92 protein-coding genes and 4 pseudogenes (1 of these 96 running past the window's edge) are annotated in these 114,752 nt (G+C 72.9%); 42 read left to right on the top strand and 54 right to left on the bottom strand.

All coding sequences use genetic code 11. The annotated features are described in order from the left end of the window. The 3 genes from ACIGEZ_RS22535 to ACIGEZ_RS22545 form a co-directional block, all read left to right on the top strand. Positions 1-5,897, top strand: a 5,897-nt coding sequence (locus ACIGEZ_RS22535) for a ricin-type beta-trefoil lectin domain protein (protein WP_399833757.1), incomplete at its 5' end; no start/stop codon positions are given. Between the two features lie 82 nt (positions 5,898-5,979). Continuing rightward, positions 5,980-6,648 carry a hypothetical protein gene (locus ACIGEZ_RS22540; protein WP_399833759.1) on the top strand — a complete coding sequence of 223 codons (669 nt, stop codon included), beginning with the start codon at positions 5,980-5,982 and terminating at the stop codon, positions 6,646-6,648. Positions 6,649-6,822: 174 nt separating this feature from the next. Then, complete coding sequence (locus ACIGEZ_RS22545) at positions 6,823-7,539, top strand: flavodoxin family protein (protein ID WP_399833761.1); 717 nt, start codon at positions 6,823-6,825, stop codon at positions 7,537-7,539. A gap of 24 nt (positions 7,540-7,563) precedes the next feature. Here the strand turns inward: ACIGEZ_RS22545 and ACIGEZ_RS22550 are convergent, their stop codons facing one another. Beyond that, positions 7,564-8,235: a GntR family transcriptional regulator gene (locus ACIGEZ_RS22550; RefSeq protein WP_399833763.1), complete on the bottom strand. Its 672-nt coding sequence runs from the start codon at positions 8,233-8,235 to the stop codon at positions 7,564-7,566. A gap of 195 nt (positions 8,236-8,430) precedes the next feature. On the opposite strand from ACIGEZ_RS22550, the gene ACIGEZ_RS22555 reads away from it, so the two are divergent. From ACIGEZ_RS22555 to ACIGEZ_RS22565, 3 genes are all read left to right on the top strand, one after another. After that, on the top strand, positions 8,431-8,997 hold the full coding sequence (locus tag ACIGEZ_RS22555) for a hypothetical protein (RefSeq protein ID WP_399833765.1): 567 nt from the start codon (positions 8,431-8,433) through the stop codon (positions 8,995-8,997). A gap of 77 nt (positions 8,998-9,074) precedes the next feature. Next, a complete protein-coding gene (locus ACIGEZ_RS22560) occupies positions 9,075-10,367 on the top strand; it encodes a VWA domain-containing protein (RefSeq protein WP_399833767.1) in 1,293 nt (430 codons plus the stop codon). 41 nt (positions 10,368-10,408) lie between these two features. Continuing rightward, positions 10,409-11,248 carry a hypothetical protein gene (locus ACIGEZ_RS22565; RefSeq protein ID WP_399833769.1) on the top strand — a complete coding sequence of 280 codons (840 nt, stop codon included), beginning with the start codon at positions 10,409-10,411 and terminating at the stop codon, positions 11,246-11,248. A 68-nt stretch (positions 11,249-11,316) separates the two neighbouring features. On the opposite strand, the gene ACIGEZ_RS22570 is transcribed toward ACIGEZ_RS22565, so the two are convergent. The 7 genes from ACIGEZ_RS22570 to ACIGEZ_RS22600 all read right to left on the bottom strand — a co-directional run bounded on the left by ACIGEZ_RS22570 (position 11,317) and on the right by ACIGEZ_RS22600 (position 19,288). After that, entirely contained in the window at positions 11,317-11,991 is a 675-nt protein-coding gene (locus ACIGEZ_RS22570) for a response regulator (RefSeq protein ID WP_399834215.1), read from the bottom strand. Positions 11,992-12,074: 83 nt separating this feature from the next. Then, positions 12,075-13,379: a sensor histidine kinase gene (locus tag ACIGEZ_RS22575; protein ID WP_399833771.1), complete on the bottom strand. Its 1,305-nt coding sequence runs from the start codon at positions 13,377-13,379 to the stop codon at positions 12,075-12,077. Between the two features lie 157 nt (positions 13,380-13,536). Further along, positions 13,537-14,763, bottom strand: coding sequence for an acyltransferase (locus ACIGEZ_RS22580; protein WP_399833773.1), 1,227 nt, complete (start codon positions 14,761-14,763; stop codon positions 13,537-13,539). Continuing rightward, positions 14,756-15,784, bottom strand: a complete 1,029-nt coding sequence (locus ACIGEZ_RS22585; protein WP_399833775.1) for an alpha/beta hydrolase — start codon at positions 15,782-15,784, stop codon at positions 14,756-14,758. The genes ACIGEZ_RS22580 and ACIGEZ_RS22585 overlap by 8 nt, the downstream gene beginning before the upstream one ends. Positions 15,785-16,000: 216 nt before the next feature. Further along, positions 16,001-16,270, bottom strand: a complete 270-nt coding sequence (locus ACIGEZ_RS22590; RefSeq protein WP_399833777.1) for a hypothetical protein — start codon at positions 16,268-16,270, stop codon at positions 16,001-16,003. Positions 16,271-16,424: 154 nt separating this feature from the next. Next, positions 16,425-16,904: a (2Fe-2S)-binding protein gene (locus tag ACIGEZ_RS22595; RefSeq protein ID WP_399833779.1), complete on the bottom strand. Its 480-nt coding sequence runs from the start codon at positions 16,902-16,904 to the stop codon at positions 16,425-16,427. Positions 16,905-16,930: 26 nt separating this feature from the next. Further along, the gene (locus ACIGEZ_RS22600; RefSeq protein ID WP_399833781.1) at positions 16,931-19,288 is read right to left on the bottom strand and encodes a molybdopterin cofactor-binding domain-containing protein; all 2,358 of its coding nucleotides are present in this window, start codon (positions 19,286-19,288) and stop codon (positions 16,931-16,933) included. Positions 19,289-19,324: 36 nt separating this feature from the next. Between ACIGEZ_RS22600 and ACIGEZ_RS22605 the strand changes: the two genes are divergently transcribed. Both ACIGEZ_RS22605 and ACIGEZ_RS22610 read left to right on the top strand, forming a co-directional pair. After that, entirely contained in the window at positions 19,325-20,275 is a 951-nt protein-coding gene (locus ACIGEZ_RS22605; RefSeq protein WP_399833783.1) for an NADPH-dependent F420 reductase, read from the top strand. Positions 20,276-20,317: 42 nt separating this feature from the next. Further along, positions 20,318-20,512: a hypothetical protein gene (locus ACIGEZ_RS22610; protein ID WP_399833785.1), complete on the top strand. Its 195-nt coding sequence runs from the start codon at positions 20,318-20,320 to the stop codon at positions 20,510-20,512. On the opposite strand, the gene ACIGEZ_RS22615 is transcribed toward ACIGEZ_RS22610, so the two are convergent. Then, a complete protein-coding gene (locus ACIGEZ_RS22615) occupies positions 20,502-20,807 on the bottom strand; it encodes a hypothetical protein (RefSeq protein WP_399833787.1) in 306 nt (101 codons plus the stop codon). The two genes, ACIGEZ_RS22610 and ACIGEZ_RS22615, sit on opposite strands and share 11 nt — an antisense overlap. 240 nt (positions 20,808-21,047) lie before the next feature. Here ACIGEZ_RS22615 and ACIGEZ_RS22620 point away from each other — a divergent pair, with 240 nt between their 5' ends. After that, on the top strand, positions 21,048-21,488 hold the full coding sequence (locus ACIGEZ_RS22620) for an OsmC family protein (protein ID WP_399833788.1): 441 nt from the start codon (positions 21,048-21,050) through the stop codon (positions 21,486-21,488). 29 nt (positions 21,489-21,517) lie between these two features. Here ACIGEZ_RS22620 and ACIGEZ_RS22625 read toward each other — a convergent pair whose 3' ends face one another. Continuing rightward, entirely contained in the window at positions 21,518-22,231 is a 714-nt protein-coding gene (locus ACIGEZ_RS22625; RefSeq protein WP_399833790.1) for an RraA family protein, read from the bottom strand. Positions 22,232-22,395: 164 nt separating this feature from the next. On the opposite strand from ACIGEZ_RS22625, the gene ACIGEZ_RS22630 reads away from it, so the two are divergent. Beyond that, positions 22,396-23,166 carry a metallophosphoesterase gene (locus tag ACIGEZ_RS22630; RefSeq protein ID WP_399833792.1) on the top strand — a complete coding sequence of 257 codons (771 nt, stop codon included), beginning with the start codon at positions 22,396-22,398 and terminating at the stop codon, positions 23,164-23,166. Positions 23,167-23,247: 81 nt separating this feature from the next. On the opposite strand, the gene ACIGEZ_RS22635 is transcribed toward ACIGEZ_RS22630, so the two are convergent. Beyond that, complete coding sequence (locus ACIGEZ_RS22635) at positions 23,248-24,726, bottom strand: carboxylesterase/lipase family protein (RefSeq protein WP_399833794.1); 1,479 nt, start codon at positions 24,724-24,726, stop codon at positions 23,248-23,250. Positions 24,727-24,985: 259 nt separating this feature from the next. On the opposite strand from ACIGEZ_RS22635, the gene ACIGEZ_RS22640 reads away from it, so the two are divergent. After that, positions 24,986-25,354 (top strand): hypothetical protein, encoded by a 369-nt coding sequence (locus ACIGEZ_RS22640; protein WP_399833796.1) that lies wholly within the window; start codon positions 24,986-24,988, stop codon positions 25,352-25,354. Here ACIGEZ_RS22640 and ACIGEZ_RS22645 read toward each other — a convergent pair. Continuing rightward, the gene (locus ACIGEZ_RS22645) at positions 25,336-25,866 is read right to left on the bottom strand and encodes a GNAT family N-acetyltransferase (protein WP_399833798.1); all 531 of its coding nucleotides are present in this window, start codon (positions 25,864-25,866) and stop codon (positions 25,336-25,338) included. The two genes, ACIGEZ_RS22640 and ACIGEZ_RS22645, sit on opposite strands and share 19 nt — an antisense overlap. A gap of 76 nt (positions 25,867-25,942) precedes the next feature. Then, positions 25,943-26,314 carry a cupin domain-containing protein gene (locus tag ACIGEZ_RS22650; protein ID WP_399833800.1) on the bottom strand — a complete coding sequence of 124 codons (372 nt, stop codon included), beginning with the start codon at positions 26,312-26,314 and terminating at the stop codon, positions 25,943-25,945. A 323-nt stretch (positions 26,315-26,637) separates the two neighbouring features. Here ACIGEZ_RS22650 and ACIGEZ_RS22655 point away from each other — a divergent pair, with 323 nt between their 5' ends. The 5 genes from ACIGEZ_RS22655 to ACIGEZ_RS22675 all read left to right on the top strand — a co-directional run bounded on the left by ACIGEZ_RS22655 (position 26,638) and on the right by ACIGEZ_RS22675 (position 30,394). Continuing rightward, positions 26,638-27,021 (top strand): VOC family protein, encoded by a 384-nt coding sequence (locus ACIGEZ_RS22655; protein ID WP_399833802.1) that lies wholly within the window; start codon positions 26,638-26,640, stop codon positions 27,019-27,021. Between the two features lie 295 nt (positions 27,022-27,316). Beyond that, positions 27,317-27,658: an SPW repeat protein gene (locus ACIGEZ_RS22660; protein ID WP_399833804.1), complete on the top strand. Its 342-nt coding sequence runs from the start codon at positions 27,317-27,319 to the stop codon at positions 27,656-27,658. A 197-nt stretch (positions 27,659-27,855) separates the two neighbouring features. Next, positions 27,856-28,212, top strand: a complete 357-nt coding sequence (locus tag ACIGEZ_RS22665) for a DUF805 domain-containing protein (protein WP_399833806.1) — start codon at positions 27,856-27,858, stop codon at positions 28,210-28,212. A gap of 257 nt (positions 28,213-28,469) precedes the next feature. After that, positions 28,470-29,759 (top strand): ATP-binding protein, encoded by a 1,290-nt coding sequence (locus ACIGEZ_RS22670; protein WP_399833808.1) that lies wholly within the window; start codon positions 28,470-28,472, stop codon positions 29,757-29,759. Between the two features lie 83 nt (positions 29,760-29,842). Beyond that, positions 29,843-30,394 (top strand): YdeI family protein, encoded by a 552-nt coding sequence (locus ACIGEZ_RS22675; protein WP_399834217.1) that lies wholly within the window; start codon positions 29,843-29,845, stop codon positions 30,392-30,394. A gap of 64 nt (positions 30,395-30,458) precedes the next feature. Here ACIGEZ_RS22675 and ACIGEZ_RS22680 read toward each other — a convergent pair whose 3' ends face one another. The 3 genes from ACIGEZ_RS22680 to ACIGEZ_RS22690 form a co-directional block, all read right to left on the bottom strand. After that, positions 30,459-30,986: a GNAT family N-acetyltransferase gene (locus tag ACIGEZ_RS22680; protein ID WP_399833810.1), complete on the bottom strand. Its 528-nt coding sequence runs from the start codon at positions 30,984-30,986 to the stop codon at positions 30,459-30,461. Beyond that, on the bottom strand, positions 30,983-31,153 hold the full coding sequence (locus ACIGEZ_RS22685) for a hypothetical protein (RefSeq protein WP_399833812.1): 171 nt from the start codon (positions 31,151-31,153) through the stop codon (positions 30,983-30,985). Before ACIGEZ_RS22685 ends, ACIGEZ_RS22680 begins: the two co-directional genes overlap by 4 nt. A 107-nt stretch (positions 31,154-31,260) precedes the next feature. After that, the gene (locus ACIGEZ_RS22690) at positions 31,261-32,952 is read right to left on the bottom strand and encodes a hypothetical protein (RefSeq protein WP_399833814.1); all 1,692 of its coding nucleotides are present in this window, start codon (positions 32,950-32,952) and stop codon (positions 31,261-31,263) included. A 203-nt stretch (positions 32,953-33,155) separates the two neighbouring features. On the opposite strand from ACIGEZ_RS22690, the gene ACIGEZ_RS22695 reads away from it, so the two are divergent. Continuing rightward, on the top strand, positions 33,156-34,592 hold the full coding sequence (locus ACIGEZ_RS22695) for a PP2C family protein-serine/threonine phosphatase (RefSeq protein WP_399833815.1): 1,437 nt from the start codon (positions 33,156-33,158) through the stop codon (positions 34,590-34,592). A gap of 139 nt (positions 34,593-34,731) precedes the next feature. Here ACIGEZ_RS22695 and ACIGEZ_RS22700 read toward each other — a convergent pair whose 3' ends face one another. After that, positions 34,732-36,222 carry a hypothetical protein gene (locus ACIGEZ_RS22700; protein WP_399833817.1) on the bottom strand — a complete coding sequence of 497 codons (1,491 nt, stop codon included), beginning with the start codon at positions 36,220-36,222 and terminating at the stop codon, positions 34,732-34,734. A 237-nt stretch (positions 36,223-36,459) separates the two neighbouring features. Between ACIGEZ_RS22700 and ACIGEZ_RS22705 the strand changes: the two genes are divergently transcribed. From ACIGEZ_RS22705 to ACIGEZ_RS22715, 3 genes are all read left to right on the top strand, one after another. Beyond that, positions 36,460-37,587 carry an aminoglycoside phosphotransferase family protein gene (locus ACIGEZ_RS22705; RefSeq protein WP_399833818.1) on the top strand — a complete coding sequence of 376 codons (1,128 nt, stop codon included), beginning with the start codon at positions 36,460-36,462 and terminating at the stop codon, positions 37,585-37,587. A 201-nt stretch (positions 37,588-37,788) separates the two neighbouring features. Next, complete coding sequence (locus ACIGEZ_RS22710; RefSeq protein ID WP_399833820.1) at positions 37,789-39,858, top strand: N-acetylmuramoyl-L-alanine amidase; 2,070 nt, start codon at positions 37,789-37,791, stop codon at positions 39,856-39,858. A 168-nt stretch (positions 39,859-40,026) separates the two neighbouring features. Beyond that, entirely contained in the window at positions 40,027-42,225 is a 2,199-nt protein-coding gene (locus tag ACIGEZ_RS22715; RefSeq protein WP_399833822.1) for a germacradienol/geosmin synthase, read from the top strand. A gap of 56 nt (positions 42,226-42,281) precedes the next feature. Here the strand turns inward: ACIGEZ_RS22715 and ACIGEZ_RS22720 are convergent, their stop codons facing one another. The 9 genes from ACIGEZ_RS22720 to ACIGEZ_RS22760 form a co-directional block, all read right to left on the bottom strand. Continuing rightward, complete coding sequence (locus ACIGEZ_RS22720; RefSeq protein ID WP_399833824.1) at positions 42,282-42,647, bottom strand: RNA-binding S4 domain-containing protein; 366 nt, start codon at positions 42,645-42,647, stop codon at positions 42,282-42,284. Between the two features lie 18 nt (positions 42,648-42,665). Next, the gene (locus tag ACIGEZ_RS22725; RefSeq protein WP_399833826.1) at positions 42,666-43,166 is read right to left on the bottom strand and encodes a hypothetical protein; all 501 of its coding nucleotides are present in this window, start codon (positions 43,164-43,166) and stop codon (positions 42,666-42,668) included. 49 nt (positions 43,167-43,215) lie between these two features. Beyond that, positions 43,216-46,191, bottom strand: a complete 2,976-nt coding sequence (locus ACIGEZ_RS22730; RefSeq protein ID WP_399833828.1) for an ATP-binding protein — start codon at positions 46,189-46,191, stop codon at positions 43,216-43,218. Positions 46,192-46,309: 118 nt separating this feature from the next. Further along, the gene (locus ACIGEZ_RS22735) at positions 46,310-46,720 is read right to left on the bottom strand and encodes an ACT domain-containing protein (protein WP_399833830.1); all 411 of its coding nucleotides are present in this window, start codon (positions 46,718-46,720) and stop codon (positions 46,310-46,312) included. Positions 46,721-46,751: 31 nt separating this feature from the next. Next, complete coding sequence (locus tag ACIGEZ_RS22740) at positions 46,752-46,994, bottom strand: DUF397 domain-containing protein (protein WP_399833832.1); 243 nt, start codon at positions 46,992-46,994, stop codon at positions 46,752-46,754. Between the two features lie 77 nt (positions 46,995-47,071). After that, positions 47,072-48,253 carry a thiolase domain-containing protein gene (locus tag ACIGEZ_RS22745; RefSeq protein WP_399833834.1) on the bottom strand — a complete coding sequence of 394 codons (1,182 nt, stop codon included), beginning with the start codon at positions 48,251-48,253 and terminating at the stop codon, positions 47,072-47,074. Further along, positions 48,246-49,307: a thiolase domain-containing protein gene (locus ACIGEZ_RS22750; RefSeq protein WP_399833836.1), complete on the bottom strand. Its 1,062-nt coding sequence runs from the start codon at positions 49,305-49,307 to the stop codon at positions 48,246-48,248. Before ACIGEZ_RS22750 ends, ACIGEZ_RS22745 begins: the two co-directional genes overlap by 8 nt. Continuing rightward, positions 49,304-50,257, bottom strand: a complete 954-nt coding sequence (locus ACIGEZ_RS22755; protein ID WP_399833838.1) for a Zn-ribbon domain-containing OB-fold protein — start codon at positions 50,255-50,257, stop codon at positions 49,304-49,306. The genes ACIGEZ_RS22750 and ACIGEZ_RS22755 overlap by 4 nt, the downstream gene beginning before the upstream one ends. A 127-nt stretch (positions 50,258-50,384) precedes the next feature. Continuing rightward, on the bottom strand, positions 50,385-51,188 hold the full coding sequence (locus tag ACIGEZ_RS22760; RefSeq protein WP_399833840.1) for a crotonase/enoyl-CoA hydratase family protein: 804 nt from the start codon (positions 51,186-51,188) through the stop codon (positions 50,385-50,387). Positions 51,189-51,352: 164 nt separating this feature from the next. Here ACIGEZ_RS22760 and ACIGEZ_RS22765 point away from each other — a divergent pair, with 164 nt between their 5' ends. Continuing rightward, on the top strand, positions 51,353-52,996 hold the full coding sequence (locus ACIGEZ_RS22765) for an acyl-CoA synthetase (protein ID WP_399833842.1): 1,644 nt from the start codon (positions 51,353-51,355) through the stop codon (positions 52,994-52,996). 3 nt (positions 52,997-52,999) lie between these two features. Here ACIGEZ_RS22765 and ACIGEZ_RS22770 read toward each other — a convergent pair whose 3' ends face one another. Continuing rightward, positions 53,000-54,520, bottom strand: coding sequence for an alpha/beta fold hydrolase (locus ACIGEZ_RS22770; RefSeq protein WP_399833844.1), 1,521 nt, complete (start codon positions 54,518-54,520; stop codon positions 53,000-53,002). Positions 54,521-55,171: 651 nt separating this feature from the next. On the opposite strand from ACIGEZ_RS22770, the pseudogene ACIGEZ_RS22775 reads away from it, so the two are divergent. Together ACIGEZ_RS22775 and ACIGEZ_RS22780 are read left to right on the top strand one after the other, a co-directional pair. Then, positions 55,172-55,288: pseudogene (locus tag ACIGEZ_RS22775) on the top strand (pentapeptide repeat-containing protein); the annotation flags it as partial. A 15-nt stretch (positions 55,289-55,303) separates the two neighbouring features. Next, positions 55,304-55,453: pseudogene (locus tag ACIGEZ_RS22780) on the top strand (pentapeptide repeat-containing protein); the annotation flags it as partial. 32 nt (positions 55,454-55,485) lie between these two features. On the opposite strand, the gene ACIGEZ_RS22785 reads toward ACIGEZ_RS22780, so the two are convergent. The 6 genes from ACIGEZ_RS22785 to ACIGEZ_RS22810 all read right to left on the bottom strand — a co-directional run bounded on the left by ACIGEZ_RS22785 (position 55,486) and on the right by ACIGEZ_RS22810 (position 62,125). Continuing rightward, positions 55,486-56,262, bottom strand: coding sequence for a GNAT family N-acetyltransferase (locus tag ACIGEZ_RS22785; RefSeq protein WP_399833846.1), 777 nt, complete (start codon positions 56,260-56,262; stop codon positions 55,486-55,488). Positions 56,263-56,322: 60 nt separating this feature from the next. Beyond that, on the bottom strand, positions 56,323-57,534 hold the full coding sequence (locus ACIGEZ_RS22790; RefSeq protein WP_399833848.1) for a cytochrome P450: 1,212 nt from the start codon (positions 57,532-57,534) through the stop codon (positions 56,323-56,325). Further along, positions 57,531-58,109 carry a cupin domain-containing protein gene (locus ACIGEZ_RS22795; RefSeq protein ID WP_399833850.1) on the bottom strand — a complete coding sequence of 193 codons (579 nt, stop codon included), beginning with the start codon at positions 58,107-58,109 and terminating at the stop codon, positions 57,531-57,533. Before ACIGEZ_RS22795 ends, ACIGEZ_RS22790 begins: the two co-directional genes overlap by 4 nt. A gap of 16 nt (positions 58,110-58,125) precedes the next feature. Next, positions 58,126-59,355, bottom strand: coding sequence for a cytochrome P450 (locus ACIGEZ_RS22800; protein ID WP_399833852.1), 1,230 nt, complete (start codon positions 59,353-59,355; stop codon positions 58,126-58,128). Next, positions 59,352-60,497, bottom strand: coding sequence for a type III polyketide synthase (locus ACIGEZ_RS22805; protein WP_399833854.1), 1,146 nt, complete (start codon positions 60,495-60,497; stop codon positions 59,352-59,354). Before ACIGEZ_RS22805 ends, ACIGEZ_RS22800 begins: the two co-directional genes overlap by 4 nt. Before the next feature lie 194 nt (positions 60,498-60,691). After that, positions 60,692-62,125 carry a family 2B encapsulin nanocompartment shell protein gene (locus tag ACIGEZ_RS22810; RefSeq protein ID WP_399833856.1) on the bottom strand — a complete coding sequence of 478 codons (1,434 nt, stop codon included), beginning with the start codon at positions 62,123-62,125 and terminating at the stop codon, positions 60,692-60,694. Between the two features lie 304 nt (positions 62,126-62,429). Here ACIGEZ_RS22810 and paaK point away from each other — a divergent pair, with 304 nt between their 5' ends. Together paaK and ACIGEZ_RS22820 are read left to right on the top strand one after the other, a co-directional pair. Then, the gene (paaK, locus tag ACIGEZ_RS22815) at positions 62,430-63,728 is read left to right on the top strand and encodes a phenylacetate--CoA ligase PaaK (RefSeq protein ID WP_399833858.1); all 1,299 of its coding nucleotides are present in this window, start codon (positions 62,430-62,432) and stop codon (positions 63,726-63,728) included. Positions 63,729-63,768: 40 nt separating this feature from the next. Continuing rightward, on the top strand, positions 63,769-64,149 hold the full coding sequence (locus ACIGEZ_RS22820; RefSeq protein WP_399833860.1) for a VOC family protein: 381 nt from the start codon (positions 63,769-63,771) through the stop codon (positions 64,147-64,149). A 12-nt stretch (positions 64,150-64,161) separates the two neighbouring features. Here ACIGEZ_RS22820 and ACIGEZ_RS22825 read toward each other — a convergent pair whose 3' ends face one another. Beyond that, positions 64,162-65,697 (bottom strand): fatty acyl-CoA synthetase, encoded by a 1,536-nt coding sequence (locus ACIGEZ_RS22825; protein ID WP_399833862.1) that lies wholly within the window; start codon positions 65,695-65,697, stop codon positions 64,162-64,164. Positions 65,698-65,809: 112 nt separating this feature from the next. On the opposite strand from ACIGEZ_RS22825, the pseudogene ACIGEZ_RS22830 reads away from it, so the two are divergent. Further along, positions 65,810-68,221, top strand: a pseudogene (locus tag ACIGEZ_RS22830) (penicillin acylase family protein). Here the strand turns inward: ACIGEZ_RS22830 and ACIGEZ_RS22835 are convergent. The 3 genes and pseudogenes from ACIGEZ_RS22835 to ACIGEZ_RS22845 all read right to left on the bottom strand — a co-directional run bounded on the left by ACIGEZ_RS22835 (position 68,211) and on the right by ACIGEZ_RS22845 (position 71,948). Further along, positions 68,211-69,210, bottom strand: a pseudogene (locus ACIGEZ_RS22835) (calcium:proton antiporter). The pseudogenes ACIGEZ_RS22830 and ACIGEZ_RS22835 sit on opposite strands and share 11 nt — an antisense overlap. Before the next feature lie 81 nt (positions 69,211-69,291). Then, positions 69,292-70,842, bottom strand: a complete 1,551-nt coding sequence (locus ACIGEZ_RS22840; protein WP_399833864.1) for an acyl-CoA synthetase — start codon at positions 70,840-70,842, stop codon at positions 69,292-69,294. Continuing rightward, complete coding sequence (locus tag ACIGEZ_RS22845; protein WP_399833866.1) at positions 70,839-71,948, bottom strand: NAD(P)H-dependent flavin oxidoreductase; 1,110 nt, start codon at positions 71,946-71,948, stop codon at positions 70,839-70,841. The genes ACIGEZ_RS22840 and ACIGEZ_RS22845 overlap by 4 nt, the downstream gene beginning before the upstream one ends. A 98-nt stretch (positions 71,949-72,046) precedes the next feature. Here ACIGEZ_RS22845 and ACIGEZ_RS22850 point away from each other — a divergent pair, with 98 nt between their 5' ends. Continuing rightward, on the top strand, positions 72,047-73,894 hold the full coding sequence (locus ACIGEZ_RS22850; RefSeq protein WP_399833868.1) for a serine hydrolase: 1,848 nt from the start codon (positions 72,047-72,049) through the stop codon (positions 73,892-73,894). 50 nt (positions 73,895-73,944) lie between these two features. Here ACIGEZ_RS22850 and ACIGEZ_RS22855 read toward each other — a convergent pair whose 3' ends face one another. The 11 genes from ACIGEZ_RS22855 to ACIGEZ_RS22905 all read right to left on the bottom strand — a co-directional run bounded on the left by ACIGEZ_RS22855 (position 73,945) and on the right by ACIGEZ_RS22905 (position 89,395). After that, positions 73,945-74,868, bottom strand: a complete 924-nt coding sequence (locus ACIGEZ_RS22855) for a LysR family transcriptional regulator (RefSeq protein WP_399833870.1) — start codon at positions 74,866-74,868, stop codon at positions 73,945-73,947. A gap of 4 nt (positions 74,869-74,872) precedes the next feature. Continuing rightward, positions 74,873-76,072: a glycine C-acetyltransferase gene (locus ACIGEZ_RS22860; RefSeq protein WP_399833872.1), complete on the bottom strand. Its 1,200-nt coding sequence runs from the start codon at positions 76,070-76,072 to the stop codon at positions 74,873-74,875. Positions 76,073-76,074: 2 nt separating this feature from the next. Further along, positions 76,075-77,109, bottom strand: coding sequence for an L-threonine 3-dehydrogenase (gene tdh, locus ACIGEZ_RS22865; protein ID WP_399834219.1), 1,035 nt, complete (start codon positions 77,107-77,109; stop codon positions 76,075-76,077). Between the two features lie 167 nt (positions 77,110-77,276). Then, positions 77,277-78,833, bottom strand: coding sequence for a phytoene desaturase family protein (locus ACIGEZ_RS22870; RefSeq protein WP_399833874.1), 1,557 nt, complete (start codon positions 78,831-78,833; stop codon positions 77,277-77,279). Positions 78,834-78,954: 121 nt separating this feature from the next. Continuing rightward, complete coding sequence (locus ACIGEZ_RS22875) at positions 78,955-81,222, bottom strand: tetratricopeptide repeat protein (protein ID WP_399833876.1); 2,268 nt, start codon at positions 81,220-81,222, stop codon at positions 78,955-78,957. Further along, positions 81,204-82,139, bottom strand: coding sequence for an oxygenase MpaB family protein (locus tag ACIGEZ_RS22880; protein ID WP_399833878.1), 936 nt, complete (start codon positions 82,137-82,139; stop codon positions 81,204-81,206). Before ACIGEZ_RS22880 ends, ACIGEZ_RS22875 begins: the two co-directional genes overlap by 19 nt. Before the next feature lie 39 nt (positions 82,140-82,178). Beyond that, positions 82,179-82,634: a hypothetical protein gene (locus ACIGEZ_RS22885; RefSeq protein ID WP_399833880.1), complete on the bottom strand. Its 456-nt coding sequence runs from the start codon at positions 82,632-82,634 to the stop codon at positions 82,179-82,181. 180 nt (positions 82,635-82,814) lie between these two features. After that, positions 82,815-84,086, bottom strand: coding sequence for a hypothetical protein (locus ACIGEZ_RS22890; RefSeq protein WP_399833882.1), 1,272 nt, complete (start codon positions 84,084-84,086; stop codon positions 82,815-82,817). 149 nt (positions 84,087-84,235) lie between these two features. Then, the gene (locus ACIGEZ_RS22895; RefSeq protein ID WP_399833884.1) at positions 84,236-85,426 is read right to left on the bottom strand and encodes an acyl-CoA dehydrogenase family protein; all 1,191 of its coding nucleotides are present in this window, start codon (positions 85,424-85,426) and stop codon (positions 84,236-84,238) included. A 177-nt stretch (positions 85,427-85,603) separates the two neighbouring features. Then, on the bottom strand, positions 85,604-85,804 hold the full coding sequence (locus ACIGEZ_RS22900) for a hypothetical protein (RefSeq protein ID WP_399833886.1): 201 nt from the start codon (positions 85,802-85,804) through the stop codon (positions 85,604-85,606). 273 nt (positions 85,805-86,077) lie between these two features. Then, positions 86,078-89,395 (bottom strand): ATP-binding protein, encoded by a 3,318-nt coding sequence (locus ACIGEZ_RS22905; RefSeq protein WP_399833888.1) that lies wholly within the window; start codon positions 89,393-89,395, stop codon positions 86,078-86,080. 78 nt (positions 89,396-89,473) lie between these two features. Here ACIGEZ_RS22905 and ACIGEZ_RS22910 point away from each other — a divergent pair, with 78 nt between their 5' ends. Continuing rightward, complete coding sequence (locus tag ACIGEZ_RS22910; RefSeq protein WP_399833890.1) at positions 89,474-91,570, top strand: SpoIIE family protein phosphatase; 2,097 nt, start codon at positions 89,474-89,476, stop codon at positions 91,568-91,570. 20 nt (positions 91,571-91,590) lie between these two features. After that, positions 91,591-92,604, top strand: coding sequence for a PHP domain-containing protein (locus ACIGEZ_RS22915; protein ID WP_399833893.1), 1,014 nt, complete (start codon positions 91,591-91,593; stop codon positions 92,602-92,604). 90 nt (positions 92,605-92,694) lie between these two features. On the opposite strand, the gene ACIGEZ_RS22920 is transcribed toward ACIGEZ_RS22915, so the two are convergent. The 3 genes from ACIGEZ_RS22920 to ACIGEZ_RS22930 all read right to left on the bottom strand — a co-directional run bounded on the left by ACIGEZ_RS22920 (position 92,695) and on the right by ACIGEZ_RS22930 (position 95,589). Beyond that, positions 92,695-94,086, bottom strand: coding sequence for an NADP-dependent succinic semialdehyde dehydrogenase (locus ACIGEZ_RS22920; protein ID WP_399833895.1), 1,392 nt, complete (start codon positions 94,084-94,086; stop codon positions 92,695-92,697). A gap of 89 nt (positions 94,087-94,175) precedes the next feature. Next, the gene (locus ACIGEZ_RS22925; protein ID WP_399833897.1) at positions 94,176-94,844 is read right to left on the bottom strand and encodes a ThuA domain-containing protein; all 669 of its coding nucleotides are present in this window, start codon (positions 94,842-94,844) and stop codon (positions 94,176-94,178) included. Between the two features lie 109 nt (positions 94,845-94,953). Beyond that, positions 94,954-95,589 (bottom strand): TetR/AcrR family transcriptional regulator, encoded by a 636-nt coding sequence (locus tag ACIGEZ_RS22930; RefSeq protein WP_399833899.1) that lies wholly within the window; start codon positions 95,587-95,589, stop codon positions 94,954-94,956. 121 nt (positions 95,590-95,710) lie between these two features. Between ACIGEZ_RS22930 and ACIGEZ_RS22935 the strand changes: the two genes are divergently transcribed. Genes ACIGEZ_RS22935 through ACIGEZ_RS22945 form a run of 3 tightly spaced genes read left to right on the top strand, consistent with a single transcriptional unit; the run spans position 95,711 to position 99,987 of the window. After that, entirely contained in the window at positions 95,711-98,239 is a 2,529-nt protein-coding gene (locus ACIGEZ_RS22935; protein ID WP_399833901.1) for an FHA domain-containing protein, read from the top strand. 6 nt (positions 98,240-98,245) lie between these two features. Continuing rightward, positions 98,246-98,986: a hypothetical protein gene (locus ACIGEZ_RS22940; RefSeq protein WP_399833903.1), complete on the top strand. Its 741-nt coding sequence runs from the start codon at positions 98,246-98,248 to the stop codon at positions 98,984-98,986. Beyond that, a complete protein-coding gene (locus ACIGEZ_RS22945) occupies positions 98,986-99,987 on the top strand; it encodes a serine/threonine-protein kinase (protein WP_399833906.1) in 1,002 nt (333 codons plus the stop codon). The genes ACIGEZ_RS22940 and ACIGEZ_RS22945 overlap by 1 nt, the downstream gene beginning before the upstream one ends. Positions 99,988-100,009: 22 nt before the next feature. Here ACIGEZ_RS22945 and ACIGEZ_RS22950 read toward each other — a convergent pair whose 3' ends face one another. After that, entirely contained in the window at positions 100,010-101,392 is a 1,383-nt protein-coding gene (locus ACIGEZ_RS22950; RefSeq protein WP_399833909.1) for a streptophobe family protein, read from the bottom strand. A 92-nt stretch (positions 101,393-101,484) separates the two neighbouring features. On the opposite strand from ACIGEZ_RS22950, the gene ACIGEZ_RS22955 reads away from it, so the two are divergent. The 3 genes from ACIGEZ_RS22955 (at position 101,485) to ACIGEZ_RS22965 (ending at position 105,158) form a co-directional block, all read left to right on the top strand. Next, positions 101,485-102,846, top strand: a complete 1,362-nt coding sequence (locus ACIGEZ_RS22955) for a DUF6777 domain-containing protein (protein WP_399833912.1) — start codon at positions 101,485-101,487, stop codon at positions 102,844-102,846. A 254-nt stretch (positions 102,847-103,100) separates the two neighbouring features. After that, positions 103,101-104,582, top strand: a complete 1,482-nt coding sequence (locus tag ACIGEZ_RS22960; RefSeq protein ID WP_399833915.1) for a PLP-dependent aminotransferase family protein — start codon at positions 103,101-103,103, stop codon at positions 104,580-104,582. Between the two features lie 72 nt (positions 104,583-104,654). Next, positions 104,655-105,158, top strand: a complete 504-nt coding sequence (locus ACIGEZ_RS22965) for an FBP domain-containing protein (protein WP_399833918.1) — start codon at positions 104,655-104,657, stop codon at positions 105,156-105,158. A gap of 137 nt (positions 105,159-105,295) precedes the next feature. Here the strand turns inward: ACIGEZ_RS22965 and ACIGEZ_RS22970 are convergent, their stop codons facing one another. Continuing rightward, positions 105,296-106,501 (bottom strand): acyl-CoA dehydrogenase family protein, encoded by a 1,206-nt coding sequence (locus ACIGEZ_RS22970; protein WP_399833921.1) that lies wholly within the window; start codon positions 106,499-106,501, stop codon positions 105,296-105,298. Between the two features lie 136 nt (positions 106,502-106,637). On the opposite strand from ACIGEZ_RS22970, the gene ACIGEZ_RS22975 reads away from it, so the two are divergent. The 5 genes from ACIGEZ_RS22975 (at position 106,638) to ACIGEZ_RS22995 (ending at position 112,547) form a co-directional block, all read left to right on the top strand. Continuing rightward, positions 106,638-107,849: a CaiB/BaiF CoA transferase family protein gene (locus ACIGEZ_RS22975; RefSeq protein WP_399833924.1), complete on the top strand. Its 1,212-nt coding sequence runs from the start codon at positions 106,638-106,640 to the stop codon at positions 107,847-107,849. Positions 107,850-107,889: 40 nt separating this feature from the next. Further along, positions 107,890-108,555, top strand: a complete 666-nt coding sequence (locus ACIGEZ_RS22980) for a GntR family transcriptional regulator (RefSeq protein ID WP_399833927.1) — start codon at positions 107,890-107,892, stop codon at positions 108,553-108,555. A 129-nt stretch (positions 108,556-108,684) separates the two neighbouring features. Further along, positions 108,685-110,433, top strand: a complete 1,749-nt coding sequence (locus tag ACIGEZ_RS22985) for an FAD-dependent monooxygenase (protein WP_399833929.1) — start codon at positions 108,685-108,687, stop codon at positions 110,431-110,433. 99 nt (positions 110,434-110,532) lie between these two features. Then, a complete protein-coding gene (locus tag ACIGEZ_RS22990; RefSeq protein ID WP_399833931.1) occupies positions 110,533-111,852 on the top strand; it encodes a serine hydrolase domain-containing protein in 1,320 nt (439 codons plus the stop codon). A gap of 83 nt (positions 111,853-111,935) precedes the next feature. Next, positions 111,936-112,547, top strand: coding sequence for a CBS domain-containing protein (locus tag ACIGEZ_RS22995; protein ID WP_399833934.1), 612 nt, complete (start codon positions 111,936-111,938; stop codon positions 112,545-112,547). Between the two features lie 222 nt (positions 112,548-112,769). Here ACIGEZ_RS22995 and ACIGEZ_RS23000 read toward each other — a convergent pair whose 3' ends face one another. Continuing rightward, entirely contained in the window at positions 112,770-113,069 is a 300-nt protein-coding gene (locus tag ACIGEZ_RS23000) for a DUF1876 domain-containing protein (protein WP_399833936.1), read from the bottom strand. Positions 113,070-113,273: 204 nt separating this feature from the next. On the opposite strand from ACIGEZ_RS23000, the gene dhaK reads away from it, so the two are divergent. Beyond that, positions 113,274-114,266, top strand: coding sequence for a dihydroxyacetone kinase subunit DhaK (gene dhaK, locus ACIGEZ_RS23005; protein ID WP_399833939.1), 993 nt, complete (start codon positions 113,274-113,276; stop codon positions 114,264-114,266). A gap of 7 nt (positions 114,267-114,273) precedes the next feature. Then, positions 114,274-114,752 carry the 5' portion of a dihydroxyacetone kinase subunit DhaL gene (gene dhaL, locus ACIGEZ_RS23010; RefSeq protein WP_399833941.1) on the top strand. Its footprint extends 154 nt past the window's final position, so the window shows 479 of its 633 coding nt (coding positions 1-479); its start codon is at positions 114,274-114,276; the stop codon falls past the right edge of the window.

The raw sequence follows: 114,752 nt of genomic DNA on the forward strand, positions 1-114,752 counted from the left end.
ACACCGCCCTGTGGCTGGAGTCCATCCAGCGCACCGGCTACGCCCGCAACGGCTCCACCGACGCGAGCGTGTCGCTGAACCCGGTCCGGTTCGAGCCGAACACCGAGGACATGCCCAACCGCGTGATGCTGCGGCGGACTGCGGACGAGCCGAACGGCCCGAAGGGCTCGGCGAACGACCCTCGCCCCGGCTTCTCCCGGCTGCGTATCTCGCGTGTCATCAACGAGTACGGCGGCGAGACCGTCGTCAGCTACAGCATCCCGAAGTGGGGCGACGTCGCCGACGCCTGTGCCACCGGACGAAACCTGCCCGGCAAGACCGACACGGCGGCCCTGAAGGCCAACAACCGCCTCTGCTACCCGACCTTCTGGAACCCGGACCCCGAGGTCGAGGACATCGACTGGTTCCACAAGTACGTGGTCCAGTCGATCGAGGAGCTCCCCAACGTCGACGGCGCCTACGCGACGAAGACGGCGTACGACTACACGAACCCCGGCTGGCGGTTCGCCGAGCAGGAGTTCAGCAAGAAGTCCACGCGCACGTACTCGCAGTTCGCGGGCTTCGAGCAGACCACGGTCATCACCGGTGCGGAGGACCCGGCGATCGGCAGCAAGCAGTCCAAGGCTGTAAACCGGTTTTTCCGTGGCATGGGTGACACCGTCCCGGTCAAGGACGTCCACGGCAACGTCATCAAGGCGTCGGACGGCTCGACCGTCTACGACCGCGAGGCCTTCGCCGGCCGCATCGCCGAGGAGCTGACGTATTCCAACCCACAGGACGCGGACACCGACTGGCTGAGCCGGAGCGTCACCATCCCCGAGGCTACGCTGCTGGCCAAGCGGGACCGGGACGACCTGAGCGACCTCAAGGCCTGGCGTGTCACGGAGCCGGAGGAGGTCGCCTACACCAAGTCCTCGGGCACCAACACGGATGACCCGCGCACCGTGCGCGAGGTCCGTACGAAGACGACGTACGAGTCGACGTACGGCCTGCCCACCCTGGTGGAGACGATCGGCGACACCGGCAAAACCGGCGACGAGTCCTGCATCAAGTCCGAGTACCTGCACCACACCGGCAAGAACATCATCGGTCTGACCAAGCAGGTACTGAGCTCGCCGACGCTCTGTGCGAACGCCAACTGGGCCGACCTCACCACGCTGACCGACGCAGCCCGTACCGCCTACGACAACACGGCGTACGGCACGGCGCTCGCCGACACCACGCGTGCTCTGGCGACCGAGACCTGGTCGCTGAAGGGCGACGGCACCGGCTTCCAGACCAACGGCACCGCCGGGTTCGACGCCATCGGGCGTGTGGTCCGTGAGACCGACCCGGACGGTAAGTCAGGCACGATTGCCTATGACCCGCCGACCGGTCAGGTCTTCAAGGTCACCCAGACCAACGCCGCAGCGCACACGCAGGTGCAGGAGCTGGAGCCGGGCCGCGCCGTCACGCTCAAGACGACGGACCTGAACGGTCTGGTGAGCGAGGCGAAGTTCGACCCTCTGGGCCGTCTCGCCGAGGCATGGGCCCCGGGCCGGACCCCGACGACGGGGGCTGTACCGGATTTCCGTGCCGAATACACGATCCCGAAGCCGGAGCCGGACCCGAACGACTCGACGCTCGAAATCCGCAAGCCTCCCTATGTCACGAGCTACGCCCGTGGCTATGAGGACCGGATCGAGACGTCCGTCACGCTGTACGACGGCCTTGGCCGTGAGCGTCAGTCGCTGGAGGAGGCCGACAACAACGCCGGCTACCTCGTCACCGACACGCTGTACAACAGCTCCGGTGAGGTGTGGCAGACCAACAACGCCTACCTGACCAAGGAGGCGAAGCCGGGCGAGCTGTTCACCCCGCTCGCCGACACGGCCATCCCCAACATCACCCGCTACACCTACGACGGCCTCGGCCGCGTGGTCACCGAGACCCCGTACATGAAGTACGTGGACCCGGTCACCAAGGAGGCCTCCTCGAAGGCGTACCCGGAGCGGGCCACCCGCTACGAGTACGGCCAGGACTGGTCCAAGATCATCAACCCCGAGGGCGCCTCGTCCTACCGCGTCTACACCGACGCGCTCGGCCGCACGGTCCGGACGGACACCTTCAACCCCGCGGCTCCCAACGGCTACACGTCCACGCGCTACGAGTACGACGCGCGCAGTCAGCTGGTGAAGGCGACCGCTTCCGCCGACCCGACACACCCGTGGACCTGGACGTATGACCACGGGGGTCGGGTGGAGACCGCCACTGACCCGGACTCGGGTACCACTCGGACTGCCTACGACCATCGCGGCCGTGTCCTGACCACCTCGACGGCGCGTGGCACGATCTGGAACGGCTACGACGAACTGTCGCGGCCCAAGCAGCAACGCCTGAACGACGCCAACGGCACGCTCCTGGCGGACTTCACGTACGACACCGCCCCTGGCGGCAAGGGCATGCCCGCCACCGCCACCCGTTATACGGACGGTCTGGCGTACACCCAGAGGGTCAACGGCTACTCCAAGGACTACCAGCCGACCTCGACCACCTTGTCGCTCCCGCAGTCGCTCGTCGACACGTGGGGCTTCGCGAAGGACTACACCTACGGCTACTCGTACTCGGACACGGGCGCGCTGGAGGAAGCGGAGCTTCCGGCGATCGGCAAGCTCGCCGCGGAGAAGTTGGTCGTCCGCTACAACAAGGACGGCAAGCCGCTGTCCCTCTCAGGCAAGGACTGGTACGGCTCCGAGACGACCTACGACGCGTACGGCCAGATCGTGCGCTCCACGCTCGGGGCTCAGCCCTATCGGGTGTGGATGCAGAACTCGTACGACGAGGGCAGCGGTGAGCTGAAGGAGCAGTCGGTCTACCGGGAGAAGAACGACGCCTCCCTGGTCGGCGGCAACCTCGTCTCCAACCGGGCGTACACCTACGACCCGGCCGGCAACGTCACCTCGATCCAGGAGAAGTCCGTCGGAATCGAGGAGCGCCAGTGCTTCGCGTACGACCCGCTGGGTCAGCTGAGCAAGGCTTGGACCGACAAGAACCAGGGCACTTGCTCCGCGGGCCCGAAGAACGCCGACGGCACCGTCAACGTCGCCGCAGGCAAGGACAACTCCGGCTACTGGCAGGAGTACGAGTACGACCTCCTCGGCAACCGCACCAAGCTGACCGAGAAGGACCTCACCGGCGACGCCAACAAGGACGCCACCAGCACCTATGCCTACGGCAAGGGTGTCGCCAAGGACCAGCCGCACACGCTGACCAAGGTGACGAAGAAGTACACGACCCCGGCCGGCGCCCAGGTGACCGCCGAGGCGGAGCGTCTGTACGAGCTGACCGGCGAGACCAAGTCGATCACCTCCCTTCAGAACGGTGACAAGCAGGACCTGACCTGGACGTACGACGGCAAGGTCGACCGGATCACCGGTCAGGGCTCGAACGGCAAGACCCCGTACGTGGGTCTGGGCCAGAAGTGCCTCGACCTCAAGTCGGGTCTCGCGACCGCGGGCAACGCCGTCCAGCTCTACCAGTGCAACGGCACCGTGGCGCAGGCGTGGCACTTCGACCCGGCTCCGGGTCAGGCGGACGCCAACCTCGGCACGCTCGAGGTCTACGACACCTGGTGCGTCCAGCCCGCCGCCAACACGGCAGGCTCCGCGGCGCAGCTGCAGAAGTGCAACGGTTCCACCGCGCAGCAGCTGAAGCGCAACGCGTCGGGTCAGCTGACCCATGTCGCCTCCGGTCTGTGCCTCGCGGTGCAGGGCGCGGCGAACGTCAACGCCACCCCGATCGTGCTCGCCACCTGTGACGCGGCGCAGGCCGCCCAGCAGTGGCTGCCGCAGAACGACACCCGCCACATCTACGGCCCCGACGGCGAGCGTCTGCTGACCATCCAGGGCAAGCAGGCCACGCTGGACCTGGGCGAGGCGCAGGTCACCGTCCAGCAGGGCGGCGTCCTGGTCCGCTCCGATCGCACGTACTCCGCCCCTGGTGGAGGAGTGCTGCGGTACGCCAACGGCACCGGCGGCGACGCTCTGGTCGCCCTGGCGATGGATCACCAGGGCAGCGTGTACGCGGAGGTCACCCTCTACAGCGGCCAGGCGGTCCGGGTCCGCAAGCAGGACCCGTTCGGCAACCAGCGTGGTGCCGACACCGCGGGTCAGAACGTCCAGACCCACCAGGGCTTCCTGGGCAAGACCCGTGACGACGCCTCTGGCTTCCAGCCGCTCGGCGCCCGTCTCTACGACCCCGTCGTCGGACGCTTCCTGTCCACCGACCCGGTCCTGGACCTGAACGACCCGATGCAGTCCAACGGGTACGCGTATTCGCACAACAACCCGGTGACCCACTCGGACCCAACGGGTCTGTCGATCACCCTGACCGCCTCGGAGCAGGCTGCGGCCCTCGCGGGCGCCGGCCTTTCCGCGGCACAGGTCGCGCAGGCACAGGCGACCATGGGCAAGTCCCTGACCTCGGTGATCCTCGCCATCGCTTGGGAGACGCTGAAGGACTTCATCGGCATCAACGACGCCCTCGCCTGCTTCGGCGGCGACATGTGGTCCTGCGGCAGCATCATCCTGGACGCCATTCCGTGGTCGAAGCTCGGCAAGATCCCGGCGGTTCTGAAGGCGATCAACCGCACCATCGACGCCATCCAGGCGTTCAAGGCAGCCAAGAAGGCCGCCGAAGCAATCCTCAAGGCTGCCAAGGCCGCCGAGGAAGCCGCGCTGCGGGCCAAGAAGCTAGCGATAGAGAAGGCCAAGCAGGAGGCCGCACAAAGGGCCAAGAAGAAGGCCGCTGAGGAGGCGAAGAGAACAGCCGACAAGGCCGTCCAGAAGGCGAAGAAGACGGGTAACCCTGTCCAGAAGAAGGCGCAGGCCAAGGCTGCGCCGAAGGCTTCGGCGCAGCCGAAGGCAAAGGGTTCCGGAGGCGGCAAGGGATCCGGAGGCGGCGGCAAGACCGGCGGTACCTCCGGTGGCTCTTCCCGCGGCAAGGGCGGAAGCAGCGGTAGCGGTGGCTCCGGCAAGGCCGAGGGCGGTACCTGCAACAGCTTCGTGCCCGGCACGAAGGTGTTGATGGCCGACGGCTCCGCCAAGCCGATCGAGAATGTCAAGACCGGCGACAAGGTCGTCGCGACCGACCCGAAGACCGGGGAGACCCGGATCGAGACGGTCACCGCGGAGATCAAGGGCCAGGGCCTCAAGCACCTGGTCAAGATCACGATCGACACCGACGGCAAGGCCGGCTCCAAGTCGGCTCAGGTCACCGCGACCGACGGCCACCCCTTCTGGGTTCCCGAGCTCGGCGAGTGGATCGACGCCACCGACCTGAAGTCGGGCCAGTGGCTCCGGACCAGCGCCGGTACGTACGTCCAGATCACGTCGATCCAGCGCTGGACGGTCCAGTCCGCGACCGTCCACAACCTGACCGTCTCCGACATCCACACGTACTACGTCGTGGTGGCGGGCGACACCTCCGTCCTCTCTCACAATTCGCTTCCTTCGCAATGCGAAATGGAGGACGGCCTCAACCGGGCACGCGATGCCGCCAATGACTTCGCCGAGCCCGGAGGAATGTCCGGCCATCTCGTCCTCGCTGACGGTCAGCGCTTCAACCTCTCGTCGGGTAGAACGCCGGACGGCAGGTGCCGGAACTGCCTCCCCGGGCATATCGCTCCTCCCGGTACGACGCGCGAGAACTTCCACCACCTGGAGAACCAGTCCGCCGCCATCATGCGGCGTAACCCCGGAGTGACCGCGACGCTGTACATCACCGGAACGTACGGTGCATGCCAGTACTGCAGGGATGCCATGCGGAGCATGCTTCCTCCAGGGGGGCGGATGTTGGTCATCTGGAGAAACGACAGCGGCGCAATCAGGAACAGAATGTTCATCGGAGGCGCGGATTAATTAGCAGCACCCAGTGAAGCTCCCGGCCGGTATTCACCGGCCGGGAGCTTCACTACTTCTTGGGCCGTGGCATAATGGCGCGGTGATCAATCCTGCCGATATTGACCTGGTCGACTTCCTGACGCGCTGGCACGGCACGCCGCAGTCCTCCGCCCGCCCGCTGCCAGCCGAGACTTCCTGGCTTCCTGGGCCACTTCAGGAGTGGCATGGTCTCGCCTCCCGCTGGACGAGGTTGCACCGTGGGGGAAACCGTATGACCGATCCGTCCCGGATACAGGTGGATCAAGGGAAGGCGGTCTTCATGAAGGATGCCACCGGTGACTGGATCTGGGCATTCGCAGCGGAAGATCCTGATGCGGTGTACGAGGGAATTCCCGGTGGCCAGCTGGACCGCGTCCCCGAGTCGCTCACCGAGTTCCTCACTCACGTGACAGTGACCGAAACACTCATGAGTGTCGACTTCGCTCGGCTGGGTGACCAGGTGCCTGACGGTGAGCTTCCTTCGATTCTCGCTCCGATGCGAGAGATCGGTTTCGGCGGCTGGAAGTGGCCGGATCCCGGTAATCGCACCTTCATGAGTGATTCGCTGCTGGCCACCGTCGGGCCGGCAATTGATCCCGCTTCTCCATGGCTGAACAGATCGGGATACTCTGCCGTGCGCATCGCGGGAATCAATGCGTCGGAGCTCGGGTATCTGGATGCCGACACCACGGTCAAGTGGATTGAACGCGAGCCTGACGACGACTGCTGAGGTGTCCCCGCGGAGCCGAAGGTTCGGCGAGTGCCGGAGTCCGTCGCCCTGAGTCTGTGACGCTCTGAACTTCGCGGTCGCGTCCCCCTCACACTTTCGGCCGCCCCTCGCTGGCCCGCTCGTCGGGGGGCCCGCAGGCTGGGAAGGGCACCCAGCCTGCGAGGAGACCGCCCCATGCCCTCGACCGCGTACCGTTACGACGATCTCAGTGCGCTCTACGTCAACTGCACGCTCAAGCGCTCCCCCGAGGCGAGCAACACCGAGGGGCTGATCGAGCGGAGCCGGGAGGTGATGACCGGGCAGGGGGTGAGCACCTCGCTCGTGCGGGCGGTCGATCATGACATCGCCACCGGGGTGTGGCCGGACATGACCGAGCACGGGTGGGAGTCGGATGCCTGGCCGGGGCTGTACGAGCAGGTGATGGCCGCGGACATCCTCGTGCTGTGCGGGCCGATCTGGCTGGGTGACAACAGCTCGGTGATGAAGCGGGTGATCGAGCGGCTGTACGGCTGTTCCGGCATCCTCAACAGCGCCGGCCAGTACGCGTACTACGGGCGGGTCGGCGGGTGTCTGATCACCGGGAACGAGGACGGCGTCAAGCACTGTTCCATGAACGTGCTCTACAGCCTCCAGCACCTGGGGTTCGTGATCCCGCCGCAGGCCGACGCCGGCTGGATCGGCGAGGCGGGGCCCGGACCCTCGTACATGGATCCGGGGTCGGGTGGTCCCGAGAACGACTTCACCAACCGCAACACGTCGTTCATGGCGTGGAACCTGATGCATCTGGCCGCGCTCGTCAAGCGGTCCGGGGGGATTCCGGCGCACGGCAACCAGCGGTCGGAGTGGGACGCGGGGTGTCGGCCGGATTTCGCCAATCCCGAGCATCGTTGACCCGGGCCACCAGGGTCCGCACGCTCAGTCGCCGAACAGCAGGCGCGTCGCCACCGTGCGGTAGTGGCGGACGTGGTGCAGCGCGTAGTCCGTGGCCGCGTCCGCATCGGCCGTGGCGATCGCCTCGTACAGCAGGCGGTGCTCCTCCCACAGCGGGCCGGGGTCGTCGACCTGCTGGAAGAGCCAGCGCAGCCGGCCCTCCAGGGGTTCGAGCGCGGTGACGAGCAGCTCGTTGCGTGACATGCGCACGATCTGGGCGTGAAAGGCCGCGTTGGCGCGGGAGAGGCGTTCGGGGCCGCCGGACTCGGTGGCGGTGCGGGCCTCCGCGAGGAGACGGGCGAGGGTGTTCAGCTCGGCTTCCGTGCGGCGTTCGGAGGCGCGGCGGACCGCGAGCACCTCCAGGGCCTCGCGCATGTCGAAGAGGTTCTCGACGTCCTGGCGGGTCATCTCGCGGACGACGATCCGGCGCTGGGAGACGGCCTGCAGGAAGCCCTCGCCTATGAGGATGCGGATCGCCTCGCGTACGGGGACCCGGGAGACGCCGAAGTCCTCCGCGACCTCGCGCTCGACCAGCCGGTCGCCGGGCTTGAGCCGTCCGGTGATGATGCGGTCGCGCAGTCCCTCGCAGACCTGGTCGCGGAGCCAGCCGCCCCTGCGGGCGAGCTCGCCGGCTTCGGGCTTCGAGGTCCCGGTCATATGTCCTCCCGGTGTCCAGCCCTTACCGTAAGCCACCCGTGACGAAAGCCCAGGTCCGGCCCTCTTTCGGGCGCCCATTCCAGCCGCCGTCCCACGCCTCGGACCACCCCTCCTGATCCACTTGACGTGCACACAGAGGACACTTAGCTTCGCCTTACCTAACCACTCCTTACCGTCAGGCGAGAGAAACCAGCCATGCCGAGACCCCTGCCGAGCTCCCACCCCGACGAGTCCCTCGAGAACCTCACCCCGGCCTGGCTGCTCACCGCCGCCGGTGTGCTCGCCGCGGGTGTGCTCGCGGCCTCGTGCTGGACCGCGGGACATCTCCACGCGGACACCTCGCTGCAGACCGCGGCCCGGTTCCTGCACGTGGCGAGCCTCGTGGTGGGGCTCGGCTCGGTGCTCGCCGTCGACTGGTTCGCGCTGCTCTGGCTCACCGGGCGGCGCCCGCTCGCCGGTGTCCTCGACACGGCCTGCGCCCTCCAGACGCCGATCTGGGCGGGGCTCGGCGGGCTCACCGTCACCGGGCTCTTCCTGCGGCCCGACCTCGGCTCGCCGCTCACCCTCGTGAAGCTCGGCATGGTGCTCGCCGTCACCCTCAACGGACTGTACGCACACCGCCTCGGCCAGCTCCTGGAGCGCTACCGCGAGGGCGGCGAGGTGCCCCGCCGGCTCCTCGTCCGGTCCGGCGCAGCGGCCGCCGTGAGCCAGGTCGGCTGGTGGGGGGCCACCTTCATCGGCTTCCTCAACAGCCAGTCCTGACCCGTCCTGACCCCTGCTCAGGGGCCCGGAGGGGACCCGGTTTTGGATTGCCGGACGATCATCCATACGATCCTGCGATGATCACGAGAAAACGGCTGGCGACCGGGGCCTGCGCACTGCTCGCCGCCCTGGCCGTCGGGCTCCTCCCGACGAGTGCCGCCGCCGACGACGGCCCGGCGGCGACGGACTCCCCCAAGGAATCCCCCAAGGTCGAGCTGGTCCTCGACGTCAGCGGCTCGATGCGGCAGCGCGACATAGACGGCCAGTCCCGCATGACCGCGGCGAAGCAGGCCTTCAACGAGGTCCTGGACGCGGTGCCGCAGGAGGTGCGGCTCGGCATCCGCACCCTCGGCGCCGACTACCCGGGCCAGGACCGCAAGCGCGGCTGCAAGGACACCCGGCAGCTGTACCCGGTCGGCCCGCTGGACCGCACCGAGGCCAAGACCGCGGTCGCCACCCTCGCCCCCACCGGGTGGACCCCGATCGGCCCCGCCCTGCTGGGCGCGGCCGAGGACCTCAAGGGCGGTGAGGCCACCAAGAGGATCGTCCTCATCACCGACGGCGAGGACACCTGCGCCCCGCTGGACCCGTGCGAGGTGGCCCGTGACATCGCCGCCCAGGGCATCCACCTGGTCATCGACACCCTGGGCCTCGTGCCGGACGTCAAGACCCGCCGGCAACTGATGTGCATCGCCGAGGCCACCGGCGGCACGTACACCTCCGTACACCGCACCGAGGAGCTCTCCGGACGCGTACGGCAGTTGGTCGACCGGGCGGCCGACCCGGTCGTCACCCCCGTCGCCACCCAGGGCGCCGAGCGCTGCGCCGACGCGCCGACGCTCAAGCCGGGCGTCTACACCGACCGGCAGACCTTCGGCAAGCACCGCTGGTACCGCGTCGACGTCCTGCCCGGCCAGGAGCTGCGCGCCTCGGTGAGCATCTCGGCCGACCGCGCCGTCAACAACGACTACGGCGTGCTCCTGCGCGCCGTCACCCGGCACGGCCGGGAGATCGTCCGCGGCTCCGAGGCCGGCGACGGCCGCACCGACGTCATCTCGACCGGTCTGCGCTACCCGAAGAAGGAGGATGACGAGGCGATGGCCGACGACACGAAGTCCGCCGCCGAGACCGTCTGCCTCGAGGTCAGCAACTCCTTCTCCGCTCCCCCGTCGGTCAAGACCACCCCGGGCATGCCGGTCGAGCTCGCCATCGACGTGGTCGACGGCCCCGACTCCGCCTCCGACGTCGCCTCCTTCGGCCTCGGCCGCGGCTGGTGGCTGCTCGGCGTCCTGGTGCTCGCCGGCTTCCTCGGCGGCCTGATCTGGGGCTGGCTGTCCCGCTGGCGCTTCGCCGTCTGGAGGACCCACTGATGCGTACCCCACTGATGCGTACCCCACTGATGAGTGCCCCAATGATGCGCCCGTCATCGAAGCGCGGCATCCTGCGTGCCGTACGCAGGGTCACCGCGGGCCTCGTGCTCGCGGGCGCCGCCCTGCTCGGCCCGGCCGCGCCGATGGGCCTCGCCGACTCGGCGACGCCCACCCCGACCGGGAGCGCGAGCACCGACGCCGCGCAGGCGGCGCCGACCGAGGCCGGCACCTCCTTCCGTACCGCCGCCTTCTTCCGGCAGGGCCAGGAAGCCACGGCGCAGGCGTCCACGGGTGACTACCTGTACTGGGTGTTCCCCGCCGACACCGGTCAGCGGCCGACCGTCACGGCGACGGTCACGCTGCCCGACGCCGCTCTGCGGCACGGCTCCTCCGCCTGGCGGGTCGACGTGTACGACGGGCTGCGCAGACGCCAGCCGTGCATGTACGGGATGCAGAGCCGCCTCGCGGCCAAGGACGCGGCCACCGTGCAGCTGGCCTGCACCCTGCGCCCGGTCCGGGGCGCCGCGGACACCTGGTCCGACGACCCGCTGCCCGGCAGCTACTTCGTCCGGCTCACCGTGACCGGGCTGCCGGAGGAGGACCTGGGCCAGCCGTTCACGGCGCGGCTCGGTGCGACCTCGCTCGACAAGGGCGGGGCGTACGCCACGGACGGCTCGCTCGCCGTGCCGCTGGTGCCCGGGGCCACCACACCGGAGACGGTCGAGGCCCGCGCGCCCGAGGACGGCTGGTCCTCCGGCTGGTGGTCCGACCGCTGGCTCTGGACGGCGGCGGGCGGCGTGCTCGCCGCCCTCGCGGGCATCGGCGGCTACGTCCTGACCCGCGGCTCGGGGCGCCCGTCCCACGTCCCGCCGACGGCCTGAGGCGCGGCTGACAGCCGCCTGCCAGCCGCCTGACGCGCGTGCCTGACACGTCGTTCGTCCCGGCGGGCTCACAGCCCGCCGGGACGGACCAGGCCGGTCTCGTACGCGTGGACGGCGGCCTGCGTGCGGTCGCGCAGGGAGAGTTTGGCGAGGATCCTGCTCACATAGGTCTTCACGGTCTGCTCGGCGACCACGAGCCGTGCGGCGATCTCCGCGTTGGACAGGCCGTGCGCGATGAGCGTGAGGACCTCGGTCTCGCGTTCCGTGAGCGCGCCGACGCGGTCCATGAGCGGGGCGCGCGGAGCGTGGCTCAGCCGGGAGAACTCGGAGATGAGCCGCTTGGTGACGCCCGGGGCGAGCAGCGCGTCTCCACGCGCCACGACCCGGACGGCCTGGGCGAGTTCCTCGGCGGAGGCGTCCTTGAGCAGGAAGCCGGAGGCGCCGGCGCGGAGCGCCTCGTACACGTACTCGTCCAGGTCGAAGGTGGTCAGGACGAGGACCTTGACGGTGGCGTCGGTGGGAGCGGTGAGCAGCCGGGTGGCTTCGAGACCGCCCGTGCCGGGCATCCGGATGTCCATCAGGACGACGTCGGGGGCGAGTTCGGCGGCCTTGGCGACGGCGTCGGCCCCGTCGACGGCCTGACCGACGACCTCGATGCCCGGCTCGGCGTTCAGCAGGACCGTGAAGCCCTGTCTGACCATGATCTGGTCGTCGGCGATGAGCACTCTGATGGCGCTGCTCACGCTGCCACCGGTGCCCGGGCTGCCACACGTGCTCGCGTTGCCAACTGTGCTCGCGTTGCCACCGGTGCTCGGGCTGCCGTCGGTCATGAACCGTCCTTCGTGAGTCCGTCGAGGGGAAGGGGCGCGGGCAGGGTCGCGGTGACGTCCCAGCCGCCGTCGGGGGTGGGTCCCGCGGCGAGTTCGCCGCCCAGCATGGCGGTGCGCTCGCGCATGCCGAGCAGCCCGTGGCCGGGTTCGCGGGCGCGGTCGGCGGCGACCGGACCGGAGCGCCGGACCGGAGCGGTGTTGGTGATCCGCACGGTCAGCCCGTCCCGGTGGTAGTGGACCGCCACCGAGGCCCGGGCGCCCGGGGCGTGCCGCATGACGTTGCTCAGGGCCTCCTGGACGATGCGGTACGCGGAGAGCTCGGCGCCCGGCGAGAGCGGCCGCACCTCGCCGCGGGTCTCTGCGGTGACGTCGAGCCCGGCGGCGCGGACGTTGGCGAGGAGTTCGCCGAGCCGGTCGAGGGTGGGCTGCGGGGCGTGCCGTACGCCGGCTGCGGCGTCTCCCGGCGCGCCGTCGCCGCGCAGCACGCCGAGGACGCGGCGGAGTTCGGTGAGGGCGTCGACGGCGTTCTGCCGGATGCCCGCCAGGTTCTCGCGGAGCTCGGGGGACGGGTCGTCGACCAGGTGCGGGGCGACCTGGGCCTGGATGGAGATGACCGACATGTGGTGGGCGACGACGTCGTGCAGCTCGCGGGCGATCCGGCCGCGCTCCTCGAGCAGGGCGCGCCGGGCCCGTTCCCCGGCGGTCAGCTCCTCCTGCCGGACGAGCCGGGTGCGCGAGACGCGGGTGGCGCGCAGCGAGCAGCCGACGACCGTGACGGTGGTGAAGGAGACCGCCCCGAAGAGCAGGCTGGGCGGGTGCGGCACCGTGAGCGGCAGCAGGCCGCCGACACCGGTGAGCAGGGTGGCGCCGAGGGCCGCGGCGGCGGCGACCGGGCGCACGCGCAGCGAGAGCAGCAGCTGCACCAGGCTGTGCAGGAGGATGGAGGGGGCGCTCCAGGGCCACGAGGTTCCGAAGACCGGCGCCGTGAGGGTCGCGGTCAGCAGGAGCGCGGCTGTGGAGAGCCACCAGGCGGCGGCGGGCCGGGTGAGGGCGATCACGGGCGCGGCGCCCAGGAGGACGACGAGCAACGAGACGGCGCCCGTGGCCGGTTGCATGGTGTCCTCGTACACGGCCTGGCCCCAGAGGCCCACGAGGACGCAGAAGAGGACGGCGTGGGCGTGCGGCAGCCAGCTGAGGTAGCGGTGGCGGGGCAGCGGGTCCCGGCGCCCGGGCCGCAGGTCCGTACGCAGGATGCCCGGGACGGTGCCCAGAGCGCCCTCCCATCGTGCCGTGTCCCCCACCGTGCTCCCCCTGCCGCGCGCGCGTGCGTCGTCGCTGTCGTACGCGTCCGTGTCCGTATCCCTTTCCGTATCCGTATCCGTATCTGTATCCGTATCTGTATCCGTGCCGATGTCCGTGTGCGTGTATGCGTGCGAGCGCGCGTCCGCACGCCCCAGCCTAGGCACGCCCTGCCTCCGTCCTTCGCCCGGGCCGCTGTTCCGATGCGCACGGTGCGCACGGTGCGCACGACATGCTCGGCGTGCTCGCCTTCGGTGCACGCTTCTTCCGTACGCTGCTCGCGCGTTCGTACGTGTGGAAGGCGGCGCCGCAGACGAGCAGCGCGCCCGCGAAGAGGGGCAGCCAGCCGAGCCGGGCGAGGACCCAGGCGTAGCCGTCGGGGACGGTGTGGAGTCCGGTGAGCGGGCCGTGGCCGAGGAGTTGGGCGGTGAGGAGGCCGCCGCCCGTGACGGCGATCATGGCGGTCTGGTGCCAGAGGAAGACGGTCATGGCGCACAGGTTGAGCAGGGCGACGGCCGCCCAGGCGGCGGGCCGGCGCAGGACGCGCCGGAGCGGCCCGAGCAGCAGCACGGCGGCGCCGGACTGGGCGAGGCCGAAGGTGACGGCGGCGAGCGTGGGCGGGTTGAGGTTGGAGACGGGGGCGCCGGGCACGCCGACCATGGAGCCGGGGTAGCCGCCGAAGGCCACGAGGAGGCCGGTCGCGGCGGCGCCGCCGAGGAGCAGCGTCCAGGCGCCGGCCGGTGCCAGGGGGCCACGGCGGGCGAGCAGGGTGCCGAGGCAGTACGGGACGAGCCAGCCGGCGGGCAGGTTGAGCCAGCCGAGCGCGTCCGGGCCGCCGAAGCCGAAGCGGACGAGGTCGACGTGGAGGACGACGGCGAGCGGCCACAGCGGGTGGACGCGGGCGACGAGCGGGGTGGCGGCGGTGAGCGCGGCGAGCACGAGCAGGAACCACAGGGGGGACAGCACGAGCCGGCCCAGCGTGTACAGGGTCTGCCAGGGCACGCCGGAGGCGAGCATGACGGCCGTCGCCGCGGACCAGACCGCGAGCAGCGGGACGACGGGCCGGAACAGCCGGTGGAGTCGGTCGGCGATCCACCGGCCGTGACGCTCGCCGCGGGCGCGGGCGGCGGCGTGGCCGCGGGCGGCGACGTACCCGCCGACGAGGAAGAACACGGCGAGGGTCTGGAACACCCAGGAGACCGGGGTGAATTCGGGCAGGTGGCCGAGGGGGCTCTCGGCGCGCAGGGCGCCGCTGTCCGTGACCAGGGCGGTGACGAGCCAGTGGCCGAGGACCACGCCGAGGATGGCGAGGGCGCGCAGCGCGTCGAGGGCGCGGTCGCGCTCGGGCGGGGTGGCGTCGGATATGCGCCGGACGAGCTCAGGCACGGGACGGCTCCCGTCCGTCGACGATCCGGGCGAGGTTGTCCAGTGCCACGGAGCCGGGGGCGAGGTAGTCGCTGTGGCCGCCGTCGCCCGCGGCGAAGTGGCGGGCCCCGAAGGCGCGGTCCACGGGGTCGGCGCCGAAGCCGAGTTCGGAGCCGGGCAGCAGGGGCAGGCGGAGGTGGGGCACGTCGGCGACCCAGTCGTTCGCGGCGCGGCCCGCCCAGACGGTGGCCGGGGTGTCCAGGTCGGTGACGCTGTCGACGGCGGCGCCGGGACTGCCGTACAGGACGATGGCGGCCGCCGGGAGGCTCGATGCGGCGCGGGCGCAGACGACGGAGCCGTACGAGTGGCACAGGAGGGTGATCCGGGCGCGGGGCTTCGCGGCGCTCAACTCCTCGACGAAGGCGCGCAGTCCGGGGGCCGCCTGGTCGGCGCGGCCGGGCGTGAGGGAGGCGGCGCTGGCGGTGCCGGGGGTGCGGTAGCCGAGCCAGGCGACCACGGCGGCACGGGCGCCGAGCTCGCGCCTGAGGGTGCCCTCCAGGGCGACCGCGCCGGCGCGGAAGCGGCCGTAGCTGTCGGGGCCGGTGTCGGCGCCGGGGACCAGCACCGCGATGCGGTCGGCCCGGGCGAGATCGCCGACGGCCTCCACGCTGCGGCCGCCGTCGCGCCCGTCGAAGGACAGGAACTGTCGTCCCGGGCCTGCCATCCGGCGCAGCGAGGCGGCCCGCCGGTGCGCCCCATAGGCGTCCGCCGCCCGCTCCGCCGCCCGCAGCCCCTCGCGCGCCGCCGCGTAGCGCGCCGTCAGCTCGGCCGGCGTGGCCGAACCCAGCGGCACGGTGGGCGCGGGTGCGGGCGCCGGTACGTCCACGGGCCGCGCCGCTCCCGCGACCGGCACCGCGACGGCGGCGGCGACGAGCCCGGCGAGGAGGGTGCGGCGGAGGCGGGCGACGCGACCGCCGCGGCTGGGGGACTGCGCGGGACTGGGGGACTGTGCGCGGTGGTCGCCGCGCCGGTGGGGTGCCATGGGGGTCCTTCCGTACCGGGGTTCGTTCCGCTACGGACGGTATGAAGGCGCTCGTGTGGTCGGCGTCCCGCCAGGGAGCCAACCCTGCGGGTAGCTCTCAGGTATGACGGGTAGTCGACTGTCCGCGATGTCCCTCTCCCCCGGCCCCGCGGCCGGCGATCCGGACGCGCGTGTGCCCCTCACCGTGGTGAGGGGCACACGTCGTGGTTCCGCCCGCTACGAGGCGTTGTCCACCCACAGCTGGTACTTGCCGGAGGACGTCGGGCGGCATTCCCAGTCCGCGTAGGCCGAGTTGACGCCGTCGTTGTAGCAGTCCTGGTGGTAGCGGTACGTACCGACGTAGATCCACGTCTGGGCGATCGGCGCGACGGCCGCCGGGCCCGTCACCGTGGAGACGGGCACAGCCTGTGCGGTGGCGACGGCGGTGCCGCCGGTGACCAGGGCCGCGCCGAGAGCGGCGCCGGCGAGCAGAGCACGAGTACGCATTTCTCTCCTTGGGTCGGATTCACTGCGCACCCATCGTGACCCGACTCGGCGGGCGAACGGGGCGTCCGTGCCCCGTCCCGGACAGTCCCGGACGGCAGCGGTGTCCATGGGGGTGGAGAGGAGGTGCCGCGGCTCGGCAGACGACGGGGGCGACTCACTCCATGCGGCGGGCGCCCTCCATGATGGCCTCACGGATACGGTTGTAGGTTCCGCAGCGGCAGATGTTGCGGATCCGGTCGAGATCGGCCTGGTCGACCTCGCGGCCCGCCTCGCGGGCGCGTCGTACGGCGGCCACGGCGGTCATGATCTGGCCCGGCTGGCAGTAGCCGCACTGGGCGACGTCGATGTCCAGCCAGGCTTCCTGCATCGGGTGCAGTTCCTTCCCGACGGTTGCGGGCAGGCCCTCGATGGTGGTGACCTCGTCGGCGGCGTCGAGGTCCTTCACCGGTACGGAGCAGGGGGTGAAGGCCCGGCCGTTGAGGTGGCTGGTGCAGGCCTGGCAGACGCCGACGCCGCAGCCGTACTTGGGTCCGGTGACGCCTAGGACGTCCCGGAGCACCCAGAGCAGCCGGACGTCGTCCTCGACCTCGGCGGTGACGGCCTTGCCGTTGAGGATGAAGGTGTGCTGGGGCACGGTGGCTCCTGGTTCTCGAGGGGTGCTCAGAGGGCGCGGTCGCGGCCGTCGGTCGGGGAGGCGGGGATCGGCGGGACGGCGGGCGGCGGCGTGAAGGGGAGCGGCGCGTCGTGGTTGACCGGGAAGGTGGTCGGCATCGTGCCGGTGGCCCGGCCGTAGGCACAGGCGACGGCGGCCGCGGCCGCCGCGACGGCCAGTTCGCCGGCGCCGCCGGGCTTGTCCGTGGTCGGCGGCATGACGACGATCTCCAGCTCCGGCGGGGTGTTCCACTGCCGGGTGTAGAAGTAGTTGTCCCAGCTGCTCTCCAGGAAGCGGCCGTCCTTGAGGTGGAGGCTCGACGTGAGCGTGAGGGCGATGCCGTCGATGATGCCGCCCATCATCTGGGCCTCCAGGCCGCGGGGGTTGACGGCGAGGCCGACGTCGACGGCGCACACGATCCTGGTGACGCGTGGTCCCGTGTAGGCGTCGCGGATCTTCCGGCCGGTGGTCTCCGGGCGGCAGTCGATCTCGGCGAGTACGGCGACGAACGCGTGGTACTCGGGGTGGAGCGCGATCCCCTGGGCCGTGCCGGGCGCCATCTGCCGGCCCCAGCGGCCGACTTCGGCGACCTTGTCGAGCACGGCGCGGGCCCGCTCGTCCTTAAGGAAGCGGCGGCGGAACGCGAGCGCGTCCTGGCCCATCCGCTTGGCGAGTTCGTCGACGACGAGCTCCTGCGCGCAGCGCACGTTGGGCGAGTAGATGTTGCGCATGGAGCCGGTGTTGAAGCCGTGGTCGACCTCGTTCAGCAGCTGGGTCGTCAGGCCGAAGTGGTACGGGCTCGACTGCGTGAGCTGGAACATCGTCTCGGAGAACGTCAGGTCGCCGACGGGCAGGCGGGCCGCCTCCGAGGTGATGATCTCGCCGACGCCGTGGCCGAAGTCGGTGGCCACGGAGGTGTGCCGCTGCTCGTACGTGAGCACCTCGCCGAGCGCGTACGTGGCGCGGACCCGTGAGGTCGACATCGGGTGCGTACGGCCCTGGCGGAAGTCGTCGGTGCGGTGCCACATGAGGCGGACGGGCTTGCCCATCGCCCGGGAGATCTCGGCGGCCTCGCCGGCGGCGTCGTGGAACAGCTTGCGGCCGAACGAGCCGCCGCCCTCGGTGACGTGGACGCGGACTGCGCTCACCGGGAGACCGAGCTGGAGGGCGATCTTCTCCTGGGCCACGATCGGCGACTTCAGGCTGGCCCAGATCTCGGCGGAACCGGGGCGTACGTCGGCGACGGCGCAGTTGGTCTCCAGGGCCCCGTTGCTGGCGAAGTGGAAGGTGAAGCGGGCGTCGACAGACTTCGTGAGCAGGTCGAGCGGCGGTACGACCAGGGGGAGTTCGGCCCTGCGGAGCTGTTGCAGCACGGTGGCGTCGGATGCGCCCTCGGCGGTGCCGGGGCCCCAGGTGACCTTGAGGGCGCGGACGGCGTCGATGCACTGGCCGAAGGTGCGGCCGCGGACGGCGACGCCGGTGGAGACGGTGACGACGTCGGTGATGCCGGGCATGGCCCGCACGTCGGCGAGGTTGTCGACGGACCGCACCTTCCCGTTGATCGTCGGCGGGCGGCAGACCATCGTGGGCAGGGCGCCGGGGACCTGCACGTCCATGGCGAACTTCTTGCGCCCGGTGACGGCTTCGAGCGCGTCGATACGGCCCTGCGGGGTGCCGACGAGCCGGAACTCGTCGGGGTCCTTGAGGCTGACGGCGACCTGGGTGTCGGTGAGGGCGGCCGCCTTCACGGCGAGCTCGCCGTAGGTGAGGCGTATCCCGGCCGCGGAGGTGATGACGCCGGCCTTGGCGGTGAGGGTGCCGATCGCCTCGCCGAGTTCGAGGGCGGCGGCGCGCAGCAGCCTGCCGCGGGCGACGGCGGCGGCGACCCGGATCGGGGTGAAGGTGGAGATGGTGGTGTTGGAACCGCCGGTGAGCTGGTTGAAGAGCAGCTCGGGGCGGGCGTCCGCGAGGGTGACCTTGACCCGGTCGAGGGGCAGGTCGAGCTCCTCGGCTATCAGCATCGCGGTGGAGGTGGTGATGCCCTGTCCGACCTCGGCGCGCGGCAGCGCGAAGTGGGCGGTGCCGTCGGGGTCGAGCCGGATGGTGATGAGGTTCGCCGTGGGCAGGGTGGCGACGGTGAGCAGGTCGTTGAGGTCGAGGATCTCCGCGGGCCCGGGGAGGGACGGGACCACGCCGGGGACGGCGGCCGCAGCGGGCGTGGGGGCGAGGACGTCCTCGCCGATCCGGGCGGCGACCGTGAGGGTGGGCGCCGCCAGTACGTACCCGAGGAACCGGCGCCGTCCGATGCCGCGGGGCGGCGCTGCCTCCTGCTCGCGCTGTGCGGCGCGGTCCTGCGCTTCTTCCATCGGCGCTGCCTTTCGGATGAGGAGTGATGAGGGGTGATGAGAGGGGTGAGGGGTGTGCAAGTTGATCATCACCCGTTCGAGCGAGCGGCGGGGCCGGAACGGCACAGCTTTCACCCGGAGCTCCCCAAGCCCTCACGTCCCGACGGAGGCCGCACGGGGAGGCCGGACGGCCGCTGGGGAATAGCCGCTGGGTGGCCCCGGTTGGCCACTCCCGAGACGGTGATCGGCACGGCGGCTCGCACGGTCGGTCAGATTCGGGTTTCCGGTTCGGCTTTCTCGGTTCGGTTCGGCTTTTCGGTTCGGTTCGGTTCGGAAGGAAGATCGATGAAGATCGGCATCATCGGGGCAGGCAACATCGGCGGCAATCTCACCCGTCGGCTCAGCGCGCTCGGACACGAGGTGTCCGTCGCCAACTCGCGCGGCCCGGAGACCCTTGCCGCCCTCGCCGAGGAGACCGGGGCGACGGCCGTCCACGTCACGGAGGCGGCCCGGGGAGCGCAGGTCGTGGTGGTGACCATCCCCCTGAAGGCGATCCCGGACCTGCCGTCCGGCCTGTTCGACGAGGCGGCCGAGGGCTTCGCCGTCATCGACACCGGCAACTACTACCCGCAGCAGCGCGACGGCCGCATCGCCGCCATCGAGGACGACGGCCTCACCGAGAGCCGCTGGACCGAGCGCCACCTGGGCCACCCGGTGATCAAGGCCTTCAACGGCACCTACGCCCAGGACATCCTCGACCGCCCCCGCCCGGCCGGCGACCCCGACCGCATCGCCCTGCCGGTCGCGGGCGACGACGAGGCCGCGAAGAAGACGGTCCGCGCCCTGATCGACGAGCTCGGCTTCGACACGGTCGACGCGGGCAGCCTCGACGACTCCTGGCGCCAGCAGCCCGACACCCCGGTCTACGGCCTGCGCGCGGGCATCGACGCGGTGGAACGGGCGCTCGCCGACGCGTCACCCGAGCGGCCGGAGACGTTCCGGGCCTGAGGGGGCGGCAGCGGACCGAGACCGAGGCGCGCGGGGCCGGCCGTGCAGAAGGCCGTCAAGCGGGCCCTGGAGGCGCTGAAGCCGGGCGCGATCGCGCAGCTGCACATCGGCACCCTTGACGGCCAGGGCCCGGTCATCGATGCCCAGGCGGTGCCCCAGATCATCGACGCCGTCCGCACCCGCGGCTACCGGACCGTCGGCCTCCGCACCCTCCTCGCCCCCGGCGTCACCCGGTGACGTGCGCCCCGCAGGGCTTCCTGCTCGCCCACCGCGCCGACCGACCCCACGCACCGCGCGCCGTCTCGAGCGCCCGGCCACCGCAGCTCCGCACCTGACCGCGGCCGATCCGGGCCCGCTGACCGCCACCCGCGATCATCGCGTTGACCGACACCATCGGGTCACCCCCGAACGTCCGCGCCACCAACACCCCCACCACCAGCGGAAGCAGGGCCACCGCGAGGGCCGCGCCGGTGGCGGTGGCGGTGGCGGTGACTTCGCGGAGGGCGCGGGGGCGCGGGCTTTCGGTGTTCATGACGACAGTCCACCAGCGGACCAGGGGGCGGCGTATCGGACGACGTACTCAGTCGACCGCGCCCCAGGTACTCATCCCGCATCCGGCATCCCCATCCTTCACGGGCGCGCCGTCGTGCGAGCCGGGCACCCACCCGTACCGGCGTCGGCCGGGTGGGAGTGATGGGATGGGCCCTGCGCACGCGTCCGCGTGCCGCCGCGCGCATCTCGCGCGTGCAGCGCAGTGAGGAGCCTCGCCGTCATGGCCGACTACCGGATCGAGACCGAACGCACCGGGTACCGCACCTGGACCGCCCGCAACGACCGGGGCGCGGAGGTACGGATCGGGGCTGCCGACGACGCGGACGCCCAGCCGTCCTTCACGCCCGTGGAGCTGCTGCTCGCGGCGATGGGCGGGTGCGGCGGGATGGTCATCGACCGCACGGCCCGGGCCGTCGATCACGACGACCTGCGCATCGTGGTCGAGGGTGTGTCGGGTCCGCAGGACGACGGCCGCATCGGGCGGATCCGGGTGAGCTACGAGTTCGAGCTGCCCGACAACAACCCGCGGGCCGCCGACGTTTTCGCCCGCGGCGTCCGCCTCACCCACGAGAAGTTCTGCACGGTGAGCCGCACCGTCGAGCACGGCGCGGAGGTCGAGGCCGTGCTGCCGGACGGGACGATCGGCTTCCGGGCCGGGTAGCAGGGGGATGGAGTACGGACCCCATGCCCCTACTCCTCGATCGCCCCTCCCACCCGCCGCAGATGCCGCCGGAACGTGTACCCCGGATCCTGCGCCCGCTCCCGCAGATACTCGTCGAAGCGGGTCTGCCGGCGCAGGGTCTCGCCCTCCCTGATCCGGCGGGCCTGGTTCCGCTCGGTGTGGAAGATCGTCTCGGCGGTGTCCAGTACGGCGTCCGCCCGCTCGGCCGCCACGAACAGCACCCCGTCGTCGTCGGCGAACACGACGTCGCCCGCGCCGACCGTGTGCTCGCCGACGCGCGCGGTGCGCAGCGCCTCGGGGTCGCGCGGGTCGACGCGTACGGGGCCGGGTGCGTGCCGGCCGTACGAGAAGACCGGGAGGCCGATGGCGACCAGGTCCGGGGTGTCCCGGTGCAGGCCCCAGACGACCACGCCCGTGATCCCGGCCGCCTCGGCCTCCAGGACGGCGAGGTCGCCGATGCAGGCCTCGTCCGTGCGGCCCTCGTTGTCGATGACGAGTACGGCGCCGGGGGCTGAGGACCGCGTGAAGGCCTCCAGGAAGACGTCGACGCTGCCGTAGTGCCGTACGGGCAGGGCGGGGCCGGCGACACGCCGGCCGGGGATCACCGGCAGCACACCCGCCGGGGCGGCGCGCAGCGGTTCCCCGAGCCGTACGCAGGCGTCGGCGACCAGCGGCGTGGAGAGCTCGGCGAAGCGCTTCTGCAGAGGGTGCGGGGCGGGCATGGGGTGCTCCTTTCGCGGGGTCGGGCGGTCCGGATGCTATCCCGGTGACAGCGTCAGGAAAGGGCCAATGAGGAGCAGTTGGCCCGCGCGGCGGGCCCGACGGGCGTTGTACGGTCCGACGGGGGCGGAGGGGCCGCTCCCGCGCCGGAGAAGGGGACCCCACCGTGATCGTGATCGCGCACCTGAGCGACGTCCATGTCGACGCGTCCGCGCGCAGCAGGGCGCGCACCAAGGCCACCATGGAGTTCCTGGACTCGCTCGCGTACGACTTCGAGGCGGTGATCGTCACCGGTGACGTCGCCGACCACGGTCTGGAGTCGGAGTACGAGTGGATCCGGGAGCACGTGCTGAGCTCCCGTCACCCGGTGCTCACCTGCCCCGGTAACCACGACCGCAGGGACGTCTTCCGGCGGGTGCTGCTCGGCGAGGAGCCCGCGGCCCCGGAGGCTCCGGTGAACCAGGTCCTGCGCGGGGACGGCTTCGTCCTGGCACTGTGCGACTCCTCGGTGCCCGGGAAGGACGAGGGGTTCCTGGAGGAGGAGACGCTCGCCTGGCTGGAGAAGGAACTGGCCCGGACGGCCGAGGGCACCCCGGTCTTCGTCGGCTTCCACCACCCGCCGGCCGAGCTCGGCATCCCCTTCGTGGACGGCATCCGCCAGTTCGGCGAGGACCGGCTCGCCGCGGTGGCCCGGCGTCACCCCTCGATCGCCGCGTTCCTGTGCGGTCACGCGCACACCGCCGCGGTCACCAGCTTCGCGGAGCGGCCCGTGCTCGTCGCGCCGGGCGTGGTGTCGATGTCGAAGCTGCCCTGGGAACAGAGCGGCGATCCGCAGGACTACGTCTACAAGGACGAGATGGCGCCGTCGCTGGCCTTCCACGTCCTGCACGACGACGGCCGGCTGACGACCCATTTCCGGAGCGTTCCGGTCCGCTGAATCCGCGCCGGGACGGGAAGCGGAAAGGGGGACAACCGGAGCCGGCGCCCGGAGCGAGGCGCCTGCCCGTCCCCGCTCGGCTCAGCCGAGCCAGATCTCGCGGACCTCGCGCAGCGGGTCCTCGGCCACCCGCGGATTGCTGTCCCAGATCATCGTCGCCCGGCTGCCGGTCGTGTACGCGGGCCAGTCCGCGCCCGGATCCTGCTCCGTGACGAACGCGACCCAGGCGCGGTGCACGGCGTCGGCCAGGTCCTGGGGCGGGGTGTCGCCGGCTGCGGCCCGTACTCCTTCGGCGTCGAGGAGATCGAAGGCGTAGGGCAGGTCGAGGCAGTGGTAGGCCTGGCCGTTGACCGGCGAGGTCCAGGTGAACTGGTAGAGCCAGGTGGGCTGTTCGCGCTCCGCGCGGGCGTCGGCGACGGCGACCGACGGGGCCCGGAACGTGACGTCGGTGAGGGCCTGGCCGAAGAGACCGGACGGGTCGGCGTCCGCGTACGTCTCCGCGAAGGCGCCCGCCCTCGCCTCGTCGAGGCCCAGTCCGCCGAGGAGCAGCGGCAGCGGCAGGCCTTCAGGGGTGGGGATCATGTTGAACTCGTGCTCGGTGAAGCCGAGCATCAGCGGCACGCCGGCACCGGCGTCGCCCGTCGTCAGCGCGTCCAGGACGGGTTCGGGGATCAGGTCGCCGTCGGCGAAGGGCACGAGCGAGAGCATCGGCGGCAGCCCCTCGCGGTCGGGCCCGGGCTCGCCCAGGCGGTCCTGGAGGGCGAGCAGTTCGTCGTCGCCGAGGTCCTGGAGAGCGGCGGCCGTGGCCGGTACGCCCGTACGCCCGGTGAACAGGCGCGAGACCGCGCGGGCGACCTCGGGCCCGTCGGGCCGCATGACGGCGCCCGACACGGAGATCACGCCACGGAACAGCGGACGGGCCGAGGGGACGGCCAGCAGGGTCTGTACGGCGCCGCCGCCCGCCGACTGCCCGGCGATGGTGACCTTGGCCGGGTCGCCGCCGAAGCGGGCGATGTTGTCGCGGACCCATTCCAGGGCGGCGATCCAGTCCCGTACGCCCCGGTTGTCGGGCGCGTCCTCCACGTGCAGGAAGCCCTCGATGCCGAGCCGGTAGCCGAGCGAGACGAGCACGACGCCGTCGCGGTTGAACGCGGCTCCGTCGTACCAGGGGCTGGCGGCGGAGCCCGCGACGTACCCGCCGCCGTGGATCCAGACGAGGACGGGCAGGCCCGCGCCGGAGTGGGAGCCGGGGTCCGGGTGCGGGGTGAACACGTTGAGGTTGAGCACCCCTTCGCCCGGGATCGACGGCTCGGGGATGGTGGTGACCTCGGCGAAGGGACGGCGCTGGGCGGTCGGCCCGTACGCGGTGGCGTCCAGCGGCTCGGTCCAGGGCTCCGGCGGCACAGGGGCGGCGAACCGCAGCGGGCCGACCGGCGGCTTCGCGTACGGGATGCCGAGGAAGCGGCAGCTGCCGTCGGCCCGCCGCTCGCCGCGGACCGGGCCGAGGGTGGTGGTCACGACGGGGGAGGTGTCGACCGTCACGGGTGAGGAGTGGGGCATGGGGGGCTGCTCCTGAGCTGGGGTCCGGTTGCTCCGGGCGCGCGACGCCCCGGAGGCGGTGGCGCGACGCCCACAGCGTCTGGCCGGGAGCCATGTGCGTCAATGCTTGAAAGAGAAAGGTGACACGAGTCACTTACTCGTGTCACCGCCTCGCCGGTGCGGGTGCCGGCGAGGGGCTGGACCGCCGGGTGACGGCGCCGCCGGGGCGTACGGCACCCGGTTCGGCCGCACGGTCCCGGGGAAGGGTCGCCGTGTGAACGTGAGTTTCGATGCCGCTGTCGGCGTCCTCGTGGTCGTGACCGGTGCCGTCCTCGTCGCGGCCGGTGTGCTCTGGAAGGGGCGGGCGGTGCGGCCGCTCGCGCCGCGGCGGGCGCGGAGCATCGCCTGGGAGCGGTACGTACGCGCGTTGACGCGCTCGGCCGAGCTGGCCATCGCCTCCGCGCGCGGGGCGGCGGGGCGCGGTGAACCGGCCATCGTCACCGTCGAGTCCGTGGTGCGGCTCGCCCACGAGCGGTTCGGTTACGAGGAGGTCAACCGGGCCCACGCGGCGGCCGCGCTGCGGCACGCGTACGAGCGCGGGCGGTGCGCGGCGGACTGCATGACGGACGCCTACAGCTCGATCCAGTAGCGGCGCTTGCGCCCGATCTCGGTCTCGCGGACGTCCTCCAGGACGCCTCCGTTGCGCTCGATCGTGCGCGCCGAGGCGATGTTGGTGTCGTCGCAGGTGAGCAGGACGCGGGTCAGGCCGAGTGCGCGGGCCTCCGGCAGTACGGCGCCCAGCGCCCAGGTGGCGAGGCCGCGGCGGCGGGCGGAGGGCCGGACGCTGTAGCCGATGTGGCCGCCGGCCCGCAGGAGGAAGTCGTCGAGCTCGTGGCGCAGGTCGATCGCGCCGAGGTACGTGTCGTCCTCGACGATCCACCAGTGGGTGGCGTGGACCCGGCCGTCGGGCTGGGGGCGGGTCCGGTCGGACTGTTCGCGGAGCCGGTACACCCAGGAGGCGAACACCTCGGGGATGGCGAAGGCGCTGTCCGCCGCGAGCCGCATGCCCGGACCGTCCTGGCCGGTGCCGCGCGTCCATTCGGAGTGGGCGTCGAGCCAGGAGGTGTGCAGCTGCGCGGTGGGGGCGATCAGGTGCGGCATGCCGCGACGATAACAGCCGCCGACTCCCCTGCCACCAGCGGTTTTACGGCTTCCCCGGGTGGGACTTCAGCCGCCGTCAGGAGCCTGACCTGATCGCGTAGTCGGCGAAGCCGGCCCAGTCCAGCGCCACGCAGGGTTCGTCACCGAGAACCCACGCGTCGTGCCCGGGCTGGACGTCGATGAAGTCGCCGGGGCCCGCCTCGCCCGTCTCGCCGTCGTTCATGACGATCTTCATCCGGCCGCTGACGATGTAGCCGACGTGGTGCGCCTGGCAGCTGTCGGTGCCGGCGATCGGCTTGACGTTCTCGGACCACCGCCAGCCGGGTTCGAACACGGCCCGGCCCACCTGAAGGCCGCCGGCCGCGTTGATCACGTCGAGTCTGCCCTTGCCCTCGAAGGGCCGGGTCTCGTCTGCCGAGTCGAAGCTCCTGGAAACGATTCCGGTCATCGTCGTCCGCCTCCCGGCGGTGGAAACCGTGCCCCGAGTCCACTTCCAGGCTACGCCGCGGGGCCCGGCCCGCACTCCGCGCGACCCTCCGCCCCCAAGCCCTCGCCCCCTGGCCTTAAAACGCGTTGCCCGGGAAGTCCGGCGGGAGTTACCTTGATCATATGACTGCCGGGTCGGCCATGGGCCGTGATCGAGAGAGGCGCCCGGCCGTGGCGTGAGCGCCCCCGGTCGGTGGGCGCGGGGTCCGCCGCGGTCGTCCCCTCCCGTACCGCGTGTACGGGACAGAGGAAGACACCAGCGTCTGTCCCGCGAAAGGACCCCCAGTGACCGCACAGCTCAACCACACCGTCGTCCACGCCCGTGACAAGCGGGTCTCCGCCGAGTTCCTCGCCGAGGTGCTCGGCCTGGAGGTCGGCGCGCCCTTCGGGCCGTTCCTGCCGGTGGACACCGGCAACGGCGTCACGCTCGACTACTACGAGCAGAATGACGCGCCCTTCACGCCGAACCACTACGCGTTCCTCGTGCCCGACGAGGAGTTCGACACGATGATCGCGCGTCTGGACCGGATGCGGGTCACGTACTTCGCCGACCCCGGTCACACCGAGGCCGGGCGGATCAACCATCTCTTCGGCGGCCGGGGCGCCTACTTCGACGACCCCGACGGCCACAACATGGAGATCATCACGCGGCCGTACGCCCGCGCGTGATCCTTCTTCGACCGTTCACCGAACTTATGTTGAACGCGCGCCGCCTTTGGTGGTTCTCCGCACATCCGACGTGGGTTTTCTGTGTGGATTCCCTACCGGACACATCTACACATAAAGGCCAGATAAGCGCACAATGAAACCGCGGCACGATGCCGCAAGCGCGGTCAGACGTGCAAGACGCCAGAAGGAGGCGAGTCGTATGGCCGACGTCTCTCACCGTCCCGGTGATATCAGTGGACACCCAGACGCCCCCGAAATGCGGGACCGATATGCCCGTATGCTCCAGACCCGGGGCGTGGCGGCTGTCGAGGAACTGACGATCCTCGCCGGACTCTATGCCGCTGTCTCCGCTTGGACGGTCCACTTCTCCGCCGCAAGGCCGGAACTCGCCATCAGCAACCTGATCGTCGGCCTCTCCATCGCCGCCCTCGGTCTGTGCATGTCGATGGCGCCTGAGCGCTCCCAGGACCTCAACTTCGTGGTCCTGCTGCTCGGTGTGTGGCTGATCGTCTCCCCGTGGGTGGTCTCTCGGGACGCCGGTACCGGCGCGATCCTCAGCAACGTCATCACCGGCGCGTGTGTCTGCCTCTTCGCCCTCACGGCGGGCGGACTGCTCATGACCAAGAGAAGGACGTGACGTCCGGTCCTCTCCCCGCAGCGGCGTCGTCTCCTCGCAAGAGGAGGCGACGCCGTTCACTTTCGTCCCACCCATGTCTGTGAACGGCCACTGCCAGGTAACGAATTGACCCACATGGTTTCAGCCACATAAGTTCTGCGTAAAGCTTGCTCCACAGGGACAGGCTCCCGCTCACACCCAGTCCTTGGGGGGACGAAGTGAACTGGTACCTCGACGTTCTCAAGAAGTACGCCGTATTCTCCGGCCGGGCGCGCCGCCAGGAATTCTGGATGTTTACGCTGTTCAACCTGATCGCGCTGATCATCGTCATGGTGGTCGACATGGCGATCGGCACGTACCCGCTGCTCTACGTCGTCTACGCGCTCGCCGTGCTCCTCCCGACCCTGGGTGTGACGGTCCGCCGCCTGCACGACACCGGCCGCTCCGGCTGGTGGATCCTGATCGACCTCGTGCCGCTCGTCGGCTTCATCATCCTGATCGTCTTCCTGGCCACCGAGGGTGAGGCCCAGGCGAACGCCCACGGCCCGAACCCGAAGCTGGCCCCGGCCTACTGACGGTCCGCCCGCCGAGGCGCCCCAGCCCCTGGAAGCTCCGAGCTTCCAGGGGCTTTCGCATGCCCGGCACCGCCCCTGCCGTCGCCGCCCCTGCCCGTCCCCGCCCCGGCCGCATAGAGCCGCTCCGGCCGCATAGAGCCGCTCCGGAGCAATTCCCGCCCGCCGCTTGTGCACGACGGCGCAGGACCCACCCCACACGCCCCGCCTAGCCTCGCCGGAACGGAGCGCGACAGCACGAACGAGGGGCGGTACCCGCGGTGAACTGGCTCATCCACGACTACCGCGAGAGCGATCTCGCCGGCGTCGTCCATCTGATCGACACCACGGCCGAGCTCGGCCAGGAGTCGGTCTTCTCGCTCGCCGAGTGCATCGGCGCCCTGACCTCCCGCCAGCCGGCCGTCGTCGCCGTCCACCAGGGCACGCCCATCGGCGCCGCGCTCGCCTGCGTCGCCGGCGAGCGGGCCTGGGTGATGCGCATCGCGATCTCCTCCGGATGGCGCGGCCGTGGCCTGGCCAGCGCGCTGCTCGTGGAGCTGGAGCGGCGCCTGGTGGCGGCCCGGGTGGCCCGTATCGCGTACGTGCTGCCCGAAGAGGAACTGGTGGGCGAGGGGCTGCTCAACGCCGGATACACCCGGCAGCCTGCCGTCGCGTACTTCGAGAAGGTCGAACCGCTGCACGGGCCGGCCGCGAACCTCCTCGACGACCTCGGCGGTCGGCTGCTCCCCGCCGACCTGTGGGCGAAGGTCGCCGGCATGGAACGGGAGAAGGACCTGATCGAACGGCGTGTCGTGCTGCCGCTCGCCGAGCCCGAGCGCGCGGCGCGGCACGGGGTCAGGCCACCGCGGGCCATCGGTCTGTTCGGACCGCCCGGCACGGGCAAGACCACCTTCGCGCGGGCCATCGCCTCCCGACTCGGCTGGCCGTTCGTGGAGATCCTGCCGTCGCGGCTCGCCGACGAGGGCAACCTCGCGGCCGCGCTGCGCTCCGCCTTCGCGCGGATCGCCGACCTGGAGCGGGTGCTCGTCTTCATCGACGAGGTCGAGGAGATCGCGCCCGTACGCGCGGAGCCCGTACAGCCCGGCGGGATGCACGGGGTCACCAACGAACTCCTCAAGCTCATCCCGGGTTTCCGCGAGCGGGACGAGCGGCTGCTCGTCTGCGCGACCAACTCCATCCGCTCGCTCGACCCGGCGTTCCTGCGCCCCGGACGTTTCGACTACCTCATCCCGATCGGTACGCCGGACAAGGCGGCCAGGGCCGCGATCTGGGCCCGCTACACCGACGCCCGCCCGGACGTCGACGTCGACGAACTCGTCCTCGCGAGCGAGCTGTTCACCCCCGCGGACATCGAGCACGCGGCCCGGATCGCCGCACAGAACTCCTTCGAGCGCGACCTCGTGGCGGTCGGCGGACGTGCCGGGGACGAGCCCGCGCCCGGTGCGACGACGGCGGACTACCTGGACGCGATCGGCCAGTGCCGGCCCACCGTGACGCCCGAGATGATCACCCAGTTCGAGTCGGACATCACGACACACGCCCGTTTCTGAACCCCGGATATCTTGGTCCCGAGGGATCCGTCGTGCCGAGGAAGGGGCGTGCCGGGGTGGAGACGGTCGAGGGACTCGCGGTGATGGCGTTCGGCGGCGGGGCCGATCTCGAGGCCTGGCTCGAGGAGCACCATGGCGACACGCCGGGGATCTGGCTGCTGCTCGGCCGGCGCGGCTCGGACCTCGCCTCGCCCAGTGCGGACGAGATCCTCGACAGCACGCTCGCGTACGGCTGGATCACCGGCAAGCGCAAGGCCCGCGACGAGCGGAGCTACCTCCAGAAGATCACCCCTCGCCGGCCCCGCAGCCTCTGGTCCCAGGTCAACGTGCGCCAGGTCGAGTCACTGCTCGCCGCGGGCCGGATGCGTGAGCCGGGTCTCGCCGAGGTGCGGGCGGCGCAGGCGGACGGGCGCTGGGAGGCCGCGTACCCCTCGCAGAAGGACGCGACGGTGCCGGACGACCTGGCGGGCGCCCTGGCGGCGGACGCGCGGGCGGCGGAGGCCTTCGAGGCGCTCGGGAAGACCGACCGGTACCTGATCATCCTGAGCCTGTGGCAGGCGAGGACGGCGAAGACCCGGGCGGCGCGGCTCGAGCGGGCGGTGGCGGAGCTAGCGCGGGGCGGGCGGACGGGCTGAGGAGCTGCGGGCCGGACGGACTGCGGGACGGAAGGACTGCGGGACGCGGGGACCGGGCCGGGCGTCAGGCGGCCCGCCGCCGGTAGAGCACCTGGTTGGCGTCCCACTCCACGAAGGATTCGGCGTGGGTCAGGCCGACGGCATCCAGGAGCCGCCGCGAGCGGTCGTTGGCCTCCTGGGTGACGGCGACGACGCTCGGCGTGTCCTCCAGGGCCCGGTCGACGGCGGCGGCGACGGCCTCGCGCGCGTACCCGTGGCCCCAGTGCTCGGGCAGGAACTGGTACGACACCTCCGTCTCCCCGTTCCGCCCCTCCCGCTCCACCGTCACCAGGCCGAGCACGACACCGTCGGCCGCCCGCTCGACGGCGTGGAAGCCGGGCGCGCCGACGATCCGGCGCTGCCGGATCCGCACGACGGAGTCGGTGACCGGACCGCCCAGGTGCAGCCTGACCTCCGGGTCCGTCCAGAGCCGCGTCACCGCCGGGATGTCCCGGGTGCGTACGGGACGCAACACGAGTCGCTCGGTGAAGAGCGGGACCGCGGGAGCGGCGGAGTCCGTGGCGGCGGACCGGGACGAGGACGCGGGGGTCATACGTCGATGATGTCAGGTGGGAGGCGTACGACGCCTCGGCGGGCCACGAGCCCACGGCCAAGGCCGCGGTCCGCGACCTCCGCCACGACCCGGGCCGGCCCGCGGACTCGCTCCTCGGCCTCGGCCTCGGCCTCGGCGGCATCGCCACTGCCCGGGGCCAGGAGCACTCCAGCCTGCTCCTCATCGGCGTGGCCGAGGCGATCGGCTCGTACGACTTCGGGCTGCGGGTCGTGCGGCGGAAGGGGCCGGGACACCCCCTGGGCCGGGGCGCAGGTCAGCTCAGCCGGCGCTGCAGCGCGGCCAGCGCCCCGGCGTGCCGGCCGGGCACGCGGCGCCGCAGGTCGACCAGCGCGGGCCCGAGGGCGCGGGCGCGGGCCGGGTCGCGGATCTGCTCCCACTGGTGGTGCGCCCGGTCGACCGCGCCCTCGACGTCCGGTTCTTTCGGATCCTGCCGCATCCCAAGCCGCGCCTGGGCGGCGGCGATCCACAGCTCGCAGCTCCTGGCCGGCTCCCCCGCGAGCCGGGCGAGATCGGCCCGCACCTCCACCCAGTGCACGGCCTCCCCCGACCGCGGCCCATGGCGCCGCAGCGCCTCCCCTTCCCAGGCCGCGGCCACCGCGGCGGCCTCGCTGTGCCGCCCTGCCATGGCAGCGGCCAGGATCGCCGGGTGCGGATCCCCGTCATCGCCGGGGCGCGGCGGGACGGGCGGCTGCCCCTGGGGGGCCGGGGCGGCCATGTCGGGGGCGCGGCGGGGTGGCGGCGGGGGCGGTGCGTTGACGGTGGGGGCAGGGTGGGGCGGTTGCGCGCCGGCGACCGGTGCCGGGGACGCGGCGGGCCGCGGGCCCTGCGCGCCGGCTGCCGCCTGCGGGGCCGCCACGGGCGGAACGGGGGCCGCCGCACCCCGGTCGGGCGCTGAGGCGGGCCCGGTGGCGGTCGGCGCGGTGGCGGTCGGCGCGGTGGCGGTCGGCTCGGGAAGGTCCTCCGGGCTCGGGCCCGGCTCCGGCACGAGTCGGGCGTGGTGCGCGGCGGCGGCCCCAGGTGCCGCACCGCTCCCGGGCGTGTGCGCGGCGGGCGGTGCGGCGAGCCGTTCGGGCGCGCTCGCCGGGCCTGCGGACGGTTGCGAGGGGGGCGGGGCCTGCCGCGTTGCCGCGGGCACTTCGGACGCCGGCTCTGCCGGCGCCGAGCGAGCCGCGGCCCGCGCGGGTACCCGAGCGGCCAGACCGCCGCCTCCAAGGCGTCGTGTCGGCGGAGACTCGATGCAGGCGACCTCGACTCGTGAAGGGGGCGTCATGGACCCGGGAGCCGGTGCCGGCGCCGCCTCCGTCGGGGCGAGCAGGATCGACTCGGGCGAGCCCGATGCCGTCGCCGCCTCCGCGTGGAGGTCCGCCAGCGGCGGGCGGGCCCCCGAGCGCCACACCGTCGCGTAGTGGCGGAGGTAGTCCGGGGTGGTCAGGGTGCCGCGCTTCGGGAAGGGCGTGACGCGGGCGAACAGTCCGACAGACGGGCCCGGTTCGAGGGCCGACCGGTTCGCGGTGAGGAGCTGCCAGAGGCCGGGGTCGGCGGCCAGGTCGGCGATCACCGTGGTCGTGCCGGGGCGGCGCGCGGACAGTTCGGTGGTCAGCCAGTGCCAGGGAAGTCCCGTATAGCGCAGGGTCGTCGGTGTGCTCCGGGCGAGGGACAGGTGCGGCAGCCGCTGACGGCGGTCGAGTTGGAGCTGGCCCGCCAGGTAGAGCGCGAGCGGTCCCGGCGTCGCCGCGGCGGCCCGCAGCCGGGTCAGGACCGCCTGCGGGTCCAGCGGGTCCGCCAGTTCGACCACCGTCGCCATGTCCGTACCGGTGAGCACCCCCGGCGGTACCGCCGCGAGCGCGGGCAGCACCGACGCCGCGTCCATCGCGCGGCCCCGTCCGGCCGGCGCGGCCGCCAGCAGAACCGCCGTACCCACTGCGTTCACCTCGTCGCTCGCCACACCAGCACCGTAACCCTTGGCCGCGTGGCCGAATGCCGACGCGTCTCCCGCGGTGCACCTGTGGGCCGTTGGCATATGTCAGAAGCACCACCGTATCGAGTGTTGCCAAATCCCTTACGAGGTGTCCCGAGCTGTGCGAAAGTCTTAGCCGGGCTTCAGTTACCAGACCTGGCCGTGCCACGTCGCCTGCATCGGAGTACGACATGCCGTCCCATCTGTTCGCGGACCGTCCCGCCCAGCCGCCCGAGCCGGGCATGGTGGACGCGCTGATCTCGCAGACGCGCCGGCTGCGCGGCGACGTGGACGCGGTGCGCCGGGACTCGGTCGTGGACGAGGACGACCCCCGCAACCGGTGGCAGCGCGCCCTGTGCGATCTGGCCGTCAACCAACTGGACGACCTCGGCGAGCACTTGGGCCAGCTGAAGGCCGGCCTGCCCGGCGAGGTCGCGCTCGAGTCGCCCGCCGCCTACGCCGAGCCCGCCCCCCGCCTCACCGGGTCGCTCCTCTCCCGGGTCGGCAGCGCCGAATGGGATCTGCTCACCGACGAGGTCCACTGGTCGGACGAGCTGTTCCAGATCTTCGGCCGCCCCCAGGAGAGCGGCCCGATGTCGCTCGACGAGCTTCCTTCGATGGTCTTCGCCGAGGACCAGTCCCTCCTCCAGGCGATGGTGACGGACTGCCTCATCGACGGGAAGCCGATCGACGGCGAGTTCCGCATCGTCCGCACCGACGGCCGGGTCCGCACCGTCCACATGACCGGCGAGCCGGTCCTCGACTCCGACGGCTGCACCGCGTCGATGTGGGCCGTTCTCCGCGATGTCAGCGAGCTGCGCCGCAGTGAGCGTGCGGTCCGCGAGAGCCGGGACAGCCTCCAGCGCCACCAGCACATCGAGCACACCGAGCGCCGGGTCGCCGTCGAGCTCCAGGAGGCCGTGCTGCCGCCCTGGCGCGGCTCGCTGCGTTTCGCCCACGACGGTCCCGCCCCGCTCGACGTGGCCGGGCACTATCTGCCGGCCGCCACGACCGGCCTCATCGGCGGCGACTGGTACGACGCCCTCGCCCTCCCGGACGGGGACGCGCTGCTCACCGTCGGCGATCTGACCGGCCACGGCGTCGCCGCGACCTCCTCCATGGCGATGCTCCTCGGCGCCCTGCGCGGCATGGCCGTGGCCGGAATCCGCCCCGGCGCCCTGATGAGCCACCTCAACCAGCTCCTGGAGACCTCCGTCCAGCCGGCCCTCGGCAGCGCCATGTGCTGCCGCTACGACCCGGCCGCCCAGACCCTCACCTGGTCCCAGGCCGGGCATCCCGCCCCGCTGCTGTTCCGCGAGGGAACGGGCCGCGTCCTGGGCAGGCCGGAGGGCGTGCTGCTCGGAGCGACGACCGGAGCGGCGTACGGGGAGGCCGAGACCCGGCTGTTCCCCGGCGACCTGCTCCTGCTGCACACCGACGGGCTGACCCGCACGGCGGGCGTCATGGACGACGACCGCGGCACGGCTCGACTGCTCTCCCTCGCCCCGCGGTTCGCCGCCGCGCGCGACGCGCAGGACTGTGTCCGGTCGGTGGTCGAGGAGTTCGGCGAGGGTCCTCGCGAGGACGACGCCTGCGTGATGGTCGTGCGGGTGGGCGGCGGGCGGTAGCCGGTCCGGGGACGGAACGCAGGCAGGGGCCCACACCGGTGGGCCCCTTGCTCATGGCTACGGGCACCAGCTACACGCAGCACGTACCCTGCTCGTCGAACACGTACCGTACGCGTACCCGCAACGCCCTACGCGCCGCTCACGCCTCCCCCGCCCTCGGCCGGTTCGACGGTGCCTTCGGCAGCGCCACCTCGATCTCCTCGCGCAGGTGCTCGATCCTGGTGTAGCCCGCGTACTGGCCGGTCAGCCGGTACATCTCACGCAGCCGGTCCCAGGTGCGGTGCGAGGAGGTGTCGCCCATCGACACCAGAGCCAGCCGGGCGTAGCGGTCCGCCTGTTCCGGGTCGTCGGCGATGAAGCAGGCCGAGGCCAGCGAGATGTGGTCGAACAGCTTCGAGCGGTCGTGGCCGCCGCGGCGCAGGTCCAGTGCCAGCTTGGCGTGGCGCTGGGCGGGGATCGCGGCTGCGGGGTCGTGTTCGGCGAGGGTGCGGTAGGCGAGCGCCTGCATGCCGTGCAGGTCGGCCTCGTCGAAGTTCTGCATCCAGCTGGGCTTCTCGTCGCCCCGGTCGGAGACGAAGAGGTCCTCGGCCTCGCCGAGCGTACGGCGCATGGCCTGGCCGCGGCCCATCGATGCCTGGGCCCAGGCCTCGATGGTGTGGAACATGGCCTGGGTACGGGGCAGTACCCGCTCCCCCGCGCCGGACTTGGCGAGCTTCATCAGGTCGAGGGCGTCGTCGGGGCGGCCGAGGTGCACCATCTGACGCGCGGCGCGGGAGAGCGCCTCGCCGGCCCGCGGCCGGTCGCCGCCCTCGCGGGCCGCGTGCGCGGCGATCACGAAGTACTTCTGGGCGGTGGGTTCGAGGCCCACGTCGTGGGACATCCAGCCGGCCAGGACGGCCAGGTTGGCGGCGACGCCCCACAACCGGCGCTGGAGGTGGTCGGGGTGGCGGTAGGCGAGCATGCCGCCCACCTCGTTGAGCTGTCCCACGACGGCCTTGCGCTGGAGGCCGCCGCCGCGGGAGGCGTCCCAGGCGCGGAAGACCTCCACGGAGCGCTCCAGTGCCTCGATCTCCTCCGACCCGATGGGGGCGGCCTCGTAGCGGTCGAACCCAGCGGGGTCGGCGTGGAGGGGATCGATGGCGCTGGGGGTCGCGCCGGGGCGTGAAGGGTCGGTGTGGAGCCAGTCCTGCATGGCGTTGCTGAGTACGGAGCCGGCGGCGAGCGCGGCGCCCGCGCCCACCAGGCCGCGTCGGTTGAGCATGAGGTCCATTCCCGTGAATTCGGTGAGGACCGCTGCCGTACGTTCGGGCGCCCAGGGCAGCCCGTCAGGGTTGTCGTCGTTCCTGACGTCCCGCCTTTTGCCGGCGCGCCCGTGTCGTACGAACCCGAGGTCCTCGATGGTCACGACACGGCCGAGTCGCTCGGTGAACAGCGCTGCCAGCACCCGGGGCACGGGATCGCGCGGGGTCTCCCCCATGTCGATCCAGCGCCGCACCCGTGAGGTGTCGGTCGACAGTTGCGGGTGGCCCATGGCCGCCGCCTGCCGGTTGACGAGCCTCGCGAGTTCGCCCTTGGACCAGCCGGCGAGGCCGAAGAGGTCTGCCAGGCGGGTGTTGGTCTGTCCGGTCACGTCTAAGCCCCCAGGTTCTCGGCTGAGTTGACAGTAACCCCCTGTCATAGGGCTGGCGACTATTCGCCAGGCTTCGCCAGGGTGCGCCCGATGTTCCGCCACCCGCGCCCGGGTGTCAGGTAGGAACGCGCCACCCCGCCCCATCGACCGGCCCTCATTTTCCCCAGGGTGCGGACCGTTCGGGCGGGCGGGGCGACGCACGCAACTCGTCGGCGCACGAAGGGATCTGTCACCTCCATGTACACAGCATCGTCCTCCGTGTCCGCCCCGCCCCGGCCGCTGCACCGCACCGTTCCGGCCGGTTCCGGACCGTACCTCGCCCCCGCTCCGCAGGGAGCGGTGCGGCCGAGGCGCTGGGCGGGGAGCACCGTCCAGCAGCCCAGCGGGAGAATCGACCTGTCCGGCCCTCAGGGCGCGCAGCTGCGCATGGCCATCGCGTCCGTCCACCGGATCTGCCCGGAGTTCAACCCGGTGCAGGTGCTGCGGCGCAGCGGCCGCTCCGTACTGATCCTCGGGGCGACGGGAAGGACGACAGCGGTCGCGAAGTGTTTACTGGACCACTCCCCCGCGTGGGTCGAGCGGTTCCAGCACGAAATAGCTTCCTACCGTTCCTTCGTCCGGCACCGTCCCCCGGTGCGCGCGCCGCGGCTGATCGCCGCGGACCCGGAGAACTGCACGCTGGTCATCGAGCGGATGCCGGGACGGGCGGCGGCGCTGACCCGCCACCCCGTCGAGGCGCCGCCCCGCGCGGACGTGCGGGCCGTGCTCGGAGCGGTCGCCCGGCTGAACGCCTGGCGGCCGCCGGCCGGGACCTTCGACGCCCCGCTCGACTACGGGGCACGGATCGCCCGCTACCACGAGCTCGGTCTGTTCACCGACCGGGACCGCGACGACCTGCAGAAGCTGCTGCACGGCCTGGCCCACGCGGGCGGGCGGCAGGGCATGGGGCAGTTCTGTCACGGTGACGCCCTGCTCTCCAACATCCTGCTCTCCCCCGCCGGTCCCGTACTCGTCGACTGGGAGCACGCGGGCTGGTACCTGCCCGGGTACGACCTGGCGACGCTGTGGGCGGTGCTGGGGGACGCTCCGCTCGCGCGGCGCCAGATCAGTCAGCTGGCGCAGCAGGCGGGCACGGCGTCCCGGGACGCGTTCCTGGTCAACCTGATGATCGTGCTGACCCGCGAGATCCGTACCTACGAGACGGCCGTGCAGCGCACGATCAGGGAGGCGCCGCCGGCCGGTTCGGTGCCGGTGCCCGCCGGGGCGGTCTCGCCCGGTGAGGAGCAGCGACTGTTGCTGCGGCGGCTGCACGACGACTGCGCCATGGCACGGCGGGCCGTGCGCGCGGCGGTCGGGACGCGCTAGGCACCCAGTCCGGTGGTGTTCCGATACGAGACGGGGGTGGCGCGCCGCGCACCCGGTGCCGACACCGGGCGCGCGGCGCTTCGTCATCGGCCCTGCGCCATCGGCATCGGCGCCGCGCCCGGACCCCCGTACCGGTGCCCCATTGGTCCACTCCACTGACGCGTCGCAGGCGGGCGCCCCGCCCGGGCGAAACCGCGAGCGATGGCCCCTCCCGACCGCCTGACGTGGGAAATCGCCCTGCCGAGCGGGTCATTGACGGATCGTCCGGAAGCCGCTACCCCTGTACGGGTTCGGTTCCGCACGCCCCCGCTCTCTCCCCCGTCTCTGGAGGCTGCCTTGCTCCGTTCCACGTCCCTCAGACGTGTCGCGCCCGCCGTCCTGCTTCTTCCGCTGCTCGCCGGCGCGCCGCCCGCGACCGCCGAGGGGCCCGAGGCGGGCTCGCTGCAGCGGCAGTTCGCGGTGGCGGCCGAGCGGCACGGTGTCCCGCAGAGCGTGCTGCTCGCCGTCTCGTACCTGCAGTCGCGCTGGGACACGCACGGCGGCGCGCCGAGTGTGACCGGCGGCTACGGGCCGATGCACCTCACGGACGCGGCGACCGCGCTCGCCGAGACCCCGCACCATTCGGAGGGCGCGGAGGACGCGCGCGGCGACGACACGCGGGCGCCCCGTTCCGGCACCGAGGCGAGGCTGCCGACCGCGGCGGAGCTGCCACCGCGGCTGCGCACGCTGGAGCGGGCGGCCGAGCTGTCCGGGCGGTCCGCCGAGGAGCTGCGCACGAGCACGGCGGCGAACATCGAGGGCGGCGCGGCGCTGCTCGCCGCGGCGCAGCGCGAGGCAGGTCTGCCGGCGAGCGCGGATCCGGCGGACTGGTACGGGGCGGTGGCGCGCTACTCGGGCGCCGACGACTCGGCGACCGCGGCCACGTACGCGGACGACGTCTTCGACGTGATCCGCACCGGCGAGTCGCGGACGACGGACAGCGGGCAGGGCGTGTCGCTCCCGGCCGACCCCGACGTCTCCCCGGCCACCCGCCAGCTCGCCGCGCTGGGTCTGCGGGCGCCCGCCAAGGGGCCGGTCGAGTGCCCGCGTTCGGTGGCGTGCGAGTGGATCCCGGCCCCGTACGAGGAGTTCGGGGACGGTGACTACGGCAATCACGACAAGGCGGACCGGCCGGCCTCGCAGTCGGTCGACTACATCGTGATCCACGACACCGAGGCGAGCTGGGACACCACCCTGAAGCTGGTGCAGGACCCGACGTACGTGTCGTGGCAGTACTCGCTGCGCTCCTCGGACGGTCACATCGCGCAGCACCTGTCACTGAAGGACGTGGGCTGGCACGCGGGCAACTGGTTCGTGAACGCCAAGTCGGTGGGCCTCGAGCACGAGGGCTTCCTCACCTCGCCGGACTCCTGGTACACGGAGGCGATGTACCGCACGTCCTCCCGTCTGGTGCGGTATCTCGCGAAGCGCTACGGCATTCCGCTGGACCGGCAGCACGTCCTGGGGCACGACAACGTGCCGGGAACGGTGACGTCGACGATCCGGGGGATGCACACGGACCCGGGCCCGTACTGGGACTGGGCGCACTACTTCCGGCTGCTCGGCCGGCCGATCACGCCGAGCGCGGGTCCGGACGCGGGCGTGGTGACGATCCGTCCGGAGTACGCGGAGCACCAGCCGGTGTACACGGGGTGCGTGACGGCCGGGGAGGCGTGCGCGCCGCACGGGAGCGGGGCGGTGCGCCTGCACACCGCGCCGAGCGCCGATGCGCCGCTGGTGAAGGACATCGGGCTGCGGCCGGGTGGGCAGGACTCGACCACCGGGGTCAACGACACCGGGGCGCGGGCCTCGACGGGCCAGAGCTATGCGGTGGCGGAGCGGCAGGGCGAGTGGACGGCGATCTGGTATCTGGGGCAGAAGGCGTGGTTCCACAATCCGCGGAGGCAGCCGACGGCGGTGAACGCACGGGGTGTGGTCCTGACGCCGAAGGAGGGGCTCGCGTCGGTGCCGGTGTACGGGCGGGCCTATCCGGAGGCGTCGGCGTATCCGGCGGGGGTTCCGGTGCAGTCGGTGTCCCCGCTGCCGTACCAGCTGCTCGCCGGCCAGTCGTACGTGGTGGGCGGCCGCACCCCGGGTGAGTACTACTACGCACCGGTGTTCGATGTCTCGGGTCACCGGGTCGTGCGCGGCCAGGAGGAGTACTACGAGATCCAGTTCGGCCATCGGGTGGCCTTCGTGAAGGCCGCTGACGTGCGGGTTTCCCGGGCCTGAGCGCGGCTGGCGCCCGGGAGCGGTCCCGGCGCGGGGGCGCCGGCGGACCACGGTCCGGCCGGCACTCCGTGGCGTTCGTATGACTTTCACGGTGTTCGCGTGGGCGCGGGGGTCGAGGGGTAATGCTCGGCCGGACGACGCCCACGCTCACCGAAAGGCCCTCCTGGCATGGCTCAGCCCTTCGTTCTGCCGGATTTCTATGTCCCGTATCCGGCGCGGCTCAATCCCCATGTGGAGGCGGCCCGCACGCACACGCGTGACTGGGCGCGGGAGATGGGCATGCTGGAGGGATCCGGCATCTGGGAGGAGGCGGACCTCCAGTCGCACGACTACGCGCTGCTCTGCTCCTACACCCATCCGGACTGCGGCGAACAGGTCCTCTCCCTGGTCACCGACTGGTACACGTGGGTGTTCTTCTTCGACGACCACTTCCTGGAGATCTTCAAACGCACCCAGGACCGGGCCGGCGGCAAGGCCTACCTCGACCGGCTCCCGCTGTTCATGCCGGCCGACCCGGCAGCCGGCCTGCCCGAGCCGGCCAACCCGGTGGAGGCGGGCCTCGCCGACCTGTGGCGGCGAACCGTTCCCTCGATGTCCGAGGCCTGGCGGGTGCGCTTCGCGGAGGCCACCGAGCACCTGCTGTACGAGTCGCTGTGGGAGCTCGACAACATCAACGAGGGGCGGATCGCCAACCCCGTCGAGTACATCGAGATGCGCCGCAAGGTGGGCGGCGCCCCGTGGTCCGCGGGGCTCGTCGAGTACGCGGCGGGCGCCGAGGTCCCGGAGCAGGTGGCGTACTCCCGGCCGCTGCGCGTGCTGCGGGACGCGTTCGCCGACGCGGTCCACCTGCGCAACGACCTCTTCTCGTACCAGCGCGAGGTCGAGGACGAGGGCGAGAACAGCAACGGCGTCCTGGTCCTGGAGAAGTTCCTCGGCTGCACGACGCAGGAGGCGGCCGACGCGGTCAACGACCTGCTGACCTCGCGGCTGCAGCAGTTCGAGAACACCGCGCTCACCGAAGTGCCCGCGCTCTGCCTGGAGACGGGGCTCGGCCCCGCGGAGGCCGCGGCCATCGCCGCGTACACCAAGGGCCTGCAGGACTGGCAGTCCGGCGGCCACGAATGGCACCTGCGCTCCAGCCGCTACATGAACGAGGGTCTGGTGAGCGGGCCTTCGATGCTGGACGGGGTGATCGGCACCTCGGCCCTGGACATCCGGACGCTGTTCGGCCGCCCCGCCGCGAGCCGGCTGCGCGCGCTCACGCATGTTCCGCACCAGAAGGTGGGGCCGTCGCTGCTGCCGGAGTTCGACCTGCCGTACCCGCTGTCGCTCAGCCCCCACCACGAGGAGGCCAGGCAGGGCTCCCTGGACTGGGCCGAGGCGATGGGGCTCCTGGACGACATCTGGGACCGCCCGATGGCCGAGGGGTTCGACCTCGCGCTCTGCTCGGCGGGGCTCGACCCGGACGCCACCCCGGAAGAGCTGCGGCTCAGCGCCGACTGGCTGACCTGGGGCACGTACGGGGACGACTTCTACCCCTTCGTGTTCGGGCGTTCGCGCGACCTGATCGGCGCCAAGGTGCAGACCGAGCGCTTCAAGTCCTGCATGTCGCTGGAGGATCCGGCCGCCGGGGCCGCGCTCGCCGTGAACCCGATGGAACGTTCGCTCGCCGAACTGTGGGCACGGACCGCGGGCCCCATGGCGCCGGAGGCGCGTACACAACTGCGGGTCGCGGTCGACGCCATGCTGGACAGCTGGCTGTGGGAGCTGCACAACCAGGCGCAGCACCGGGTTCCCGACCCCGTCGACTACATCGAGATGCGCCGCACCACCTTCGGCTCGGAGCTGACCATGCTGATGTGCCGGCTGCGGCACACCGAGGCGCTGCCGCCCGAGCTCTACCGCACCGGCACCGTGCGGGCCCTCGAGCACTCGGTCATGGACTACGCGACGCTGCTCAACGACCTGTTCTCGTACCAGAAGGAGATCGAGGTCGAGGGCGAGGTGCACAACGGCGTCCTGGTGCTGCAGAAGTTCTTCGACTGCGACTACCCGACGGCGGTGGCGATGGTCGACGACCTGATGCGGGGCCGGCTGCGCCAGTACGAGCATCTGAAGCGGCACGAAGTCCCGCTCCTTTACGCGGACTTCGGGCTCGACGCGGCGGGCCGGGCGGCCTTCGGGGCGTATCTGCGGGAGCTGGAGGACTGGCTCGCCGGCATCCTCAACTGGCACCGGAAGGTGCGGCGTTACGGCCCCGAGGACGTGCACTCGGGCGCCGGGACGTCCCTGGTGCGCCGGGGCCCGACAGGGTTCGGCACCTCGGCGGCGCGACTGTCGTCGGCTTTCGGCTCGCTGGTGCCCTGAGCTCGGGCCCCTGACAGGCGGGCGCCGCGAGCCCGGCGTGATCGGCGAGACACCCCCTAGGGGCGCAGCCCGCGCAGCTGGTCGAGTTCGCGGCGGTCCCGCTTGGTGGGGCGGCCGGCGCCGCGGTCGCGGACCGCGGCGACGGCCACGTGCTCGCGCGGCGGCGGGGGCGGGCTGTTGTCGATGTAGGCCTCCGCCGCGGCCGGCGGGCCGACCCGCTTGGTGAGCAGCTGCTTCACCTCGACGATCCGCTGCCGGCCGCCGTGGAAGAGCCGCACCTCGTCGCCCGGCTTCACGGGCTGGGCGGGCTTGGCCCGCTCCCCGTTGACCTTGACGTGCCCGGCGCGACAGGCCGCGGCGGCCTGCGAGCGGGTCTTGGTGAGCCGGACCGCCCAGATCCAGCTGTCGACGCGTGCGCTCATCGGCCCCCGCCTCCCGTCTCAGGCCTGCTGGAACAGCTCGGCGGGCAGCGGCTTGAGCAGCGCGTACAGGTCGTCGGTGATGGGCCGGTCCCAACTGGCGATGGTCACCAGGACGTTGTCGCTGCGGTCGAACTGCACGCAGGCGATCCGGCTCTCGGAGAGCTTGAGGCGGCGCACGATCAGGAGGTTGTCGCCCTGCATCACCGGCATGTCCTCGGTGTCGACGACCTCGACCGGCTCGTCGTTCTCCAGGGCGGCGAGCAGCTGGGCCACCTCGAAGGGGATCTGCCCGTCGGCGAGCTCGCGGGCCGGGGAGCCCTCCGGGAGGTTGCCGATGATCATCGCGGGTCCGCGGCCGCCGAAGAGGTCGTAGCGGAGGAAGACCCCCTGGCAGCTGCCGTCGGGGGCCGGGAGGAGACCGGCGCCGAGATTGCCGGGCCAGTCCCCCGGGTCCATGGCGAGGACGTCGAAGTCCGGGCCAGCGGGTGTGGCGGCGCTGCGGCGGCGGAGGAAGGACATACCGCCATGGTACGTGTCCCGGCACGCGATGCGGCGCGCCGGGGCGGGGTCAGGGCGTGCCGCCGGTCAGGGCCTCGGCCAGTCCGGCGCGGTCGGTGCCGAGCTTGCGGTAGACGGCCGAGAGCAGGCGGGTGACGGCCGGCTGGTCGAGGCCCAGGGCGGCGGCGGGGTCCTCGCCGCGGGCGGTGAGCTCGGCGGCGGCGCGCTCGGCGACGGTGAGCGTGTCGGTGCCGGTGGGCCGCAGCGTGCGGGGGCGCAGGCCGGCGGCGGCGAGCTCGGCCCTGGCGTCGTCGACGAGCCCGTCGGCGCCGCAGCTCTGGGCGGTCTCCAGGCCGCGGTAGAGGTGCTCGGCGGCCTCCCGGGTGCGGCCGGTGCGGCGCAGGGCGGCGCCGAGGGCGACCAGGGAGCGGGCCAGCTCGTAGGCGGCGGGCGAGCGCTCGAGCCACTCGACGGACTCCTCCAGGAGCTTGACCCGGTCGGCGTCGCCGGTCACCTCGGCGGTGACGCGGAGCGCCTGTCCGATCGCGGAGGGCGCACCGTACTGACGGGCGCGGGTGACGGCGGCGAGGGCGGTGTCGCGGGCCCGCGCGGGGGTCTCGCAGGCCTCGGCGAGGGCGAGGTGCAGCTGCCAGGGGCACCAGGCGGGGTTGCGCATGCCGCGCGGATCGAGGCGGCGGCCGACGGCGGCGAGCTCGGCGGCGGCCTCCTCGGTGCGGCCGGTGGCGAGGAGCAGTTCGGCGTGGACGGTCTGGGAGTCGGGGAAGGTGACGGCGGCGGGGAAGGGCTCGCCGAAGTCGTGGGCGCGGGCGACCTGCTCGGCCTCCTCGGTGCGGCCCCGGGCGAGCAGCACTTCGATCATGACGCCGACGGCGTACCACTCGGCGGGGGTGCGGGGTCCGACGCGCTCGGCGAGCCTGAGGCCGGCGCGGACGAAGTCCTCGGCCTCGACGAGCCTGCCGCGCCGGTAGCGGATGTAGCCGAGGAGGGTGTACGCGAAGGAGAGGTGGGCGCCGCGCCAGCCCTGGCGTTCGAACTCGGCCGTGCCGGCGGCGAACAGCTCCTCGGCGCGGCCGGGCCGGTCGGCGTAGAGGAAGGTGAGGGCGACGAGCACCGGCACCTCGAAGCCACGGCTCTCGTCGGCCCAGCTCAGGCCACCTTCGAGAGCGCGCTCGGCGTGGTCGACGGCGACGCCGGAGGGTTCGGCGCGCAGGGTGGCGTCCCAGGCGCGCAGGCCGATGATGTAGCGCTCGGTGAGGTCGCGGCCGGTGAGCCGGTCGGCGAGCCGGGCGAGGCGGCGGGAGCGGGCCGGCGAGTCGGGTTCGTCGGCGCGGAAGGCGTCCCACATGAACTTCTCGGACTGCATGCGCAGCCGGGTGCGGGCGTCGGTGGTGAGCCGGGACTCGCGGCCGAGGAGCTCGGAGGCCTCGACGAGCCGGTCGCTGTGCGCGAGGACCTGGGAGAGCCGGTAGACGATGCCGTGGCGCAGGGCGGGCTGGGCGACCGGCTCCTCCAGGGCGGCGCGCAGGTGGTTGACGGTGGTGGCGGGTTCGTTGAGGAGCGAGGCGGAGCCGAGTTCGAACAGGACGGCGGCGCGTTCGTCACGGTCCGGGGGTTCGCGCAGGGCGCGGGCGAGATAGCGGCGGGCGGTGTCGGGGGCGCCGGCCCGCAGGGTCTCCTGGGCGGCGGCGCGCAGGTGCTGCACGACCCAGGGGTCGCCCTCCGGGTGGGTCTCGACGAGGTGGCGGGCGGCGGCGGTGGGTCCGAGGCCGGCGTCGACGACGCACCAGGCGGCCTGGCCGTGCAGGGCGACGCGGGTGGCGGCGGGGATGGCGTCGTAGACGGCGGTGGCGATGAGGGGGTGGACGAACTCCAGGGTGTCGGAGCCGGGTTCGGTGTCGGGGTCGGCCGGGGCGAGGACGCGGGTGCGGCGCAGCAGTCCGGCGCAGCGGGCGACCTCTTCGCCGCCGAGTCCGGCGACGGCGCCGGCGAGCTGCGGGGAGATCTCGGTGCCGAGGACGGCGCAGGCCCAGGCGAGGCGGACGGTGGCGGTGCCGAGCCGTTCGATCTGGGCGATGAGGCCGCTGCCCTTGACGGCGGCCGCGAGGTCGCGCAGGGCGGGGGCACGTTCGGCGGTGGGTTCGAGGCCCCGGTCGCGGATCTTGGCGGCCAGCTCGACGGCCTCGAAGGGGTTGCCGGAGGTGACGGCCCAGCACTCGCGGCAGAAGGCGTCGTCGGCATGGGCGCCGACGCGGTCGCGGACGAGCCTGGCGATGGCGCCGGAGGTCAGCGGATCGAGGCCGAGGGGGCGCTGGCCGGACCGGCGGCCGGTGAACTCCTCGCCGGAGTCGGGCAGTTCGTCGGGCCGGTACGCGACGACCAGCAGCATGGGGAGGTCTTCGGCGCGGGGCGCGAAGGCGGAGAGCCAGCCGAGGGACTCGGGGTCGGCCCAGTGCGCGTCGTCGAGGACGACGACGAGCGGGGCGCGGCGTACGGCGAGATGGGTGAGCACCCAGTCGAGGCCGTCGCGCAGGCCCTGGGGGTCCGGCGGCGCGCCTTCGGCGGCGGTGCACAGGCCGAGGGCGGGGCCGACGATGTCGTACCAGCTGCCGAGCCGCTCGCGCAGTTCGGCGCGGGACGCGGCGGCGAGCTGTGGCTGGAGGAGCTGCCGGGCGACGTGGAAGGCGACCCGCTGCTCCTGGTCGCCGCCGCGCGCCGAGAGGACGGTGCATCCCCTGGCTGCGGCGCGGCGGCGGATCTCGGCGAGCAGGGTGGTCTTGCCGAGGCCGGCGGGCGCGGCGTACGCGAGCACGCCACCGCGGTGCACGGTGGCCGCGGTCCGCCGGGCTGGAGTGCCCGGCGCGTCCGGAGCACGGTCCTGCACGATCCGGAGAGCCGTACGCTGCCACGAGGTGTCCGCCTCGTGGCCCGTCAGAAGGGTCAGCGCCTCCTCGGCCGCCGCCAGTTCGCCCTCTCGTTCGAACAGGCCGAAGCCGCGTCCGCCGGCCCTGCCGGTGTGTGTCGTCATGGTCCACCCCCACGCTGGGGGCGCACACCCGGCGCACGAGGGGTGCGTCAGGGGTGGTGGCCCCGCGAGATGCCCAGCGTACGCGGGGACGCGCCGCCGGCGCGTAAGTTTGTGAAGATCACGTGAACGACCGGGAGGCCCGCTTCGAGAGGCCTTTCAGGGTGGCCAACGCCTCGCCCGCGCGGGCGTGTTCGACGAACAGGTGGTCATGGTGGAACCCGGCGACGACGTTGCAGCTCAGACCGGCCGCGGCGAGCTCGCGGGAGACCGCCGCGGTCAGGCCGACGGCGTCCAGGGCCGAGTGGACGCGCAGGGTGATCCAGCCGGCCACGTAGTCGTACGCCAGCGAAGCCGCGTCGGCGTCCTCCTGGCGTACGACCATCGTCAGACCCTCGCGCTCGACGACGGTGGCGACGGGGTCGACCCCCGCCGGAGCGGGGCCGGCCACGGTGGTGAAGACATAGCGGCCGGGGTGGAGCTCCGGTCGCATCCCGGCGACGAGCCGGGTCAGATCACGCTCTGCACTCATGATCACCACCCTAGGGCGGGACCCGCGCGCCTCACGTGAGGTCGAACTCACCCTCGCGCGCGTTCACCACGAACGCCCGCCACTCCGCCGGGGTGAAGACGATCGACGGCGCCTCGGGCCGTCGCCCGTTGCGCATCGCGATGAAGCCCTCGACGAAGGCGATCTGGACGTCGCCGACGCCCTGACTGCCGGAGCGCCACTCCGCCCCGGCCAGGTCGAGTTCCGGCATGTCCTGCCCCGTCAAGGCGTGCTGGGTGATGGTGCTCTCCGCCACGTCCGCGCTCCTCCCGATCACTCTGTGCCGTCGGTAAGGGCCTCAGCGTAGCGACCGGTACGGAGCGCCGACAGACCCTAAGCGGCAGGCGGCCGATCTCCCACGAGCCACATCGAGAAGAACTGCGCGCCCCCTCCGTACGCGTGTCCGAGCGCCCTTCGCGCCCCCTCCACCTGGTGCTCGCCCGCCTGTCCGCGGACCTGGAGGGCGGCCTCGGCGAAGCGGATCATGCCGGAGGCGCCGATGGGGTTGGTGGAGAGCACCCCGCCCGAAGGGTTCACGGGCAGATCGCCGTCGAGTTCGGTGACCCCGGCCTCGGTGAGCTTCCAGCCCTCGCCCTCCTCCGCGAAGCCCAGGTTCTCCAGCCACATCGGCTCGTACCAGGAGAACGGCACGTACATCTCGACCGCGTCGATCTCCCGGCGCGGGTCGGTGATGCCGGCCTGCCGGTAGACGTCGGCGGCGCAGTCCCGGCCGGCCTGCGGCGAGACGAAGTCCTTTCCCGCGAAGAGGGTGGGCTCGCTGCGCATCGCCCCGCCGTGCACCCAGGCCGGCGGCCGCGGCGAACGGGCCGCGCCCGCCCGGTCGGTGAGGACCATGGCGCAGGCGCCGTCGGAGGACGGGCAGGTCTCGGAGTAGCGGATCGGGTCCCACAGCATCGGGGAGGACTGCACCTTCTCCAGGGTGATGTCGTGCTCGTGGAGGTGCGCGTAGGGGTTCTTCAGGGCGTTGCGCCGGTCCTTGTACGCGACGAGGGAGCCGATCGCGTCGGGGGCGCCGGTGCGGCGCATGTAGGCGCGTACGTGCGGGGCGAAGAAGCCGCCGGCGCCGGCCAGCAGCGGCTGCTGGAAGGGGACGGGCAGCGACAGGCCCCACATCGCGTTGGACTCGGACTGCTTCTCGAAGGCCAGGGTCAGGACGGTGCCGTGGATCCGGGCGGCCACCAGGTTCGCGGCGACCAGGGCCGTGGAGCCGCCGACCGAACCGGCGGTGTGGACCCGCAGCATCGGTTTGCCGACCGCGCCGAGCGCGTCGGCGAGGTAGAGCTCCGGCATCATCACGCCCTCGAAGAAGTCGGGGGCCTTGCCGATGACGACGGCGTCGATGTCCGCCCAGGTCAGTTCGGCGTCGTCCAGGGCACGCCGGGCGGCCTCGCGGACGAGTCCGGCGAGCGAGACGTCCCGGCGGGCGGCGACGTGCTTGGTCTGGCCGATGCCGACGATCGCGACGGGTTCCTTCGATGTCACGGCCTTAGCCACGGAGGTCTCCTTCCAGGACGGCGACCAGGTTCTGCTGGAGGCAGGGCCCGGAGGTGGCGTGGGCGAGCGCGCGGTCGGAGTCGCCGCGGTGGATGCGGGCGGCGGCCTCGCCGAGCCGGACGAGTCCGGCGGCCATCACGGGGTTGGCGGCGAGCGCCCCGCCGGAGGGGTTGACCAGGACCTCGTCGCCGAGGCCGAGGGCCTTGCGCAGGACGACCTCCTGGGAGGTGAAGGGCGCGTGGAGTTCGGCGGTGTCCAGGGGCCGGTCGAAGGCGCCGGCGCGTTCGGCGGCGAGCCGGGTGGAGGGCGAGTCGGTGAGGTCGCGTACGCCGAGGGCGTGGGCCTCGATGCGGTGGTCCATTCCGGTGATCCAGGCGGGCCTGGCGCACAGTTCGCGGGCCCGGTCGCCGGCGGCGAGGATCACGGCGGCGGCGCCGTCGCCGATGGGCGGGCAGTCGCCGGTGCGCAGCGGCCGGACCACGTAGTCGCCCTGGGGGCGGGCGCCGGGCAGTTGGGCGTGCGGGTTGGCGGCGGCGTCCTCGCGGCTGCGGTTGGCGATCGCGGCGAGCGCGGGCTCGTCGGTGTCCCCCGCGTCGATGAGGGCCTGCGCCTGGAGCGCGGCGAGGGCGACGGAGTCGGGCCAGAGGGGGGCGACGTAGTACGGGTCGAGCTGGCGCGTCAGGACGTCGCGGACGGAGCCGGGCGAGGACTTGCCGTAGGCGTAGACGAGCGCCGTGTCGGCCTCTCCGGTGAGGAGCTTCACCCATGCCTCGTACAGTGCCCAGGCGCCGTCCATCTCGACGTGGGACTCGGAGATGGGGGGCCAGGCGCCGACGCCGTCGAGGGCCATGGTGAAGGAGAAGGCCCGCCCGGCGAGGTAGTCGGAGGAGCCGGAGCAGGTGAAGCCGATGTCGGAGGTCTTCAGACCGGTCTGCCGCAGCACCTCGTGGAGGACCGGCATCACCATCTCGACTTCGGAGAGTTCGTCCGTGCGCCGTGTGTGGCCGGTCTGCGCGAAGGCGACGATGGCGACGTCCCGGCGTGCTGCAGTCACAGGAGCTCCTTGTACGTGTCGTAGTCGGCGTCCGGCTCTCCGCAGGGGCGGTAGTGGTCGGGGTAGCGGCCGTCCTCGCTCCACACGGGTTCGACGCGCAGGCCCATCCGGACCTGGTCGTAGGGGATGCCGCCGATCCGGCCGTGCAGGGCGAGCCCGGCGCCGTCGAGGGCGATGTGGGCGTAGACGTACGGGACCTCGATGTCGAGATTCGCAGCCTTGATGTTGACGATGCAGAAGGTGGTGACGGTGCCGCGGGGCCCGACCTCGACCCGGTCGGTGGTGGCGACGCCGCAGGTGGGGCAGGCGCCGCGGGGCGGGACGTACACCTTGTGGCAGGAGGGGCAGCGCTCGCCGACGGTGCGGCGTTCGGTCAGGGCCCGGAGGTAGCCGGTCTGGGCGCGGCCGGGGGTGTAGGTGTAGTCCAGCCGGGCCGGCGCGACGATGCCGGTGACGGGCTCGTCGAAGCGGCCGTCGTGGGGGCGGGGTCGGCTCGCCTCCGCGCCGTCGTACGGCTCGAAGCAGGCGATGTCGGTGAGCGCGCCGTGCCGTTCGCCGGCCCAGCGGATCCGGACCCGCATCCCGGTGTGTACGGCGTCGGGTCCTGACGCGTCGAGCGCGTGCAGGAGCGCGGTGTCGGCACCGTCGAGCCGGACGAGCACCCAGGCGAAGGGGCGTGCGAGCGGCTGCCCGGGGCGGGGCTCGTGGTTCCAGGCCCAGGTGGTGACGGTCCCGCCGGCCCCGACCTCGACGAGCTCGCGCAGCTCGGCGGCGGTCTCGGGGTCGTACTCGACGGGCGGCACGAGCACCCGTCCGGCCTCGGTCCGCACGCCGAGCACGGTGCGCTCGCGCAGCCCGCTGAGGAAGGCGCTCTGGACGGGGCCGAGGGACCGGGTGAAGGGGAACTCGACGACGAGAGGGGCGTGGAGGGTTTCGGGGGCGGCTGTCATGGGGGCTCCTTGGTGGGTGAGGGGGCCGGGCGGGAAGGGTCACACCTGCCGGTGCACCGGTGGGCCGGTCACACCCCGTCGACAGGGCGGTGGGCCGGTCACGCCCGTCGCTACGGCGGCAGACGGCTCACGCCCGTCGGTACACCGCTGGGCGTTTCTCCGCGAAGGCCTTCGCGCCCTCCTTCGCGTCCTCGGTCGCGAAGATCGGCCAGCCCCGCTTCAGTTCCGCCGCGAGCCCCTCCTCCTCCGTCATCTCGGCGGTCTCGTAGACGGACGCCTTCACGGCCTCCACCGCCAGCGGCCCGCACGCGTTGACCCGCTCGGCGATCTCCAGGGCCGCCTCCAGCGCCGTCCCGTCCGGGACGACCCGGCCCACCAGGCCGATGCGGGCGGCCTCCTCGGCCGTGTACGGGCGGCCGGTGAGGAGCATCTCGAGCGCGTGGGTACGGGGGATCTGGCGGGGCAGGCGGACGGTGGAGCCGCCGATCGGGAAAAGGCCGCGGCGGACCTCGAAGAGACCGAAGGTGGCCGAGGCCCCGGCGACGCGGATGTCGGTGCCCTGCAGGATCTCGGTGCCGCCGGCGACGCAGTGGCCCTCGACCGCCGCGATCACCGGCTTGCGGGGCCGGTGGTGACGCAGCATCGCCTTCCAGTGCAGGTCGGGGTCGGCGGTCATCCGGTCCCGGTACTGCTCTCCCGCCATGCCCTGGCCCGCGAGTGCCTTCAGGTCCATGCCTGCGCAGAACGTGCCGCCGGCGCCGGTCAGGACGACCGAGCGGACGGTGTCGTCGGCGTCCGCCTCCAGCCAGCCGTCGTACAGCCCGACGAGCATCGGCAGTGAGAGCGCGTTCTTGGCCTCGGGCCGATTGAGGGTGAGTACGAGCGTGGCGCCTTCGCGCCGCACGGCGAGGTGCTCGGTGCTGCCGCCCATGTGCGTCTCCCGTCTCCAGTTCTGGAACAGGTTGCAGTAGTGCGGGGTCCAGTTCAATAGTTTTCTGACACTCAGTCAGATTCTTCTGCGCGCCCCCTTCCCACCTCCGCCCTTCGGCGCTCTAATGACCGCCGAGTCAGTCACGGCCAGGATCAGGAGGAACGGTGGAGTACAACCTTGCCGACCTGTTCGAGTCGGTCGTGGACGTGGTCCCCGACCGCGAGGCACTGGTCCACGTCGACCACCCCGGTACGGGCGCGGAACGCCGGCTGACCTACGCCGAGCTCGACGCCGCGGCCAACCGGATCGCGCACCACCTGATCGACGCGGGCATCCGGCCCGGCGAGCACCTCGGCCTGCATCTGTACAACGGCATCGAGTACCTGCAGACCGTACTCGCCTGCCTCAAGGCCCGCATCGTGCCGGTGAACGTGAACTACCGGTACGTGGAGGAGGAGCTGGTCTACCTCTACCGGGACGCCGACCTGGCCGCGCTCGTGTTCGACGCCGAGTTCACGGAGCGGGTCGCGGCCGCGCTGCCGCAGACGGAGAAGCTGCGGCACCTCGTGCGGGTGGGGACCACGCCCGAGGGCGCGCCCTCCCTGCGGTGCGTGGAGTTCGCGCCGGCCGAGGCGGCCGGATCGCCCGGGCGCGGCTTCGCGCCCCGCTCGCCCGACGACCTGTTCATCATCTACACCGGCGGCACCACGGGCATGCCCAAGGGCGTGATGTGGCGGCAGGAGGACCTCTTCTTCGCCGGGCTCTTCGGCGGCGACCCGAGCGGGGAGCCGGTGAAGCGGCCCGAGGAGCTGGCCGAGCGGGTCGCCGCGGGCGGCGCGGGGCTCACCTTCTTCCCCACTCCCCCACTGATGCACGGCACCTCGACGCTCACTTCGTTCATCGCCTTCAACTACGGGCAGCGGGTGGTGATCCACCGCAAGTACGTGCCCGAGGAGGTGCTGCGCACCATCGAGAAGGAGAAGGTCTCCAGCGTCTCGCTGGTCGGCGACGCGATGCTGCGGCCCCTGGTCGACGCCCTGCACGGGCCGCTCAAGGGCACCGACCTGTCCTCGCTGTTCAGCGTCTCCTCGTCCGGGGCGATCATGTCGGACACCGTGCGCGAGCAGTTCCAGGCCCTCGTGCCGAACGTGCTGCTGCTCAACAACTTCGGCTCGTCCGAGTCCGGTTCCAACGGCCGGGCCACCGACGACTCCGGTCCCGCCAAGGGCTTCCGGCTGCACGTCAACGAGCGCACCCAGGTCGTCGACCCCGCCACCCACGAGCCCGTCGGCGTGGGCGAGATCGGCCGGCTCGCCCAGCGCGGCCACGTGCCGCTGGGCTACTACAACGACGCCGCGAAAACCGCCGAGACGTTCTTCCGGAAGGGCGACGAACGCTGGGTCCTGCTCGGCGACATGGCCACCGTGGACGAGGAGGGCATCGTCACCGTCCTCGGCCGCGGCTCGCAGTGCATCAACACCGGCGGCGAGAAGGTCTATCCGGAGGAGGTCGAGCAGGCGCTCAAGTCCCACCCGGACGTGTACGACGCACTCGTCGCCGGAGTACCGGACGCGAAGTGGGGCAACCACGTGGCCGCCGTGGTCCAGCTGCGCGCCGGTGCCGGCCCCATGGACCTGGCGGCGCTCCAGACCCACTGCCGCACCCGGCTCGCCGGCTACAAGGTGCCCCGCCAGCTGGTCCTCACCGACCGGATCCAGCGCTCGCCCAGCGGCAAGGCGGACTACCGGTGGGCCCGGTCGGTGGCGGCGGACGCGGACACGGCGGCGGGGCCCCGAGTGGGGTCCTGACCGTCAGACGCCGAACTCCCTCAGGGCGGCGAGGAATTCGCGTGGCCGCGACTCGTGGATCAGATGCCCGGTCTCGATCGTCACCAGCCGGGCGTCCGGGATCCGTGACGCCATCCACGCCAGCTGCTCCTGTGGCAGATGGCTGTTCTCGCCCCCACCGACGATCAGGGTGGGGGCGGTGACCGCGATGAGCTCGTCCCGCCAGGCCGGGTCGGGCTCGTTCAGCTCGGCGTCGGTCGCGTGCACCACCGCCCAGTCGAGGGCGACCGGCTCCTCCGGCAGAGCCGCCCGGCCGCGGGGCGGATCCAGCGGGAAGAAGACCGGCGCGTCCTCCAGGACGAGCCGGCCGACCAGCGCCGGCTCACGCTGGGCGAGCAGACAGGCGGCCGCCCCGCCCATGGAGTGCCCGACGACGGTGGCGCCGCTGAGGCCCAGCGCCTTCAGGAAGCCCGCCAGTTCGTCACGGAACACGCCGAAGCCGTACCGCCCCGGGTGGTCGCTCAGGCCGTGGCCGCGCAGGTCGACCGCGTACACCCGCCGATCGGCGGCCAGCTCCGCCGCGAGCTCCGCCCACGTGGTGCCGTCGCCGCCCCGCCCGTGCACCAGGACGACCGGTGGGGCGTCCTCGGGCCCCTGGACCCGGTAGGCGAGGCGGACCCCGCCGACGGTGACCGTGCGCACCTGCGGGTCGAGGAAGGCCGCGACGGGCCGTACGAACGCCCCGGCCTCGTCGATCCACGGGAAGTGCCCGGCGGCGGGGTGGACCACGACCTCGGCGTTCGGGAAGCAGGCGGCCTGCTCGGCTGCCTGCGCGGGGCTGGGTGCGGCGTCGTGCTCACCGGCGAGCAGGAGCACCGGCGCCGTGAGGGACGCGAGACCGGCACGGACCGCATCCGGGTCGAAGACCCCGGGCGCGTAGAAGTGGTCCGGCGCGTCCCGGTTCATCTCCGCGTCGAGCCCTGCCGCGTGCGCCCGGGCGGCCTCGTCCCAGCGCCCGTACGCGAAGGGCATGTACACAGCGGCGGCCTGCCGCGCGGGGGTGCCGGGGGCGAGAGAGTCCAGTGCGGCGCGCGCCTCCGCGTACCACGGCCGGTCGGCGAAGACCTCGGTCGCCTTGTCCCACTCCGCTTCCGAGGTCTCGATACCGAGGGCCCGGCCACTGCCGGAGACGAGCACGAGCGCGCGCACCCGCTCGGGGTGCGTGGCCGCGTAGAGGGTGGCCAGGTCGCCGCCGGCGGAGTGGCCGAGCAGGTCGATCCGGTCCATGCCGAGGTGGACCCGCAGCGCCTCGACGTCGGCGACCTGGCGGTCGCAGCGGTAGCTCGCCGGGTCGGCGGGCACGGGGCTGTCCCCGGTGCCGCGCGGGTCGAGGAGGATCAGGGTGCGGTGGGCGGTCAGGCCCCCGAGGTCGCCGAGGTAGACCGCGTCGCGCATGGGGCCGCCGGGCAGCACGACGAGAGGGTCCCCCTCGCCCCGGATCCGGTAGGAGAGTCCGGTTCCGTCGTACGTCGTGAACTGAGGCATGCCGCCGATCATGAACGCCCCCGACGGGCGCGGCAACCGGTTTGCGCGACAGCGCGATACGGTGGGATGTCCGCCCCCACCAGCGAAGGAAGCCGTTTCACCGTGTCCGAGACCCGTCAGGCCTCGATCCTCCCTGCCGAGCTGCGCGGCGACTGCGCGAACTGCTTCGGGCTGTGCTGTGTGGCCCTCCCCTTCGCGCAGTCGAACGACTTCGCGGTCGACAAGTCCTCGGGCGAGCCCTGCCGCAACCTCCAGGACGACTTCCGCTGCGGCATCCACACCCGGCTGCGGGACAGCGGCTTCCGCGGCTGCACGGTGTACGACTGCTTCGGCGCCGGCCAGCAGGTCTCCCAGGTCACCTTCGGCGGCGTCTCCTGGCGCGAGGACCCGGCGACCGCGCGGCAGATGTACGAGGTGTTCCCGGTGATGCGCCAGCTGCACGAGCTGCTGCGCTACCTCTCCGAGGCCCGCGCCCTCGCCGCGACCCGCCCGCTGCACCGGGACCTCGACCGGGCGCTCGCGCGGGTGACGGAGCTGACCGAGGGCGCCGCGGCCGACCTGGAGAAGCTGGACGTCGGCCCGGTGCGGGCCGAGGTGAACCCGCTGCTCCTCAAGAGCAGCACCCTCGTGCGGGCGGCCGCCGGCGGCAAGCCCAAGAGCCGGCGGGGTGCCGATCTGATGGGCGCCCGGCTGCGCGGGGCGAAGCTGCGGGGCGCGGACCTGCGCGGGGCGCTGCTCATCGCGGCGGACCTGAGCGGGGCGGACCTCTCGCTCGCCGACCTGATCGGGGCGGACCTGCGGGACGCCGATCTGTCCGGCGCCGATCTGACCGGGGCCCTCTTCCTCACCCAGCCGCAGCTCAACGCGGCCCGCGGCGACGCTTCCACCCGCCTGCCCGAGGGCTTCGAGCGCCCCGCGCACTGGACCGCCTGAGCACACGTGCCCGCCGGGATCGCGTACGCGGCCTACAGCACGTACAGGTACGGCGTCGTCGTGGTCAGCTCGGCGAAGCCCAGGCGTCGCAGGATCGGGCGGCTGGTGTCGGCGGCGTCGACCTGGAGGTAGCGGTAGCCCCGGTCGGCGGCGATACGGGCCCGGTGGGCCACCAGGGCGCGGTAGAGGCCACGGCCGCGCCAGCCCTCGACGGTGCCGCCGCCCCACAGGCCGGCGAAGTCGCTGCCCGGCGGGAGCTCCAGGCGGGCGGCGCTGACGGGTGCGCCGTCCGCGAGGGCGACGACGGCGGCGACGGTGCCGGGCGCGTGGTCGAGCTGGTCGAGGATGCGGTGGCCGAGGTGCGAGGAGTCGGTGCCGAAGGCACGCTCGTGCACCTCGACGACCATCCGCACCCCGGCCTCGTCGGTGACCGCGTGCAGCTCCATGCCGTCCGGGAGGCCGTCGTGCGGGGGCAGGGCGGTGGCCTCGGCGACCATCACGGTCTCCCGCTCGCCGGCGGTGAACCCGGCGGCGAGCAGTCGCTCGGCGAGGTCGGCGGGGCCGTCGTGCGCGTACAGCTTCCATTCGAAGGAGCGGCCGGCGGCGCGGAAGTGGCGTATCTGCGCGGCGATGGCCGCGTCCGCGTCGTAGGCGCCGAGCCCGGACCACAGGACGCCGTTCCACGCGTGCGCGGGCCCCGTCTGCCGTACGACGAGCCCGTCGCGTTCGACCCGGGCGCCGGGCCCGTCGGGGCGGGCGCCGAGGCGGAGCTGACGGTCGTGGAGGGTGCGCAGTGCGGCGAGGTCCATGGTCCCCACCCCAGCACCGGCCGCCGGGGCCTGGCAATCCGATATCCGGGCGGGGACCCTTCACCAGGTGACGGGCAGCGTCTCCGGCCCCCGGTTGACCGTCCCGGTGCGCCAGACGATCCGTTCCGGCTCGACCGCCGGGGCGAGCCGGGGGAAGCGGGCGAGCAGCGTGGCCAGCATGACCTCGGCTTCCAGCCGGGCCAGCTGGGCGCCGGCGCAGTAGTGGGCGCCGTGGCCGAAGGCGAGGTGCGGGGCCTCGTCGCGGTCCAGGTCGAGCCGGTCGGGGTCGGTGTAGACGGCGGGGTCGCGGTTGGCGGCCGGGTAGAAGACGTAGACCGCCTCGCCCTCGCGGACGGTGACCCCGCCGACCTCGATGTCGGCGGTGGCGACCCGGGGCATGCCGACGCCGCCCCGCTGTGGGATGTAGCGCAGCAGCTCGTCGACCGCACGGGGCAGACGGGCGGGGTCGGCGCGGAGCCTGGCCGTCTGGTCCGGGTGGACGAGCAGTACGTACACCATGGTGGAGACGATGTTCCGTACCGCGTCGAGCCCGTTCAGGGTGAGCATCACGGCCATCGACACCAGCTCCGGAGTGCTGAGCGCTCCGGCCGCGCGCGCGGCGGCGAGTTCGCTGATCAGGTCGTCGCCGGGGTGGTCGGTGCGGTGGCGGGCGAGGTCCGCGAAGTATCCGGCGATCTCCTTCTTGACGGATTCGCCCGCGGCGGCGGTGGTCTCGTGGGAGAGGACCCCGGCCCGCCATTCCTGGACCCGGTCGAGGTCGGCGGCGGGGACGCCGAGGAGTTCGGCGGTCACGGTGGCGCAGAGCGGTCCGACGAAGGTCTCGGCGAGGTCGGCGGGCGGGCCCGATCCGAGGGTGCGGAGCGCCAGCGCGTCGGCCGTCCGCTCGGTGTGGGCGCGCAGGGCGGCCATGCGGCGGCGGCCGAAGGTGGGGGCGATCAGCTTGCGCAGCCGGGTGTGGTCGGGCGGGTCGGCGCGGCCGACGCCGCCGGGCGGGGCGAGGGTGTGCGGGGTCATGCTGGTGATCGGCCGGCCGACGGTGAGCGCCCGGCTCAGCCGCGGGTCAGAGGCGATCTGCTTGACGTCCTCGTAGCGGGTCACCAGCCAGGCATGGCCCTCGCCGTGCGGGAGGCGGACGCGGGCGACGGGTTCCTCGTGGAGCAGCCGGTGCGGGAGGGGGTCGAAGTCCGTGGCGGGCAGCGGGACCGGGGCCCAGTCGTGGACGACGGGGTCGGGGTGCTCGGGTGGGGTCATGGGGTGGGCGCCGTGTTCTGGCGGGGTCCGGCGTCGTGCCGGAGCGGGGTGATCTGTTCGATGTCGTAGCGGACGCGGAGCTTCTCGATGGCCGCGTGATCGACGGCTCCGCCGTCGCCCGCCGCTGCGAGGATCTCCATGAGCTCCTCGAAGTACCGCTCGTGGTCGGGCGGCGGCGAAGCCTGGAACAGCATCCGTACGGGGTCACCGGTCGGGTTGGCGAAGGCGTGCGGGCAGCCGGGCGGCACCAGGATCAGGGTGCCGGCGGTGGCGCGTACGGCGCGCTGCCCCGCGGCGGACTCCCACTCCCGCCAGCTGTCCCGGGTACGGACGAGCGGCTCGAAGGCGAGGACGTCGAGCTCGCCCTCCAGGACGTAGAAGAGCTCCTCGCTGTGGCCGTGGGTGTGGGCGCCGACGTCGAAGCCGGGTGGTACGACGACCTCGAAGGTGGAGGCGGTACGGGTGTGGGCGCCGGTCACCTTGAAGGTGACGTGCTGGGCGGCGCTGGTGAGGGTCCTGCCGTGGCCGGGCGGCACGACGAGGCCGCCGCCCGGTCCGATGGCTGTGGCGGTCACGGTCCTGCGGGTCCTCTCACCAGGTGACGGGCAGGGTCTCGGGCCCGCGGATCAGGGCGCCGCGCTGCCAGCGGAGCTCGTCGTCGGGGACGGCGAGCCGCAGGCCGGGGAAGCGGGTCCACAGGGAGTCGAGCAGGATCTCGGACTCGATGCGGGCGAGGGCGGAGCCGGGGCAGAAGTGCGGGCCGTGGCCGAAGGCGACGTGCGGGTTGTAGCCGCGGTCGAAGTCGAGCTTCTCGGGGTCGGGGAAGACCGAGGGGTCGCGGTTGGCGGTGAGGTACGAGACGTAGACGGGGTCGCCCTCGGGGATGGTGACGCCGCCGACCTCGACGTCCTCCAGGGCGATGCGGGAGAGGCCGACGGCGTTGCGGTGCGGGATGTAGCGGAGCAGTTCGTCGACGGCCTGCGGCAGGAGCGCGGGTTCGGCGCGCAGCCGGGCCAGGTGTTCGGGGTGGGTGAGCAGGGCGTACACCATGTTGGCGCTGTTGTTGCCGACGGCGTGGGCGCCGCTGATCTGGATGAGGGCGGCGAGGCCGACGGCCTCGTGCTCTTCGAGGGTGCCCTCGTCGAGGGCGTCGGCGAGGACGGCGGCGAGGGTCTCCTTGCCGGTGCCGTGGCTGCGGCCGATGAGCTCCGTGAAGTAGCGGCCGAGCTCGGCCTTGGCGCGTTCGCTCGCCTCGCGGCCGGCGGCGGCGGAGATGACGGTGTCGGCCCAGTGCCCCATGAGGGGCCGGTCGCCTTCGGGGACGCCCATGAGTTCGCTGACCATGGCGAGCGGGAAGGGCCGGTTGACCAGCTCCATCAGGTCGGCGGGCGGCCCGCCGCGTTCGAGGCGGTCGAGGAGCCGGTCCATGACGTCCTGGGCGGTGTCGCGCAGGGTGCGCAGGGCGCGGGCGCTGAACGCGCGGGCGACGACGCGCCGGATGCGGGTGTGGTCGGGCGGGTCGGCGAAGCCGACGGCGCCTTCCAGGGGGATGAAGTGGGGGGCGAGCCGGGTGATGGCACGGCCGTAGACGGCCTGCCGGCTGAAGCGCGGGTCGACGGAGACGAACTTGACGTCCTCGTAGCGGGTCACCAGCCAGGCGTGGCCCTCGCCGTGCGGGAGCCGGACCCGGGTGACCGGGTCCTCGTGGAGAAGCCTGGCCAGGAGCGGGTCGAAGTCGAGTCCGGTGAGGTCGGGGACGGCCCAGAAGTGGACCTGGGGCTCGTCGGAGGCGTCCTGGGGCGCCGTCGTCGTCGTGGTCATCGGGCCACCGTCGCTGTCGTGGGGAGAGGGCTGACGAGAGGGGCGCTGCGGGGAGCGCCGAGGGGGACGGTCTCGCGGGAGGGGCGCTCGGGCTCGGCGCCGGTCCAGCTGCCGAGGGAGATCTCGGCGGTGATGCCGGGGCCGAAGCCGGCGACGATCCCGGTGGCGCCGGCTGCGGGCCCGCCTTCGTCGAAGAGCCGGCGCAGGGCGTCGAGGACGACGGCGCTGGCGATGTTGCCGTATTCGGTGAGGGTGTCCCGGCTGAAGCGGAACATGTCGGGGGCGACGTCCAGGTGCTTGGCGAGGTCGTCGAGGATGCGGGGGCCGCCGGCGTGGATGATGTAGAAGTCCTGGCGGCCGGCGTCGCGGCCGTGCCGGGCGGCGAGGTCGACGAGGGCGGGCGCGAGCTGCTCCATGGTGCCGGGGACGCGCTTGTCGAGCATGAAGTGGAATCCGGTCTCCCGGACCTTGTAGGCGATCCACTCCTCGCTGTCGGGGACGAGGTGGGAGCCGTTGTGCTCGAGGCGGACGCCGGTGCCGCCGGAGCCGCGCACGACGGCGGCGGCGACGGCGTCGCCGAACAGGCCGTTGGAGAGCAGGTTGCCGACGGTGAGGTCGGCCGGCTGGTAGCACAGGGAGCAGAACTCGCACGCGACGATCAGGGCGTTGGCGCCGGGGTAGGCGGCGCAGAAGTCGTGGGACCGGTTGATCGCCGCGCCGCCGGCCGCACAGCCCAGCTGGGCGATGGGCATCTGGCGGGTGTCGGTGCGGAAGCCCAGGGTGTTGATCATCCAGGCGGTGAGCGAGGGCATCGTGAAGCCCGTGCACGAGACGTAGACGATGAGGTCGATGTCGCGCGCCTCGAGACCCGCGTGGTAGAGGGCCTCGGCGACGACGGCGGGGACGCGCGCCTTGGCCTGGGCCTCGTACATCGCGTTGCGGGCCTCGAAGCCCGGGTGGGCGAGGGTGCGTTCGATGGGCTGCACCAGATGCCTCTTGGCGACGCCGGTGTTCCCGATCAGGCGGAGCACGAGCGGGAGTTGCTCGTGCCCCGCGTGCAGGGTGCGGGCCAGCTCGAGGGTCTCTTCCCGCGTGATCGTGTACTCGGGCACGGCGACGGCGGGACGGCACAGGACGGGCATGACGGTCCATTTCGTCCGGGGGTGAGGGGAGACCGGACCCCCTCATCTTCCGGCCCCTCCTCCTGCGCGCAGCACCGTTGCTGCTCTCCCGGGGACAATCGCACCCGAATGTGTGATCTTCTCCGGACGCCCGTGACCTGCGGGAAGTCGCAGGCGCCGCCTGCGGGAGGCCGCCGGCGCCGCGTGGCGGCCGCTCAGGCGCGCGGGCGTACCTCGACGTTCTCCAGGATGCCGACGGCGTCCGGCACGAGGATGGCGGCGGAGTAGTAGGTGGAGACGAGGTAGGAAATGATCGCCTTCTCGTCGATGCCCATGAAACGGCAGTTGAGGCCGGGCTCGATCTCGTCGGGCAGTCCGGTCTGGTAGAGGCCGATGACGCCCTCGTTGTCCTCGCCGGTGCGCACCGCGATGATCGACGAGCTCTGGTGCGGGCTGACCGGGATCTTGCCGCAGGGCAGGATCGGGACACCGCGCCAGGCGGGGATGTGGTGGCCCTCGACGTCCACCGTGCCGAGGGCGAGGCCGCGCTTGTTGCACTCCTTGCCGAAGGCGGCGATGGCCCGCGGGTGGGCGAAGAGGTACTGGGTGCCGCGGCGCATGCTGAGCAGGTCGTCGAGGTCGTCCGGGGTGGGCGGGCCGCAGTGGGTCTGGATGCGCTGGTCGAAGTCGGCGTTGTTGAGCAGCCCGAACTCGGGGTTGTTGACCAGCTCGTACTCCTGGCGCTCGCGGAGCTCCTGGACGGTGAGCCGCAGCTGCTGCTCGGTCTGGTTCATGGGCTGGTTGTAGAGGTCGGCGACGCGGGTGTGGACCTTGAGGACGGTCTGGGCGACGCTCAACTCGTACTCGCGCGGCTTGAGTTCGTAGTCGGCGAAGGCGCCGGGCAGCGAGGTCTCGCCGAAGTGGCCGGCACTGAGCTCGATCGCGGCCTCGCCGGCCCTGTTGGTGGGGCGGTGGTGTCCGTTGGAGCCGTTGCCGTGGACGTGGTCGCGCAGGTTGTCGTACTGGCCGGCGACGGCCTTGTACGCCGACTGGGGCAGCGCGAGCAGGGTGACGGCGGTGGCGGCCTTGGCGGTGAATTCCCACTTGCCGCCGCCGTCGGCGAGGACGTGCCCGCCCAAGGTGTCGCCGTCGCCGAGCCGTCCGAGCAGGGTCTCGTCGCCGTACTTGCCGGTGCCGGTCTTCTCGACCTTGCCGTGCGCGATGAGGTAGACGTGGTCGGCCTTCTTGCCGGCGTGGACGATGACCTGGCCGGGCTCGTACTGCTTCTGGACGAAGCGCTGGGCCAGGGCGCCGAGCGCGGTCGGGTCGTCGAAGCCGCGCAGCAGGGGCAGTTCGGTGAGTTCGGCGGGGACGACCTCGACCTTGGATCCGCTCTTCACAAAGGTGACGCGCCCGTCGCCCACCACGTACGACAGGCGCCGGTTGACGCGGTAGGCGCCGCCGGGGGTGTGCACCCAGGGGAGCGTGCGCAGCAGCCAGCGGGAGCTGATGCCCTGCATCTGGGGTTCGGACTTGGTGGTCGTCGCGAGGTTGCGCGCGGCGGCCGTGCTGAGGCTGAGCTGGACCTGGCGCGTCTCGACAGAGTGCGCGGGGGCCGAGGCGGCCGCCCGTTCGGTGTCGACCGACATGGACTGACTCCCATTCGTGAAAAAACTGGATGGTCACTCTCCGCGTCCACATGTAACGCATCGTCGCCAAGGCGTAGGTGCCCGGCGTGCCGGTCCCGATGCGCTCCCGGCGGGCGACCACCCTCCGCGAGCCCCGAGCGCTCCGCCGTCCGTGCGGACGGACGAGCCGAGAAATCCCGCCCCCACCTCTTGCCAAACCCCGGGGGCGGCCGGTTTTACTGGCTCCGAAAGGATCTACCGAATGATCGGTCGTCCGTTTTACGACGGACGGCGCGAGACACGCGCGAGGGCGAGGGAGCGGCGGATGAGGGACCTGCTGGACGCGGGCGAGCGACTCGGACGCGACGAGCTGGAGGCGCTCCAGCTGGAACGGCTGCGCGCCACCCTGCGGCACGCCTACGACAACGTGGCGTTCTACCGGCAGTCCTTCGACAAGGCGGGCGTACGCCCGGAGGACTGCGGCTCGCTCGCCGACCTGGCCCGCTTCCCCTTCACCGCCAAGACCGATCTGCGCGAGCACTACCCCTTCGGCATGTTCGCGGTCGACCAGTCCCGGATCCGCCGCATCCACGCCTCCAGCGGCACGACCGGCCGGCCGACCGTCGTCGGCTACACCGAGCGGGATCTCGACACCTGGGCGGACGTCGTCGCCCGCTCCATCCGCGCGGCCGGCGGCCGCCCCGGCCACAAGGTGCACGTGGCCTACGGGTACGGCCTGTTCACCGGCGGCCTCGGCGCGCACTACGGGGCCGAGCGGCTCGGCTGTACGGTGATCCCCGCCTCCGGCGGCATGACGGCCCGCCAGGTCCAGCTCATCCAGGACTTCCGGCCCGAGATCATCATGGTGACGCCCTCGTACATGCTCACCCTGCTGGACGAGTTCGAGCGGCAGGGCGTCGACCCGCGCACCACCTCGCTCGAGGTCGGCATCTTCGGCGCCGAGCCCTGGACGGAGGAGATGCGCCGGGAGATCGAGGAGCGCTTCGCCATCGACGCCGTCGACATCTACGGACTCTCCGAGGTCATGGGCCCGGGCGTGGCGCAGGAGTGCGTGGAGACCAAGGACGGCCTGCACATCTGGGAGGACCACTTCTATCCGGAGATCGTCGACCCGATCACCGGCGAGGTGCTCCCCGACGGCGAGGAGGGCGAACTGGTCTTCACCTCCCTCACCAAGGAGGCCATGCCGGTGATCCGCTACCGCACCCGCGACCTGACCCGGCTGCTTCCGGGCACCGCGCGGGTCTTCCGGCGGATGGAGAAGGTCACCGGGCGCAGCGACGACATGGTGATCCTGCGCGGGGTGAACCTCTTCCCCACCCAGATCGAGGAGATCGTCCTGCGCACCCCCGCGGTGGCCCCCCACTTCCAGCTCCGCCTGACCCGCGAGGGCCGTCTCGACGCCCTGACCGTACGGGCCGAGGCCCGCCCCGACGCGACCGCCGAGCAGCGGGCGCAGGCGGCCCGGACGATCGCGGCGGCCGTCAAGGACGGGATCGGGGTGTCGGTCGGGGTCGAGGTGGTCGACCCGGAGACCCTGGAGCGCTCGGTGGGGAAGATCAGGCGGATCGTCGACCTGCGGGACACCCGGGGCGAGCGCTGAACACGGTCGCTGCGTAGCCTGGAGGGAGGAGGTGGTTGCGATGCTGGCGGACTCTCCCATAGCGGCGATCATTCCGGTGAGCGACCTGGCCAGGGCGAAGCGCTTCTACACCGAGACCCTCGGGCTGCCCCTGACCAAGGAGACAGCCGAGGACACCCGCCTGGAGACCGGTGGTACGACCATCGGTCTGTACGAGACCCCCTACGGCGGCCAGGCCCAGCACACGCTGGGGAGCTGGAAGGTCGCCGACCTCGACTCGGAGATGTCGGAGCTGCGGTCGAAGGGCGTGACCTTCGAGGAATACGACCTGCCGGGCCTCAAGACGCTCGACGGCGTGGCCGAGACGGACACCATGCGCGCGGCCTGGTTCAAGGACAGTGAGGGGAACATCCTCTGCATCACCGAGGAGCGTACGGGCTGACATCGGCGGGTCTCACGAGGCGGCGAAGCGGTCCCTCAGTTCCCGCTTGAGGATCTTCCCGCTCGCGTTGCGGGGCAGCTCGTCGACGAACAGGACCCGCTTCGGCGCCTTGAAGTGGGCCAGCTTCTCCCGTGCGTGGGCGAGGAGTTCGGCCTCGGTGACCTCGGCCCGGAGAACGACGACGGCGGTGACCGCTTCGATCCAGCGTGCGTCGGGCAGGCCCACGACCGCCGCCTCGGCCACGGCCGGGTGCGTGTAGAGGGCGTCCTCGACCTGACGCGGGGCGACCAGGACGCCCCCGGAGTTGATGACGTCCTTCACCCGGTCGACGACCGTGAAGTAGCCATCCTCGTCGCGCACCGCGAGGTCGCCGGAGCGGAACCAGCCGTCCCGGAAGGCCTCCTTCGTCTCCTCCGGCTTGTCCCAGTAGCCGGTGCACAACTGCGGGGAGCGGTAGACGACTTCGCCGGGCGTGCCGGGCGGCACGTCCTTGCCGTCCTCGTCCACGACCCTGGCTTCCACGTGGCGTACCGGCCGGCCGCAGGAGTCCATCCGGCCCTCGTGCTCGTCGGGGCCGAGGACGGTGGCCAGCGGGCCGATCTCGGACTGGCCGAAGCAGTTGTGGAAGCGCAGCGCGGGAAGGCGATCGCGGAGCCGTTCCAGGACCGGTACCGGCATGATCGAGGCGCCGTAGTACGCCTTGCGGAGGGCGGAGAGGTCACGGGTCGCGAAGTCGGGGTGGTTCGCGAGCCCGATCCAGACCGTCGGCGGGGCGAACAGGCTGTCGCAGCGTCCGGCCTCGACCAGGTCGAAGAGGACGGCCGGGTCGGGGCCGTCGACGATCGTGTTCTCCGCGCCCACGGCGAGGTAGGGCAGCAGGAAGACGTGCATCTGCGCCGAGTGGTACAGCGGCAGCGAGTGCACGGGCCGGTCGTCCTCGTGCAGGCCGAGCGCGTCGATGGCGCTCGCGTACTCGTGGACCAGGGCCCGGTGGGTCATCATCGCGCCCTTGGGCAGGGCGGTGGTGCCCGAGGTGTAGAGCAGCTGCACGAGACCGCGCGCGTCGCGGCCGGCGTCGTCCGGCTCCGGGTCCGGCGCCGGCCGCGACCCGGGGTCCCCTGCGCCGAGCGCCGCGAGGAGTGAGTCGTCGGTGTCCCGCAGGGCGCGTACGGGGAAGGCGTCCGGGACCCGCCCGGCGAGCGCCGGATCGGCGAGGACGAGCGAACTGCCCGACTGGCTCAGGATGTAGTCGAGGTCGTCGCCGGCGAGGTGGTGGTTGACCGGCACGTGGACGAGGCCGGCCCTGGCACAGGCGAGGAACGCGATCAGGTACGCGTCGGAGTTGTGGGCGTAGGTCGCGACGCGGTCGCCCTCCGCGAGACCGAGCCCGGGCGCGCGCAGGACGGCCGCGGCGGCCGAGACGGCCGCGTCCAGTCCGGCATAGGTCCAGGCGCGGTCCGCGTAGCGCAGGGCGGTGCGGTCGGGAACGCGCTGGGCGCTCACGCGGAGCACACCGTCGACGGTAAGGGTGAGCAGTCGTCGTTCCATGGCTGGATCCTGGGCGCGGCCGGGCGGCGGGTCAAGTACCCCTTCCGCGCTCGCGCCCCGCGACCTCGGATACCGAACGGGATGTTGACAAAGCAAGCGCTCACCTGAGTGCATGGCCCAACCGGCTTTCACCGCAAGCTTGTTGGGAGGCACGTTGCTCTTCCGCACCTTCTTCCCCACCCGGCTGAGACAGCTCGCGCTGGTGGGCGCGGCCCTCGCCACCGTCACCGCCTCGCTGCCCGCCACGGCCGTCGCCCACCCCGACCGTGGCCTGTCCGCCGTCATCCGCTACACCGAGTACGGCATCCCGCACATCGTCGCCAGGGACTACGCGAGCCTCGGCTTCGGCACCGGCTGGGCACAGGCCGCCGACGAGGTCTGCGTCCTCGCGGACGGCTTCGTGACCGTGAACGGCGAGCGCTCCCGCTACTTCGGTGCCGGCGCAGCCCCCGACGGGTCCCTGTCGTCGGCGGCCGGGAACCTCTCCAGCGACCTGTACTTCCGCGGGGTCAAGGAGGCCGGCACCGTCGAGGCCCTGCTCGCCGCGCCCGCCCCGGCCGGTCCGAGCTGGCAGATCACGGAGCTGATGCGCGGCTGGGCGGCCGGTTACAACGCGTGGCTCAGGAAGAACCCCGTCACCGACCCGGCCTGCAAGGACGCCGCCTGGGTGCGGCCGGTCACCGCCCTCGACGTGGCACGGCGCGGCTACGCGGTCTCCGTCCTCGGCGGCCAGGGCCGCGGCGTGGACGGCATCACCTCGGCCCGGCCGCCCGCCGGATCCACTGCCGACGGGCTTCCCGACGCCCGCCGCACGGCCGAGGCGGCCCGCGAGCTGCTCGCGGCCGAGAACGCCACCATGGGCTCCAACGCCGTCGCCTTCCAGGGCGCCACGACCGCCGGCGGCCGTGGTCTGCTGCTGGGCAATCCGCACTACCCCTGGCAGGGCGGGCGGCGCTTCTGGCAGTCCCAGCAGACCATCCCGGGCGAGTTGAACGTCTCCGGCGCGTCCCTGCTCGGCACCGCCGTCGTGAACATCGGCTTCAACGACCGGGTCGCGTGGAGCCACACCGTCGCCACCGGCGTCCCGTTCAACCTGCACCAGCTCACCCTCGACCCGGCCGACGCCACCGCGTACCTCGTGGACGGCAGGCCGGAGAAGATGACCCGGCGCACCGTCACGGTCGCCGTCAAGGACGGCTCCCCCGTCACCCGTACCCAGTGGTGGACCCGGTACGGGCCGGTCGTCTCGGGTCTCGGCGCGCAGCTGCCGCTGCCGTGGACGGCGACGACGGCCTTCGCCCTGAACGACCCCAACGCGGCCAACCTGCGCGCCTCCGACACCGCACTCGGCTTCGGCAAGGCCCGCTCCACCCGGGACCTCGTCGACACCCTGCGGCGCACCCAGGGACTGCCGTGGGTCAACACGATCGCCGCCGACTCCACGGGCCACACCCTGTTCACCCAGGCGCAGGTGCTGCCGCGCATCACCGACGAGCTCGCCCAGCGCTGCTCCACCCCGCTCGGCCGGGCCACCTACCCGGCCTCCGGCGTCGCGGTGCTCGACGGCGCGCGCGGGGACTGCGCGCTCGGCTCGGACCCGGACGCGGTGCAGCCGGGCGTCTTCGGGCCGGCGCGGATGCCGGTGCTCCGGGACGCCCCGTACGTCGAGAACTCCAACGACAGCGCCTGGCTCGCCAACGCCGACCGGCCGCTGACCGGTTACGAGCGGGTCTTCGGCACCGTCGGCACCCCGCGCTCGCTGCGCACCCGCGGCGGTGTCGAGGACGTGGCGGCGATGGCCGCACGCGGCAGGCTGACCGTGGCCGATCTGCAGCGCCAGCAGTTCGCCGACCGGGCGCCCGCCGGCGACCTGGCGGCGGCCGACGCGGCCCGGGCCTGCGCTGCGGTGCTCGCCGACGACCCCGAGGCCTGCCGGGTGATCGGGGCCTGGGACCGCACGGTGGACAGCGACAGCCGCGGCGCGCTGCTCTTCGACCGGTTCTGGCGGAGGTTCACGGCCGGGGCGCCGGTGTCGGAACAGTAGAAGGTGCCGTTTTCGGCCGCCGACCCGGTCCGCACCCCGCACACCCTCAACACCGGCTCCCCCGCCTTCGCCAAGGCCCTGAAGGACGCGGTGGCCGAGCTGCGGGGGGCCGGGATCGCGCTCGACGCGCCGCTGGGGCAGCACCAGTTCGTGGTACGGAACGGGGCCCGCATCCCGGTGAGCGGCGGCACCGAGGCGCTGGGCGTCTGGAACAAGGCGGAGCCGGTGTGGAATCCGGCGGGCGGCGGCTACACGGAGGTGGCGCACGGCAGCAGCCATGTGCAGGCGGTCGGCTGGGACGGCGGGCGGTGTCCGGTGGCGCGCACGCTCCTGACGTACTCCCAGTCCTCGAACCCCGCCTCGGCGCACTACGCCGACCAGACCCGGCTGTTCTCCGGCGAGCGCTGGGTGACCTCCCGGTTCTGCGAGCAGGACATCGCGCGCTCGCCCGGCCTGAGGATCGTGGTCGTCAGGGGCTGAACGACAGGAACACGAAGGCGGCGAAGATCGAGAGGTGGACGCTGCCCTGGAGCAGGGTGGCCCGCCCGGGCACCACGGTCAGGGCGCTCACCACGGCGGTGAGCACGAACAGCACCATGTGGAGGGGTCCCAGGCCAAGGATCAGGGGCCCCTTCAGCCAGATCGAGGCGAGCGCGATCGACGGGATGGTGAGGCCGATGCTGGCGATGGCGGAGCCGTAGGCCAGGTTCATGCTGGTCTGCATCCGGTCCCGGCGGGCGGCGCATGAGCTTCGCGTTGCCGACGACCGCGACGAGAGCCAGCAGGAGCAGTCCGACGCTGAACCAGGTGGCACGCGCGGACGGCGGCTCGGCGTGCTCGTCCTCGGACTCCTTGCCGTCCTGCCCCGGCCGGGGCACCGGCAGGAAGTAGTCGCGGTGGCGAACCGTCTGGACGGCGACGAACACCCCGTACAGCAGGAGCGAGGCGACCGCGGCGAAGGCCAGCTGGGCGGAGGAGAACTCGGGTCCGGGGTGGCTCGTGGTGAACGTGGGGAGGACCAGCGTCATGGTCGCGAGGGTGCACACGATGGCGAGCTCGCCGCCGGAGCCCTCGGCGTTGAAGACGGCGGTCCGGTTGCGCAACGCGCCCACGAGCAGGGAGAGACCGACGATGCCGTTGCAGGTGATCATGACGGCGGCGAAGACGGTGTCCCGGGCGTAGCTGGTCGCCTTGTCACCGCCTCCGACCATCAGGGTGACGATCAGTCCGACCTCGATGACGGTGACGGCGACGGCGAGCACGAGGGAGCCGTAGGGTTCGCCGACGCGGTGGGCGATGACCTCGGCGTGATGAACGGCCGAGAGCACGGCGGCGAAGAGGCAGAGGACGATGAGCACCACCGCGAACCCCGGCAGGTCACGCCCCCAGCCCAGGGCGAGCCCCGCGGCGGCGACCACCGGGCCCCACGTCGTCCACTGTCGTGCCGGTCCTGCCGTCGTCGAACTCATGCCCTGAATCCTGCCATATGCGGAGGAACGTCCTCCGTGCGCCGCGTACGGCGAGGGCCTGACAGGGACTCAGGGGAAACGTCACATCGGCCGTTCGTGGCCCTCCCAGTACGGGTCGCGCAGGCGGCGCTTGTAGAGCTTTCCGTTGGGGTCGCGGGGCATGGTCGCGATGAAGTCGACCGTCTTGGGGCGCTTGTAGGAGGCCAGGTGGGTCTCGCAGTGGGCCAGGACGGCGGCGGCGAGGGCCGGGCCCGGCTCGTGGCCGTCGGCGGGCTCGACGACGGCCTTGACCTCCTCGCCCCAGTCGGCGTGCGGGATGCCGAAGGCGGCGGCGTCGGCGACGGCGGGGTGGGCGAGGAGCGCGGCCTCGATCTCGGCGGGGTAGATGTTGACGCCACCGGAGATGATCATGTCGATCTTGCGGTCGCGGAGGAAGAGGTAGCCGTCCTCGTCGAGGACGCCGAGGTCGCCGACGGTGAAGTAGTCGCCGATGCGGTTCTTTGCGGTCTTCGCCTCGTCCTTGTGGTAGCGGAAGCCGCCGGTGCTCATCTTCATGTAGACGGTGCCGACCTCGCCCGGCGGCAGCCGCTTGCCGTCGTCGTCGAAGACGGCGAGTTCGCTGATGGGCCAGGCACGGCCGACGGTGCCGGGCTTCTTCAGCCAGTCCTCGGCGGTGGCGAAGGCGCCGCCGCCCTCGCTGGCCGCGTAGTACTCCTCGACGCAGTGGCCCCACCAGTCGATCATCGCCCGCTTGACGTGCTCGGGGCAGGGCGCGGCGCCGTGGATGGCGTGCCGCATGGAGGAGACGTCGTAGCGGCTCCTGGTCTCCTCGGGCAGTGCGAGCAGCCGGTGGAACTGGGTGGGCACCATGTGCGTGTGGGTGCAGCGGTGGGCGTCGATGAGCCGCAGCATCTCCTCGGGGGTCCACTTGTCCATGAGGACCAGGGGGTGTCCGATGTGCAGCGCGGCGCCGGCGAACTGGAGCACGGCCGTGTGGTAGAGCGGCGAGCAGACCAGGTGGACGTTGTCGTCGAAGGGCTTGATGCCGAAGATGCCGAGGAAGCCTCCGAGGTAGGTCTCCTCGGGGAGCTTGCCGGGCAGCGGGCGGCGGATGCCGCGGGGGCGGCCGGTGGTGCCCGAGGTGTAGTTCATCACCCAGCCGAGGGTGCGGTCCCCGGGTGCGGACTCGGGCTGCCCGTCCAGGAGTTCGGCGTACGGCCGGAAGCCGGGCAGCTCGCCGACGCCGTAGCGGTGGCTCGCGGGCAGGCCCGCCTCGTCGGCGGCCGCGGTGGCGGCCGCCGCGAAACGCTCGTGGGCGATGAGGACCTTGGCGCCCGAGTCGGAGACGATCCAGGCGATCTCGGGCCCGACCAGGTGGTGGTTGACGGGGACGAGATAGAAACCGGCCTGCGCGGCGGCGAGATACGCGGTGAGGAACGGGACGCCGTTGGGCAGGACCACGGCGAAGACGTCGCCGCGCTCGAGACCGGCCGCGCGCAGGCCGTGGACCAGCCGGTTGACGTCGGCGTGCAGCCGTCCGGCGGTCCACTCCTCGCCGTCGGGTGCGATCAGGACAGTACGGGCGGGGTCGGCTGCGGCCTGGGACCAGAAGCCGTTGGGACCTTCGGTCACTGCGCGCTCCTTCCGGCGATGCGGTCGATCCGGTCGACGGCCCGCTCGAAGCCGCGGGTGAGGTCGTCGAAGACCTGCTGGACGCTGCGTTCGGAGTTCATCCGGCCGACGATCTGGCCGACGGGAGTGCCGAGCAGGGGGGCGATCTCGTACTTCTGGATCCGCGAGACGGCCTCGGCGACGAGCAGCCCCTGCAGCGGCATGGGCAGCGTGCCGGGTCCCGCGGGGTCGTCCCAGGCGTCGGTCCACTCGGTGCGCAGCTGCCGGGCGGGCTTGCCGGTCAGGGCGCGGGAACGGACGGTGTCGCCCGAGCCGGCCGCGAGGAGCTTCGCGGTGAGCGCGCGGGAGTGCAGCTCGGCCTCGGTGGTGGTGAGCCAGAGGGAGCCGAGCCAGACGCCCTGGGCACCGAGGGCGAGTCCGGCGGCGATCTGCTCCCCGCTCCCGATGCCGCCGGCGGCGAGCACGGGCAGCGGAGAGACGGCTTCGACGACCTCGGGGGTGAGGACCATGGAGGCGATCTCACCGGTGTGGCCGCCGGCCTCGTAGCCCTGGGCGACGACGATGTCGATGCCGGCCTCGGCGTGGTGGCGGGCGTGCCGGGCACTGCCGGCGAGGGCGGCGACGAGGACGCCGTGGTCGTGGGCGCGGGCGACGACGTCGGCGGGTGGCGAGCCGAGGGCGTTGGCGAGGAGTTTGATGGGGTAGTCGAAGGCGACGTCGAGCTGGCCGCGGGCGACCTGCTCCATCCAGCCGGTGATGCGCCAGCCGGAGGCCTCGCCGTCGGCGAGTTCGGGGACGCCGTGCTTGGCGAGGGTCGCGCGGACGAACTCGCGGTGCCCCTCGGGGATCATCGCCTCGACGTCGGCCTCGGTCACCCCCTCGACCTTCTTCGCTGGCATGACGACGTCGAGGCCGTAGGGCAGCCCGTCGGTGTGCTCCTGCATCCAGTCGAGGTCGCGGGCGAGGTCGTCGGGGGCGGTGTAGCGGACGGCGCCGAGGACGCCGAATCCGCCTGCTCTGGTGATGGCGGCGGCCACCGCGGGGAAGGGCGTGAAGCCGAAGATGGCGTGCTCGATCCCCAGTTTCCGACTCAGCTCCGTCTTCATGGGCGGCATGGTGCCGCAGCCGGTGTGCCGAGGGAAGAGATTTTCTGATGCAGTGTCAGATTGTTTCGGTCCGGGGAGCACGGTGGGAGAGGGTGGGCATGACGGAGACGACGAGGTTCAGGGGACCGGGACCGAGCCGCCGCGCGTTCGGCGGCGGGGTCCTGGCCCTGGGAGGTGCGCTGATGATCGGTACGGTGCCGGGGGCCGGAGCGGCTCCTGAGCCCGGGGCGGGCTCGGGAGCGACTCCCGGCCCCGGGGCCGGCGGCGGCCACGGACCGGGCTTCGGCGGGGCACGGCGGATCACGCTGCGCCGCGGCTCGGCCGAGCGGGCCGGGCTGCTGCCGGCACAGCTGGACGGCCTGGTCACCGACGCCGAGGCCTTCCTGCGGCCCTCCCCCACCCACCCCTGGTACGCGGGCGCGGTGCTGCTCGCGGGGCGCGGGGGAACGGTCGCGCTGCACCGGCCGATCGGGATGGCGGTGCGCTACGCGGCGTACGACGAGAAGAGCGACACCGGCGTCGAGCTGCCGGCGCAGCAGCAGATCGCCATGGGCGAGGACACGGTCTTCGACCTGGCCTCGGTCTCCAAGCTGTTCACCTCGATCCTGGCGGTGCAGCAGATCGAGCGCGGGACCCTCGGGCTCGAGGAGAAGGTCACCGCGCATCTTCCCGAGTTCGGGGGCGGCGGCAAGCAGGACATCACGGTCCGTCAGCTGCTCACGCACACCTCGGGGTTCCGCGCCTGGATCCCGCTCTACAAGGAGCCGACCCGGGAGGGGCAGCTGCGGCTGCTGTGGAACGAGGTGCCGGCCGACCCACCGGGCACCGTCTACCGCTACTCCGATCTGAACCTCATCACCCTGCAGCTGGTCCTGGAGGAGATCACCGGTCGCACGCTGGACGCGCTGCTGCGAACCGAGATCACCGGTCCGCTCGGGATGCACCGCACCCGGTTCAATCCCCCGCTCTCGTGGCGGCCCCGGATCGCGGCGACGGAGGACGCCCGCAGGCCCTGGTCCGGGCTCGACCGCGGGATGGTGTGGGGCGAGGTCCACGACGAGAACGCCTACGGCATGGGCGGCGTGGCAGGTCACGCCGGTGTGTTCTCCTGCGCCTGGGACCTCGCCGTCCTCGCCCGGACCCTCCTCAACGGCGGGGCGTACGGCGAGGCCCGGATCCTCTCGCCCGCGTCGGTGGAACTGATGTTCACCGACTTCAACACCGCCTTTCCCGGCGACGAGCACGGCCTCGGCTTCGAGCTCTACCAGCACTGGTACATGGGCGCCATGGCCACGCCGCGCACCGCGGGGCACACCGGGTTCACCGGCACCAGCCTGGTCCTCGACCCGACGACCGACGCCTTCCTGATCGTCCTCGGCAACTCCGTGCACCCGGTGCGCACCTGGCGCTCCGGCTCCGCCCCGCGCGTCGCCGCGGCGGACCGGCTCGCCCGGGCCGTACCGGTGCGGCCGGCCCGGGGTCGTGCGTCCTGGTTCTCCGGCATGGCGGGCCCCGCCACCGCCACCCTCACGTTGCCGGACCTGCCGGGGGCCGCGCGCTTCGAGTGCGGCCTGTGGTGGGACACCGAACCGGGCGCGGACGCCGCCTTCCTCGAGGCCTCGGCGGACGGCGGGGCGCACTGGGCGCCGGTGCCGTTCACCACCACCGCCCGCCGGGGCGGACACCGGGAGGAGCACCCGACCGGCGCGGTGAGCGGCTGGTCGGGCCGCGAGTGGTACGGGCTGTCCGCCGACCTGTCCGCCTTCGCGCCGGCACCCGTACGGCTCCGCTGGCGCTACGCGACCGACGCCCGCTACGCGGGACGCGGGGTGTACGTGGACGCCGTACGGGTCCTGGACGCCACCGGTCACCCCGTCTTCGACGAGGCCCGCCCGGCGGACGGGTCCCGGATCGAGGCGACGGGGTGGACGGCCTCGGCGGACTGAGCGGCCGGGTACGGCCGGCCGGCGTGCGCCCGGGGATCGCCGATCTCCCCCTAAGGCGTCTCGGGGGCGGGTTCCGGGCGGGCGGCGTCACCGAGGGCGGCCAGGACCGGGCGGATCAGGGGGTGGTCCTCGGCTCCGCGCCGTACCGCCGCGAAGACCCGGCGGGTGGGGGCGACGCCGTCCACCGGGCGGACGACGACGTCGGTGAGGTCGGCACCGCGCAGCGCGGAGCGGGGTACGAGGGCGACGCCCGCGCCGGCCGCGGCGAGGGCGACGACGGCGCGGAAGTCGTCGGAGATGTGCTCGAAGACGGGCGCGAAACCGGCGTACTCGCAGGCCAGGACGGTCACGTCATGGCACGGATTGCCGGCGGACTGGCCGATCCAGGAGTCCTTGGCGAGGTCGGCGAGCGCGATCCGCTCCCGTGCGGCGAGCCCGTGGTCCGGCGGCAGCACCACGTCGAACGGCTCGGCGTACAGCGGCACGCGGGTGAGGCGGGCGTCGTCCTCGCCGGGCGCCCCGCGGTACTCGACGGCGACGGCCACGTCGACCTGCCGGTCCAGGACCATGAGCAGGCTCTCGTCGCCCTCGGCGTCCTGGACGCGGACCCGGATGCCGGGCGAGGTACGGGCGAGGGCGCCGATGGCGGGGGCGACGACGAGGCCGATGCCGGTGGCGAAGGCGGCCACCGTCACCGTGCCCGCCTCGCCGGAGCCGTACGCGGCGAGCTCGGCCTCGGCCCGCTCCAGCTGGGCCAGAACGGCGTTGGCGTGGCTCAGCAGGATCTCGCCGGCGGGCGTGAGCCGGGCGCCACGGGCGCTGCGGTCCACGAGCCGGTGGCCGGTCTCCTGCTCCAGCGCGGCGAGCTGCTGGGAGACCGCGGAGGGGGTGAGGTAGAGCGCGGCGGCAGCCGCTGTGACGGTGCGGTGGTCGGCCACCGCCCGGAGGATGTGCAGCCGCCGCGCTTCGATCATGCCCCTAGTTTCGCAGGGCGGCGCGCGCGTCGACGAACGCGTCCACAGCCCGGTTCACATCATCCGACGAATGGGCGGCGGAGAGCTGGACGCGGATGCGCGCCTGGCCCTGCGGCACGACCGGGTAGGAGAAGCCGATCACGTACACACCGCGCTCCAGGAGCAGCTCCGCCATCCGGCCGGCCTCGGCGGCGTCGCCGATCATGACGGGGGCGATGGCGTGGTCGCCGGGGAGAATGTCGAAGCCCTCGTCGGTCATCCGGCGCCGGAACAGCTCGGTGTTGGCGTTCAGCCGCTCGCGCAGGTCGCCGGCCGACTCCAGGAGGTCGATGACCTTCAGGGACGCGGCGGCGATGACCGGGGCGAGGGTGTTGGAGAACAGGTACGGGCGCGAGCGCTGGCGCAGCAGGGCGACGATCTCGGCGCGGGCCGCGACGTAACCGCCGGACGCGCCGCCGAGGGCCTTGCCGAGGGTGCCGGTGATGATGTCGACCCGGTCCATGACGCCGTGCAGCTCGGGCGTGCCGCGGCCGCCGGGGCCGACGAAGCCGACGGCGTGCGAGTCGTCGACCATGACCATGGCGTCGTAGCGCTCGGCCAGGTCGCAGATCTCGGCGAGCGGCGCGACGTAGCCGTCCATGGAGAACACGCCGTCGGTGACGACCAGCTTGCGCCGCGCGCCGCCCTCGGTGGCCTCCTTGAGCTGCTGCTCCAGGTCGGCCATGTCGCGGTTGGCGTAGCGGAAGCGGCGGGCCTTGGACAGGCGGATGCCGTCGATGATCGAGGCGTGGTTGAGGGCGTCGGAGATGACGGCGTCCTCGGGGCCGAGCAGGGTCTCGAAGACGCCGCCGTTGGCGTCGAAGCAGGAGGAGTAGAGGATCGTGTCCTCCTGGCCGAGGAAGCTCGACAGGCGTGCCTCGAGCTCCTTGTGGACCTCCTGGGTGCCGCAGATGAAGCGGACGGACGCCATGCCGTAACCCCAGCGGTCCAGCGCCTCGTGGGCGGCTGCGACGACCTCGGGGTGGTCGGCCAGGCCCAGGTAGTTGTTGGCGCAGAAGTTCAGCACCTCGCCGGGGCGGCCGCCCGCGGTCACCGCGACGGTGGCGGACTGGGGGGTGCCGATGACCCGCTCGGGCTTGTGGAGGCCGGCCTGCCTGATCTCCTCGAGGGTGGCGCGGACGTCGTCGCGTACGGAATCGAACATGTTCAGGCTCCAGAGGTCCAGTCGAGGATGATCTTGCCGCCCTTGCCGGACGCGGCGTCGTCGAAGGCCGCGTCGAAGTCGCGGTAGTCGTAGCGGCCGGTGATCACCGGGGCCAGGTCGAGTCCGCCCTCCAGGAGCACGGACATGGCGTACCAGGTCTCGAACATCTCCCGGCCGTAGATGCCCTTGATGGTGATCATCGAGGTGACGATCTTCGCCCAGTCGACGGAGAAGTCCTCGCTGGGCAGTCCGAGCATGGCGATCTTGCCGCCGTTGGTCATGTTGGCGACCATGTCGCGCATCGCGCGCGGGTTGCCGGACATCTCCAGGCCGACGTCGAAGCCCTCCTTGAGGCCGAGGGTGCGCTGGCCGTCGGCGATGCTCTGCTCGGCGACGTTGAGGGCGAGCGACACACCCGCCTTGCGGGCCAGGGCCAGGCGCTCCTCGCTGACGTCGGTGATGACGACGTGGCGCGCGCCGGCGTGCTTGGCGACCGCGGCGGCCATGATGCCGATCGGGCCGGCGCCGGTCACGAGGACGTCCTCGCCGACCAGCGGGAAGGAGAGGGCGGTGTGCACCGCGTTGCCGAAGGGGTCGAAGATCGCGGCGACGTCGAGGTCGACCGGGACGCGGTGCACCCACACGTTGGAGGCGGGCAGCACGACGTACTCGGCGAAGGCGCCGTCGCGGCCCACGCCGAGGCCGACGGTGGCGCGGCACAGGTGACGGCGGCCGGCCAGGCAGTTGCGGCACTTGCCGCAGACCAGGTGGCCCTCGCCGCTGACCAGGTCGCCGACCGCCACGTCGGTGACGTCGCGGCCGGTCTCGACGACCTCGCCGACGAACTCGTGGCCGAGCGTCAGCGGCGTGGTGATGGTCTTCTGCGCCCAGCCGTCCCAGGAACGGATGTGCAGGTCGGTGCCGCAGATACCGGTCCGCTTGACCTTGATCAGGACGTCACCGTGTCCCGTCTCCGGCTCGGGTACGTCCGTGAGCCAGAGTCCCGGCTCCGCCTTCTGCTTGACCAGCGCCTTCAATGTCACGGCTCCCGACGTACGCGTCCTGTGATGTGCAGGATCTTGACACGGCGAAGCGCCAGGATCCTGGAAGAGAATCTTCCGTACGTCGGGCCCGTGGTCCATCGAGGTTTTCTTAAGCGGCTTCGCAGATCAGCTTCACGCCGCCGGCGGAGGCAGCTGCTGCGTCAGCCTCCGAGCACCGCCATCGCCGCGTTGTGGCCGGGCACCCCGCTCACTCCGCCGCCCCTGATGGCGCCCGCGCCGCAGAGCAGCACGTTGGCGTGCGCGGTCTCGACGCCCCAGCGCCGTTCCCCCGCCTCGGCTGTCTCCCCTGCTTCCCCGTAGGGGAAGGAGAGGTCGCGGTGGAAGATGTGCCCGCCGGGCAGCCGCAGCTCGTGTTCGAGGTCGAGCGGGCTCTTCGCCTCGATGCAGGGGCGGCCGTCGGCGTCGCGGGCCAGGCAGTCGGCGATCGGCTCGTCGAGGCACGCGTCCAGCTGGGCGAGAGTGGCCTTGAGCAGGGCCTCGCGGGCGCCGCCGGGATCGGCGGCGAACAGCCGGGCGGGCGCGTGCAGTCCGAACAGGGTCAGGGTCTGGTAGCCGCGGGCGGCGGCCTCGGGGCCGAGGATGCTCGGGTCGGTCAGGGTGTGGCAGTAGATCTCGGAGGGCGGGGCCCCGGGCAGCCGGCCGGCGGCGGCCTCGGCGTACGCGGTCCCCAGCTGCTCGTAACCCTCGGCGATGTGGAAGGTACCGGAGAACGCCTCGCGCGGGTCGACGGAGCGGTCGCGGAGCCTCGGCAGCCGGGTGAGCACCATGTTGACCTTGAGCTGGGCGCCCTCGGCGGGCTCCGGGGCCTCCTCGCCGAGGAGGGCGGCGAGCGCCTGCGGGGAGGCGTTCACGAGGACGTGGTCCGCCGCGACGACGCCTTCGCCGTCGGCGGTGCGGTAGGTGACCTCGGCGCGGGTGCCGTCGGTGTCGATCCGCAGGGCCTCGTGCCCGGTGAGGATCGTCGCGCCGGCCGAACGGGCGGCGGTGGCAAGGCAGTCGGTGAGGGCGCCCATGCCGCCGACGGGCACGTCCCAGTCGCCGGTGCCGCCGCCGATGACGTGGTAGAGGAAGCAGCGGTTCTGCAGCAGGGAGGGGTCGTGGGCGTCGGCGAAGGTGCCGATCAGGGCGTCGGTCAGGACGACGCCGCGCACCAGGTCACTGGCGAAGTTCTTCTCCACGGCGACGCCGATCGGCTGCTCGAAGAGCATGCCCCAGGTGTCCTCGTCGTCGACCAGGACCCGCAGCGCGTCCCGGCTCGGCAACGGCTCGGTGAGCGTGGGGAAGATCCGGCGCGCGGCCCGCTCGGTGCGGCCGTAGAAGGCCTGCCACGCCTCGTACTCCCGGTCCGAGCCGGTGAGCGCGGCGAAGGAGGCCCGGGTGCGGTCCGGTCCGCCGCCGACGAGGAGCCCGGTGTCGCCGTACGGGGTGTACGAGGAGACGGACCGTTTCCGCACCGAGAAGCGCAGGTCCAGGTCGCGGACGATCTTCTCGGGGAGCAGGGAGACGAGGTACGAGTAGCGGGAGAGCCGGACGTCCACCCCGGGGAAGGGCCGGGTGGAGACGGCGGCCCCGCCGGTCGAGTCGAGCCGTTCGAGGACGAGGACGCTGCGTCCCGCGCGGGCGAGGTAGGCGGCGGCGACGAGGCCGTTGTGCCCACCGCCGACGATGACGGCGTCGTACGAGCGCTGTGCGGTCATGCCCCTTGCTAGCACCTCGGGGGCCGGTCCCACCAGGGTGTCAGTGGTCAGGCCCGGCGTCGCCGCCGCCGGTCGCCGCCTCCAGGCGCTCGCCCTCCCGGACGCCAAGCCCGCCGCGGGGTCACGCGGTGCCGCCCAGCCGCTCCTCGCAGTGGGCCTCGTCCGCCCGGGCCGCCAGGGTCTCGGGATGGGTGGCGCCCAGGGTGCGGGTGCGGGCCGCGCTGACGAGGCGGTAGTACGGCAGGGCCTCGGCATGGCGGCCGAGCCAGCCGAGGGCTATGGCGATCTCGCGGTGGCTGACCAGCGTGTCGGGGTGCTCGGAGCCGAGGGCACGGGCGCGCAGTTCGCCCACCGCGCGGGCCTCCGCGAGTGCCTCGGGCCACCGTCCGAGCCGCCCGAGGTTCACCCCGAGGCCGTGCCGGGCCCGCAGCGTCTCGGCGTCCTCGGGCCCGGCGGCCCGGGCGCGGGCTTCGGCAAGCTCCCGGTACAGCTCGGCCGCCTCCTCGGCGCGCCCGAGCCTGCCGAGGCAGACACCGGCCTCGTAGCGGGCCGCCAGCGTGTCGGAGTGGTCCGCGCCGAGGGCCGCGGCCCGCGTGTCGGCCACCTCCCGGTAAAGGATCAGCGCGTCCGCCCAGCGCCCGAGCCGGCCGAGCAGGTGCGCCACCTCGTGCCGGGTGGCCAGCGTGTCCGGGTGGGCCGCCCCGAGCAGCCTCGTGCGGGCGTCGGCGACCTCGCGGGCCGAAGCGTACGCCTCCGGCAGGCGGCCCAGCCTGCCCAGCGTGAACGCCAGGTTGTGGCGGCAGCGCAGGGTGTCGGGATGCTCCTCGCCCATGGCGCGCTCGCGCGCGGCGAGCACCTCGACGTACACGGAGTGCGCCTCGGCGTGCCGCCCGAGCCCGCCGAGGACGTACGCCCTCTCCTGGCGCGCGGCGAGCGTGTCGGGATGGTCGGCGCCGAGCGCCCGGGCGCGCGCCTCCGCGACCCCGCCGAACTCGCGGAGCGCGTCGGCGTGCCGGGCGAGCCGGGCGAGCGCGAAGGCCAGCTCGTAACGGCTGGCGAGCGTGTCGGGGTGGTCCGCCCCGAGCACGTGCACCCGGTCCCGCACCACCGTACGGTGCACCCCGGCCGCCTCCTCCCACCGTCCGAGCCGACCGAGCCCGAGCCCGGCGCGGTGCCGGCCGGCGAGCACGGCGAGGAGCTCGGAGGACGGGGCGGGGGCGGGGACCGGCATGGGGCCGCTGCCCGGCGGCACGCTGTGGTCGTGGCCGGGGGCGGACGCCTGGGTACCGGCCGAGTGCCCGGTCGACGGGACGTCGGGGGCGCGGGGGGCGCCCGGAGCCGGGTCGTCGCCACGGGGCCGTTCATACGCCTCCGTCGGCCTCGCGAGCGCCGACGCGCGTGTCCACTCCCCCGTCAGTCCGGCCGCCGCGGCGTCGTACGCGGCGGTCGGACGGCCCGCCAGGGTGCCCGTGGAGGCGCGGCCCGTCGTCATGGTGCGGGCCCAGCCGGGCAGGGCGAGCGAGGCGGCCGGGACCGGCGTGGTGCGGCCCGAGGCGAGGCGGTGGCGCATCTCGGCCGCGTCGGCGGGGCGGCCCTCGGGAGTCTTGGCCAGCAGGTCGAGCACGAGCAGGTCGAAGTAGCCGGGGAGTTCGGCGCGGTGGCTGCGCAACGGCGTCGGCGGCGTGTCGCGGTGGCCGACGAGCACCGCCCAGGTGTCGTCCAGGTCGAACGGCGGGGCGCCGGTGGCGATCTCGTACAGCACGCACCCCAGCGAGTACAGGTCGCTGCGGTGGTCGATCTCGCCGCCGCCGATCTGTTCGGGGGACATGTAGTGCGGGGTGCCCATGGCGATGCCGGTGCCGGTGAGGCGCGAGGTGAAACCGATGTCGGCGCCCAGCCGCGCTATCCCGAAGTCGCAGATCTTCACGGCGCCGTCGCCGAGCCGCACGATGTTGGCGGGCTTGAGGTCCCGGTGCACCACGCCCTGGCGGTGGGTGTACGCGAGGGCGTCGGCGACCTGTTCGGCGATGTCGACGACGTCGGCCACGGGCAGCGGGTGCTTGCGGTTGTCGGTGAGGAGCTGGCTCAGGTTGCGTCCGTCGAGGAGCTCCATGACGAGGAAGAGCACGCCGTCGGACTCGCCGAAGTCGTGGACCACGGTGATCCCGCGGTGCTGAAGGGCGGCGGCGACCCGCGCCTCGCGCCGGAAGCGTTCGCGCAGCACGCCGAGCGAGGCCGGATCGCGCTGCTGGCCGAGCGGCCGGAGGCACTTGACGGCGACGCGCCGGCCCAGCGACTCGTCGGTGGCCCGCCACACCTCGCCCATGCCGCCGCGACCGATCACCTCGTGCAGCCGGTACCGGCCCTGGATCAGCCTGGTGTCCGCCATCGCCTGCTGTCGCCCCCGTTTGCCCCGTAGTCGTGCCGCTCCCTCCCCGGCCCGTCCAGTATGGCGGCCGCGGTGCGCAGAGCGAACGGCGCGGGTCGGGTGCCCTGGCCGAGCCGGTCCATGGCGCGCAGGATGTGCCGCGGGGGCAGCCGCCATCGCAGCCGGTCGGGAATGCAGCGGAGCAGATTGGCCGTGGCGGTGAGCCGGTACGTGACGGTTTCGGGCGGTGGCGAGGACCTGCCGTACAGCTCGTGGGCGTACGGGGGCAGGGAGTCGTACGCGAGGGCGGCCACGCGCCGCCAGATCACCTCGCGCGCGGGGCGCAGGGCGGGCGGGACGGGTGGTCGGCGCAGGAAGGCGTCCACGGTCAGCGCGTCCTGCCCGGCCGCGAGCTCGGGCCGGATGTCCCTGAAGTAGCGGGCGAGTTCGGCGGTGCTGCCGGGCACCTCGTCCGGGTCGAGGCCCACGAGCCGGGCGGAGGTGCGCTGTTCGCCGACGTAGGCGTCGGCCTGGGCGTCGGTGAGGGGGATGCCGGAGCGGCGTACGACGTGGAGGTACGAGTCGATCTCGGCGCAGTGCACCCACAGCAGCAGCTCGGGGTCGTCGACGCCGAGGAGCCGGTGGATCTTCCGCACCCGGGCCCCGGCGGCCTCGGCGGCCTGGGTGGTGCCGTAACTGAGCGTGCCGACGAAGTTCGCCGTCCGCATGAGCCGGCCCCACGCGTCCCGGCGGAAGTCGCTGTTGATCATGACGCCGCGGACGGCGACGGGGTGCAGCGCCTGCAGGTACAGGGCGCGCACCCCGCCGATCCACATGACCGGGTCACCGTGGAGCTGCCAGGTGACGGACCCGGGCCCGAAGAGCCCCGGGTCGCCGCCGTGCCGCGTGTCGTCCTGTCTCGCGCCTTCGGGCCGCATGGCTTCAGGCTAGGACGAGGCGCTCCCCGGGTCGACGGGTCAGCGCCAGATCGCCTGCACCGAGTCGAACTGCGCCCAGGTGATCGGGTTGCCGGTGTTGCCGCCGTAGACGCTGACCGAGCCGGCGGGGTTGATCTCGAAGCGGCAGGCGTTGATCCCCTGGCTGTTGTTACGCGGCGCGGCGGCGCGCACGTACCAGGTGGGGGGCGCGAACGCGGCCGGCAGCGTGGCGATCTTGGTGTCGGCGGTGAGGCTGCCGGTGATCTGGCCGCGGGCCTGGAGGAAGGTGGTGCCGGCGATGGTGACGAGCCGGACCTGCGGGGTGGCCCCGGCGGTGGGGGTGATGCCGGCCTCCAGGACGAGGTCGACCCACTCCCCCGCCTCGACGCCGCCCGCGACGGCGGCCGCGGGGGCGGCGGTGGCGACGGCGCCGACGGTGAGGGCGGCGGGCAGGGCGAGGGCGGCGCCGAGGATGCTGCGGCGGTTCTGCGACATGGTGGGGTGACTCCTAGGACGAGTTCGTGGCCGGGTCGGGGACCCGGCAGGTGAGGGGTACGGCGCACGACGCGGCACGACGGTGGCCGCGGCGCGGCGGACGGCTCGGCGGGCCGAGCCGGGTCGGGCCGGGTCGGGCCGAGCCGGGTCGGGTCGGGTCGGGTCGGGTCGGGTCGGCCGCTAGCGCCAGACGGCGCTGAAGCTGTCGAGCTGCGCCCAGGTGATGACGTTGGTCGTACGCCCGCCGAAGAGCCGCAGCTCGCGGTCGGTCCCGGCCTCCACCCGGGCGACCGCGTAGCCGCCGTTGCTGTTGCGGGCCACGCTCGCGCGGGCGGCCATGCTCGGGGTGAGCGAGTCCGGCAGGTAGCCGATGACCGCGTCGGCGCTGAAGCTGCCCTTGACGCCTCCGCTGAGCTGCAGGGTGGTGACGCCCGCGAGGCTGATCAGCCGGCCCCGGGGGGCGTTCTGGTCGACGGTCACACCGGCGGCGAGGGTGATCGGCTGCCAGTCGGTGAGGACCTTGACGCCGTCGGTCTCGGGGGCCCCGGACAGCGTCAGGATGGTGCAGGTGCGCGGGCCGGGGTCCTCGCAGGCGAAGCCGAAGTGCAGGTGCGGCACGCCGTCCTGCACGGTGACCGTCATGCCCTCGGCCTCGCGGTGTTCGAGGCCGGGTCCGGCGGTGATGTGCTGCCGGTCGAGCACCGCTCCGGTGGCCCATTCGATGGCCGTGATGTACGTGTTGCCGGGCAGCGGGACCTTGGAGAGGCCCTGGCCCTGCAGCGTGTACAGGACGCCGTTGTGGGACGCGTACCCCTGGAAGTCGACGCCCTCCGGCGGGAGGGTCACGGAGAGGCGCTGGAGGCGTTCCCACTCGCCGGCGGTCGCCTTGGCGAGGTCGTACCGGTCGAAGGTCATGACCCCGCCGAGATTGAAGCGCAGGACCAGCTCGCCCGCGCTGCGGTCGATCGTGGGGGTGACCCCGCGGGCGGCGGGGTCGGGCTTGAACGGCGGGGTGTGCGCGGAGCTGCCGTAGTCGACGACCGTGCCGGAGGCGAACGGGAAGCTGGTCACGGCGGTGCCGAAGCCCTCGTTCCTGCTGTTGGGCGAGGAGGCCGTCTCGGTCCACAGCCACACGGCCCCGTTCCGGTTGTCCACACCGAGGTTGACGCCGTGTCCGAAACCGCGCAGGTACATGTACCCGGTGATCGCGCCGGCCGGGCTGAGCCGGGTCAGGCACAGGTCGCCGTCGGTGAGCCGGGTCGCCCAGGGAACGGGCGCGGACTCGCCGGAGAGCTGGACGCCGCCCTCCATGATCTGCAGCACGTAGATGTCGCCGGAGACCGGGTCGATGCCGAACGACTGCATGACCGTCTCGTTCTTGAGCGGGCGGCGGTGGAGCAGTTTGCCCACCGGGCCCGCGATGTCTATCTGTCCTGCGATGGTGACGCTCAAGGGCGCTGCTCCTCGGGGTGGTTCGGGTGGTCGCGTGTCCCGGGTGACCGGAACTGCGACAGTGTGCCAAACCCGCCCGGCGGCTGTCGCCGTGCCCCTGCCGGCCCGGGTGCCGGTATCGGTGTCGCCACCGGTGCCGGTGCCGGCGCTCAGCGGCGGACGCGGGGCATGCCCAGGCCGATCCAGGAGATGATCTCGCGCTGGATCTCGTTGTTGCCGCCGCCGAAGGTGAAGATGACGGCCGAGCGGTAGCCGCGTTCGAGTTCGCCGTGGAGGACCGCGCCGGCCGAGCCCTCCTTGAGGGCGCCCGCGGAGCCGGTGACCTCCATGAGCCAGGCGTAGGCGTCGCGGCGGGCCTCGGAGCCGTAGACCTTGACGGCGGAGGCGTCCTGGGGGGTGAGGGTGCCGTTGTGGACGGCGTTGACCATCTGCCAGTTGAGCAGCTTCATCGCGTCGAGGCGGGTGTGGGTGCGGGCGAGGGTGCGGCGGACCCAGCCGAGGTCGAGGACGCGGCGGCCGTCGGCGAGCTTGGTGCCGGCGGCCCAGCGCTGGACGTCGTGGAGGGCGCGGATGGCCATCGTGCCGTGGGCGGCGAGGGTGACCCGCTCGTGGTTGAGCTGGTTGGTGATCAGGCGCCAGCCCTTGTTCTCCTCGCCGACCCGGCGCGAGCAGGGGACTCGGACGTCCTCGTAGTAGCTCGCGGTGGTGTCGTGCGAGGCGAGGGTGTTGATGAGGGTGCAGGAGTAGCCGGGGTCGGTGGTCGGCACGAGGAGCATGGTGATGCCCTTGTGCGGCGGGGCGGCGGGGTCCGTGCGGACGGCGAGCCAGACCCAGTCGGCCGTGTCGCCGTTGGTGGTCCAGATCTTCTGGCCGTTGACCGTGTAGTGACCGGTGGTCTCGTCGCCCTCGCGCACCGCGCGGGTCTTGAGCGCGGCGAGGTCGGTGCCGGCGTCGGGCTCGCTGTAGCCGATCGCGAAGTCGATTTCCCCGGAGAGGATCCTGGGCAGGAAGTACGCCTTCTGCTCGTCCGTACCGAACTGCATGATCGTCGGCCCGACGGTGTTCAGGGCCATCAGCGGCAGCGGTACGCCGGCCTGCGCGGCCTCGTCGAAGAAGATGAACTGTTCCATCGGGGTGAGGCCGCGCCCGCCGTACTCCGTGGGCCAGCCGACGCCCAGCCAGCCGTCCGACCCCAGGCGGCGCACCGTCTCACGGTAGAAGCGCTTCTGGGCGGCGGGGTCGGCGTAACGGGCGTGGACGTCTTCGGGTACGAGCTCGGCGAAGTAGGCACGCAGCTCGGCGCGCAGACGGTGCTGGGCGGGCGTGTACTCGAGGTGCATGGCGTCTCCCGTGGCTGAGTGCTCCGCGCGGTGGTGCGCCACGGTAGAACGTGTTCCATAAATGCGGAAGGCCCGTGCGTTCGCCGTCCGCACGCGGTCAGGCCGGAGCGGGGCACCTCGCCGGGGGCGTACCGGCGTCGCGAGGGCCCCGCGGCTTCCCGTCCGGCCGCTGCTCGCTCAGGGGAGCAGTTCGTCGAGTGAGGCGCGCCCTCTCTCCGCCATGCGCCGTTCGGCCCAGGCGAGGCTCTTCGGCGTCACGTCACGGCCGGAGGCGAGGACCAGGTCCTCCGCCGTGAACTCTCCCTCCGACCCGGCGTGCAGCAGCCTGTCGGGCGTCGGGACATCCCCCCGGGACGTCTTGTCGGTGTCACCGTTCATGCCGCCTCCTCGTGTTCTGCAGGCACTCGCCATTCTCGTGTCCACGCCCGGCTCCCGCATCCGGGCGACGCGCGACCCGGGGCGCCGGCCCGCACCGCCGTCCGGCCGCTCACCCCGAGGATGGTCAGGGTGACCCTCGGTGACCCCTCCCTGGCCCGGGACGACGCACCGACGCCCGAGGACCTCGCGGAGCCGCGGGAGCACCTGGCGATGCGGGCGGAGTGAGCCGGGCGGCGTCCGGTGGTACGGGCGGAGTGAGGGAAGAGCCCCGGCTCACACCAGGGCGGCGGCCTCCCGCACCGTGAGGGCGCCGCCCTCCTCGTACCGGGCCGTGTACGCCTGCGCGCCGAGCGCCGCCCGCAGCGCGCGTTCCGCGGCGGCGCGCACCGCGCTCTCGGTCTGGGCGGTGTACGGGCGGAAGCCCGCGCCGCCCGGCGTGCCGCGGTGGGCGTCGTACGCACCGAGCAGCCGCGCGCCCGTCGCGGGGTCGCCGCTGCCCGCACGGGCCCAGGCGGCCGTCGCGAACTGGGCGACGACGAGATAGGGCGCGACGAGGTACGCCAGGAGCTCCATGTCCCGCACGGCGCGGGCGAGGTGGGCGCGTGCCCGCTCGAACTCCCCGTCCAGGCAGTCGAGCCAGCCGCGCAACCCGCCGAGCATGCCGTGAAACAGGCCGGGCGTGCTCTCGCCGAACTCGGCCTCGATGAGAAGGATTTGTTCGCCGGCGAGCGAGGTGCGGCCGGTGTTGCCGTAGTGCTGGGCGAGCAGCAGCCGGGCGGTGCTGACGGGTTCGGCGCCCGACTCGCCCACCTCGTCGGCCGCCTCGACGAGCAGGCGCTCGGCCGCAACCCGCGCCGCGGGGTCCTCGGCCACGGCCGGGGTGCGCAGGCGGACGGCGGCGAGCAGCGCCTTGAAGACCGGGATCTGGGAGCGGGCACCGAGGCGCGCGGCGGCGTCCATCGCCCGCGCGAAGTCGGCGGCCGCCTCGGCCGTGCGGCCGGCCCGCTCGTAGGTCTCACCGCGCGCGGCGAGCGCTTCGGCGATGCCCCAGGAGTCCTCGGCGGCCTCGAAGAGCCCGAGTGCCTCCTCCGCGTCGCCGGGGTGGCCACCGAGCAGCTTGGCACGCAAGAGGAGGTTGAATCCGACGTCCCAGCCGCTGCCGTGCTCCCGGGCGGCGGCCACGAGGGCGGTCAGGGTCTCGTCGAGGCTGGTGAACGCGCCGGTCATGAGCTGCGCGAAGAACCACATCGCGCCCGGCTGGCGGCAGGTCTGCGGCAGTCCCGGCCGGTACGCGGCGACGACGGCGTCCAGGCGGGCGCGGGTCTCGGGGTGTTCGAGCACCTTGGCGCCGTCTCCGCCCTCGGTGGCGAGCGCGAGCAGCCGCCCACCGCGACGCGCCTCCCACAGCCGCTCCCCCGACCAGGGCGGCGGCACGTCGGTGCACCGCCCCTCGAACGGTTCGGCGCCTCGCACGGGCACCCGGAACGGGTCGGGACCGAGCCCGACGGCCGCCCGGACCCAGGTGCGCGAGTCGTGCACGTGGTTACGCAGCTGCCAGAACCAGCTCATCGCGTGGATGAGACAGAGCGCCTCCTGCTCCTCCCCGAACCGGACGGCCGCGCGGAGCGCGCCCCGGATGTTGTCGTGCTCGGTCTCGAACCGGCGCAGGGCGAACGGCTGCCTTCCGGTGCGGAGTTCGGGGTCGGTGAGGCGGGCGAACTCCCGGTAGTGGACGAGGTGCCGCCGCTCGGCGACCGCCCGGTCCCCGGCCTCGTCGAGCCGCTCGGCGGCGTACTCGGCGACGGTCTCCAGGAGGCGGTAACGCATCTCGCTCTCACCAGGAGTCGCGACGACGAGCGACTTGTCGACAAGGGAACCGAGGACGTCGAGCGCGCCAGCACCCTCCGCGGGCCCGCCGCACACCGCTTCCGCCGCCTCCAGGTCGCAGCCGCCCGTGAACACCGAGAGCCGCCGCAGCACCGCCCGCTCCGGCTCGTCGAGCAGGTCCCAGGACCAGTCGACCACCGCCCGCAGCGTCTGCTGCCGCGGCAGCACCGTCCGCGCGCCCGACGTCAGCAGCCGGAACCGGTCGTCGAGACGGTCCGCGATCTGCCGCGCCGTCAGCATCCGCAGCCGCGCCGCCGCGAGCTCGATCGCCAACGGCAGGCCGTCGAGCCGCCGTACGATCTCCGCCGCCGCCTCCACGTCCTCCTCCACCCGGAAGCCCGGCCGCACCGCGGCACCCCGCTCGCCGAACAGCCGCAGCGCCGGCCCGGCGGGCAACGGCCCCAACGGCCACACCGACTCCCCCGGCACCCCCAGCGGCTCACGGCTCGTCGCCAGCACCGTCACCCCCGGACAACGCTCGAGCAACACCTCCGCCAGCTGCGCCGCCGCGCCCACCACGTGCTCGCAGTTGTCGAGCAGGAGCAGCATCCGGCGCCGGGCGCAGTGCTCGACCAGCGCCGAGAGCGGGTCGCGTCCGGCCGGATCGGCGAGGGCGGGGCCGCTCCAGAGCTGGGTCTCGCGCGCTCCGAGGGCGGTGAGGACGGCGGCGGGGACATCCGACTCATCCCGTACGGAGGCGAGTTCGGCGACCCAGACCTCCGGGCCGTCCGCCGCGGCCTCGACGCCCCGCGCGGCCTCCATGGCGAGCCTGGTCTTGCCCACGCCGCCGGGACCGAGCAGCGTGACGAGCCGACCGGTCCGCAATTCGGCGGCGAGAGAGGCCAGTTCGCCGTCCCGGCCCAGGAACGAGGTGAGTGCGGCGGGCAGCGGCCGCCGGGTGGCTTCGACCACTTCCCCTCCGCCCCCTCCCAGCAACTCCTCGTACAGGCCCCTGAGTTCTGGCCCCGGATCCGTGCCCAGCCGTTCGGCGAGCGCGCGGCGGACGGTCTCGTACGCGGCGAGGGCCTCGGCCGGGCGGCCGGCGGCGCGCAGGTGGAGCGCGTGGAGGGGTTCGTCGAGCGGGTGCTCGGCGGTGAGCGCGGCCAGCGGGGCGAGGGCGTCCTGGGCGTGGCCGAGGGCGACGGCGGCGGCGAGCCGGTCGCGGCGGGCGCGGGTGCGGCGCTTTTCGGCCCGTACGGCGAGGGGGTCGTCCTCGTGGCCCGGCAGGTCGGCGAGGGCGGGTCCCTGCCACAGCCCCAGGGCCTCGTCGAGGAGCCGCGCGGCGTGCTCGGGCCGGCCCGCGTCCAGCTCCCGTACGCCGTCACCGGCCAGTCGCTCGAAGCGGAACAGGTCGATGTCCTCGGGCGCGGCGGCGAGCCGGTAGCCGCCCGGTGTCGAGGCGACGGCGTCGTGTCCGAGTGCCCGGCGCAGCCGCCCGACCAGCGCCTGAAGGGCGGCCGTGCGGTCACCGGCCGCCGCCGCCCGGCCCTCTGCCGCCCCCGCACCGCGCTCGGCCGCCCACGCCCGGTCCTCGGCGTCCCCGGCCCACACCTGGGCGATCAGCGCGTCCGTACGGGCCGGCCGGCCGCCCGCCGCGGCCAGGGCGGTGAGCAGCGCCCGGAGCCTGGCGCCGCTGAGGGCGGCCTCACGGCCGTCGGCGCCGGGGGCGTGGGCGGGTCCGAGGATGCGGTAGGGCGGCTGCACCGCGCCATTCTGCCGAATTCGCGACGCGACGTGTCGCCGCCATGGCGTCCGGGGGGTGCCGGTTCGACAATGGGGAAGATGACCGATGACGAGCGGAACCCGCGCGGCGGCGAGATCGAGCCGTCCGAGCGGCTCGCCATGAACCGCACCGGCAGCTTCGACTGGGATCTCGACACGGGCACCATCGATGTCGACGACGCGGGGCTGCTGGTCTTCGGTGTCGCCCCGGACGCGTTCGACGGGCGGCCCACGACGCTGGTGCGCGGTCTGGACCCCGACGAGCGGGCCCGGCTGGACGCGGTGATCCGGCGTGCCATCACGGGCGGCGAGACCTCGTACACGGCGCACGTCCGGCTCGAACAGGGCGACGGTACCCCCCAATGGACGCACGTGCAGGCGCGGATCCTGCGCCGGGACGACGGGATGGCGCACCGGATCGTGGGCATCGTGCGCGACGCCACGGCCGAGGTGACGCATTCGGCGTTCGTCCTGGACCTGGAGAAGCGCCGCGAGGTGCAGACCTCCATCGTGGAGCGGACGACGCACGCGCTGTCGCGGGCGGTGACGGTCGACGACGTCACCGCGGCCATGACCGGTCCGGGCGGTCTCGCCCGGCTGGGCGCGGACGGGCTCGCCCTCGGACTCGTGGAGAACGGTTCCCTCAACATCATCGCGCTGAGCGGCGAGTCCCTCGAGGTCTTCGACGACTTCCGCAGCCGCCGGCTCGACCGGGGGCTGCCGCTGGCGGAGGCGGTGCTGAGCGGCCGGCCCCGGTTCGTCTCCGCGTTTGCGACGCTGGGGCGCGACTTCCCCCAGCTGGCGCCGTACGTGGCCCGGATGCCGTTCAAGTCGGCCTGCTATCTGCCGCTGGTGGCGCAGGCCCGTGCGGTGGGCGGGATGGCGCTGTTCTACCGGCGCCCGAGCACCTTCAAGGCCGACGAGCGCAACCTGCTGCTCGGTCTTGCCGCGATCGTGGCCCAGTCGCTGCAACGGGCGATCCTCTTCGACGAGGAGCGGGAGCTGGCCACCGGGCTCCAGGCGACGATGCTGCCGCGCCGGATCCCGGAGATCACCGGCGGCGAGATCGCCGTGCGCTACCACGCGGCGTGGAGCGGCCGGCAGGTCGGCGGCGACTGGTACGACGTGATCCCGCTGCCGCGCGGCCGGGTCGGGGTCGTCGTGGGCGACGTCCAGGGCCATGACACGCACGCCGCCGCGATCATGGGCCAGCTGCGGATCGCGCTGCGGGCGTACGCGGGTGAGGGCCACGCCCCGTCCACGGTCCTGGCCCGGGCCTCCCGGTTTCTCGCCGAGCTCGACACCAACCGCTTCGCGACCTGCACCTACGCTCAGGTGGATCTGGTCGGCGGCACCGTACGCGGGGTGCGGGCGGGGCATCTGGGGCCGCTGATCCGGCACACCGACGGGCGGGTGGGCCGGCCGAAGCTGCGCGGCGGCCTGCCGCTGGGCCTGGCGACGGTCTTCGGCGACGAGGAGTTCCCTGAGACCCGGCTCGACCTGGTGCCGGGCGAGACCCTGGTCCTGTGCACGGACGGTCTGGTGGAGCAGCCGGGCACGGACATCGAGGCGGGCCTCGCGGCGCTCGCGGAGGCGGTGAGCACCGGCCCGCCCCAGGCGGAGGCGCTCGCGGACCACCTGTCGGAGCAGCTGTGGGAGCGGTGGGGTGCGGGCGACGACGTGGCACTGCTCGTGCTGCGGCGCAGCCCCGACCCGGGCACCCCCCGGGCGCCGCGCATCCACCAGTACATCCACCAGGCCGACCCGCAGGGCCTGTCGGACGCGCGGGCGGCGGTGGGCCAGGCCCTCGTGGACTGGGGCATGCCCGAACTCGCCGACGACGCCGAGCTGTTGACGGGCGAACTCCTGGTCAACGTGCTGCTGCACACCGAGGGCGGCGCGGTCCTCACCCTGGAGGTGCTGCCGGAGCCGGTGCGGCGGGTGCGGCTCTCGGTGCAGGACCGGTCGTCCGCCTGGCCGCGGCGGCGCACGCCGGGCGAGGCGGCCACCTCGGGCCGCGGGCTGCTCCTGATGGACGCGCTCGCCTCGCGCTGGGGCGTGGAGCCGCGCGGCGAGGGCAAGGCGGTGTGGTGCGAGATCGGCCCCGCCACGCCCACCCCCGCATCGGCTGCGTCCTCCGCGAACGCGGCGGACTGAGCGGGAGGGAGGTGCGGCCCATGGACCCGGTGGCGGCGCTGGAGCGGATCGCGTTCCTGCTGGAACGCTCACAGGCTCCGACGTACCGCGTCCGCGCCTTCCGTACGGCGTCGGCGGCCGTGACGGCTCTCGGCGCGGACGAGGTGGCGCGGCGGGCCGCGGCCGGCAGCCTGGAGTCGGTGAAGGGCATCGGCCCGAAGACGGCGGCCGTGGTCGCCGAGGCGCTCGCGGGGCGGGTGCCGGAGTATCTGGAGCGACTGGAGAAGGAGCTGCCGTCTCCCGGAGCGCAGGCCGGCGGCGAGACCTTGCGGGCGGCGCTGCGCGGCGACTGCCATCTCCACTCGGACTGGTCGGACGGCGGCAGCACCATCGAGGACATGGGGCGGACCGCGGCCACCATCGGGCACGAGTGGGCGGTGCTCACGGACCATTCGCCGAGTCTGAAGGTGGCGCGCGGGCTGTCCCCTGACCGGCTGCGCGAGCAGCTGGACGTGGTGGCACGGCTGAACGAGGAGTGGGCGCCGTTCCGGCTGCTCACCGGTATCGAGTGCGACATCCTGGAGGACGGTTCGCTCGACCAGGAGCCCGAACTCCTCGACCGGCTCGACCTGGTGGTCGGCTCGGTGCACTCGAAGCTGCGGATGGACGCGGCGGCGATGACCCGCCGGATGGAGCGGGCGGTGCGCAATCCGCTGATGGACGTGCTGGGCCACTGCACGGGACGGCTGGTGAGCGGTGGCCGGTTGCGGCCGGAGTCGGAGTTCGACGCGGAGCGGGTCTTCGCGGCCTGCGCCGAGTCGGGGACGGCGGTCGAGATCAACAGCCGCCCGGAGCGGCGCGATCCGCCGCTGCGGCTGTTGCGGCTCGCGAGGGACGCCGGGGTGTACTTCGCGGTGGACACGGACGCGCACGCGCCGGGCCAGCTGGAGTGGCAGATCGCCGGCTGCGCGCGGGCGGAGGAGTGCGAGGTGCCCGCGGACCGGGTGATCAACACCTGGTCCGCGGAGCAGCTCCTGGAGTGGACGCGCGACTGACGGGTGGCGGGAGCCGGTGCCTTCTCCCTCGTCACGCGGGTGTTCCGGACCCTGCCCTTGCCCTGATGCGCCGCCGCCTGGCGACGCCGCTCAGGCGCGCTGCCAGACGGTCGTCGCGTTGCAGAACTCGCGGATGCCGTGGCCGGAGAGCTCGCGCCCGTACCCCGAGCGCTTCACCCCGCCGAAGGGGAGCGCGGGGTGAGAGGCGGTCATCCCGTTGACGAAGACGCCGCCCGCCTCCAGGTCCCGTACGAAGAAGGCGACGTCCGCGTCGTTGCGGGTCCAGACGTTCGAACTGAGCCCGAAGGGCGAGTCGTTGGCGACGGCGACGGCCTCCTCGATGTCCGCGACCGGATAGAGGGTGGCGACGGGGCCGAAGGTCTCCTCGCGGTGGACGCGCATCTCCGGCGTGATGCCGGTGAGCACGGTCGGCCGGTAGAACCAGCCGCGCGGCAGCTCCTCGGGACGGCCCGCCCCGCACAGCACGGTGACCCCCTTGCGTACGGCGTCGTCGACGAGCTCCTCAAGGTCGGTGCGGCCCTGTTCGGTGGCGAGGGGGCCGACGTCGGTGTCGTCGTCGAGGGGGTCGCCGACGGTGAGGGCGTTCATCGCCGCGGTGAACCGCTCGGCGAAGTCGTCGTACACGTTCTGGTGGACGATGAAGCGCTTGGCGGCGATGCAGGACTGGCCGTTGTTCTGTACGCGGGCGGTGACCGCGGTCTTCACGGCGCGCGGGATGTCCGCGGACGGCATGACGATGTACGGGTCGCTGCCGCCCAGCTCCAGAACGGTCTTCTTGACCTCGTCCCCGGCGATCGCGGCCACGGACCGGCCGGCCGGCTCACTGCCGGTGAGGGTGGCGGCGACCACCCGGGGGTCACGCAGGACGCCCTCGACGGCGCCGGAGCCGATGAGGAGGGTCTGGAAGCAGCCCCCGGGGTAGCCGGCGCGGCGGAAGAGGTCGCCGAGGTAGAGGGCGGTCTGGGGCACGTTGGAGGCGTGCTTGAGAAGGCCGGTGTTGCCGGCCATGAGCGCGGGCGCGGCGAAGCGGATCACCTGCCAGAGGGGGAAGTTCCACGGCATGACGGCAAGGACGGGCCCGAGCGGGCGGTAGTGGACGCGGGCGACGTCGGCGCCGGCGTCCTGGACGTCGTGCTCGGCCGGGTGCTCGTCGGCCAGCAGGGCCTCGGCGTGCTCGGCGTACCAGCGCATGGCCTTGGCGCACTTGGCGGCCTCGGCGCGGGCGGCGACGATCGGCTTGCCCATCTCGGTGGTCATCGTCCGGGCGATGTCCTCGGCGTCCTCGTCGAGCAGCGCGGCCGCGGCGCGCATCAGCCGGGCGCGTTCCGCGAAGGAGGTCGTCCGGTACTGCCGGTACGTCTCGTGGGCGGCGTCGATCCGGCGCTCCACCTCGGCGGGCCCGTGGGCCTCGTAGGTGCGCAGTGTCTCGCCGGTCGCCGGGTTCACGGTGGCGATGCCCATGTCGTCTCCTCCTGGCCTCCGCCCCCACGGTCAACCTTTCGCGGCCTGGCCCGGGCCGCAAATCGGGGCGGGGCGGTGGGGTGACGGGATCAGCGGCCCGTCACCCAGTGGAGCGCGCCCGCGAGGTGGGCGCGGAAGGCCGGGTCCGCGTACGCCTCCGAGGCGTGGCCGAGCGCCGTGAACAGGACCCGGCCCCGGTCCTGCGCGGCCTCGCGGCACCACACCAGGGGGTGGTCGGCGCCGAGGGTGCCGCCGCGGTAGCGGGTCTCGTCGGCGCGGGCGAGGACGTGGACGCCGGTGGCCCTGGGGTTGGCGGTGAAGTTGTACCACTCGTCGGTCCACTCCCAGCGGGCCGGCAGATGGGCCGCCGCCGGGTGTGCGGGGTCGTCGACGCACACGGTGCCGGGCTGGATCTCGGGGTGGCCGTCGAAGCGGGTGCCGAGGAGGGCGCCGTAGAAGGGCCAGTCGGGTTCGGCGTTGGCCGCCGCGTGCACGGCGAGGAGACCGCCGCCGCCTCGTACGTACGTCTCGAAGGCTGCGCGGCCCGCGTCGGTGAGGACGGTGCCGGTCGTCGACAGCAGGACGACGGCGGCGCAGCGGGCGAGCCGGTCGGGGGTGAAGGCACCGGGGTCCTCGGTGGCTTCGGCGCCGAATCCCGCGGCGGCGGCGAGCTCGGCGAGGGCGGCGGCTGCGGCGGGGATGGAGTCGTGGCGGTAGCCGGCGGTGCGGGTGTAGATCAGGACGTCCTGGGTGGGCACGCGGTGAACTCCCCTGTCTGCCCCGGCGGTGGGCCGAGTGCTGCGGTAAGCGCTTTCTGAGGACCGTAGCCAGCATGATCCCGGCGCCGCAAGGTCTAGGGGTGGGGCCTCAGAGGGTGTCAGGCCGGGCGGGCGGGCTCGCCGGGCGGGTGGTGGACTCGAGGAGCGGGGCGAGGAAGTCGCGTTCGAGCGTGCCCGGGGGCAGCTCGGCCGGTTCGACGTAGCTCTGCGCGAGACCGCCCTCGCGCAGGGCGACGATGAGGCGGGCGAACCGGTCGGCGTCCACGGTGAGTTCGCGTCCGGCCCGGCCGAGCACGAGCTCGAGGCCGCGGGCGATCTCGGCCCGCAGCCGCGCGTCGTGCCGGGCCAGCACCCACGCCGCCTGCGGGTCGCGGATGGCGTGCAGGGTGAACTCGGTGCTCACCAGGTACCAGTCCCGCTCGTCCGGCTCGACCCGGGAGGCGAGCTCCGCGAGGCCCCGCAGCGTGTAGTCCTCCGGGCCGAGCGCGTCGATCGACGCGGCCAGGCGCCGCACGATCCGCTCGCTGTGCTCGTCGAAGAGGGCGAGGAACAGCTCTTCCTTGCTGGCGAAGTTCGAGTAGTACGCGCCGCGCGTGAAACCGGCGCGCTCGCATATCTGCTCGATCGACGCCGCGTGGAAGCCGTGCTCGGCGAAGGTCTCCAGGGCCGCCTTCAGCAGGGCCGCCCGGGTACGGGTACGGCGCTGGGCGACAGCCTTCGGCACGGTTCTCTCCCTTCGCCGGTTTCGCCGGTGCGGATTGCGCTTCCCCGGGCGGGAGGCAGCCCGCCCACGATACCGGCGGCTCGCACGGGCACGGACGGGTGCGCGAAGTTAAGATTCACCCATGGGAGAGCGGCCCTTCGCGCCTGTCGCGCCCGAGCTGGTCCTCGAGATCGACGGGGACGCGACCGCGTTGAACCCGAGCCGCGTCTATCGATTCGGACGCGACCCCACCTGCGATTTCGTCCTGGCCGACGCCCGGACGTCCTGGCACCACGCGACGCTGCGGACGGTCGGCGACCACTGGACCCTCGCCGACGAGGGCAGCACGAACGGCACCTTCGCCGACGACCGCCGGGTGGACCTCGGCGCGGTCGGCCCGGGCACGGTCATCCGCTTCGGACACCCGGCGGACGGGCCGCTGGCGGTGCTGTCCGGCCCGGCTCCCGCGGCGGCCGAGCCCGTACCGCAGGCGCCCGCGGAGCCCGTACCGCAGGCGCCCGCGGAGCCCGTACCGCCGGTGCCGGCCGCGGAGCCCGTACCGCCGGTGCCGGCCGCGGAGCCCGTACCGCCGGTGCCGGCCGCGGAGCCCGTACCGCCGCCCGTACGAGCGCGGGAAGCCGAGCCGCCGCCCCCGCCCCCTGTCTCGTACCCCGCCCGGACCGGCACCTTCCGGCAGCCGACGTCCGTGCGGCCCCTGCCCACCCGCAGCGTCCGTATCGGCCGCGCCCCCGACAACGACCTGGTCGTCGACGACCTCACCGTCTCCCGCCGCCACGCCGAACTGCGGGCGGAGGCCGACGGCACGTACGTGATCCACGACCTCGGCAGCCACAACGGCACCTTCCTCAACGGCAGTCCCGTTGTCCACGCGCGCGTGACCGGCGAGGACATCATCGGCATCGGCCACTGCGCGTTCTGCCTCATCGGCGGCGACCTCGTCGAGTACACCGACACCGGAGAGGTCTCCCTCGACGTGCAGGAGCTCGCCGTGACCGTCGACCGCGGCCGCAAGACCCTCCTCGACGACGTCACCTTCCCCGTCGGCCAGAAGTGCCTGCTCGCCGTCGTCGGCCCGTCCGGCGCCGGCAAATCGACGCTTCTCGGCGCGCTCACCGGCCAGCGGCCCGCCGACCGGGGCACGGTCCTCTACGACGGACGCGACCTCTACCGGGACTACGCGGAACTGCGCCAGCGCATCGGCCTCGTCCCGCAGGACGACATCCTGCACCTCCAGCTCACCGTGCGACGGGCCCTCGCGTACGCCGCCGAGCTTCGCTTCCCCGAGGACACCGCGCCCGCCGAGCGGCGCGCCCGGGTGGACGAGGTGATCGGGGAGCTCGGCCTGGTGGAGCGGGCCGGGCAGCCGATCCACAGTCTCTCCGGCGGCCAGCGCAAGCGGGTGAGCGTGGCCCTCGAACTGCTCACCAAGCCCTCCCTGCTCTTCCTTGACGAGCCGACCTCCGGCCTCGACCCGGGCATGGACCGCTCGGTGATGCACATGCTGCGCGGCCTCGCCGACGACGGGCGGACCGTCATCGTCGTCACGCACAGCGTGCTGAGCCTCGACGTGTGCGACCGGCTGCTCGTCCTCGCGCCCGGCGGCCGGGTCGCCTTCTACGGTCCGCCCGGCGACACCCTCGGCTTCTTCGGCTTCGACCAGTGGCCGGAGGCGTTCGAGGCCTTCGAGAACGACCGCGACCGGGACTGGGCGGGCCAGTACCGCGCGTCGCGCTTCCACCACCGGTACATCCAGGAGGTCATGGTCCGGCCCGGCCCGGCCGCGCTCGCCGGGGCGCCGCCCCGACCGGGGGCCGAGCCCGCGCCGCCACCGAAGGCGCAGAGCTGGTGGTCCCAGCTGCGTACCCTCGTACGCCGCTACGCCGCCGCCCTCTCCGCCGACCGGACCTTCCTGGCCATCATGATCGCGCTGCCCTTCGTCATGGGCGCGATGGCCCGCGCCCTGTCGGAGGGCGAGCTGGGCCCCGAGTCCACCCTGAACGTCCTGCTGATCCTGTGCGTCGGCGGCGTGCTGACCGGCGCGGCGAACGCGGTGCGCGAGCTGGTCAAGGAGCGGACCATCTACCGCCGGGAGAGAGCCGTCGGCCTGTCACGCTCGGCGTACCTCATGTCCAAGGTCGTGGTCCTCGGCCTGATCACCGTCGTCCAGGCGGTGGTCCTGACCCTGGTCGCGCTGATCGGCGTCCCGCTCAACGTGCCGGGCGGCGAAGGCGTCCTGATGCCGCCGCTCGTGGAGCTCACCCTCGCCGTCGCGCTGCTCGCCTTCACGGCGATGATGCTCGGCCTGTTCGTCTCCGCCCTCGTGCGCAAGGAGGAGGTGACGATGCCGCTGCTCGTCCTCCTCGCCATCGTCCAGGTGGTGTTCTGCGGCGCGCTCGTGAACGTGCGCGGGACGCCGGTCCTCGAGCAGCTGGCGTGGCTCGTGCCGTCGCGGTGGGCGTTCGCGGCGATGGGCGCCACCATCGACATCGGCCGGATCGCGCCGAGCGAGAAGACGGCGGACCCCCTGATGCACCACACCGTGGGCGCCTGGCTCTTCGACATGGGCATGCTGGTGGTGCTCTGTGTCGTCCTCGGCCTCGTCGTCGCCCGGCTGCTGCGCCGGCACGAGCCGGTCGTCATGCGGAGGTAGCGTGCCGTGAACGCCGTCGTACCGGAACTCCCGTACGTGCCGGACTTCCGGCCCACCCATGTCGTACCCCGCGACGGGCTGCCCGCCTGGGAGGCGCCCGACCCGGGGCTGCCCACCGAGCCGCTGGACGCGTTCCTGCCGGTGCAGCTGGTGGAGCGGGTCGGCGACTGGGGGCAGATCCTGTGCTCCAACGGCTGGACCGCCTGGGTCGACGCCCGGCTCCTCGTCGCCGTGCCCACCGATCCGCCTGCCGCCGGCGCGCCGCTCACCCGGACGGCCGACCCGAGGCCGCTGATCGCCCGGGTCGAGGACGCGCTGGGGCGCTACCGGCGGGCCGCGGAGGAGCTGGCGGGAGACCGGGTGGACGGCGAGACGTTCCGGCGGCGCACCCACGGGCTGCGGGTCGGGATGGTGGTGGACGGGGAGTCGCTGTGGCTGTTCGACGCGGAACACGAGCGGTGGGTGTACTGCGACGGCACCGGGCTGAGCACGTACGCGACCTCGTCGGCGCCGTCGGTGACGGGCGTGGGATCGTCGGGGGTGAGCGCTGCCGTGGCGGACGCGGGGCCTTCGCACGAGCCGACGCAGGTGGTGGCGGAGCTGCCGCAGCTGCCGCAGGTGCTTCCCGAGGGGCCGGACGCGCCGGTCGCTCCGGACGCGCCGGTGCCGGACGCGCCGGACACGCCGGTGCCGGACGCGACCGAGGCGCCCGGTGCGCCCGGTGCGGACGGGCCGGGTGAAGGCTGATGGGCGGGGTGGACCCGGACCGGGACACGGCGGGCGGGCTTCCCGCGGGCCGGGACTCGGGACTCCCCGGCAAGCGGATCGCGGGCTACGAGGTCGAGGCCGAGATCGGGCGCGGCGGCATGGCGGTGGTCTACCGAGCCCGTGACCTGCGGCTCGACCGTAGGGTGGCGCTGAAGTTGCTCGCCCCGGAGCTGGCCCGCGACGACACCTTCCGCAAGCGCTTCGCGCACGAGTCGCGGGTGGCCGCGGCGATCGACCACCCGCACATCGTGCCGGTCTTCGAGGCGGGTGAGACGGAGGGGGTGCTGTACATCGCGATGCGGTACGTGCCGGGGCAGGACCTGCGGGCTCTGGAGGACCGGGAGGGTGCGCTCGACCCGGTGACGACCGGGCGGATCGCGGTGCAGGTGGCCTCCGCCCTGGACGCGGCACACGCGCACGACCTGGTGCACCGGGACGTGAAGCCGGGCAACATCCTGGTGGCCGAGGGCACCGACCGGGACCACCCGGAGCACGTGTACCTGACCGACTTCGGCCTGACGAAGAAGTCGCTGTCCCTGACCGGGTTCACCACGGTGGGGCAGTTCGTCGGCACGCTGGACTACGTGGCGCCCGAGCAGATCTCGGGCAAGCCGGTGGACGGCCGCTGCGACGTCTACAGCCTGGCGTGCGTGGTCTTCGAGATGCTGACCGGGGTGGTGCCGTTCCGCAGGGACGACGACATCGCGGTGCTGTGGGCGCAGCAGTACGACCCGCCGCCCCCGCTGTCGGAGGAGCGCGCGGGGCTGCCGGAGGCGGCGGACGCGGTGATGGCGAAGGCGTTGGCGAAGGTTCCGGAGGAGCGATACCGGACGTGCCTGGAGTTCGTGGCCGAGCTGCGGGAGGCGCTGGAACGGGGGGTGAGCAGTCGCGAGACGCCCCCCGGTGGGAGCGGGGAGTGGCCGCAGGGGGCGCCGCCTGAGCCGCCGGCGTGGGCGCGGCCGGTGTTCAGGGAGCTGTGAGAGCCGCTCGTCCAGGGTCTGTTCACGGGGCTTGCTCGGGCGGGTTCTTCGGGGAGTGTCTCGGGGCGTCGTCGTGTGTCTCGATCGCGCCGCGGCGGCGGACGGGTGTGGCGAGCAGGCCGCCGAGGAAGCCCGCCACGAGGCCCCAGAGCAGGGCGAGGCCGGTGATCTCCCAGATGTGCGGGCGGAGCACGACCTCCGCGCCGAGCGATTCGAGCTCGCCGATGCCGAGGATCGACAGGCCGAAGCGGGCCTCGACGAAGGTGAGCGGGGCGGCGACCAGCATGGTGGCGGCGAAGGCGATCCCGAGGTGGAGGGCGTGCTGCCACAGCCGGATGCGGGCCGGGGAGCGTACGGCCATGACGAAGGCGGCGGCGAGCACCAGCACGGCCGCGATCGGCAGCAGCCACCAGGCGCGCCCGTCGTAGGAGGCGAGTGTGGACAGGTCGACGGTCGACAGTTCCCTGCCGCCGTCGCCACTGCGCAGGACGGAGTCGAGGATCTGCGGCATGGGCAGGCCGAACGGGCCGTCCACGCGGCCCTCCCAGGAGCCGCCGATGCCGACGCCGAGTGCGAGCCAGCTGATGTTGGGCAGGCCGAGCAGCAGGACGGCGAGGGTCTCGGGCACGTGCCCCTTGCTCGCGGCGACGACCACGCCGATGACGAGGCCCACGAACACGTACGCGAGGAGCAGGAACAGCATCGCGGAGGCGGCCGGGCGGACGGCCTCGTGGTGGCGTACGAGGCGGGGCGGCAGCGGGGTCCTGCGGGAGACCAGCAGCGCGATGACGAGGACGCCGAGGATCCACAGCAGTCCGTAGAAGAGCGTGGGACCGACGTCGGTGCGGAAGCCGACGGACGGGTCGACCGCGTCGAGAAGGTCGTTGAAGAGGTCGCCGAGGTCCCCGGTGTCCCGGCTGGTGTCGCCGCCGAGGGTGATCGGGAAGTCGTGCCGGGCGAGCGCGCTGAGGCCGCCGAGCGCGGCGAGCCAGAACACGACGGTGGGTACGGCCAGGGCGAGCAGGTCCCGGGTGCGGGCGACGGCGTGGTGGCGCAGGGGGCGCAGGAAGCAGAAGCCGGTGACGAGTGCGCCCACCAGGGTGACGGTGAGCGGCATGGCGGTCAGTTCGGCCTGGGTGCCGGCGAGCGAACCGGCATCACCGGACAGGCCGACCTGGCCGCCCGCTGCCATGGCGACGACGGCGGCGAGGACGGCGACGAAGGAGCCGAAGCCGCCGGGCAGGTCCGCCGCGCCGGCGGCCCACAGGCCGAGGGCGGCGGTGACGGCCATGGCCAGGAGGGCGGCGAGGACCGTGCCGAGGGCCAGGGCGACGTCGCGGGCGAGGTGCCCGTTGGCGCGCGCGGGGGCGGCCGGGCTGGGTGGGGTGGGGAGCCGACTGCTCACGTGCCCACGCTAATGCCGGCGGGTGCGGTCCGCTTGCGGGCGTGACCGGGTCGGCGCACACAATGGGCGCGGAACGGAAGAAAGGGAAAAACGTGACTTCCCACCCCCCGTCCGGCAAGCCCTCGATTCCCCCCACCGGCCCTCCGGCGGGCCCCCTCTCGGGCCCGAGCACCCACCCCGGCCAGGCCACGCCCCCGCCGGCGGAGCCACCGCGCGACGGCTCTGGGGGTGGTCCGGGCGGTGGCTCGGGGGGCGGTTCAGGGGGTGGTGCCGGCGGCGGAGGCTCCGGCGGGGCAGGCGGGGGCGGCGACGGGTCCGGGGAGGGTTCCGGCGGCGGTACGGGGGGTGGCGGCGCGGGCGGGGGCCCGTGGTGGCGCTCCGTACCCAAGGTCGCGTCGCTGACGGCCGTCCTGGTGGCGGCGATCGCGCTCGTCGTGGTCCTCACCCGCAGCGACGGGGGCGGGGACAACGAGGCGGACACCGCGGGCGGCGAGGTCTTCCTGCAGAACACCTCCGCCACGGGCCCCGATCCCTTCACCCGCTCCACGGCCCGCAGCGCCGCCGCCCCGGTGTCGCCCGTGCCCCTGCCCAGCCGGACCGGCGCCGACGCCGACCGGGCGCTCACCGTCTCGGGTTCGACGCCCGGGCTCTATGGGGGGACGCACCGGGTCGCGAGCTGCGACGTCGAGCAGCAGATCCGCTTCCTCTCCGAAGAGCCCGCGAAGAACGCGGCCTTCGCGAAGGTCCTCGGCCTCGCCACCGAGGAGGTCCCGGGCTATCTGCGCTCCCTGACCCCGCTTCAGCTGCGGGTGGACACCCGGGTGACCAACCACGGCTTCCGGGACGGCTCCCCCGTCCCGTACCAGTCGGTGCTCCAGGCGGGTACGGCGGTCATGGTGGACGACCGCGGGGTGCCGCGGGTCCGCTGCGCGTGCGGCAATCCGCTGACGCCTGCGGTCGCCCAGCAGTCCGCCAAACCCGTCGGCACGGCCTGGCCCGGCTACCGCACGAGCAACCTGGTGGTCGTGAAGCCCTCGGTGACGGTGGTCGACATCTTCGTGATCTACGACCCGCGGACCGACCGCTGGACCGCCCGCCAGTCGGGCGACACCGGCCGGCACGACCAGCACACGACTCCGCCGCCGCCTCCGACGATCTCCCCGCCGGCCTCCCCCTCGACCTCCCCACCCACGTCGCCCCCGACGTCGCCGACCACGCCGGTGCCCTGTGTGACGATCACGGGTACGGAGACCCCCACACCGAGCGACGGCGTCACACCGCCCCCCTGCCCCTCCACCACGACCCCGTCACCCTCCACGTCGACACCGTCGCCGGGCGACTCGACGCCCGGTGACGGAACGCCGAGCGACTCGTCGGCGTCGGCGGACACCGCCCCGGAGGGCGCCGGCACGAGCGGGTCAGCGGAGCTGTCGGAGCCTCAGCCGATGGGCTGAGGCGGGGCGAGCGGGCGGCGAGGGGCTGTCGCGGTGCCGCAGCGCACGTCGCAGAGATTGGATCCAATATCCGAATCCGATATCCCCTGGCGCGGCGATCCTCTGCTCCGCCCGCCGCTGCCACTCCCGCTCGTCTCGGTCGGTGAAGTGTCCGGACATGATCGGTTCTCCTCTCCCCTGTGGCCTCCAGGCCACTGACGCAGAGTCTGTAGGCTTATTGGCCTGGACAGCAGAGCCAATGGGGAGTGATTGGCATGGCAGAGGGTCGAGTGGTCCGGTCCGTGGTCGCCGTGGCGGACCGCATGCTGAGCGGCCGTCAGCTGGCGGCCCTGCTCACCCCGCCGCCCGAAGGCCGCTTCGGCTACCGGGAGCTGGCCCGGGCGGTGCGCGAGACGCTGCTCGACGGCCGGGTGGCGCTGCGGATGCGGCTGCCCGCCGAGCGGGAGCTCGCGATGGCGCTCGGGGTGAGCCGGACGACCGTCACCTCCGCGTACGACCTGCTGCGGGAGAGCGGTTACGCGCACAGCCGGCAGGGCGCCGGTACCTGGACGGCGCTTCCCGAGGGCCAGTCGCCGATCGGGCCGGCGGCGATCCACGGCGACACCGGAGCCGTGATCGACCTCGCACTGGCCTCTCCCGAGGCTCCCGCGGAGGTGCTCGCGGATGCGCTGGCCGCCGCCTCCGCCGAGCTGCCCCGCTACGCGACCACCCAGGGCTACCACCCGTACGGACTGCCCGAACTGCGGGCCGCCATCGCCGACCGGTACACCGCCCGCGGCCTGCCGACCCGGCCGGAGCAGATCCTGGTCACGACCGGCGCCCAGCAGGCCCTCACCCTGGCGCTCGCCCTGCTCGGCGGGCCCGGCGACCGGGTACTGGCCGAGAACCCCTCGTACACCAACGCCCTCGACGCCATGCGCGGCCACCGGCTGCGGATCACCCCCGTACCGGTGACCGAGGCGGGCTGGGACAGCGGTCTGATCGACGCGGCGCTGCGGCAGACCGCGCCGCGCCTCGCCTATCTGATCCCCGACTTCCACAATCCGACGGGCCGTCTGATGCCGCAGGAGCAGCGGCGGGAGGTGGCCGCGGCGGCGCGTGCCACCGGGACCTGGCTGGTGGTGGACGAGACGCTCGCCGACATCGCCCTGGACGTGCCGGCGCCGGCGCCGTTCGCCGCGTCGGCCGGCCCCGGCACCGGTGAGCAGATCATCAGCGTCGGCTCGCTCAGCAAGAGCTGCTGGGGCGGACTGCGGGTCGGCTGGGCGCGGGCCTCCTCGCGCATGGTGACGGAGCTGGCCCGGGTGCGGATCACCCACGACCTTGCGGGTTCGGTCCTCGACCAGCTGGTCGCGGTCGCCCTGATGGACCGGATCGACCCGCTGCTGCCCGGCCGCGCGGCCGAGCTGCGCCGGCGCCGGGAGGCGCTGGTGACGGCGCTCGCCCGGCACGTTCCCGACTGGCGCTGGACCCTTCCGCCGGGCGGCATGTGCCTGTGGATCGACCTGGGGCGCCCGATCGCCTCGCAGCTCGCGGCGCGCGCCCTGCGCCACGGCGTACGGGTCGAGGGGGGCGCCCGCTTCGGGGTCGACCCGGGCACCCACGAGCACCGGCTGCGCATCCCGTACGCCCTGCCGGGCGAGGTGTACGAGACGGCCGCCGAGCGGCTCGCGGCTGCCCTGGAAGGGGCTCCGGCCCGGATCTCCGACCCGGGCCTGCCGGACTGGGTGGCCTGAGGGACGGCCCGGCGCCTCCGACCCCTCCGATAACCGGATGCCTGGGGCAAGGAGTCCGGGTACCGTCCCAGAGTGGAAGCTCTGACCGACAAACAGATCCGTTCGTCCTTCGTGAACTGCACGAAGGGCGACGCCGCCCGCATGAAACTGCCTCTCGACTTCGCCGAACTGCCCTGGCACGACCTCGACTTCCTGGGCTGGGTCGACCCGGGCGCGCCGCTGCGCGCCCATCTCGTCGTGCCGCGCCCGGAGGGCCTGGTCGGCATCACCCTGCGGGTGCCGTCCGCGGGCCGTACCAGCGCGGTGAAGTCGAGCATGTGCCAGATCTGCCTGACCGCGCACGCCTCTTCGGGCGTGACGCTGCTGGCCGCGCCGCTGGCCGGCAGCCGCGGCCGCGAGGGGAACACGGTCGGCACGTACGTCTGCGCCGACCTGGCCTGCCCCCTCTACGTCCGCGGCAAGCGCCAGCCCAAGCTGCGCGGCACCCGTCACGAGGAGTCCTTGACCGTGGCGGAGCAGGTGGACCGGATGATGGGCAACCTCAACGGGTTCGTGAGCCGGGTGACGGCCGGCTAGGGCCGCTCCGGCCCTGACCCGCCGGACGGGCCCAGGGCCTGGCCACGGCCCCGTGGCATTCGGGCAGTCCGTGCAGGTCTACGCGTCTTGCCGCGCGGGTGCGGCGGTCCGGCGCTGGGACCGGCTCGTCCGTCGGTTCAGCGGAAGGCCTGCTCGCCGGTGAGCGCCTTGCCGATGACCAGGGAGTGCACCTCGCTGGTGCCCTCGTAGGTGAGGACCGACTCGAGGTTGTTGGCGTGGCGCAGCACCGGGTATTCCAGGGTGATGCCGTTGGCACCGAGGATGGTGCGGCACTCGCGGGCGATGGCGATGGCCTCGCGGACGTTGTTGAGCTTGCCGACGCTGATCTGCTCGGCGGTGAGCTCGCCGGCGTCCTTGAGGCGGCCGAGGTGGAGGGCGAGGAGCATGCCCTTGCCGAGTTCGAGGGACATGTCGGCGAGCTTGGCCTGCGTCAGCTGGTAGCTGGAGAGCGGCCGGGCGAAGACGGTGCGGTCGGCGGCGTAGGAGATGGCCGTCTCCAGGCAGTCGCGGGCCGCGCCGAGGGCGCCGAAGACGATGCCGAAGCGCGCCTCGTTGAGGCAGCCGAGCGGGCCGGACAGGCCGCGGGCCCCGGGGAGCATCGCGTCGGCGGGCAGGCGGACGTCCTCGAGGACGAGCTCGCTGGTGACGCTGGCGCGCAGGGACAGCTTCTGCTTGATCTCGGGTGCGCTGAAGCCGGGGGTCGCGGTGGGGACGACGAAGCCGCGGACCCCGTCCTCGGTGCGGGCCCAGACGACGGCGACGTCGGCCACGGAGCCGTTGGTGATCCACATCTTGGTGCCGTTGAGCACCCAGTCGGAACCGTCGCGCTTGGCGTTGGTGCGCATGGCGCCCGGGTCGGATCCGGCGTCCGGCTCGGTGAGGCCGAAGCAGCCGATGTACTCGCCGGCCGCCATCCCGGGCAGCCACTGCCGCTTCTGCTCCTCGGAGCCGTACTTCCAGATCGCGTACATGGCGAGCGAGCCCTGTACGGAGACGAGCGAGCGCAGGCCGGAGTCGACGGCCTCGAGTTCCATACAGGCGAGGCCGTACGCGACGGCGTTGGTGCCGGCGCAGCCGTAGCCCTCCAGGTGCATGCCGAGGACGCCGAGGCCGCCGAGGGTGCGGGCGAGTTCCCGGGCGGGGATGGCCCCCTGCTCGAACCAGCCGGCCACGTGCGGGCGCAGTTCCCGGTCCGCGGCGGCGCGTACGGTGCGGCGGATCTCCCGCTCCTCGTCGGTCAGCAGTCCGTCGATCGCGAGCAGATCGAGGGGGTGGACGGGCGAGGACTGGGTCGAACGCGACGGCTTCGGCGACGACTTCACGGACGGCCTCCTGGCGACTGTGGCAACTCGGCGTGCCGCAGCCTAGCCCCGGATCGGATATTGGATCCAGTATTGAATATCCGATCTCCGCTGCATACGGTCCCGGTGAATCCGATCGCCGACGAAGGAGAGCGGAATGCACGCGGAGCATGCGGAGCCGGCCACGCCCGGCGCCCTGTCCGGAATCGTCGTCGCCGACTTCGGCCGGGTGCTCGCCGGCCCCTACATGACGATGCTGCTCGCCGACCTCGGCGCCGAGGTGGTCAAGATCGAACGCCCCGGATCCGGTGACGACACCCGCGCCTGGGGGCCGCCGTTCGCCGACGGCGAGGCCACGTACTTCCTCGGGGTCAACCGCAACAAGCGGTCCGTCACACTCGATCTGACCGACCCCGCCGACCTGGCGAAGGCCCGCGCGATCGTCGACCGCGCCGACGTCCTCGTGGAGAACTTCCGCCCCGGCACCATGGACAAGCTCGGCCTCGACTACGAGCAGGTGCGGGCCGCCAACCCCGGCCTCGTGTACTGCTCGGTGACCGGCTTCGGCGCGGTCGACGGCGCCCACCTGCCCGGCTACGACCTGCTCGTCCAGGCCATGGGCGGCCTGATGAGCATCACCGGCGAACCCGGCGGCACCGGCACCAAGGCCGGCGTCGCCCTCGTCGACGTCATCACCGGTCTGCACGCCGGCATGGGCATCCTCGCCGCGCTGCACCACCGCGAACGCACCGGCGAGGGCCAGCGGGTGGAGGTCTCGCTGCTCACCTCGCTGCTCTCCGCGCTCACCAACCAGTCCGCCGCCCATCTCGCCGCCGGCGTCGTGCCCCGGGCGATGGGCAACCGGCACCCGAGCATCACCCCGTACGAGGTGTTCGAGGCGAGCGACCGCCCCCTCGTCCTCGCCGTCGGCAACGACCGGCAGTTCCGCACCCTGTGCGCCCGCCTTGGCGTGCCCCACCTCGCCGACGACGCGCGGTTCACCACCAACGCGGCCCGGGTCGCTCACCGCGAGGAGCTGACGACCGCGCTCGCCGCACCGCTCGCGGGGCGCACGGCCGACGCTTGGTTCGAGGAGCTGACCGCGGCCGGGGTGCCCTGCGGTCCCATCAACGACCTCGCCGGGGCCTTCGCCCTCGCCGACCGCCTCGGGCTCCACCCGCGCGTCCCGGAGGCCGCGGCCGGCCCGGGACAGGTCGCGAACCCGATCACGCTCGGCGCCACCCCGGCCGCCTACCGCTCCGCTCCCCCGCGCCTGGGCGAACACACCGACGAACTCCTGGCCGAGCTCGGACAGCAGCCGGACCGGCCGGTTGTCCACAGGCCGCGACGCACGGACCACGGGTCGTAGGAAGATGTACGCCACGCAGTCGAGGGAAAGGTCACGGGCCATGGACACCGCGCTGGAGAGACGACGGCCACCGACCGCCCAGCAGTTCGTCCTGGCGGAGCTGCGGCGCGCCATCACCACCGGGGAGTTGCGGCCGGGCGGCCCGATCCGGCAGGACGCGCTGGCGGCACGGCTCGACGTGAGCCGGGTCCCGCTGCGCGAGGCGCTGAAGTCGCTGGAGGCGGAGGGCTTGGTGGTGCACCACGTCCACCGGGGCTATTTCGTCGCCGAGTTGTCCCTGGAGGACCTGGAGGAGATCTACCGGATCCGCCGGCTCCTGGAGACGGAGGCGGTCCGCGCGGCCGTCGTCGAGATGCCGGACGGCACGGTCGGCGTCCTGGAGGAGATCCAGCGGGAGGTGGAACGGGCCGCCGAGGGCGGGGACGTCACGGCGATGGCCGAGGCCAACCGCCGCTTCCACTTCGCGCTGATCGAAGCCTCGGGCATGCCGCGCCTGGTCCGGCTGATCGCCACGCTGTGGGACGCGACCGACGCGTACCGCTCGCTCTACTACGCCGAGGACCCGCACCGGGAGCTGGCCGTCCGCGAGCATCGCGCCGTGATCTCGGCCCTGCGCAACGGCGACGTCGAGGCGGCGGTGCGCTGCCTCGACGAGCACCGGGACCACGCGGTCGCGGCGCTGCGCGAGGTGCTCGATCTGGAGTGACGGAGGCCGGCGGTGCGGGTGCGCGGGCGTGGCGGGCGGCAGACGATGGTGGAGGGGCCCTGCGCCGGGCGCTCGGCCAGGCCCTTGTGCCGGGCCCCGTGTCAGCCCCTGCGTCAGGAGGCGCCGGCGATGCGCAACGACAGCGACACCTTCCGTGCCCCGGGCGGCAGGTCCCCGTCCCTCCTGGACGTCCTGGTCGTCGGAGCGGGTCCGGTCGGGCTGACCGCGGCGGCCGAGCTGCGCCGCCGCGGCTCCACGGTCCGCATCGTCGACCGGCTCCTCGCCCGGCTTCCGTACGCCAAGGCGGTCGGCATCCAGCCGCGGACCCTGGAGGTCTGGGACCGGATGGGCTGCGTGCGGGCGGTGCTCGAGGCGGCCATCCCGATGCGGGGACAGCTGTGGTATGTCGACGGGGTCGAGCAGCCCCGGATCGAACTCTCGCTGCCGGCCGAGGTGCCCTACCGGTTCGCCGCGCTGCCCCAGTACGAGACGGAGCGGATCCTCGAGGAGTTCCTGGGCCGCTTCGGCACGCGGATCGAACGCGGCACGGAGCTGGTGTCGTTCGAGCAGGACGCGGACGGCGTGTCCGCCCGTCTGGTCACCGCCGTGGACGCGGGACCGCCGGCCGAGGAGGAGGTCCGCTGCGGCTATCTGGTGGGTTGCGACGGCGCGCACAGTGTGGTGCGCAAGGGGCTCGGTCTCGGTTTCGAGGGCGGGGCGTTCCCCGAGGAGTACATGCTGGGCGACGTGGAGGTCGACTGGGACCTGCCGTCCGGATACGGGGTGCGCTCGATGCACCGGGGTGCGGACGGGGCCGTGGACGACATCCTGGTGTGCATTCCGCTGCCGGGCCGCGGCCGCTACCGCATGTCGATGACGGTGCCGCCCGAACTCTCCGCGAGCAGGCGGCTCGAGGGCGTGGGGGCGGGCGGGGACGGAGTGGCGCACGGTCTGGAGCAGGGCGGGCGGGCGCCGGGGCTCGCCGACATCCAGAAGGTGCTCGACCGCCTCTCGCCGCAGCCGGCGACGGCCTCCACACTGCGCTGGTCGTCGGTGTTCCGGATCAGCCACCGGCTGGTCGACCGCTATGGCGAGGGCCGGGTGTTCGTCGCCGGCGATGCGGCGCACATCCATCCCCCGACGGGTGCGCAGGGCATGAACACCGGCATCCAGGACGCCTGCAATCTGGCCTGGAAGCTGTCCCTGGCCGCCGCGGGCAGCGCGGCCCCCGGGCTGCTCGACAGTTACGACGCCGAGCGGCACCCGGTCGGCGAGGAGGTCGTCGGGCGTACCGTGCGGCACGCGGCCCAGGGGATGCAGGCCGACCCGGAGGACCCGGAGACGCTGATGCTGCGCGAGGCGCAACTGCTCGTGGGCTACCGGGGCAGTCCGATCGTGGCCGCGCCGGACCGGGCCGTCGGCGGCGCGGCCGACACGACGGCCACGGCCGTCGGGGCGAGCCCGTGGGGCCCCCGGCCCGGCGACCGCGCCCCGGACTGTACGGGCCTCACCACGGCGCTCGCGGTCCAACCCCTGCGCCTCTACGACCTGTTGCGGGACAGGGACCACGTCCTGCTGCTGTACGGCGCCGACGACTCGGCGGCGGACTTCCCGGAACTCGCCGCCGCGGCCGCCGAATTGTCGGACGGCGCCGTGGAGTCCTGCGTCGTGCTCGCGGGCGAGGGTGCCGGTCCTGACGGCGCCGGTCCGCCCGGGCTGCCCGTATACCGGGACGCGCGGGGCGAGTTCGCCCGGATGTGGGCCGTACGGGCCCCGACGGCCTTGCTCGTACGGCCCGATGGCTATCTGGGAGCACGGCTGGAACCGCCCGCCGTCGGGTCGCTCACCGCCTGTCTGACGGGCGTGTTCCGGGCATGAGCGACGGCCGTTCCGGGGCCAGGGGCTCGCCATGCGAGGTCAGCGGCGCGGGCCTAGCCTGAGATGAGGAGTGTTGCCCTCGTCTGGCAGGAGGCTGCCGTGAGGAACTCACAGGCGCGTTGGCGCAGGCTCTGCATCGGTGTGGCTCTGGCGGGGACGATGTCCGTACCGGCCGTCGCGGGTTCCGCGTACGGCGTCACGGTCCCGGATCCACCGATCGCGGCCGCCGCGGCGGCGACCACGGCACCCTCCCCTTCGGGTGACGACTTCACCCCACTCAGCCCTGCCGTGCAAGCGCAACTGGACACCGCGATCCAGAAGGTGCTGCGGGAGACGAAGGTGCCCGGGGTGATCGTGGCGGTTTCGGCGCCGGGCAAGGGCGAGTACATCCGTTCGTTCGGCGTCGCCGACAAGGCGACGAAGGCGCCGATGACCCCGGACCTCAACATGCGGATCGGCAGCCTGACCAAGACCTTCACGGTCACGGCCATGCTCGAACTCGTCGACCAGGGCAAGCTGGGTCTCGACGACCCGATCGGGAAGTACATCGACGGCGTGCCCAACGGGGACCGGATCACGTTGCGGCAGCTCGCCGAGATGCGCAGCGGCCTGTTCAGCTACTCGTTCGACCCGGGCTTCTACAAGGCCCTGACGACCGACCCCGACCGGCCGTTCACCCCGCAGGAGTTGCTGGACTACTCGTTCAAGCATCCGGTGAACTTCCAGCCGGGCGCGGAGTTCGAGTACTGCAACACCAATCTGATCCTGCTGGGCCTGGTGGTGGAGAAGGCCGGCGGCATGCCGCTGCACGACTTCATCGCCAAGAACGTCGTCCAGCCGGCCGGTCTCAAGCACACCGTCTTCCCGACCGATGCGGCGTTCCCGAGCCCGCACGCCCAGGGCTACACCGTCCAGACCGCGTCGGGCAAGGAGGAGATCTCCACGAACTGGAACCCGTCGTGGGGCTGGGCGGCCGGTGCGATGATCTCCGACATGCAGGACCTGCGCACGTGGGCGAAGGTGCTGGCCACCGGTGAGCTGCTGACGGCCCAGACGCAGGCGCAGCGGCTGAAGACCCTGCCGACCGGGGTAGCGGGCGCCGGGTACGGCCTCGGCATCTTCAACGTCCAGGGCTGGCTCGGTCACAACGGTTCGCTGCCGGGCTACGAAGCGCTGGCGATCTATCTGCCGCAGGAGCGGGCCACGGTGGTGGTGGAGCTCAACACCGACATCCTGCACGACAACATCGAGCCCAGCACGCTGTTCGGGCAGGCGATCACGGAGATCGTGACCCCGAACCACGTGTTCAACCTGCCGGTGCCGACGAATCCGCAGGCTTCGAAGTCGCCCGCCTCGACACCGCCCGCCTCCTCCTCGCCCGGCTCGTCGTCGCCGGCCCCCACGGCACCCGGCTACTGACGTCCCGTTTCCCGGGCCCTCCGCCTCGGCTCCCGTCCGTGAGGGATCATGGACAAAGGAGCCGAGAAGGGACGGGACGAACGATGAGGCACCGCAGTGTCGCCGACCTCATGACACCGACCGCGGTGGCGGTCCAGCCCGGCACTCCGTTCAAGGAGATCGCCCGGCTGCTCGACGAGTACGGCATCACCGCCGTGCCCGTGGTCGACGAGGAGAACCGGCCGGTGGGCGTGGTCTCCGAGGCCGATCTGCTGCGCCGGCACACAACGAAGGACGGGCCGAGCACCGCGGAGGCCATGATGTCGAGCCCGGTCGTGGTGGCCCGCCCGTCGTGGACGGCGGTGGAGGCGGCGCGGCTGATGGAGCGCCACCGGGTGAAGCGGCTGCCGGTCGTGGACGCGGACGGGCGGCTGATCGGGGTGCTGAGCCGGAGCGATCTGCTCCAGCTGTTCCTGCGGCGGGACCGGGCCATCCAGGAGGAGATCCTGGAGGACGTCGTCACCAGGATCCTGGGTCTGTCCCCCGCGTCCCTGCACATCGACGTGGCCGAGGGGCGGGTGACGCTGACCGGGACGTTGCCGCGGCGGAGCGTCGCGCCCATCTTGGTACGGCTCTGCGAGGACGTGGACGGGGTGGTGGAGGTCGTGGACCGGCTCGCGTACGAGGACGAGCAGGAGCCGGAAGAGCGGGGCTGACCGCGCCGGCCGCGCCGGCTCCACCGACCCCACCGACCCCACCAGCCCTACCGGCCCCACCGGCCGAGGGGCGGAGCCGATGGACCCCACCAGCCCTACCGGCCCCACCGGCCCCTCCGGCCGAGGAGCGGAGCCGATAGCGCCGGGCGGAGCAGATCGCCCACCTGCCGGGCCCGTCGGTGCTCTCGGCACCGGCGGGCCCGGGTTCGCGGGACGGGCGGTCTACTCGACCGCCTCCGGCCAGCCGTATCCGGGTCCGGTGCGCCGCGGCACGGTGTCGGCGCCGACGGCCTCCATCTCCCGGTTGGCCTCCCTCATCAGCTGTCCGGCCAGATCCTTCATGGCCCGGCTCGCGGCGAGCTCGTCGCCGATCGCCGGGATGTCGACGTCCGCCGGGTTGCACCGGGCGGTGCCGTGGCCGGTGAGGGTCGACGTGCCGGTGTCCAGGTGCGCCTCCGCCCTGGTCCTGCCGCCGTCCTCTTCCAGATCCAGGCCGACCTTCCACTCCAGGTGTCGTGTCATGGTCTGCCTCCTCGTGCCCTCGTGCCCGCGGGCCCACGCGGACACGCCGCGCGGCCCCTCTCCTTTCAGGATCCCGCTGCCGGGGCGGTGGCGCCACGCGGTGATCGCGGCCGTCTGGGCGCGGGGCCGCTCGCCACGGATACTGCTGGGGCGGCCGGGCCCAGCCGGGACGGCCGCGCCGCACAACCTCACCTGGAGGTGTTCATGCGCATGTTGATCAATGTTCCGGAGACCGTGGTCGCCGACGCGCTGCGGGGCCTCGCCGCCGCGCATCCCGAGCTGACCGTCGACGTGGAGAACCGGGTCGTGCTGCGGCGGGACGCGCCGATGGCCGGGCAGGTGGCCCTGGTGTCCGGCGGCGGCTCGGGGCACGAGCCGCTGCACGCGGGGTTCGTGGGCCCGGGGATGCTGGCGGCGGCCTGTCCGGGCGAGGTGTTCACGTCCCCCGTGCCGGACCAGATGGTGCGGGCGGCGGCCGCGGTGGACAGCGGCGCCGGCGTGCTGTTCGTGGTGAAGAACTACACGGGTGACGTCCTCAACTTCGAGATGGCCGCCGAACTCGCCGAGGACGAGGGCGTGCAGATCGCCAAGGTGCTCGTCGACGACGACGTGGCGGTGACCGACAGCCTCTACACGGCCGGGCGGCGCGGGACCGGGGCGACGCTGTTCGTGGAGAAGATCGCGGGCGCGGCCGCCGAGGCGGGCGCTCCGCTGGAGCGGGTCGAGGCGGTGGCCCGGCGCGTGAACGAGCGCTCGCGGAGCTTCGGGGTGGCGCTGAGCGCCTGTACGACGCCGGCGAAGGGGTCGCCGACCTTCGATCTGCCGGAGGGCGAGCTGGAGTTGGGCATCGGTATCCACGGGGAGCCGGGGCGTGAGCGGCGTCCGATGATGACCTCCCGGGAGATCGCGGACTTCGCCGTCGACGCGGTCCTGGACGATCTGCGGCCGAAGGGGCCGGTGCTCGCCCTGGTGAACGGGATGGGTGCGACGCCGCTTCTCGAGCTGTACGGGTTCAACGCCGAGGTGCAGCGGGTGCTCGCCGAACGGGGGGTGGCGGTGGCGCGCACCCTGGTCGGCAACTACGTGACCTCGCTCGACATGGCGGGCTGCTCGGTGACGTTGTGCGAGGCGGACGAGGAGATGCTGCGGCTGTGGGACGCGCCGGTGCAGACGCCGGCGCTGCGCTGGGGCCGGTGAGAGGGGAGTGTCCGAGGTGACGCAGGGCGAGGGGTACGGCGAGGGGTACGACGCGGCGTTCTTCCGGGCCTGGCTGGCGGCCGCGGCGGCCGCGGTGGACCGGGAGGCGGACCGGCTGACGGAACTGGACTCGGCGATCGGCGACGCCGATCACGGGGCCAATCTGAAGCGGGGTTTCGCGGCGGTGACGGCGGCCCTGGAGAAGGAGCCGCCGGCGACGCCGGGTGCGGTGCTCGTCGCCGCCGGGCGGCAGCTGATCTCGACGGTGGGCGGTGCCTCGGGGCCGCTGTACGGGACGCTGCTGCGCGGCACGGGGAAGGCGCTGGGCGAGGAGGAGCGGGTCTCCCGGGCGGCGCTCGCCGAGGCGCTGGCCGCGGGGGTCGCTGCGGTGGGCCGGCTGGGCGGGGCGCAGGTGGGCGACAAGACGATGCTGGACGCGCTGGTGCCGGCGGCCGAGGCGCTCGGGGCGTCGTTCGCGGCGGCCCG

This window comes from Streptomyces sp. NPDC085481 (genome assembly GCF_044541845.1).
Taxonomy (GTDB): Bacteria; Actinomycetota; Actinomycetes; order Streptomycetales; family Streptomycetaceae; genus Streptomyces.

Bases quoted from the DNA above. Each gene is read 5' to 3' on its own strand.
- ACIGEZ_RS22545 (WP_399833761.1), top strand. From the start codon at position 6,823: ATGCCCTCGACCGCGTACCGTTACGACGATCTCAGTGCGCTCTACGTC.
- ACIGEZ_RS22550 (WP_399833763.1), bottom strand. From the start codon at position 8,235: ATGACCGGGACCTCGAAGCCCGAAGCCGGCGAGCTCGCCCGCAGGGGC.
- ACIGEZ_RS22555 (WP_399833765.1), top strand. From the start codon at position 8,431: ATGCCGAGACCCCTGCCGAGCTCCCACCCCGACGAGTCCCTCGAGAAC.
- ACIGEZ_RS22560 (WP_399833767.1), top strand. From the start codon at position 9,075: ATGATCACGAGAAAACGGCTGGCGACCGGGGCCTGCGCACTGCTCGCC.
- ACIGEZ_RS22565 (WP_399833769.1), top strand. From the start codon at position 10,409: ATGATGCGCCCGTCATCGAAGCGCGGCATCCTGCGTGCCGTACGCAGG.
- ACIGEZ_RS22585 (WP_399833775.1), bottom strand. From the start codon at position 15,784: ATGGCACCCCACCGGCGCGGCGACCACCGCGCACAGTCCCCCAGTCCC.
- ACIGEZ_RS22590 (WP_399833777.1), bottom strand. From the start codon at position 16,270: ATGCGTACTCGTGCTCTGCTCGCCGGCGCCGCTCTCGGCGCGGCCCTG.
- ACIGEZ_RS22600 (WP_399833781.1), bottom strand. From the start codon at position 19,288: ATGGAAGAAGCGCAGGACCGCGCCGCACAGCGCGAGCAGGAGGCAGCG.
- ACIGEZ_RS22605 (WP_399833783.1), top strand. From the start codon at position 19,325: ATGAGAGGGGTGAGGGGTGTGCAAGTTGATCATCACCCGTTCGAGCGA.
- ACIGEZ_RS22615 (WP_399833787.1), bottom strand. From the start codon at position 20,807: ATGAACACCGAAAGCCCGCGCCCCCGCGCCCTCCGCGAAGTCACCGCC.
- ACIGEZ_RS22620 (WP_399833788.1), top strand. From the start codon at position 21,048: ATGGCCGACTACCGGATCGAGACCGAACGCACCGGGTACCGCACCTGG.
- ACIGEZ_RS22625 (WP_399833790.1), bottom strand. From the start codon at position 22,231: ATGCCCGCCCCGCACCCTCTGCAGAAGCGCTTCGCCGAGCTCTCCACG.
- ACIGEZ_RS22635 (WP_399833794.1), bottom strand. From the start codon at position 24,726: ATGCCCCACTCCTCACCCGTGACGGTCGACACCTCCCCCGTCGTGACC.
- ACIGEZ_RS22645 (WP_399833798.1), bottom strand. From the start codon at position 25,866: ATGCCGCACCTGATCGCCCCCACCGCGCAGCTGCACACCTCCTGGCTC.
- ACIGEZ_RS22650 (WP_399833800.1), bottom strand. From the start codon at position 26,314: ATGACCGGAATCGTTTCCAGGAGCTTCGACTCGGCAGACGAGACCCGG.
- ACIGEZ_RS22675 (WP_399834217.1), top strand. From the start codon at position 29,843: ATGGCGTTCGGCGGCGGGGCCGATCTCGAGGCCTGGCTCGAGGAGCAC.
- ACIGEZ_RS22680 (WP_399833810.1), bottom strand. From the start codon at position 30,986: ATGACCCCCGCGTCCTCGTCCCGGTCCGCCGCCACGGACTCCGCCGCT.
- ACIGEZ_RS22695 (WP_399833815.1), top strand. From the start codon at position 33,156: ATGCCGTCCCATCTGTTCGCGGACCGTCCCGCCCAGCCGCCCGAGCCG.
- ACIGEZ_RS22705 (WP_399833818.1), top strand. From the start codon at position 36,460: ATGTACACAGCATCGTCCTCCGTGTCCGCCCCGCCCCGGCCGCTGCAC.
- ACIGEZ_RS22710 (WP_399833820.1), top strand. From the start codon at position 37,789: ATGGCCCCTCCCGACCGCCTGACGTGGGAAATCGCCCTGCCGAGCGGG.
- ACIGEZ_RS22715 (WP_399833822.1), top strand. From the start codon at position 40,027: ATGGCTCAGCCCTTCGTTCTGCCGGATTTCTATGTCCCGTATCCGGCG.
- ACIGEZ_RS22720 (WP_399833824.1), bottom strand. From the start codon at position 42,647: ATGAGCGCACGCGTCGACAGCTGGATCTGGGCGGTCCGGCTCACCAAG.
- ACIGEZ_RS22725 (WP_399833826.1), bottom strand. From the start codon at position 43,166: ATGTCCTTCCTCCGCCGCCGCAGCGCCGCCACACCCGCTGGCCCGGAC.
- ACIGEZ_RS22730 (WP_399833828.1), bottom strand. From the start codon at position 46,191: ATGACGACACACACCGGCAGGGCCGGCGGACGCGGCTTCGGCCTGTTC.
- ACIGEZ_RS22735 (WP_399833830.1), bottom strand. From the start codon at position 46,720: ATGAGTGCAGAGCGTGATCTGACCCGGCTCGTCGCCGGGATGCGACCG.
- ACIGEZ_RS22755 (WP_399833838.1), bottom strand. From the start codon at position 50,257: ATGACAGCCGCCCCCGAAACCCTCCACGCCCCTCTCGTCGTCGAGTTC.
- ACIGEZ_RS22760 (WP_399833840.1), bottom strand. From the start codon at position 51,188: ATGGGCGGCAGCACCGAGCACCTCGCCGTGCGGCGCGAAGGCGCCACG.
- ACIGEZ_RS22770 (WP_399833844.1), bottom strand. From the start codon at position 54,520: ATGCCTCAGTTCACGACGTACGACGGAACCGGACTCTCCTACCGGATC.
- ACIGEZ_RS22785 (WP_399833846.1), bottom strand. From the start codon at position 56,262: ATGGACCTCGCCGCACTGCGCACCCTCCACGACCGTCAGCTCCGCCTC.
- ACIGEZ_RS22790 (WP_399833848.1), bottom strand. From the start codon at position 57,534: ATGACCCCACCCGAGCACCCCGACCCCGTCGTCCACGACTGGGCCCCG.
- ACIGEZ_RS22800 (WP_399833852.1), bottom strand. From the start codon at position 59,355: ATGACCACGACGACGACGGCGCCCCAGGACGCCTCCGACGAGCCCCAG.
- ACIGEZ_RS22805 (WP_399833854.1), bottom strand. From the start codon at position 60,497: ATGCCCGTCCTGTGCCGTCCCGCCGTCGCCGTGCCCGAGTACACGATC.
- ACIGEZ_RS22810 (WP_399833856.1), bottom strand. From the start codon at position 62,125: ATGTCGGTCGACACCGAACGGGCGGCCGCCTCGGCCCCCGCGCACTCT.
- paaK (WP_399833858.1), top strand. From the start codon at position 62,430: ATGAGGGACCTGCTGGACGCGGGCGAGCGACTCGGACGCGACGAGCTG.
- ACIGEZ_RS22820 (WP_399833860.1), top strand. From the start codon at position 63,769: ATGCTGGCGGACTCTCCCATAGCGGCGATCATTCCGGTGAGCGACCTG.
- ACIGEZ_RS22825 (WP_399833862.1), bottom strand. From the start codon at position 65,697: ATGGAACGACGACTGCTCACCCTTACCGTCGACGGTGTGCTCCGCGTG.
- ACIGEZ_RS22845 (WP_399833866.1), bottom strand. From the start codon at position 71,948: ATGAAGACGGAGCTGAGTCGGAAACTGGGGATCGAGCACGCCATCTTC.
- ACIGEZ_RS22850 (WP_399833868.1), top strand. From the start codon at position 72,047: ATGACGGAGACGACGAGGTTCAGGGGACCGGGACCGAGCCGCCGCGCG.
- ACIGEZ_RS22855 (WP_399833870.1), bottom strand. From the start codon at position 74,868: ATGATCGAAGCGCGGCGGCTGCACATCCTCCGGGCGGTGGCCGACCAC.
- ACIGEZ_RS22860 (WP_399833872.1), bottom strand. From the start codon at position 76,072: ATGTTCGATTCCGTACGCGACGACGTCCGCGCCACCCTCGAGGAGATC.
- ACIGEZ_RS22870 (WP_399833874.1), bottom strand. From the start codon at position 78,833: ATGACCGCACAGCGCTCGTACGACGCCGTCATCGTCGGCGGTGGGCAC.
- ACIGEZ_RS22875 (WP_399833876.1), bottom strand. From the start codon at position 81,222: ATGGCGGACACCAGGCTGATCCAGGGCCGGTACCGGCTGCACGAGGTG.
- ACIGEZ_RS22880 (WP_399833878.1), bottom strand. From the start codon at position 82,139: ATGCGGCCCGAAGGCGCGAGACAGGACGACACGCGGCACGGCGGCGAC.
- ACIGEZ_RS22885 (WP_399833880.1), bottom strand. From the start codon at position 82,634: ATGTCGCAGAACCGCCGCAGCATCCTCGGCGCCGCCCTCGCCCTGCCC.
- ACIGEZ_RS22895 (WP_399833884.1), bottom strand. From the start codon at position 85,426: ATGCACCTCGAGTACACGCCCGCCCAGCACCGTCTGCGCGCCGAGCTG.
- ACIGEZ_RS22900 (WP_399833886.1), bottom strand. From the start codon at position 85,804: ATGAACGGTGACACCGACAAGACGTCCCGGGGGGATGTCCCGACGCCC.
- ACIGEZ_RS22910 (WP_399833890.1), top strand. From the start codon at position 89,474: ATGACCGATGACGAGCGGAACCCGCGCGGCGGCGAGATCGAGCCGTCC.
- ACIGEZ_RS22915 (WP_399833893.1), top strand. From the start codon at position 91,591: ATGGACCCGGTGGCGGCGCTGGAGCGGATCGCGTTCCTGCTGGAACGC.
- ACIGEZ_RS22920 (WP_399833895.1), bottom strand. From the start codon at position 94,086: ATGGGCATCGCCACCGTGAACCCGGCGACCGGCGAGACACTGCGCACC.
- ACIGEZ_RS22935 (WP_399833901.1), top strand. From the start codon at position 95,711: ATGGGAGAGCGGCCCTTCGCGCCTGTCGCGCCCGAGCTGGTCCTCGAG.
- ACIGEZ_RS22945 (WP_399833906.1), top strand. From the start codon at position 98,986: ATGGGCGGGGTGGACCCGGACCGGGACACGGCGGGCGGGCTTCCCGCG.
- ACIGEZ_RS22960 (WP_399833915.1), top strand. From the start codon at position 103,101: ATGGCAGAGGGTCGAGTGGTCCGGTCCGTGGTCGCCGTGGCGGACCGC.
- ACIGEZ_RS22975 (WP_399833924.1), top strand. From the start codon at position 106,638: ATGCACGCGGAGCATGCGGAGCCGGCCACGCCCGGCGCCCTGTCCGGA.
- ACIGEZ_RS22980 (WP_399833927.1), top strand. From the start codon at position 107,890: ATGGACACCGCGCTGGAGAGACGACGGCCACCGACCGCCCAGCAGTTC.
- ACIGEZ_RS22985 (WP_399833929.1), top strand. From the start codon at position 108,685: ATGCGCAACGACAGCGACACCTTCCGTGCCCCGGGCGGCAGGTCCCCG.
- ACIGEZ_RS22995 (WP_399833934.1), top strand. From the start codon at position 111,936: ATGAGGCACCGCAGTGTCGCCGACCTCATGACACCGACCGCGGTGGCG.
- ACIGEZ_RS23000 (WP_399833936.1), bottom strand. From the start codon at position 113,069: ATGACACGACACCTGGAGTGGAAGGTCGGCCTGGATCTGGAAGAGGAC.
- dhaK (WP_399833939.1), top strand. From the start codon at position 113,274: ATGCGCATGTTGATCAATGTTCCGGAGACCGTGGTCGCCGACGCGCTG.